This is a genomic window from uncultured Pseudomonas sp., from assembly GCF_913777995.1.
Lineage (GTDB): Bacteria > Pseudomonadota > Gammaproteobacteria > Pseudomonadales > Pseudomonadaceae > Aquipseudomonas.
Genome location: NZ_CAJYVE010000031.1, coordinates 55,284 through 142,256, shown reverse-complemented (window position 1 = coordinate 142,256; position 86,973 = coordinate 55,284). Strand labels below are relative to the sequence as shown.

Genomic DNA, 86,973 nt, shown 5'->3' with positions numbered 1-86,973 from the left:
CGGGCAGACTTCCCTCCTTCCGGCGCCATTCCAGGGGGCCGGCGCAATGGGCCGTCCCTGGCCCAGTGCGCCTAAGCCGGCTTCCCTGCCGGCTTACCCCCTTCCATGACACCTCCACTCGGCCTGCACCGAAGTCGCGTTTGGCGGCGTCTGTAAGTTCTGCGCTTGAAAAGCAAAAGCGACGCCAGATCGGATTGCTTTGGTCTAAAAGATCAGTATTGCGGCTAACCCCGGTTCAACCGGGAGGTCGCCAGACCTTGACCACGCCAGCCTTCAGGTCTGTGCAACCTCAGCCGTGCAGCGCCTCGTTCACCAACCAGTCATGCACCGCACGGCGTGACGGGGTGCTCAGGGCACCTTCGCGATAGACCAGCACGTACTTCTTGCGCGCCTGGATCGGATGACCGAACGGCACGATCAGCGAGCCTTCTACCAGTTCATCGGTGATCAGCGTCTTGCGCGCGATCGCCACGCCCATGCCCATGCGCGCAGCCTCGATGGTCAGGTGGTTGCGGTTGAAGGTATGCCCGCGCCGCACATCCACGCCCTCGGCACCGATGGCGGTGAGGTAGAACTCCCACTCGGCGTATTCATAGCTGCCACGCCAGGCGGTGATGTCGTGCAGCAAAGGGTAATGCACCAGCTGGCTCGGGCCGTCCAGCGGCGGGCGACCTTCAAGCAGCGCCGGTGAGCAGACCGGGAACAGCTCTTCTTCCAGCAGCGGCGTAGTCAGCAGCCCAGGGTAACTGCCGTCGTTGAGGTCGATGGCCAGGTCAAAGTCATCGTCGCGCAGCGAGCCGCTGCTGTCCTCGGCGATCACCCGCAGCTGGATGTCGGGGAACGCCTGCTGCAGGCGTGGCAGGCGCGGCATCAGCCATTTATGCAAGAAGGACGGAATCGAGCGCAGCTTGAACACCCCGCCGATCTGCCCGGAATACAACAGGCGCAGTTCATCGCTGATACGGCTCTGCACCTCGTTGGCGACCAGGGCCAGGCGCTGGCCCTCGGCGGTCAGTTCCAGGCCGCGCCCCACGCGATGGAACAGCGCGAAACCCAGCCGCTCTTCAAGCTGGCGCATCTGCTGGCTGATCGCGCCAGGGGTGACGTGCAGCTCATCGGCACAACGGGTGAAAGACAGGTGCCTGGCGGCACAGGCGAATACCTGCAGCCAGGCATGCATCTGTGCGTTGACGATTCGGCTCATTGAACAGTTCCGCTAAAGCGTTGCATAGGAACAATCGTTTGTTGTTTCGGCAGCGCAGCCCAAAGATAGCCTCCACGAGTGGGGGCCTGAGGCCTCAGGCTATTTATCCGAGGGTTATACGGCATGGCTATCAGCGTCTTCGACATGTTCAAAATCGGCATCGGTCCATCCAGTTCGCACACCGTAGGCCCCATGCGCGCCGGGGCGACCTTCGTCGGGGATCTGCGCCAACGCGAGCTGCTGCCCAGTGTCGAGCGCATCGAGGTGCGATTGTACGGTTCTCTGTCGGCCACGGGTATCGGCCACGCCAGCGACCGTGCCACGGTCATGGGCCTGATGGGTGAATGGCCCGACACCGTGGACATCGCCGACGTCAACCAGCGTATCGAGAAAATGCTTCAGGACGGCCGCCTGCAAGTTGGCGGCGAGCGGGAAATCGAGTTCACCTGGGCCCGCGACATGCGCCTGCTCGACGAGAACCTGCCGTTCCACCCCAACGGCATGACGATCTGCGCCTACGGCCCCACCGGCGAGCTGTACGAGCAGACCTACTATTCCATCGGCGGCGGTTTCATCATCGATGCCGAGCAGGCTGCCAGCGGCCGGCTCGACAGCGACAGCACCGAGCTGCCCTACGATTTCTCCAGCGCCCGCGAACTGCTGCACCTGTGCAAGACGCACAACATGAGCATCTCCGCGCTGATGCTGGAGAACGAAAAGTGCTGGCGCTCCGAAGCGGAAATCCGCGCCAAGATCCTGCACATCTGGGGCGCCATGCAGGACTGCGTGAACAAGGGCCTGAACGAACAGGGCATCCTGCCCGGTGGCCTCAACGTACGCCGCCGTGCCTGGCGCCTGCACCAGAGCCTGCAGGCCATCGAACAGCCCAACGTGATCGGCTCGACCCTCAGCGCCATGGAATGGGTCAACCTGTTCGCCCTGGCGGTCAACGAAGAGAACGCCGCCGGCGGGCGCATGGTCACCGCGCCCACCAACGGCGCCGCCGGCATCGTGCCAGCCGTGCTGCACTACTTCATGAAGTTCAACCCGGCGGCCAACGACGACGACGTGGTGCGCTTCTTCCTCGCGGCCTCGGCAGTGGGCATCCTGTGTAAGAAAAACGCCTCGATTTCCGGCGCTGAAGTCGGTTGCCAGGGCGAAGTCGGCTCGGCCTGTGCCATGGCCGCCGCCGGACTGGCGGAAATTCTCGGCGCCACCCCACAGCAGGTGGAGAACGCCGCCGAGATCGGCCTGGAACACAACCTGGGGCTGACCTGCGACCCGGTCGGCGGTCTGGTGCAGGTGCCGTGCATCGAACGCAACGCGATTGCCGCCGTGAAGGCCATCAACGCCGCGCAGATGTCGTTGCGTGGCGATGGCGAACACTTCATCTCCCTCGACCGGGCGATCCGCACCATGCGCGACACCGGTGCCGACATGCACGACAAATACAAGGAAACCTCCCGCGGCGGCCTGGCGGTCAGCCTGGTGGAGTGCTGAGACCGTCGGGTTCCGATCCGGGCCGCTCAGGCTTTGCCGCGAGCGGCTGTTGCTGCAGCACAGATCGATCAGAGCGCAGTACAAGGAGCGGCTTCAGCCGCGCAGCGACCTCGTGCTCACCGCAGAGGCTGTGGGTTCTCGGCCTCTTCGCGGCTGAAAGCGCCTACTACGCCTGATCGTCCTGCCCCTCCTGCTGCTGCGTCTGGGCGACACTCTGCTCGGCGATGCGGGTCAGCTTCTCGTCGGCGGATTTCTCTTCCTGGAGGGTCTCCTCCAGCAGCGAAGCGGCGTCCTCCATGCCCAGTTGCCGGGCCATGGCCACCAGGGTGCCGTAGCCAGCAATTTCGTAATGCTCGACCTTCTGGCAGGCCGCGATCAGCCCGGCATCGAGGATCGGGCCTTTTTCGATTTCATCCAGCAGCTCTTTGCTCTCCTCGATCAACCCTTCCATGGCCACGCATTTCATGCGTTTGAGTTTCAGCCCGGCGGACTCGACCAGTTGATCGATACGCTGGATCTGCCCGTGGGTTTCCTCCAGGTGCGAATTGAAGGCCTCGGCCAGCTCCGGATCGCTGGACGCCCTGGCCAGCTTGGGCAGTGCCCGGGTGATCTGCTTCTCGGCGCTGTAGATGTCCGAAAGCTCATGGACGAACAGATCGTCAAAGGTCTTTCTGCTTGCGCTTGCTTTGCTCATCACGAACCTCATTGCTCGATGTGGTGGATGGAGAAGGAACCGCGCATGTCTCCCTCGTGAACATCGACCGGGACCACCCCGGCCTTGCTCCAGGCCGCCGACGAACTGCCTGTCCGTTGGTCCAGCGGCTCCGGGCGCGGCTGAACCATCGTTGCCACGCCGGGTTCCTCTGCTTGAACAGGCCATTCACAAGGGAGCTGGAACGCCATGCGAGCGCTGACCTATCAAGGTGCCTACCACGTCAAGGTCGAGGATGTGCCCGACCCGACCTTGCAGGACGACGACGACCTCATTCTGCGTGTCACTGCCACGGCCATCTGCGGGTCTGACCTGCACCTGTACCACGGCAAAGTGCCGTCGGTTGCCCATGGCGATATCTTCGGCCACGAGTTCATGGGCATCGTCGAAGAAACCGGCCCGGCGGTGACCCGCCTGCAACGCGGCGACCGGGTGGTGATCCCCTTCGTCATCGCCTGCGGCGACTGCTTCTTCTGCAAGCTGGAGCAATACGCCGCCTGCGAGACCACCAACAGCGGGCGCGGTGCGATCCTCAACCGCAAATCCATTCCGCCAGCGGCGGCGCTGTTCGGCTACAGCCACCTGTACGGTGGCGTGCCCGGCGGACAGGCCGAATATGTGCGGGTGCCCAAGGCCAATGTCGGCCCGATCAAGGTGCCGAGCGTGCTGGACGACGAGCAGGTGCTGTTTCTTTCCGACATCCTGCCCACCGGCTGGCAGGCGGTCCTTAACAGTGGCGTGGGGCCCGGTTCCAGCCTGGCGATCTACGGCGCAGGCCCCGTCGGCCTGATGTGCGCGGCCTGCGCGCGCATGCTGGGGGTCGAGCGGTTGTTCATGGTCGACCATCACCCGTACCGGCTGGCTTACGCCCAGCAGGTCTATGGCGTGATACCGGTGAATTTCGCCGAGGACGACGACCCGGCCGACACCATCATTCGCCAGACCCCCGGCCTGCGCGGCGTGGATGCGGTGATCGATGCGGTGGGCTTCGAGGCCAAGGGCAGCACCACCGAGACAGTACTGGCCACCCTCAAGCTCGAAGGCAGCAGCGGCAAAGCGCTGCGCCAGTGCATCGCCACGGTACGACGTGGCGGCGTGGTGAGCGTGCCAGGCGTGTATGCCGGCTTCATCCACGGCTTTCTGTTCGGCGACGCCTTCGACAAGGGCCTGACCTTCCGGATGGGCCAGACCCATGTCCAGAAATACATGCCCGAGCTGCTGGGCCACATAGAGGCAGGCCGACTGCGCCCGGAGGCCATCATCAGCCATCGCCTGTCGCTGGAGGACGCCGCCCTGGGCTACCGGCTGTTCGATCGCAAGGAGCAGGACTGCCGCAAGGTGATCCTCACCCCCGGTCGGGTGTCCAACCCCCTGCCGGTGGATGACTCTCTAGGTGGCGCCCAGGCTGTCTGAGCTGAAGGTGCCCGATGGGCCAGGACCAGGCGCTCAGGAACGGATCTCGATCAGGTCGGCGCTGTAGCGCTCGGCCCCCTTCGCGTCGAACACCCGCACGGCCGCATTGTCACCGTCGACTTCGACGCTCAGGTGGCCTTGCGACAGGCGATCGCAACGTCCCGCGCCGACACCGGCAAAGACGTAACGGCGCGCCTGGCCGTCGCCGTCCGTCGCGCGCAGCTGCAGCTGGCACATCCACGGCTCGGCCATGCGCAGTTGCCCCGCCCGCTCGCCGGGCTTGGCCGACGGTTCCAGTTGCAGAATCATCAGCACCCGGGACTGACCATCCGTGAACAACCCCTTGTATACCGAGGCGGCGTGCGCCTGCGCCATGCACGCAATGGCGAGGGTGGCCGCAATGGCGGTGGTGACGGACTTCATTTCGCTCTCCTGGCAGATATCTCCCTGTGTCGCTCACACCGGGCATGCCGCAGAAGATAGCCTGAACGCGCCCGCCAGGCCATGTCGGCGTTCGCTCAATGGCCCGCCAGACCGCTGAAGAAGCGCAAGGCGTTCTCGTCGAGGGTGGCGATGTCGTAACCGCCCTCCTGAACGATGACGCACGGCAGGCCCAGCGCGCGAATGCGCTCACCGAGGCGCTGGAAGCCGGCATGAGTGACGGCGACCTTGGACTGCGGGTCGTTTTCATAGATGTCGAAGCCCAGCGACAGCACCAGCACCTCGGGGGCGAAGTCGCGCAGCGCGGTTTCCGCCTGGGCCAGGCACGCAAAGAAGTCTTCTTCGCTGGCGCCGTGGGGCATCGGCAGGTTGAGATTGAAACCCTCGCCACGCCCTTGGCCGCGCTCGTCATCGAAGCCGGCGACCACCGGGTAGAAATTGGTGGGGTCACCGTGGATCGACACGTACAGCACGTCATCGCGCTCGTAGAAGATTTCCTGGATGCCCTGCCCGTGATGCATGTCGGTGTCGAGAATCGCGACCCTGGCGAAGCGCGACCTGAGCTGCTGTGCGGCAATCGCCGCGTTGTTGAGGAAGCAGAAGCCGCCCGCCGCCTCGGCCCGCGCATGATGGCCGGGCGGGCGACACAGGGCGTAGGCCGCCGGTTCGCCATCGGCGACCGCCTGGGCTGCAGCGATGCAACTCTGCGCGGACCAGTAGGCCGCTTCCCAGGTGTGGGCGCCAATCGGGCAGCTGCCATCGGCCAGGTAACGTGCCGTCTTGCCGAGGATGCCGCGCAGCGGATTGTTCTCGCGGATGAAGATGTTCGACATCACCTCGTCGCCCCAGTCTTCCGGCACGGCGTGCCACTCCTGGTAGGCACTGCGCAGGTAATCGAGATAAGCCTGGCTGTGTACGGCGGCGAGCGGCGCAATGCCCTGGTCGGCAGGTTCGACCAGCGGATAGCCCAGGCGCTCGACCATCGCCAGCAACGGGTCGATGCGTGCGGGGATTTCCTGAGGCTCGCGCATCTGCCCACGGGACAGGTAGGAGCGCGGGTGATGCAGGCGTTGCTTGGGGTGGAAAAAGGCTTTCATGCATGACCTCGTCTTGCAGGGCGGCACATGTGGCCCGCCGTTCAGTAACCCAGTTCGGGATCGACCCGGTTGTTCAGTGCCAGCCCGGCTTCCAGCCGCCCGACGTTGGCGGCCACCTGGCTGGCGATGCAGGCATCGGAAGCCGCCGAAGCCATGTGCGGTGTTACCCACACACCCGGCGTGTGCCACAGCGCTGCATCGGCGGGCAGCGGCTCACGCTCGAAGACATCCAGCAAGGCTCCGCGCAGCTGCCCAGTGGCCAGCGCGGCCTGCAGGTCGGCTTCATTGACGTGCTGGCCTCGCCCGGCGTTGATCAGTGCCGCGCCAGGCGCCAGGCAGGCAAAGACCTGCCGGTCGAGCAGGCCATGGGTCGCTGAGGTAAGCGGCAGCAGGTTGACCAGCAGGTCGAGCCCATCGAGAAACGCCGCCCGCCCTTCGCTACCGGCGAAGCTCTGCACCCCGTCGATGTGCCGGGGCGCACGGGCCCAACCGCGTACCGCATAGCCTGCCGTCGCCAGGCGCTGCGCGACCGGAGCGCCAATGGCGCCCAGGCCCATGACACCCACGCGATAATCCCGTGCCTGGCGCTGTACCGGGCGCTGCCAGCGCTGGTCGACGCGCCCGGCCAGCACCTGATCGAAACCACGATGGAAATGCAGCACGCCCCAGTGCACGTACTCGCTCATGCCCTGGATATGGTCCGGATCGACGACCCGGCATACCGGCACCTGCGGATCGCGGGACGGGTCCTGGGCCAGGTGATCGACGCCTGCGCCAATCGAATGGATCAGGCGCAGATTCGGCAGCTCGGCCAGGCTGCCGGCCGGCGGGAACCAGCACACCGCTACCTGCGCCTGGCGCGCCTGCGGCTCATGCGCACGCAACACCTGCAAGTGCGGGGCGTGACGGGCGAACAGGCCGGCCAGCCAATCGCTGAGTGCCGGGTCCTGGCAAAGCAATACGATGGCCGTCATGGTCAGCTGCACCACTGCATGCGTTGTTCTTCGATCAGGCTCAGCGCCGCGCGCCAGGCCAGGTCGATGATGCCGTCGATGCCATCACGGCCGAACTGCTCGGCGGTGTGTCGGCACACCTCTTCACTCGGGAAGTTCAGCGCCACACCGGCCGACATGGCCTGGATCTGCGCCTGGCAGGCGCGCTCCAGGAAGTAGATCTCGTGGAAGGCTTCGGCCACGCTGCCACCGGCGGCGAGCAAGCCATGGTTGCGCAGGATCATCGCCTTGTAGCGGCCCAGATCGGCGACCAGACGCTCGCGTTCATCCAGCGACAGAGCGATGCCTTCATAGGTGTGATAAGCCAGTCGGCCGTAGAACTTGAGCGCGTGCTGGGTCAGCGGCAGCAGGCCGTCGCGCTGCGCCGCCACCGCCATGCCGGCAGCGGTATGGGTGTGGATGATGCAGTGCAGGTCGGGGCGTGCCGCGTGAATCGCCGAGTGGATGACGAAACCGGCGGCATTCACCGGCCCATGGTTGTAGTCGGCCTCGACCACCTGGCCGTTCAGGTCGATGCGTACCAGGTCGCTGGCGCGCATTTTCTCGAAGGCCACGCCATAGCGATTGATCAGAAAATGCCCTTCCGGCCCCGGTATGCGCAGGGTGATATGGGTGTCGATCAGGTCAGTCATGCGGTAATAGGCAATCAGCCGGTACAGCGCCGCGAGGTCGCAGCGAGCCTGCCATTCGGCTTCGGGCATGGCGGTAGGCCGGGTCATCAGGCAGCTCCTTCGGAGGTAGACAGGGCAACACGCGGTGCAGCGGCGCCGCGCAGGTGGGACAGGCCGAGCACGCCAACCAGCGACATCAGCGCCAGGACGCTGAAGAAAATCGCCAATGGCCACCACTGGCCGGTGTACTGACCGGCGATGAAGGTGCCAAGCATGGGCGTGGTGCCCCCGGTCACGGCGCTGCCGAGCTGGTAGGCGATGGAAATGCCGGAATAGCGCACCTGGGCCGGAAAGGCTTCGGCCATGTAGCCGGCGATCACGGCGTAGAGGGCCGCCAGCAGCACGACGGCCAGGGCGATACCGGCGGTCATGTAGACCAGATTGCCGGTTTGCACCAGCAGGAACATCGGATAAGGCGCCAGTATGCACAGCGCCGCCACCCACTTCAGGAAACGCCCTTCGCCGACCCGCTCGGAGAGCAGCGCCGAGCAGGGCTGCGAGATGAATTGCAGGACCGTGACAACGAACAGGCAATCGAGGATGGTGGTCTTGGCGATACCCATGTACTGGGTCACGTAGGTAATCATGAAGGTGTTGGTGAAGAAGAACCCCGCCGAACCGATGGTGACCGCCGACGCCGCAAACAGGATCTGCTTCCAGTAGCCACGCAGCACCTCCATTACCGGAAAGCGCGCCGTCTTGTCACGCTCACGCACCTCGGTGAACTCCGGCGACTCCGGCACGCCGAAGCGAATGGCCAGGCCGACCATCATCAACACCCCACTGAGCAGAAACGGAATGCGCCAGCCCCAGCTGAGCAACGCTTCCTGGTCCATCTCACTGATCACGCGAAAGGCGATCAGCGCCAGCAGCAGACCGGCCGGACTGCCCCACTGGGCGAATGAAGCGAAGAACACCTTGCGCCCCTTGGGCGCGTGCTCGCTGGCCATCAACACCGCACCGCCCCACTCGCCACCGACCGAAATGCCCTGCAGCAGGCGCAGCAGCACCAGCCCCGCCGGCCCCCAGATCCCGGCCTGGGCATAGGTTGGCAACAAACCGATGCACGTCGTCGCCAGGCCCATCAGCGCCATGGTGAACAGCAGCATCTTCTTGCGTCCCAGGCGGTCGCCCAGATGGCCGAACACCATGCCGGCAAACGGGCGGGCGATGAACCCCACGGCAAAGCTGCCGAACGCGGCCATGGTGCTGAGCGTCGGGTTGTCGCTGGGAAAGAACAGTTGCCCGAGCACCAGTGCGGCCGCGAAGGCGTAGATATAAAAGTCGTAGAACTCGATGGTGGTGCCGATAAAGGCAGCTGCGGCGGCGCGTCTGGGCGTTGAGGTCTGGCTCATCTTCGCAGGCTCCTGAAGGGTCGTTGTTATAGGCAGGAGAAAAAGCGGTGGTGCGGCAAGGCATGGGCACTCTGACGGTGCGTTGCTGGATCATGCGCCAATGCCTATGCTAGGCAAAGCTTCTAATCCGAATAGTTCAGTATAAGCAGCGACAATAATGACCGTTCCCTCCTCTGGCCTGCGCTCCCCCGAAGCTCGGCGTTTTCTCAACGACCGCCTGGACTGGAACCTGCTACGCACTTTCTTAGTGATCGGCCAGGAAGGCAGCCTGAGCCGCGCGGCCGCGCGCCTTCACTTGAGCCAGCCGGCCATCAGCCAGGCGCTGAAAAGGCTTGAAGAACAGTTGCAGGTGTCGCTGGTGATCCGCCGTGGTCCACGTATCAGCCTGTCGAGTGCTGGCCAGGAGGTCCTGCAGATCGCTGCCGAGCTTTACGGCACGGTGTCACGCCTGGGCCCGGCCCTGGAAGAGCCCGCCGAGACGGTGACTGGCAGGGTGCATCTGCTGAGCATCAGCCGTATTCAGTCACGCTGCTACGACGACTTCCTAGCCCGCTTCCATCAGGACTATCCCCAGGTCGAACTGGAAGTGGACGTGCTGCGCAGCTCGGACGTGATCAGCGCACTGCTGCAGAAAACCGCCTCGTTCGGCCTGAGCCTGTGCCGTACGCCGCAGCCGCGCCTGGAACAGCGGTTGGTGCTGCAACAGCGCTACGCCTTCTTCTGCGGTCGCAGACACCGGCTGTTCGGTCGCAAGCACCTCAATCTGGCAGACCTGCAAAGCGAGAACTTCGTGAGTTTCACCAGCGACCAGTTGGGCGGGAATCTGTCGCCGCTGACCGTGTTTCGCGACCAGCAGGGCTTTACCGGGCGGATCGTGGCCTCATCGGCCAGCCTGGACGAAATTCTGCGCCTGGTGGATTGCGGGTTCGGCATTGGCTGCCTGCCCGAGCACATCGTCGCGGCCGATGTGCAGGCCGGCAAGATGTGGCGCCTGCCGCCGGGGGATGGCGTCAGCGATGTGAATGTCTATCTGTTGTGGAATCGGGAGCAGAAACATACCCAGGCCGAAGCCCTCTTCCTAGAGCGCTTCGAACACATGCTGCTGACCACCGAGCTGGGCGAACGCTTTTGAATCTGCGGTCCCGACCGGCAGCCGGGACCACGCGCTTGAAGTCAGGCAGACACCTGGCGCTGATGACGCTCCTCCATGATGTTTTTGGCCTGTCGCGAATATTCCTGCCTGAGTTCGTGCACCAGGCTGGAGATGGCGCGGGAGGTCGTCAACTCGGCCGCATTCAGGTTATGGGCCACGAACGCCGGTTGCACGCGCTCGGGGTGGTAAAGGCTGATCGTCATCAGGTGATTGACACCGATGCTGCATACGCAACGGGTAGGCAGAAAGCCGGATTCAATGATCTGGCGTAATTCAAGTTGCGACATCATGGCTATTCTCCGTGGCCAGTCATTGGCCTGCATGCAGTGGAAAAAACGCCGCGCAAATCGTTCCGTGAATCAGCCAGGCGGTCGACGCATGAACGGCAGGGCTGGCCTACAGGAAGGTCGATACGCAGGAAGGTCGATGAGCCAAGGCAACGGCCTTGGGAAACCTGAAGGGCGGGTCAGGAAGAGAGGATGTGTCCCCTGCAGGAATCGAACCTGCATCTAGCCCTTAGGAGGGGCTCGTTCTATCCATTGAACTAAGAGGACGCAACGCAAGAAGGCCCGATGCGAGGCATCAGGTGCTGGGCATTCTACGCAAAAACAAGCATTTAGCAAAAGGTTCAGGCCTGCCTGAGGCGTAGGCTCTTTCCCCGCGCGATGCAAGGCCAGCGGCCGGAACCTGACCCATGCATTTCGCTTTGGTTCCATCAGGGATCGTGCAAATTGCAATTCAGCAAAAGGCCATTATTGCAAAACGCATGAGCCACCTGCCGCTGAAACAATTCAAGCTGTTGATTTCAAAGGTTTTTTTATGGATTTTGATTTGGCATGCAGACTGCAATATGTCTATCTGCCAATACACCCTTTCTTTCTCATTTCCGGGCAGGGACAAGAAAATGAACATGATCCTCACCACACTGAACGCCGCGACCCTGGTTGCTCTGGTGGCCTTTCATTTTCTGCAAAGTCCCGCTCAGCCCGTGCAACAGGTTCAGGTGCAGACCGGTGTGCACCAGGTTCCTCAACTGGCGATCATGGCGGAAAGACCTGCCAACCCGGCTATGCTGACCAATGACGCGCAACAGATGCCCCAGGCGACCGGCAGTGCGACACAACGCTGGGTATTCTGAAACGCCTCGTAGAACCTTGATCAACGAGAGAGTCGCCATGTCCAAATCCGCACTGTCATTCCTGATCCTTACCGTGATGTCGATTGCCGTCGGTCTGCTGCTGCCCGCTCAGGCCGTAGAAGGCAATCTGCTGGCCAAGATAGCCGTCGGCGTATTCGCCAGCCTGTTCGTCGGCGCGCTGGTCGTGGGCCGGCGCATCAAGTTCGATCCTGTTCTGCGCTAGACCCAGACGACTCACCCCATCAGTCGGCGGTCGTACGGCGTGCAGGCATCTGCCGGTAGCCGTCGCTGACGCCCCCCTCCCCCCGCTTGCTGCGTACGTTTGTCGGAGCAGGTTCGTATTCCACGCCGTAACCTTCTACGCTCTGAATACAGATAGCCATGATGGCAAAAAGCAGTCAGGCGATCGGCATCCTGTCGGAGCATGGAATCGGTCCTATGCAAATTCCTTCGCAATTCTGATAATTGGTGCTGGCCATACGCCTTTATCTGAGTCAATATTTGTCACAGATTTGGCGCCAAAGATCCGGCGTCTTGGGGCATGATGCTGACCCCTTGATAGCGCGGTTGAACATTTAGCCAAAAGTGCTGTCACACAAAGACAACTTGCGGCCACTTGCTAGAACCGCTTTCCCTGAACTAACCGGTTAAATATATGAGCCCTATGAAACAGGCTACTTATTCCAGCCGTACGGCTGACAAGTTCGTCGTCCGCCTACCTGATGGCATGCGTAACCGTGTCCAAGAGGTAGCTAAAAACCACCACCGCAGCATGAACTCGGAAATCATCGCGCGGCTTGAACAGAGTCTGCTGCAGGAAGCGGCCTTCGGCGATGAGCCGGCGGTGCGCATCGACAGCCCTGAGCTGACCCTGAATGAGCGCGAGCTGCTTCAACGTTTCCGTCAACTTTCCCATCGTCAACAGAACGCCCTGGTATCGTTGATCGCTCACGATACCGAACTTGCGGCCGAAGAGTCGTAAGCGGCAAGCAGTACCTGGAGCCAGCCTAGTGCTGGCTTTTTTCTTGTAGTCCTTTTCTTTTATTGTTGTAAGAAGCAGCGTTAATAAAAAACCGCCAGTTAAGGCGGTTTTTTTATGTCGACCGATCAGCACGTCAAAGCAGGAAGACAGTGGCCAATCCAAGGAAGATGAAAAAGCCGCCGCTGTCGGTCATCGCCGTGATCATCACGCTGGCCCCCATGGCCGGATCCTTGCCAACCCGCGCCAGCCCCATGGGGATGATGACGCCCATGAAGGCCGCCAGCAGTAGATTGAGGGTCATCGCCGCGGTCATCACCACGCCCAGCGACCAACTGTCGTACAGCACATAGGCCACGGCGCCGATCACTCCGCCCCAGATCAGGCCATTGAGCAGCGCCACGACCAGTTCCTTGCGCAACAGCCGCGCGGTATTCCCCGTGTTGACCTGGTCCAGGGCCATGGCCCGGACAATCATGGTGATGGTCTGGTTGCCCGAGTTGCCACCTATGCCCGCCACGATAGGCATCAAGGCCGCCAGCGCCACCAGCTTTTCGATGGAGCCTTCGAACAGGCCGATCACCCGCGAAGCCAGGAAGGCGGTGATCAGGTTGATCGCCAGCCAGGACCAACGGTTACGCAGTGAGCGCCACACCGAGGCGAAGATATCTTCGTCCTCACGCAGACCGGCCATGCTGCGCACTTCGCTTTCGCTTTCTTCACGAATCAGGTCGACCATCTCGTCGATGGTAAGACGGCCGATGAGCTTGCCGTTCTTGTCGACGACAGGCGAGGAAATCAGGTCGTAACGCTCGAACGCCTGGGCCGCATCGTAGGCGTCCTCTTCGGGATGGAACGTCACCGGATCATCGGCCATGACCTCGGCCACCTGCTTGTCGGGGTCGTTGACCAGCAGGCGCTTGATCGGCAGCACGCCTTTGAGCACGCCATCATGGTCGACCACGAACAGCTTGTCGGTATGGCTGGGCAGTTCCTTGAGGCGACGCAGGTAACGCAAGACCACTTCCAGGCTCACATCCTCACGGATGGTGACCATCTGGAAGTCCATCAGGGCGCCGACCTGTTCCTCGTCATAGGACAATGCCGAGCGCACACGCTCGCGTTGCTGGACGTCCAGGGCTTCCATGAGCTCATGGACGACGTCGCGAGGCAGCTCGGGGGCCAGGTCCGCCAGTTCGTCGGCGTCCATTTCCTTGGCCGCCGCCAGCAGCTCGTGGTCATCCATGTCGGCGATCAGGGTTTCCCGGACCGCGTCGGATACTTCCAGGAGAATATCGCCATCGCGCTCGGCCTTGACCAGCTGCCAGACGGTCAGACGGTCTTCCAGCGGCAGGGCTTCGAGAATATAGGCGACGTCGGCGGAGTGCAGGTCATCGAGCTTGCGCTGCAGCTCGACCAGGTTCTGCCGGTGAACCAGGTTTTCCACACGATCCTGGTGCTGGCCCTCCTGGCGGTGGGTCAGGTCTTCGACCAGGCGCTGGCGATGCAGCAGGTCAACGACCTGGGCCAGGCGGTCCTGCAGGCTTTCCTGCGTTTTCTTTACTTCTCTTTCGGTCATAGGCGAACTCCACTCCCAGCAGCGGAGCACGCCGGGAGATCAATCAGGTAGAGCTAGATTGCTGAAAACGGGTGTCAAGTAACTACTGGGTAAGTCCATGGTGGTATTCCACAAGCCCCGGCGGGGCTGACGGGCGCAATGATACACCGCTTTGACCGGATAGCACGTGTGAAAATTCGGGCAAGAACAGATGCTTGCAGCACAAAGCTAACAATCGTACGAGTCAGTATTGCTACGACGTCACATCCAGCCAAGAAAACACGCTCGCCGACGCCCCTGTTCGAATCTAGGCTGGACGCGCCGATAGCCATGGAGGACTCGACGATGCGCCACCTGATGCACCCCGCCCTGCTGAGCGCCCTGCTCTGCCTGCCCGTCACCGGCCATGCCGGCACCATCCAGCGCTGCGAAGATGCCGCCGGGCACGTTACCTTCACCTCGCTGGGCTGCGACGGCCGGCAGGCTTCGCGCACGGTGGATGCCTACAATCCATTGCCCGGCAGCGTGACACCCGAACAGCTGCCCGAGCGCTACGACGCCTATCCGTCGAAGCGGCAAAAGGAGATCGTGGTCGTCGGACAGCGCGACGACGGCTGCGGCAATCGCCTGAGCCCCGAGCAGCGGCGCCTGGCGATCATCGATCGGCGCACACCACCTGGCATGACCCGCAGCGATGTCGAGAATCTGCTGGGGCGCCCAGACCGGATCACCCAGCGCAATGGCGAGCTGCGCTATCACTATGCGCAGAAGAATGGCCGCAGCAATCAGGTCAGTTTCGACCCGCAAGGCTGCGTAAAAGGCAAATGAAACGCAAAACAAAAAGCCCGTATCAGGCGATACGGGCTTTTTGACGTATGGTGCACTCGACAGGATTCGAACCTGTGACCGCTCGGTTCGTAGCCGAGTACTCTATCCAGCTGAGCTACGAGTGCGTTTCGTGGGGCGCATTATAGGCTAATTCAGTAGCTTGTAAAGATCTTTTTTCAAATAATTCAATAACTTATGCGAAGAAAGACAACTACTGAAATTCAGCCCTGGCAAAAAGACAAAGCCCGTATCGTTTGATACGGGCTTTGTCAGGTATGGCGCACTCGACAGGATTCGAACCTGTGACCGCTCGGTTCGTAGCCGAGTACTCTATCCAGCTGAGCTACGAGTGCGTGTTATGGCGGAGAACGGGGGATTCGAACCCCCGACACCCTTTTGAGGTGTACTCCCTTAGCAGGGGAGCGCCTTCGGCCACTCGGCCAGCTCTCCGCAACAAGGCGCGTATGATAATCGCCTCGCCTGCCGCATGCAAAAACTTTTTGAATTCAACGGCCTGCCAGCCATTACGGAACCAGTCCGGCAGAAAGCAGAAAGCCCATGCCTTTCGACATGGGCTTTCTCTATATGGCGCACTCGACAGGATTCGAACCTGTGACCGCTCGGTTCGTAGCCGAGTACTCTATCCAGCTGAGCTACGAGTGCGTATGGAGGTTTTATACCAGACCTACCGCTGGTTGTATCAGATCACCCAACATTCATACGGCTTGCCGATGACAGCTAAGGATCTTGAAATGGCGCACTCGACAGGATTCGAACCTGTGACCGCTCGGTTCGTAGCCGAGTACTCTATCCAGCTGAGCTACGAGTGCGTATTTGGGTGTTGCGCATTTTAGGTCGTCGAATCGATTTGTAAAGCGCTTTCTTTACCGGAAAGCCACGCTCAACGAGCCTTGAATAATGGCGGAGAACGGGGGATTCGAACCCCCGACACCCTTTTGAGGTGTACTCCCTTAGCAGGGGAGCGCCTTCGGCCACTCGGCCAGCTCTCCGCAACACGGGGCGTATAATAACTACGCTTTTTCCCGTTTGCAAACAAAAATTCCAAATAAATTAATGGCTTGGTTCCTCATCCTTCTCTTTCTTGATACGCAGGTAGATTTCCTCGCGGTGAACCGCGACTTCCTTGGGCGCGTTCACACCGATGCGCACCTGGTTACCCTTGACGCCCAGCACCGTCACGGTGATTTCGCCATCACCAATGATCAGGCTCTCTGCGCACCGACGAGTCAGAATCAGCATTACCTACCTCCTCACGCAATACATTCAGGGACAACAGTCTGAAAACCACGAGGCACGAGCCGGAGACCGAATGGCCACCAGCCAAGCCTGAGTATTGACTAACGCAACGAAAAGAACAGTCTTTGTGCGCAGATCAGAAAACAAAAGGCGCGGATTATCCGCGCCTTGGCACAAAATGACTCACTCGCCCTGGCGAGGAGCGTCCAGTTCGAAGGCCGTGTGCAGTGCGCGCACGGCCAGCTCCAGGTACTTCTCTTCGATCACGACGGACACCTTGATTTCCGAAGTCGAGATCATCTGGATGTTGATGCTTTCCTTGGCCAGCGCTTCGAACATGCGGCTGGCGACACCGGCGTGCGAGCGCATGCCGACGCCGACGATGGACACCTTGGCGATCTTGGTGTCGCCACCGGCTTCGCGGGCACCGATGTCACGCGCGATGTTCTCCAGAATCTGCAGGGCAGACTGGTAATCGTTGCGGTGCACGGTGAAGGTGAAGTCCGTGGTGTTATCGTGCGAGACATTCTGCACGATCATGTCGACTTCGATGTTCGCGGCACTCACCGGGCCGAGAATCTTGAAGGCTACGCCCGGAGTGTCCGGCACACCACGGATCGTCAGCTTGGCTTCATCGCGGTTGAAGGCGATGCCGGAAATGATCGGCTGTTCCATGGATTCCTCTTCATCAATGGTAATGAGGGTGCCTGGACCCTCCTTGAAGCTGTGCAGGACGCGCAGCGGGACGTTGTACTTGCCGGCGAACTCCACCGAGCGGATCTGCAGCACCTTGGAACCGAGGCTGGCCATTTCCAGCATCTCTTCGAAGGTGATCTTCTCCAGGCGACGAGCCTGCTGCACGACACGCGGGTCGGTGGTGTAGACACCGTCCACATCGGTGTAGATCTGGCATTCATCGGCCTTCAGGGCCGCCGCCAGGGCTACACCGGTGGTGTCCGAGCCGCCACGGCCCAGGGTGGTGATGTTGCCGCTCTCGTCGACCCCCTGGAAGCCGGCGACCACGACCACCCGACCGGCTTTCAGGTCGGCGCGGATCTTCTGGTCGTCGATGTCCAGGATGCGCGCCTTGGTGTGCGCGCTGTCGGTGAGGATGCGCACCTGGTTACCGGTGTAGGACACCGCCGGGACGCCCCGCTTGATCAGCGCCATGGCCAGCAGGCCGATGGTCACCTGCTCGCCGGTGGAGACGATCACGTCCAGCTCGCGTGGCACTGGCTGGTCGGTGATCTGCTTGGCCAGCTCGATCAGACGGTTGGTCTCACCGCTCATGGCCGACAGAACGACCACCAGGTCGTCACCGCCCTCGCGGAATTTCTTTACCTTTTCGGCCACCTGCTCGATACGCTCGATGGAACCGACGGAGGTGCCGCCAAATTTCTGTACGATCAAAGCCATCTCAAAGCCGCCTCAGAGCCCTGTAAAGGGCACCCGTTAAACATTCAGATCCGCACCGGGCCGGCCGACAGGCAGCCGGCCCGGCGCCACGGATCAGATACCCTGTTCCACGAAAGGAACGGTCAGTGCCAGCGCTGCATCGAGAGCGCTGGCATCGACACCGCCACCCTGGGCCATGTCGGGACGGCCACCGCCCTTGCCACCTACGGCAGCGGCGGCCTGCTTCATCAGATCACCGGCTTTGAGTTGGCCAGTCAGGTCCTTGGTCACGCCTGCGACCAGTACGACCTTGTCTTCCTGAACCCCGCCGAGCAGGATCACTGCGCGGCCGAGCTTGTTCTTCAACTGGTCGACCAGCGCCAGCAGCGCCTTGCCGTCCTGACCATCCAGGCGCGCGGCCAGGACCTTCACACCCTTGACATCCAGCGCCTGGCCCGACAGATCGTCGCCCGCTGCGCTGGCCGCCTTGGCCTGCAATTGTTCCAGTTGTTTTTCCAGCTGGCGGTTGCGCTCGAGCACCGCCGACAGCTTGTCCAGCAGGTTGTCGCGGTTGCCCTTGATCAGGCTGGCCGCTTCCTTGAGCTGATCTTCGGCCGCATTGACCCAGTTCAGCGCGGCTTCGCCGGTCACCGCCTCGATACGCCGCACGCCGGAGGCCACGCCGCCTTCGCTGACGATCTTGAACAGCGCGATGTCGCCGGTGCGTTCGGCATGGATACCGCCGCACAGCTCGACGGAGAAGTCACCGCCCATGGTCAGTACGCGCACGGTGTCGCCGTACTTCTCACCAAACAGGGCCATGGCGCCTTTGGCCTTGGCGGTCTCGATGTCGGTGAGCTCGGTCTGTACCGGGGTGTTCTTGCGCACCTCGGCATTGACCATGTCTTCCAGGGCACGCAGCTGCTCGGGCTTGATCGCCTCGAAATGGCTGAAGTCGAAGCGCAGGCGCTGGCTGTCGACCAGCGAGCCCTTCTGCTGCACGTGGTCGCCCAGCACGCGGCGCAGGGCCTCGTGCAACAGGTGGGTGGCCGAGTGGTTCAGCGAAGTGGCCTGGCGTACTTCGGCGGCCACCTGGGCCTGCACTTCGGTGCCGACGCTAAGGCTGCCTGCGGCGACGACGCCGTGGTGCAGGAAGGCGCCGCCGGTCTTGGTGGTGTCACGCACGTCGAAGCGCACGGCGCCGGCCTGCAGGTAGCCGCTGTCGCCGATCTGGCCACCGGACTCGGCGTAGAACGGCGTGGTGTCGAGCACCACGACGCCCTCCTCGCCTTCGTTCAGCTGGCTGACCGACTGGCCGTCCTTGTACAGCGCCACCACCTTGGCCGCACCGCTGGTCGCGGCGTAACCGGTGAACTCGGTGGCTACGTCGACCTTGACCAGGCTGTTGTAGTCCATGCCGAAGGCACTGGCAGAACGAGCGCGCTCACGCTGGGCTTCCATCTCGCGCTCGAAGCCGGCCTCGTCGAGGGTCAGCTCGCGCTCACGGGCGATGTCCCCGGTGAGGTCCATCGGGAAGCCATAGGTGTCGTACAGCTTGAAGATGACTTCGCCCGGCACCACGCTGCCTTTCAGCTCGGCCAGATCCTGCTCGAGGATCTTCAGACCCTGGTCGAGGGTCTTGGCAAACTGCTCTTCCTCGGCCTTGAGCACGCGCTCGATGTGCGCTTGCTGCTGCACCAGCTCCGGATAGGCCTGGCCCATCTCGGCGACCAGTGCGGCGACGATCTTGTGGAAGAAACTGCCCTTGGCGCCCAGCTTGTTGCCGTGGCGGCAGGCGCGACGAATGATGCGGCGCAGCACGTAGCCACGACCTTCGTTGGACGGCAGTACGCCATCAGCGATCAGGAAGCCGCAGGAACGGATATGGTCGGCAACCACTTTCAGCGACGCCTGGCCCTCATTGCCACAGCCGATGGCTTGCGCCGAGGCCGCCAGCAGGTTCTGGAACAGGTCGATCTCGTAGTTGGAGTGCACGTGCTGCAGCACCGCACTGACTCGCTCCAGCCCCATGCCGGTGTCGACCGACGGTGCTGGCAGCGGATGCAGGACGCCATCGGCGGTGCGGTTGAACTGCATGAAGACGTTGTTCCAGATCTCGATGTAGCGGTCGCCGTCTTCCTCGGGCGAGCCGGGCGGGCCACCCCAGATGTCCGCGCCGTGGTCGAAGAAGATCTCGGTGCACGGGCCGCACGGGCCGGTATCGCCCATGGTCCAGAAGTTGTCAGAAGCGTACGGGGCGCCCTTGTTGTCACCGATGCGCACCATACGCTCGGCGGGCACACCGACTTCCTTGGTCCAGATGTCGTAGGCCTCGTCGTCGGTGGCGTAGACCGTCACCCACAGCTTGTCCTTGGGCAGGTTCAGCCACTTCTCGGAGGTCAGGAAGGTCCAGGCGAAGGTGATGGCATCGCGCTTGAAGTAGTCACCGAAGCTGAAGTTGCCCAGCATTTCGAAGAAGGTGTGGTGACGGGCGGTGTAGCCGACGTTTTCCAAGTCGTTGTGCTTGCCACCGGCGCGCACGCATTTCTGGCTGGTCACGGCGCGGGTATAGGCACGTTTTTCCTGGCCCAGGAAGCAGTCCTTGAACTGGTTCATGCCGGCGTTGGTGAACAGCAGGGTCGGGTCGTTGCCCGGGATCAGGGAGCTGGAGGCTACACGGGTGTGGCCTTGCTCTTCGAAGAAGCTCAGGAAGGCTTCACGGATTTCTGCGCTTTTCATTTGGTTCTTCCACGGAGACTGCAGCCAGGCCCATCCGAACGTCGCGATGACGTAACGACGGCAAAGGGCCGCATTATATAGGCGTTGCGTCCCCGGTACAGTGTGTTTGTACGATAGAGACGATTCACTGGATTATCGGTCGCCTAGGTGTTCAGGAAGGCGGCGAAGATTTCCAGCACCTGCTCGACCTGTGCCGCCGAAACGTCCAGGTGTGTAACCAGGCGCAGGCGCGGCGCGGCATTGATGGCCACCCCTCGCGCAGCGCAGAAGGCCTTGAGCGCGGCCACCCGCTCGCCCGCCTGCACGTAGACCATGTTGGTCTGCACCGGCTCCACAGCGTAGCCCAGCCGGCGCAGCCCCTCGCCCAGACGCTGGGCAGCGGCATGATCCTCGGCCAGGCGCTCGACCTGATGGTCCAGGGCATACAGCCCGGCCGCAGCCAGCCCCCCGGCCTGGCGCATCCCGCCGCCGAGCATCTTGCGCAGCCGCGCCGCCTTGCCAATCAGTTCACGGCTGCCGCATAGCACCGACCCGACCGGCGCGCCCAGCCCCTTGGACAGACATACTGAAACCGAGTCGAAATGCCGGGTGATCTGCTGTGCCTCGACGCCCAGTTTCACCGCTGCGTTGTACAGCCGCGCGCCGTCGAGGTGATGGCCCAGGCCCTGTTCGTGAGTCAGCTGTCGGGCTGCAGCCAGGTATTGCAGCGGCAACACTTTGCCCTGCATGGTGTTTTCCAGGGCCAGCAGGCGGGTACGGGCGAAGTGGAAGTCATCGGGCTTGATCGCCGCTCGCACCTGCTCCAGGTCCAGCGAGCCATCGGCCTGGTGATCCAGCGGCTGCGGCTGGATCGAGCCGAGCACGGCAGCACCGCCGCCCTCGTACTTGTACGTGTGGGCCTGCTGGCCGACGATGTATTCGTCACCGCGCTCGCAATGCGCCATCAACCCGAGCAGGTTGCTCATGGTGCCGGACGGCACGAACAGCGCCGCCTCGAAACCCAGGCGCTCGGCCAGTACCGCCTGCAGGCGATTGACCGTCGGATCTTCGCCGTACACATCGTCACCCAGCGGCGCCCGAGTCATGGCCTGGAGCATGCCGGCAGTGGGCTGGGTCACGGTATCGCTGCGCAAATCGATCACTGTCAGACTCCCTGAACTGACTGCTTATAAGCAAATGACTGGACACCCTACCAAAGTGTCCAAGCATGTTGTCCGCAACTGTGATAAAAAACCTGCGCCGCCCGTCAAAAGGGCCGGCAACGTTCTCAGGGCGGGGTGCAAGTCCCCACCGGCGGTAATGGCGCAACGCGCCTAGCCCGCGAGCGCTTCAGGCACCCGTGCCTGAAGGTCAGCAGACCCGGTGCGATTCCGGGGCCGACGGTCATAGTCCGGATGAAGAGAGAACGGGATGTGTCGATCGTATAAGGAAAAGCTTCCGCGAAGGCCGCAGGCCCTAGATGTTTTCCTACGCAGCCAGTATCCCCTTCGATCCAAACGCCCTGTTTTATTCATAAACAGGAGTCAGAACACGTGCAACCCACTTCCATCGGCAGCAAGAGCCACGCCGGCGAGCGCATCGCCTTCATCCAGGCCTGCTGGCACAAGGAAATCGTCGACCAGAGCCGCCAGGGCTTCGTCGCGGAAATCACCCGTCTGGGCTACAGCGAGCAGGACATCGACTTCTTCGAGGTCGGCGGTGCCTTCGAAATCCCGCTGCATGCCAAGCTGCTGGCCGAAAGCGGCCGCTACGCCGGCATCGTCGCGGCAGGCCTGGTGGTCGACGGCGGTATCTACCGCCATGAGTTCGTGGCCCAGTCGGTGATCAGCGGCCTGATGCAGGTGCAGCTGGAAACCCGCACCCCGGTATTCTCGGTGGTGCTCACCCCGCACCACTTCCACGCCGGCGAAGAGCACCAGAAGTTCTTCTTCGAGCACTTCGTGCACAAGGGCCAGGAAGCCGCGCGCACCTGCGCCGACACCCTGGCCAAGGTCCGCCAGCTGCACCACCTCAGTACTCCGCAGAAAGCGGCCAGCTGATCGGCATCACCCTGCAGGCGTGACCCGCGCCTGCAGGACATCCTCGCCTGCCGGGACAATCAGGATCCCCGCCCGCAACCCGTTGGCGACCCGAGGGTTGGGGAAGATGATCCGCGTGCCTTCCTGCTCCACCACCCAGCGCGTGGCGCCGTCCTCGGCCAACAGAAAGCCTTTTTCCAGTTCGGAGAAGTTCTCCACATCACCGGCCAGATGCAGCACGAAGCTATCGCTGCGCTTGATCAGTTCCTGGGCGACGCTGAACAGCTGCAGGCCCTCCAGGCTGTCATCCTCGTTCTCCGGCTCACGCCCTTCGATCATCTGGACCAGCCGCGTGCGCAATGCCGACAGGTCGACCTGCTGGTTCTGCCCGAACGGCCGGGCCTTGCCCAGTTCCAGGGTGAAGGCTTCGGCATCCAGCTTGTCACGGGTATAGGCGCTGAACACCGACGAAGGCTTGCTTTGCAGCAGCGCCGCGCGGATGCCGGCCGCTCGCAGACAGGCCAGCTCGTGGCGGGAGGTGGGTCGGCCTTCCTTAAAGGGGCACAGGGCGAACTGCTCGATCTTCGAACCACGCAGGGCGGTATGCAGGTCGTAGTGCAGGCGGTAGCGCTCCGCCAGGCTGAAAAAGCTGGCGGCCAGGCGCTCCAGCTCACAGGCGCGCAACGCCTCGACACCGCCGCTCTGTTCATGCAGGCCATTGAACAAGCGGTTGACGTCCTGTTCGACATACCGCACTCCGCGACGCATCGCCTCGGGATTGCCGAACAGGAAGAGAATGCGCGCGCGGGGCTTGAGTTCACCCCGGGCGATGCCGCGAATCAGCTCGTCGAGCAACTCGATGGGCGCGGTCTCGTTACCGTGGATACCGGCCGACAGCAGCAGGTCCAGGCCGTTGTCGCCGCCCTGGGGTGGGCGCACTTCCAGGGCGCCCTCGCCCAGCCAGCGCATACGCACGCCGCCGACGGTCAGTTGAGTCTTTTCCGCCGGCTCACGGCCGGCTAGGGTCAGGTCAAGCAGCTTACCGAGGGCCAGCATAGGCGTTTCCCTGTCTTAGTGATTGCAGTCCGGTCCATGGACGTGACCGTCTTCTTCCTCAAGATCGGCGGGTTCCATCTCCAACTGAAGGCTCATCAGGTTGGTCGCCAGGGGCCGCAGCAGCAGGTTGGCGTATTCGGTGTCACCTTCCTCGACATCGACCCCGATCAGCAGCTGGCCACGGCCGTCGTGCTGGATCCACACTTCCTTGCCTTGCCAGACCACGGCCAGCCGCGAGCTGGAAACCGTGCGGGTGCTGCCATCGGCGTCTTCAAGGATCAACTGCAGGGCGTCGCTCATGTTCCGGTGCTCCAGGCATTTTGATAAGGCGGGCGCAGCCAGCTGCGCCGCGAAGGTCAGTCTGTTTGAAACGGATAAACGGCGCCCAGTTTAAGGATTTGCGTCAGCTCGTCCAATGCCGTGCGGCATTCGATGAGCAATTGCGGGTCGGCCAGGTCCTCTTCATGCATGCGGTCGCGGTAATGCCGAACCACCCAACCGGTGAGCGTCTGGTAGAGCGCATCGTCAAGCAGCACCGCCGGGTTGACTGCCGCCAACTCCGCCTCGGTAAGGGCCACGCGCAGGCGCAGGCAGGCCGGGCCACCCCCGTTGCGCATGCTCTGCTTGAGATCGAAAACCCGCACCTGACGAATCGGCCCGCCGCTGGCCAGCAGACCCTGCAGGTAACTCCATACCTTCTGGTTGGCCTGGCACTCCTGCGGCACCACCAGCAGCATGGAGCCGTCGTCACGGCTGAGCAGCTGGCTGTTGAACAGGTACGAGCGCACCGCGTCCTCGACGCCAACCTCGGCGCGCGGCACGGCGATGGCCTGCAGGCTGGCGCCGACCCGCGCCAGCTTGTCCTGCAACTCGCCCAGCACCGCCGGGCCATTGAGGAAGGCGTCTTCATGGTGGAACAGCACCTGGGCGTTGGCCACGGCGATCACGTCGTTGTGGAACACCCCCTGGTCGATCACCGCCGGATTCTGCTGGGCGAACACTACGCGGTCGTCGCTCAGGCCATGCAGGCGGGCCACGGCGCGAGAGGCCTCCAGGGTCTGGCGCGCCGGGTAGCGCTGCGGGGCCGGATAGCGGGTGTCGAAGGCGCTGCGACCGTAGACGAAGAACTCCACCCCCGGCTGGCCATGATCCCGGCACAGGCGGCTGTGGTTCGCCGCGCCTTCGTCACCGAACTGCGCGACGTCCGGCAATGCCGGGTGATGGGCAAAGTGACGGGGGTCACTGAACATCGTCTGCAACAGGCGGCTGGTCGTGGGGTGCTCCAGGCTGCGGTGGTACTTGCAGTTGAGATTGGCGGCCGTGAAGTGCACGCGGCCATCGCCGGTGTCGGCACTGGGGCTGACCGTCGCGGCATTGGCCACCCACATGCTGGAAGCCGAGCAACTGGCAGCCAGCAGCGGCATGTCCTGGCGCGCCGCCTTCTCGATGACCTGCGCGTCGCTGCCGGTAAAGCCCAGACGGCGCAGGCTGGCGACGTCCGGGCGCTCCTGTGGGGCGATGACCCCCTGGGTGAAGCCCAGGTCCATCAGCGCCTTCATCTTCGCCAGGCCCTGCAAGGCAGCCTCGCGCGGGTTGGAGCTGAGCTGGCCGTTGTTCTGCGAAGCGACGTTGCCGTAGGACAAGCCGCCATAGTTGTGGGTCGGGCCTACCAGGCCGTCAAAATTGACTTCACGGGTTTTCATCGGCACGGCTCCACGGCTCTGTTTTCTTATGCTGCAACACGCCTGGCTCAGCCCAGGCAGACGCCCGGCGACAGGCTGGCCGGCAAGCCCAGCGCCGGGCTTTCCAGCGACGCCACCGGCCAGGCGCAGTAGTCGGCGGCGTAATAGGCACTGGCGCGGTGATTGCCCGACGCCCCTACCCCACCGAACGGCGCGCTGCTGGCGGCACCGGTCAGGGGTTTGTTCCAGTTGACGATACCGGCGCGGCTCTGCAGCCAAAAATCGCGGTACAACGCCTCGCTGTCGGACAGCAGCCCGGCGGCCAGGCCGTACTGGGTGGCGTTGGCCTCGGCCATGGCCGAGGCGAAATCGGCATGGCGGATCACTTGCAGCAACGGGCCGAACAGCTCCTGGTCAGGGCGCTGAGCCACGGCAGTGACATCGATGATGCCTGGGCTGAGCAAGGCGGTGCCGTCCTGTACCCGGGTCATGGCCAACAGCGGCGTGGCGCCATCGGCAAGCAGTTGCGCCTGGGCCTGCAGCAGCGCCTCGGCAGCTGCCAGGGAAATCACCGCGCCCATGAACGGCGCCGGCGTGCTGTCGAAGGCACCCACCCGCAAGCTGCCGCTGACCTGCACCAGGCGCGCCAGAAAGGCATCACCCCAGGCGCCGCGCGGCACCAGCAGCCGACGCGCGCAGGTGCAGCGCTGGCCGGCAGAGAGAAACGCCGACTGGATCACCGTGTACACCGCCGCATCGACGTCCTGCACCTCATCGACCAGCAGGGGGTTATTGCCGCCCATTTCCAGGGCCAGGATCTTCTGCGGCTGGCCGCCGAACTGGCGATGCAGGGCCTGGCCAGTGTGGCTGGAACCGGTGAAGAACAGGCCATCGATACCCGGGTGCGCCGCCAGCGCCTTGCCGGTGTCGCGCCCACCTTGCAGCAGGTTGAGTACGCCGGCGGGCAGGCCGGCCTCGGCCCAGCACTGCAGAGTCAGTTCGGCCACGCCAGGGGTCAGCTCGCTGGGCTTGAACACCACGGTATTGCCGGCCAGCAACGCCGGGACGATATGCCCGTTGGGCAGGTGGCCAGGAAAATTGTAGGGGCCGAACACCGCCACCACGCCATGCGGCTTGTGGCGCAGCACCGCGGTGGCATCGCCCAGCGGCCCGCTCTTCTCCCCGGTACGCTCGCCGTAGCTCTGGATCGAAATGGCCACCTTGTTGATCATGCTGGTGACTTCGGTCGCAGCTTCCCACAGCGGCTTGCCGGTTTCCTCACCGATACGGCGGGCCAGTTCATCGGCCCGCTGCTTCAGGCGGACGGCAAAGGCCTGCAACAGATCGATGCGTGCCTGCAGCGGACGCACGGCCCAGCCGGCGAAGGCCCGACGTGCTGCCTGCAGCGCCTGGTCCACCTGCGCCGCCGTGGCCGCCTGGCCGGACCAGACCACCTGCTGGCTGACCGGGTTGCGTGAAGCGAAGGCCTCGCCCTGCCCCTGCAACCAGACGCCGTCGATGTACAGGCCGTTCATCAGGCACCCGCCGACAGCGGCACGGCGCGCACGTTGTCACCCGGCCCCATGCGCAGGCGCCGGGCCGTGGCCGGGTCGACCACCAGGGTGCCGGCCACCGACCGCGCACGCCCCACGGTAATGCGGCAGTCTTCGCGTTTGCGGTTATGAATGAGGAACAGCGGCGCTTCGTCACCGGCGGTGCCGATCGACAGCACCAGCGCCTGGCTGTCGCGCACGGCGCGAATCTTGTTGGTCTCGCACTCGATGGCCGGCCCGGCGTCGAAGATGTCGACATAGCCCTGGTAGGTGAAGCCTTCGCTCTTGAGCATGGTCAGCGCCGGCTCGGTCTCGGCGTGCACGCGGCCAATGACGTTGCGCGCATCATCCGAGAGGAAGCAGGTGTACAGCGGAAACTTGGGCATCAGTTCGGCGATGAACGCCTTGTTGCCCACCCCGGTCAGGTAGTCGGCCTGGCTGAACTCCATCTTGAAGAAGTGCCGCCCCAGGCTTTCCCAGAATGGCGAACGGCCATGAGCGTCGGAGATGCCGCGCATCTCGGCGATGATCTTCGGTCCGAACAACTGCGGGAATTCGGCGATGAACAGCATGCGCGCCTTGGACAGCAGACGGCCATTGAGGCCTGTGCGCGAATCGGCGTGCAGGAACAGCGAGCACAGCTCGGAATTGCCGGTCAGGTCGTTGGCCAGGAACAGCGTGGGAATCTCGCGGTAGATGTTCAGCTCCTGCGAGGCGTTGACCGTCAGCCCCACCCGGTAGTTGTACCAGGGCTCGCGCAGCCCTACGGCACCGGCGATGGCAGAAATGCCGATGACCCGCCCATCGTCGTCTTCGAGAACGAACAGGTAGTCGGAGTCGGCGCGCTCGGCCTCGCCGCGAAAGCTTTTTTCCGCCCAGCCGACCCGGTGGGTCAGGCGCTGCTCATTGGCTGGCAGGGTCGTCAGGCCGGCGCCGGTGCTGCGCGCCAGGTCGATCAGCGCGGGCAGGTCACTGCTGCGTACGGAACGAACGATCATCTCTTCTCCTCAACGGACCCTCTGCGGGCCCGGCTAACCTGGCGACCTGGGCCGTCAGACCGAAACGATGCGCACACTGGCGCCTTCCCCGACCCCCAGGGCCAGCGCTGCTGCCTGGGTGAGAGTGACCGGACGACCCGGCGCCCAGTCCAGCTCCAGCAGCACGGCACGGTAATCCTGCAGCAAGTCATTGGCCACCAGATACAGGCGCCCGCCACGCGGTACGTCCTCACCCGCCTGGATCTTCACCGGCACCAGGCGGCTCTGGGCAATGGAACGAATGCCCGAGACCCGCGCATGCAGGGTCGGTCCACCGTCGAAAATGTCTATGTAGTGATCGGTTTCGAAGCCTTCGCGCATGAGGATGTCGAAGGTGATCTGCGCACGCGGGTGCACCTGCCCCATGGCCTCTTGCGCGTCGTCGGACAGCAACGGCACGTAAATGGGGTAATGCGGCATCAGCTCGGCCAGGAAGGTTCGGCTCTTCAGGCCGCAAAGGCGTTCGGCGTCGGCGTAGTTCAGATTGAAGAAGTGTCGGCCGATGGAGTCCCAGAACGGCGAGTCGCCATGCTCGTCGCTGTAGCCGACGATCTCGGTAACCAGCGAATCGGCGAAGCGCTCCGGGTGGTTGGCGATGAACAGCAGGCGCCCGCGGGAGTTGAGTTCCGACCAGGCGGTGCCGACCAGTTCGGGAATCACATAGAAACTGGTCAGCAGGCTGTTGCCCGTCAGGTCGTGGCACAGCGACAGGACGTGGGTCTTGTTGTGGATCTTCAGTTCACGGGAGGCGTGGACGAAGGTCTCGTTGCGAAAGCTGTAGAACGGCTCGGAATACCCGGCCGAAGCCACGATGCCGGAGCAACCGACCAGGCGCCCGGTCTCGCTGTCTTCCAGCACGAAGAAATAGGTTTCTTCACCGTTGAAGCTGACTTCGGCGGCGAAGGACGACTCCGATGCGGCGATCTTGTCACCCAGGCGGCCTGCATCGTCAGGCAGGGAGGTGACACCGATCGGGCTGTCGGCGGCGAGGCGCTGGACCTCGGCCAGGTCGGCCATTTGCGCAGGGCGCATCACCAGCATGGCGTCACTCCTTAGCGTGTGTCGCGGTCAGGGCTGCACGCCGACAGCCGGCATGCAGTGGAAACGGGCACCGCGACCGGCCAGAAGCTGGCAGGTCGCGGCGGTCTGGATCAGGCAGTCAGTTTGGCGATGGCACGCTCGAAGCGGTCCAGGCCTTCCTCGATGTCCGCATCAAGAATCACCAGGCTCGGCGCGAAACGCACCACGTCCGGGCCGGCCTGCAGAATCATCAGGTCCTCGGCCTCGGCGGCAGCGAAGATGTCCTTGGCACGGCCTTTCCAGGCATCGCTCAGTACCGCACCGATCAGCAGACCCAGGCCGCGCACCTGGCTGAATACGCCGTACTGCTCACCGATACGCTCCAGGCGGGTGCGGAACAGCTGGTGTTTGGCGGCCACGCCTTCGAGCACCTGCGGGGTATTGACGATGTCGATTACCGCCTCGCCCACCGCACAGGCCAGCGGGTTGCCGCCGTAGGTGGTGCCGTGAACGCCGACCGCAAGGTGCTTGGCCAGCTTCTCGGTGGTCAGCATCGCCGCCAGCGGGAAGCCACCGCCAATGCTCTTGGCGCTGGAAAGGATGTCGGGCGTCACGCCATAGTGCTGGTAGGCGAACAGCTTGCCGGTACGGCCCATGCCGCTCTGCACTTCGTCGAAGACCAGCAGCGCGTTGTGGCGGTCGCACAGCGCGCGGGCGCCCTGCAGGTAGGCCAGGTCACCGGGCAGCACCCCGCCCTCGCCCTGGATCGGCTCCAGCACCACGGCGCAGGTCTTGTCGCTGATCGCCGCTTCCAGCGCAGCCAGGTCGTTGTACGGCACATGGCTGATACCGGTGATCTTCGGCCCGAAGCCGTCGGAATACTTGGGCTGGCCACCCACGCTGACGGTGAACAGGGTACGGCCATGGAAGCTGTTCAGCGCAGCGATGATCTCGTACTTCTCCGGCCCGTACAGGTCATGGGCGACACGGCGGGCCAGCTTGAAGGCCGCTTCGTTGGCCTCGGCGCCGGAGTTGCAGAAGAACACCCGCTCGGCGAAGGTGGCGTCGACCAGCTTGTGCGCCAGGCGCAGCGCCGGTTCGTTGGTGAACACGTTGGACACATGCCACAGGTTGTTGGCCTGGGCGGTCAGCGCGCCAACCAGTGCCGGATGGCAGTGGCCCAGGGCATTCACCGCAATGCCGCCGGCGAAATCCACCAGTTCACGGCCCGCCTGGTCCCATACGCGCGAACCGGCGCCACGCACGGGAATGAACCCGGCCGGCGCATAGTTGGGAACCATGACCTGGTCGAAATCGGCGCGTTGCACCGCAGCATGCTCAACGGACATCAGAATCTCCTGGAGAGAAGCACCTGCCTGGAACTGGCAAGCGCATCGAAAAGAATTGTAAGGACTGCATTTTGTCCGGCCTTGCTGGCAGGCGACAAGTTGTTACAGCTCAGGAGCAGTAGCGCAGGCCGTTTTTCAGAGAGGCGACATATTGCTTCACAAACCGGTAATTGAAAACAGCCAGGGCTTGCGCTGCAAGCTGCAAGAAGTCTGGCGACGAGCGCCAATCTCTGCCTGCAACCTGCGGCTTATGGCTTGCCGCTGCGCTCAACCGCGCTCAGCAGGTACCGAGGACAGTTCGAACGGGCTGTTGCTGCGTCGCTGGTTGCGGTCTTCGCGCGGGGTGGCGCCAAAGAAGTTGCGATACGCGCTGGAAAAATGCGGGCCGGACGAGAAGCCGCACGACAGGCCGATCTGGATGATCGACTTGCTGGTCTGCATCAGCATCTGCCGCGCCTTGTTCAGGCGCAGCTCCAGGTAATACTGGCTGGGCACGCGGTTCAGGTACTGCTTGAAGATGCGCTCCAGCTGGCGGCGCGATACGCAGACATGCTGGGCGATCTCGTCGGTGGTCAGCGGTTCTTCGATGTTCGCCTCCATCAGCAGCACGGCCTGGGTCAGCTTCGGGTGGCTGGACCCCAGGCGATTCTGCAACGGAATGCGCTGGCGCTCGCCGCCTTCGCGAATGCGCTCGACCACCAGCTCTTCGGACACCGCGCCGGCCAGTTCCGCGCCGTGGTCGCGGGACAGCACCGCTAGCAGCAGGTCGAGTACCGACAGGCCGCCACAGGCAGTAAGGCGGTCGCGATCCCAGTCGAACAGGTGGCTGGTGGCGATGGCCTTGGGGAAGCGCTCGCTGAAATCATCCTGCCAGCGCCAGTGCACCGCCACGCGGTAGCCGTCGAGCAGGCCCAGCTGCGCCAGCGGGTAGACGCCGGCCGACAGGCCGCCAATCATGCAGCCGCTACGCACCAGGAACTTGAGCGCGCTGCCCAGGCTGGCAGAAACCGGCGCCGGTGGCTCGTCGGCCAGCAGAAACAGCTTGCCCAGCCCCTCGAGCGCGGCAGGCGACCAGGGCTCGCCCGGCAGGCGCCAGCCCTCCTCGGCCACCGCGCCGGCCGCCTCGGCCTGCAGGAACACGGCTTCGTAGCGCACTTCGGGGTGGACCCTCTGGGCCACGCTCAAGGCTTCCTCGGCCAGTGCCAGCGTAAGGGCCCTGGTGCCGGGCCAGACGAGAAAACCTATTCGATGGGCAGTCATTCGGACATCCAGTACTGATAAGACCCGCACCCACAGCCACCTTGGCTGGCGGCACACCCGCTGACGCTGCCGGCCCCGCGGGCCTGACGCAGCATGCCTTGTTCAACGGCAAAAAGCACCTTCACAGGGCGGTACTACTTGAGACTGCCCGACAGGAACTGGCGCAGGCGCTCGGAACTGGGGTTGGCCAGCACCTCGCGGGGGTCGCCCTGCTCCTGAACCAGCCCCTGGTGCAGGAACACCAACTGGTTGGACACCTCGCGGGCAAAGCCCATCTCATGGGTGACCACCACCATGGTGCGGCCTTCCTGGGCCAGGCTCTGCATGACCTTGAGCACGTCACCGACCAGCTCCGGGTCCAGCGCCGAGGTCGGCTCGTCGAACAGCATCACCTCCGGCTCCATGGCCAGGGCACGGGCGATGGCCACGCGTTGCTGCTCGCCACCGGACATGTGCCCCGGGTAGGCGTCCTTGCGATGCGCTACGCCCACCCGCGCCAGATAGTGCTCAGCGCGCTCGATCGCCTCCTTGCGCGACACCCCCAACACCTGGATCGGCGCCTCGATGACGTTCTCCAGGGCGGTCATGTGCCCCCACAGGTTGAAGTGCTGGAACACCATCGACAGCCGCGAGCGCATGCGCTGCAACTGCTTGGGGTCAGCGGCGCGCAGGGCGCCGTCCTTGCCCGGCACCAGGCGCAGCTCTTCGTCGTTGAGCAGGATCTTGCCGGCGTGCGGCTGTTCGAGCAGGTTGATGCAGCGCAGGAAGGTGCTCTTGCCCGAGCCGCTGGAGCCGATGATGCTGATGACATCACCGGCCCGGGCGGTCAGGGACACACCCTTGAGCACCTCGTGGGTGCCGTAGCGCTTGTGCAGATCCTGGACTTGCAGTTTGTTCATCTGGTTTTCCCGAAAAGAGCGGTCAGTCACTGAGCAGGCGCCCCTGGCGTCGCGCCGTGCGCCCCGCCACCTTGGCCAGCCAGAAACCGGGTTGTGCGTAGCGAAGCCGCTCGACGGCGAACAGCACGCCAGCGGTGGTCGAACAGACGGTGCTGGCCTGGTCGGACAACGGGTCGATGACCTCGAACAGCGGCTCGCCCTCCTCGACCCATACCCCCGGCTGACGCAGGAAGCTCACCACGCCCGGATGCGGTGCATAGAACAGCTCGGTACCCTCGAACGGCATGCCCTCGCACGCCTCGCCGGCAGCCTGTGGCCAGGCGCCTTCGATGAAGCCCTGCTCGGCAAGGAACGCCAGGATACCGTCGGCGTGCGCCTGCACCTGCTCGCGGCGGGTGTCGGCCTGGCCACCCAGTTCCAAGGTAGTGGCCAGGCAGGCCAGCGGAATCTGCGCCTGTGGGAAGATCCGCGACAGGCGCAGCCACGGCAGCGAGCAGGCTTCGTCGAATGAACTGCCGCCGGAGTCCTCGGCCAGCAGCGCGACCTTCATGCCCATGTGGGCGGCCAGCGAGCGCCACTGCGGCCAATGCTGCGGCAGGGCGTACATGTGCAGCGCCGCTTCGGCGTCACAGTGCAGGTCAAGCACCACGTCGGCATCGCAGGCATGGGTGATCAGCAGGCGCTGCAAGCCTTCCAGCTCGCTTTGCGCGGCCGGCAGCGCGGCCAGCGCGTCGCGCATGGCCTGGCGAATCAACTGCACATTGGCCCGTGGGTCGTCGCCCAGGCGCCCCTCGACCTGCGCCGCCACCGGCTCGCTCAGCTCGAAGAAGTCCCGGTTGAAGTTGCGCCCACTGGCGAATTCGAAGCGCCCCTGGTGCGCGCCTTGCAGCAGTTGGCCCAGGCCCAGCGGGTTGGCCACCGGCACCAGCTCGACGGTGCCCTTGAGCGCGCCCTGGGCCTCCAGTTGCGCCAGGCGCTGCTTGAGTTCCCAGGCGGTGCGCATGCCCGGCAGTTCATCGGCGTGCAGGCTGGCCTGGATGTAGGCCTTGCGCTCGCCGGCACCGAAACGGAAGACCGAAAGCTGGCGCGAAGTGCCCAGGCTGCTCCAGGGCAATGAATGATCGATACGTTGCATGTCAGACCTTCCTCGGGGCCAGATACCCCAACCAGCGGCGTTCAGCCAACCTGAACAGCCGCACGAGAATGAAAGTCAGGCACAGATAGAAGACGCCTGCGGTGATATAGGCCTCGAAAGGCAGGTAGTACTGGGCATTGACGGTACGCGCCGCGCCGGTGATGTCGATCAGGGTGACGATGGAGGCCAGGCTGGTGGTCTGCAGCATCATGATCACTTCATTGCTGTATTGCGGCAGCGCACGACGCAACGCCGAGGGTAGCAGGATGCGCCGGTACAAGGTCACTGGCGACATGCCCATGGCCCGCGCCGCCTCGATCTCCCCCGCCGGGGTGGCCTTGAGGCTGCCGGCGATGATTTCGGCGGTGTAGGCGCTGGTATTGATGGCGAACGCCAGGCAGGCGCAAAACGTCGCGCTGGACAACCAGGGCCACAGGAAGCTCTCGCGCACTACGGCGAACTGCGCCAGGCCGTAGTAGATCAGGAACAGCTGCACCAGCATCGGCGTGCCGCGAATCACGTAGGTGTACAGCCAGGCTGGCAGGTTGACCCAGCGGTTCCTGGAGACGCGCATGATACCCAGCGGCAGAGCCGCCAGCAGGCCGAAGAACAGCGCAATGCCCAGCAGCTTGAGGGTGGTCAGCAGGCCGCTGAAGTACAGCGGCAGGCTGTCCCAGACCACGTTGTAATCGAAAATCATAGCTCGGCCGCCCTCACACCCACGGTGTAGCGTTTTTCCAGCCAGCGCAGCGCCAGCAGCGAGACGCTGGTAATCAGCAGGTACAGTGCCGCCACCGCCAGGTAGAAGGTGAACGGTTCACGGGTCGCGTCCGCCGCCTGCTTGGCCTTGAACATCATGTCCTGCAGGCCGACCACGGAGATCAGCGCGGTGGCCTTGGTCAGCACCAGCCAGTTGTTGGTGAAGCCGGGAATCGCCAGGCGGATCATCTGCGGCACCTGGATGCGCCAGAACACCTGGAAACGGCTCATGCCGTAGGCCATGCCGGCCTCGGCCTGGCCCTTGGGAATCCCCATGAACGCGCCGCGGAAGGTTTCCGACAGGTAAGCGCCGAAGATGAAGCCGAGGGTGAAGATGCCCGACGCCATCGGGTCGAGGTCGATGTAGTCATCGAAGCCCAGCAGCGGCGCGATGCGGTTGATCAGGTCCTGGCCGCCATAGAAGATCAGCAGGATCAGCACCAGGTCGGGAATTCCGCGCACCACGGTGCTGTACAGGTCGCCCAGCCAGGCCAGCCAGCGCAGGGGCGACAGGCGAATTGCCACGCCAAGCAGGCCCAGGACGATTGCCAGGGCCATCGACGACAATGCCAGCTGCAGCGTCAGCCAGGTGCCTTCGAGGATCACGGCCCCGTAGCCATTCAACATGTTCAGTGGTCCTCAAACAGGCAGATAAAAAATGGCGCAAACCGGGATTTTCCCGTGTTGCGCCATTTCGACAGCAGCCATTACGGCTTTGCTTGCCGCCGGTATCACTTACCGTAGATATCGAAGTCGAAGTACTTGTCCTGGATGGCCTTGTACTTGCCGTTGGCGCGAATGGCCGCGATGGCGGCGTTCAGGCGCTCGAGGTTTTCCTTGTCGCCCTTGCGCACGGCAATGCCGATCCCTTCGCCGAAGTATTTCGGGTCGGTGAAGGCCGGGCCGGTGAATGCGTAGCCCTTGCCGGCGTCGGTCTTCAGGAAGCCGTCCTGCAGCAGGGTGGCGTCGGCGACGGTGCCGTCCAGGCGGCCGGCGGTGATGTCCAGGTAGATTTCGTTCTGCGAGCTGTAGGGCGTGACCACTGCGCCCTTGGGTGCCAGCACTTCACGGGCGAAGCGCTCGTGGATCGAGCCACGCTGCACGCCGATGCGCTTGCCGGAGATTTCCGCCAGGCTGTCGCTGACCGCTACGCCTTCCTTGAGCACCAGGCGTGCCGGGGAGTTGTAGTACTTGCCAGTGAAGTCCACGGACTTCTTGCGGTCGTCGGTGATGGACATGGACGACAGAATGGCGTCGATCTTGCGGACCTTCAGCGCCGGGATCAGGCCATCGAACTCCTGCTCGACCCAGGTGCATTTGACCTTCATCTCTTCGCACAGGGCATTACCGATGTCGTAGTCGAAGCCCACGATGCTGCCGTCGGCGGCTTTGGAGGCGAACGGAGGATAGGCCGCTTCGATGCCGATCTTCAGGGGTTTCTCATCGGCGAATACCGGCTGGACGATCATCGACAACGCCAAAGCGCCAAAAAGCACTAGCTTCTTCATTCCTGGAACTCCATCGGTAGATCATGTGGGCGACAGATTGAGCATAGAGCCCAATGCGCCAAGCGGTAGCGGATGTGCGATGCGCAATGTCGAGCAACTGCATGGGACATTGCGAATGGGCGGGCATTTTAACGGCAGGGCGAAAGTCGATATTTCTTCAATGCGACAACTAGTTACAGAAGCTCTAGCTTTGCATGAAAGCCACATTGACAAATCTGAAGCGAGCTGCTTTGCGCAAATCATTTGAAACAGAAATCCGCGCAGCAAAGCCGCACATTATTCGCAAAGCCCCGCTGCACGGCAAGCCCGACAGCGTCCAGCCTGCATGGCGGTGCGCGCCCAGACGGGCGGCGAGACCGGATGATGGCCCTGCTGCCCGCCTGGTAACAAACGGATAAATATCCTGCTTGCCAGACGAAAACGCCCCACCCGGCCAGGCCGGATGGGGCGTCGTGGGCATCGGCGATCAGGCCGCGCTCATGGTCTTGTGGGTGTCGATCAGGTGCTGTACCACGCCCGGGTCGGCCAGGGTGGAGATATCACCCAGCGCGTCGTACTCGCCGGTGGCAATCTTGCGCAGGATACGTCGCATGATCTTGCCGGAACGGGTCTTCGGCAGCCCCGGCGCCCACTGGATGACGTCTGGCGAGGCAATAGGACCGATCTCCTTGCGCACCCAGTTGCGCAGCTCCAGGCGCAGCGCTTCGTCGGGCACCTCGCCAGAGTTGAGGGTCACGTACACGTAGATGCCCTGTCCCTTGAGGTCGTGCGGCACGCCGACCACCGCCGCTTCGGCGACTTTCGGGTGGGCGACCATGGCGCTCTCGATCTCGGCGGTGCCCATGCGGTGGCCGGAAACGTTGAGCACGTCGTCCACGCGACCGGTGATCCAGTAGTAGCCATCTTCGTCGCGGCGCGCACCGTCGCCGGTGAAGTACATGCCGCGGAAGGTCTTGAAGTAGGTGTCGACGAAACGGTCGTGGTCGCCGTACAGCGAACGCGACTGGCCTGGCCAGGAGTCGAGAATCACCAGATTGCCTTCGGCCGGCCCTTCGATCAGGTTGCCCAGGTTGTCGACCAGCGCGGGGATCACACCGAAGAACGGCCGGGTCGCCGAGCCTGGCTTGAGCGCCGTGGCGCCGGGCAGCGGGCTGATCAGGATGCCGCCGGTCTCGGTCTGCCACCAGGTGTCGACGATCGGGCACTGCTGCTTGCCCACGGTATCGTAGTACCAGCCCCAGGCCTCGGGGTTGATCGGCTCGCCCACCGAGCCCAGCAGGCGCAGGCTGGAGCCGTCGGCGCCTTCCACCGACTTGGTGCCCTCGGCCATCATCGCGCGAATGGCGGTAGGCGCGGTGTAGAGAATGTTGACCTTGTGCTTGTCGATGATCTTCGACACGCGGGTGATATCCGGGTAGTTCGGTACACCCTCGAACAGCAGGGTGGTCGCACCGTTGGCCAGCGGACCGTAGACGATGTAGCTGTGGCCGGTGACCCAGCCCACGTCGGCGGTGCACCAGTAGACCTCGCCGGGGCGGTAGTCGAATACGCGCTCGTGGGTCAGCGCGGCATACAGCAGGTAGCCCGCCGTGGTGTGCAGCACGCCCTTGGGCTTGCCGGTGGAACCGGAGGTGTAGAGGATGAACAGCGACTCTTCGGCGCCCATTTCCTTCGGCGCACAGGTGCTCGACGCCACTTCCAGCAGGGCGTGGTACCAGATGTCACGGTGACGGTTCCACTCGATCTCGCCACCGGTGCGCTTGCACACGATGACTTTCTGCACGCTGCTGGTCTCGGGGTTGGTCAGGGCGCGGTCGACGTTGGCCTTCAGCGGCGTCTTCTTGCCACCCCGCAGACCTTCGTCAGCGGTGATCACCACCTTGGAGCGGCAGTCGATGATGCGACCGGCCAGTGCCTCGGGAGAGAAGCCACCGAACACCACCGAGTGGATGGCACCGATGCGCGCGCAGGCCAGCATGGCCACCACGGCCTCGGGAATCATCGGCATGTAGATGGTCACCACGTCGCCGCGGTGCACGTCCTGGCCACGCAGGGCGTTGGCGAACTTGCAGACTTCGGCATGCAGCTCGCGGTAGGTGATCTCGCGGTGTTCGGACGGGTCGTCGCCTTCCCAGATGATCGCGATGCTGTCGCCGCGCTCTTCCAGGTGACGGTCGAGGCAGTTGTAGGCGACGTTGAGGGTGCCGTCGGCGAACCACTTGATGTCGACGCGATGATCGTCGAAAGAGGTCTGCTTGACGTGGGTAAAGGGCTTGATCCAATCGAGGCGCTTGGCCTGCTCACGCCAGAAGCCATCGGGGTTGACCACCGACTGCTGGTACATGGCCTTGTAGGTCGCCTCATCGGTCAGCGTATTGGCCGCGACTTCCGGGCGGACGGGATACAGGGAAGCTGCACTCATCTTGGTTACCTCGGTGAATAGTTGTTGTTGTATGCCGTTGTTGTATCCCGCTACCGGATGAGGGGCCATTCGACGATGGTCTTACCGTTCGGTGCCTGTCCTGCGCCGGCCGCAGCCCGGCGCCCACCCGGCGCATTGTTGCAGTTTTGCCAAAGACGCTTATCAGCATGACTCGTATATCCCCCGCCGTCAGCTCCCTAGAATGGGCCTCGCCAATCGGCAACCAAGCGACATCCCCCCACGCAAAAAGGCTCGCCCATCGACCTGAAAACGGTCGATGCGCCCCCTTGCACACTGAATTTGGCACTTGAAGAAGGTCCGAAAATGAAACGCTCACTCTGGGTTCTGGCACTCTGCGGTTTCAGCACACTGGTCATGGCTGACGAACCCGCTGCCCGAACGGCCAGCCAGACAGACTCCGCCATCCCTGCAGTCGAAACCTACACCTACGGCTCGCACCCGGATATCGCCCGGGTGATCTCGATCAGCCCCACCCCCAACGTCTGCAAGGTGGTGCCAGTGCGCATGACCTACGAAGACTCCCACGGCCAGCGGCACGTCATGAGCTACCAGATCATGGCCAACGGCTGCGGCAACAGCTGACCCTCATAACAACAAGAAAACGCCTCCCGGCACGCCCGGCGAGGCGTTTTTTCGTCCATGCCTGCAAAGCGCCGCGCCGGGCAGGCTATCCTGTCGGTTCAGCCTGCCACTCGGAGTCTGCTCATGACCACCCTGGACCAACGCCCCTGCCAGCCCTGTCACGGCCAGGCCAGCCCCGTTACCGATGAAGACCTGGTCGTGCTGATGCCGCAGCTGCCCGGCTGGCAATTGCACACCCGCGATGGCATCAAGCAGCTGGAAAAGACCTACGCCTTCAAGGATTTCGCCAGCGCCCTGGCCTTCACCAACACCATAGGGGCCCTGGCCGAGGGCGAAAATCATCACCCTGCCCTGCTGACCGAATGGGGGCGGGTCACCGTGACCTGGTGGACGCATGCCATCGGCGGCTTGCATGCCAACGACTTCATTCTTGCGGCGCGCACCGAAGGGGCCGCCGAGCAGGCGCCAGGCCATCAATGAGCGGCCCGGCCAGACAGCCGGAAACGGCGTTTGTTTCTTTCAGGGCAAATAAAAAAGTCTGATTGTCATCTTCACTGCGTTATCCTGTCGCAGCTTTGTTAAGCACGGTTCTATCTGCAAACCCCTTGCGAGGAGCAATGACTATGCATGAAATCCCGAACTTTCCCTTCACAAGCAACCAGGAAACCGCCCAGTCGGCCCTGGCGCAACAAGAGCTCGGCGTCGCCGCCGAACACCAGAGCACCCCGGCTGACGACAGCCAGCAGACCCTCGGCGAAGACTGAAGGCTGACCACAGGCGTATCGAAAACGGACCCTCCGTTTTCCATGCGCCTGTCATGACCGATCTACCCCGTTCTGAAGAAGTCCCTCATGAGTGAATTCACCCCGGAGCAAGCCGACACCCTGATCGGCACCGCCGAACAAATGATCCAGATCTGGAGCCGCCTGAGCCCGGAAAAGCAGAGCGCCCTGCTCAGCCGCTTCGGCACCCGGGAAAATGCCCTGGCCGCCCTGGTGACCACCCGTCTGCTGTCCCCCGCCAACAACTGATCAGCGCTACGCCTGGGCGAATTCGCCTGCGAGCGGCTATCGGTTAGCCATCCTCTCCCACACTTGTCGTACATCAATGCATTGACGGTATGATGGGCGGTGATCGTGAGCAGGCTAAGTTTCCAGGCTCTCGACGCTTTCGACCGCCTTCACTACCTGCGACGCCTGATGACCACACCTGAATCCGCTCCACAACCGACCCAACTGCAGGTAACCCTGCAGGTCGTGTCCATCGTGATGTTCACCTTCATCGGCTACCTGTACATCGGCATCCCCATCGCCGTATTACCGGGCTATGTGCACAACGAGCTGGGCTTGGGCACGATCACCGCCGGCCTGGTGATCAGCGTGCAGTACCTGGCCACCCTGCTCAGCCGGCCCTGGGCCGGGCGAGTGATCGACAACCTGGGCTGCAAGAAGGCCGTGCAGTTCGGCCTGCTCGGCTGTGCCGTCAGCGGTGTGTTCATGCTGGTGGCGGTGTGGCTGCAGCAATGGCCGCTGCTCAGCGTGGCTTGCCTGTTCGTCGGCCGGCTGATCCTCGGCAGTGCCGAAAGCCTGGTAGGGTCCGGCGCCATCGGCTGGGGCATTGGTCGGGTCGGCGCGCAACATACCGCCAAAGTGATCTCCTGGAACGGGATCGCCAGCTACGGCTCGATGGCCATCGGCGCCCCATTGGGGGTCTGGATGGTCAAGACTTTCGGCCTGGCCAGCATGGGCACAAGCCTGATCCTGCTGGGGCTGCTCAGCCAGTTGCTGGCCTGGAAAAAAGCCCCGGTGCCGATCGTGCACGGCGAGCGCATGCCGTTCATCCATGTGCTGGGCCGGGTATTCCCGCACGGCATGGGCCTGGCGCTGGGCTCCATCGGCTTCGGCACCATCGCCACCTTCATCACCCTCTATTACGCCAGCAAGCAGTGGCCCAACGCCGCGCTGTGCCTGACCCTGTTCGGCGCCTGCTTCATCATTGCGCGGCTGCTGTTCGGCAACCTCATCAATCGCCTGGGCGGCTTTCGCGTGGCGATCGCCTGCCTGAGCGTGGAAACCCTCGGCCTGCTGGCGCTGTGGATGGCCAATACGCCGGAGCTGGCGCTGCTCGGAGCAGCACTCACCGGCTTTGGTTTCTCGCTGGTGTTCCCGGCGCTGGGAGTCGAGGCGGTGAATCTGGTGCCGGCGTCCAGTCGTGGCGCCGCAGTGGGCGCCTATTCGCTGTTCATCGATCTGTCGCTGGGCCTGACCGGCCCATTGGCCGGTGCCATTGCCGCCGGCTTCGGCTTCGTGTCGATCTTCCTGTTCGCCGCCCTGGCCTCACTGGCCGGCCTGGCACTCAGCGTCACCCTGTATCGCCGCAGCCGACTGGCCCGTAGTCAGTAATCGATCTTGCCGCGCCCGGCCTTGATCGAACCGCGCTGGCTCTTGGCTTCCAGGCGGCGTTTCTGTGAACCGAGGGTTGGCTTGGTCGGCCGGCGCTTCTTCTCCACCCTGGTCGCGGCCTGGATCAGCTCCACCAGGCGCAGCAGCGCATCGGCGCGATTCTGCTCCTGGGTACGATACTGCTGGGCCTTGATGACGATCACCCCCTCGGCGGTAATGCGGCTGTCACGCCAGGCCAGCAGGCGTTCCTTGTAGAACGCCGGAAGCGAAGACGCCTGGATGTCGAAACGCAGGTGAATGGCACTGGAGACCTTGTTGACGTTCTGCCCACCCGCGCCCTGGGCGCGAATGGCCGACCATTCGATCTCGCTGTCCGGCAGCTGGACCGTGTTGGAAATGACCAGCATCAGCGCCTCCCGTCGAAGTGTTCAGCCACGCGCCCAGCTCAGGCGAGCTTGGCCCGGCGCGGCTTGAGCCAGTAGAACACAGCCATCACCGCCAGCCACACCGGTATCGCGAACACCGAGATGCGAATACCGGGGATCAACAACATGATGCCCAGGATCAGCCCCACGAAGGCCAGGCACAGGTAGTTGCCCCAGGGATACCACAGCGCCTTGAAGGCCGGAACCTGGCCACTGCGCTGCAGATGCTGGCGAAACTTCAGGTGCGAGTAGCTGATCATCGCCCAGTTGATCACCAGTGTCGCCACCACCAGCGACATCAACAGCTCCAGCGCCTCGCCGGGCATCAGGTAGTTGAGCAGCACGGCAATCACGGTGACCGCCGCCGAGGCGAGAATCGCCGGCACCGGCACGCCGCGCCCGTCGACCCTGGCCAGGCCGCGCGGCGCATCGCCCTGCTCAGCCATGCCCACCAGCATGCGGCTGTTGCAGTAGGTGCCGCTGTTGTACACCGACAGCGCCGCGGTCAGCACCACGAAGTTGAGCAGATGAGCGGCGGCATCGCTGCCCAGCAGGGAGAACACCTGCACGAAAGGACTGCCGCTGTAGGCATCGCCAGAGGCGTTCAACGTACCGAGCAGACTGTCCCAGGGCGTCAGCGACAACAGCACCAGCAACGCACCGATGTAGAAGATCAGGATGCGGTAGATGACCTGGTTGATCGCCTTGGGGATGACCGTTTTCGGCTGTTCGGCCTCGGCGGCGGTGAAGCCGAGCATTTCCAAGCCACCAAAGGAAAACATGATGAACGCCAAGGCCATGACCAGGCCGCTGACGCCGTGCGGGAAAAAGCCACCATGCGCCCACAGGTTGCTCACCGAGGCATCCGGGCCACCCTGACCGCTGAGCAGCAGGTAGCAGCCCAGGCCGATCATGCCAACGATCGCCGCGACCTTGATGATCGCGAACCAGAACTCGGTTTCACCGAAAACCTTCACATTGGTCAGGTTGATGGCGTTGATCAGCAGGAAGAACGCCGCTGCGGTGACCCAGGTCGGAATCTCCGGCCACCAGTAATGCACGTACTTGCCCACGGCGGAGAGTTCCGACATGCCCACCAGAATGTACAGCAGCCAGCAGTTCCAGCCCGACAAGAATCCGGCGAAGCCACCCCAGTAGTTGTGCGCGAAATGACTGAACGAGCCGGCCACCGGCTCTTCGACGATCATCTCGCCGAGTTGGCGCATGATCAGGAAGGCGATGAAGCCGCAGATGGCATAGCCCAGGATCATCGAGGGCCCGGCACTCTTGAGCACACCGGCCGAGCCCAGGAACAGGCCGGTGCCCACCGCACCACCCAGGGCGATGAGCTGGATATGGCGGTTCTTCAACCGGCGCTTGAAGCCGGAGTCGCTTGCAGTCATTGAAGCTACCTGATGTCTGTTGCGGGTACGAAAATACAAACGCCGGTCGAAACCGGCGTTTGCAGGAGGCAGGAGAACTCAGTTACGGCTTGCGACCCGGGCCAGGGCGCTTGCCTGGGCGCTGACGCACTTCGCTGGGGCGCTCGGCGACCGGGGTACCACGGCCGCGACCGCCGGAGCGCGAATCACCGCCCTTGGCATCGTTGCGCAGGTTCGGCCGCGGGCGCTCTTCGCCCTTGGGCTGGCGCGGGGCACGTTCGCCCGCGGCGGGCGCGTCGGCCGCCGGACGCAGCTGACGCACACGCTCGCCCTTGCCCAGTGGACGCGAAGACTGGCGCTGCTGGCGCTCCAGCTTCTCACGGCTCTTGCCGCTCATCGCCGGCAGGGCCACAGGCTTGAGGCCCACTTCCGCCGCGAGGATGTCGACTTCCTGCTGGGTCATTTCGCGCCAGCGGCCCATCGGCAGGTCGGAGTTGAGGAACACCGGGCCGTAGCGCACGCGCTTCAGGCGGCTGACCACCAGGCCCTGGGACTCCCAGAGGCGACGCACTTCACGGTTGCGGCCTTCCATCACCACGCAGTGGTACCAATGGTTGAAGCCTTCGCCGCCCGGCGCCTTCTGCACGTCGGTGAAGCGCGCCGGGCCGTCTTCGAGGATCACGCCGTTCTTCAGGCGCAGCAGCATGTCATCGTCCACCTCGCCACGCACACGCACCGCGTATTCGCGGTCCATCTCATAGGACGGGTGCATCAGGCGGTTGGCCAACTCACCGTCGGTGGTGAACATCAGCAGGCCTGTAGTGTTGATGTCCAGGCGGCCGATGTTGACCCAACGGCCTTCCTTGGGGCGCGGCAGGCGGTCGAACACGGTCGGACGGCCCTCAGGATCGTCACGGGTGCAGATCTCGCCGTCCGGTTTGTTGTAGATGATGACCCGGCGCACGGTCTCGCGGGCTTCCTCACGCTTGACCAGTTGACCGTCGACGCTGATCGCGTCGTGCAGGTCGACGCGCTGGCCGAGAGTGGCGACCACGCCATTGACCTTGATGCGGCCTTCGCCGATCCAGGCCTCGACGTCGCGGCGCGAGCCGACGCCGATACGCGCCAGCACTTTCTGCAGCTTCTCGCCAGCCGGCTTCTCGGCCTGGGGTTCTTGCAATTCTTTTTCACTCATCTGGGCACCTCCCGGTGTGTCGATTCAGGGTTTGCCGAGGACCGGCAATGCCTGTTGCCCGGCGGGCAGTGTGTGCCGCGCCCTGGCGAAATTCAATAAGCCTGCGGCCATAGCGGGCCGGAGGGGCGCGCATGATACGCGCTTGTGCCCGCTGGCGCACGCCGAGTCACTTCTTTTTCCGCCGGCCGGTGCGCTTGAGCGTGTCCAGGCGCTGACGCGCCAGGGCCAGGATCTCCTTGCGCTCTTCCTTGTCGAGCTTCTTCCAGGCCTTGATTTCCTTCTTGCTGCGCCCGCAGCCGATGCAGATGTCAGCGTCGAACTTGCACAGGCTGATGCAGGGGCTCTTGCTCATTGGCTACCTCATGTTCGCGGTCACAGGGCAGACACGCGGCCCGCTCAATGCGGACCGTTCAATGGCCGGTCCTGATCCTCTTCACTGTCTTGGTCTTGCGGGTCGTCCTGCGGTTCCTCGGCAAGCAAGTCATCGAAGTCGGTCTTCAAGCCGTGTTCCATGGAATCCAGTTCCAGCAGCAGGCTGCGGAAGCTGGTTTCCTCCTTCGGAGGCGATGCCTCGCCGGCCTCCTCGTCGAAGTCCAGGCTTGCATCGGCCAGTGCCTGCAGGTGTGCCGGCACGGGCGCGTCGTCGATATCCAGCAGCGGCTCGGGCTCCATCTCCCGCAGGTCGGCCAGCGGCGGCAGCTCTTCGAGACTCTTGAGGTTGAAGTGGTCGAGAAACGCCTTGGTGGTGGCGAACATCGCCGGTTTGCCCGGCACGTCGCGGTAGCCCACCACACGGATCCACTCGCGCTCCAGCAGGGTCTTGACGATCTGGCTGTTGACCGTCACCCCGCGCACGTCCTCGATCTCCCCTCGGGTGATCGGCTGCCGGTAGGCGATCAGCGCCAGGGTTTCGAGCATCGCCCGGGAATAGCGCTGCGGTCGCTCTTCCCACAGGCGACCGACCCAGGGTGCGTAACGCTCGCGGATCTGCAGGCGGTAACCGGAAGCCACCTCCTTGAGTTCGAAGGCCCGCCCTTCGCAAGACTTGCCGAGAATCTGCAGGGCTTTCTTGAACACCGTCGGCCCTGGCCTTTCCGCTTCTTCGAACAGCTCGTAAAGGCGCTCCAGCGGTTGTGGCTTGCCCGAGGCCAGCAGGAAGGCTTCCAGCAGAGGAGCCAGATCACGGGGTTCGTTGAGATTCATGACTAGGGGCTCTATTCGGCTCGGGCACGCACGTGAATGGCGGCGAAGGGTTGGTTCTGCACCAGTTCGACCAGTTGTTCCTTGACCAGCTCGAGCACCGCCATGAAAGTCACCACCACACCCAGGCGGCCCTCCTCGGCGCTGAACAGCTCGGCGAACGGCACGAAGCCACTGCCCTTAAGGCGTTCGAGCACATCGCTCATGCGTTCGCGGGTCGACAGTGTCTCGCGGCTGATCTGGTGGCTTTCGAACAGGTCGGCACGCCGCAGCACCTCGGCCATGGACATCAACAGCTCTTCCAGGGCGACATCGGGCAGCAGCTTGCGCGCCTTGGCCTGCGGTGCCTCGAGGCGCGGCACCACGACGTCCCGACCGACCCGGCTCAGTTCATCGATACCTTCGGCGGCGTTCTTGAAGCGCTCGTACTCCTGCAGCCGGCGGATCAGTTCGGCGCGCGGGTCTTCTTCCTCGACCTCGGCTTCTTCGGAACGTGGCAGCAGCATGCGCGACTTGATCTCCGCCAGCATGGCCGCCATCAGCAAGTACTCGGCAGCCAGCTCCAGGCGCACGCTCTTCATCAGCTCGACGTAACCCATGTACTGCCGGGTGATTTCCGCCACCGGGATGTCGAGAATGTCGATGTTCTGCTTGCGGATCAGGTACAGCAACAGGTCCAGCGGCCCTTCGAAGGCTTCGAGGAAGACTTCCAGGGCATCGGGCGGAATGTACAGGTCCAGCGGCAACTGGTTGAACGGCTGCCCGTACACCAGCGCCAGTTGTTGCTGCAGCCCGGCCGGGCCGTCGAGTTCGGTCATCAGGCAGGCTCGGCGAACGGCGTCGGGTCGCCACAACCGACGCGGACGATCTGCGCTTCGCCTTCGGCCAGGTTGATCACCGTAGAGGCCGAAACGCCCCCGATGCCGCCGTCGATGATCAGATCGACGTGGCGCTCGAGGCGCTCGCGCATGTCTTCCGGGTCACTGAGCGGTAAGGTATCGCCGGGCAGGATCAGGCTGACGCTCATCATCGGCTCGCCCAGCTGGGCCAGCAGCGCCTGGGCAATGGGGTGCCCCGGCACGCGCAGGCCGATGGTGCGGCGCTTGGGATGCAGCACCAGGCGCGGCACTTCGCGGGTGGCATTGAGGATGAAGGTATACGGGCCGGGGGTGTGCGACTTGAGCGCACGGAAGGCTCCGGTATCGACCTTGGCGAACAGCCCCAGCTGCGAGAGATCGCAGCACATCAGGGTGAAGTTGTGCTTGTCGTCCAGCTGGCGCAGACGGCGAATGCGCTCGATGGCGCCCTTGTCACCGATCTGGCAGCCCAATGCATAGGACGAGTCGGTCGGATACACCACCAGCCCGCCGGCCTTGATGATCTCCACGGCCTGTTTGATCAGGCGCGGTTGCGGGTTCTCCGGGTGGACCTGGAAGAATTGGCTCACGGTAACTTCCTGTATCAGCCAGCAGCGACGCTGGATTCTTGTTTGAAACGCTCACACAGCGATGGCAGGTCTTCGGGCAGTGGCCGGTAAATGCCAATCTCCGACCAGTGGCCCGGGCCGTGGAAGTCACTGCCGGCACTCACCAGCAGGCCGAACTCCCGGGCCAGGATGGCCAGGCTGCCCACCTGCTCGGCAGCCTGCATGCCGTTGACCGCCTCGATGGCATGGCCGCCGGCCTGGATGAACTCGCCGACCAGCCGACGCCGCTTGCTGCGGGTGAAATCATAGTGCATGGGGTGGGCCAGGCTCACCCAGGCGCCCGAGGCCCGCAAGGTGGCCACGGTGTCTTCCAGGGTCGGCCAGTGCTGCTTGACGTCACCCAGCTTGCCGGCGCCCAGCCACTTGCGGAAGGCTTCGCTGCGGTCCTTGACGAACCCGGCGTTGACCAGAAAGTCCGCGAAATGCGGCCGGGCCGGAGCGTTGCCGCTGTCGCCCAACGCCTGCTGCACCGCCCTGGCTCCCTGAAGAGCCCCGGGCATGCCCTTTAGTTCCAGCTTGCGGCTGATTTCCTCGGCGCGCAGCCAGCGGCCCTCATGCAGCCTGGCGATGGCCTCGTTGAGCGCCGGCGCGTCGGCGGCGAAGCCATAGCCCAGCACGTGGATGGTCGCCCCGCCCCAGGTGCAGGACAACTCCACACCGTTGATCAGTTGCATGCCCAGTGCCTGGGCGGCGGCGCGGGCTTCAGGAAGCCCTTCGAGGGTGTCGTGGTCGGTCAGGGCCAGGACGCGCACGCCGTTTTCATGAGCCCTGGCGACCACCGCAGAGGGCGCTAGGGCGCCGTCCGAAGCGGTGCTATGGCAGTGCAGGTCGACAATCATGGGAAAGCTTTCGCGGTCATTGATGTTTGTTATTATGCCGTCACATCCCGCTTCTGGCTGCCATTGTGAAACAATTCATCGATTTCATTCCGCTGCTGCTGTTCTTCATCGTCTATAAAACCGAACCTCGCGCCGTCGAACTCCTGGGTCACGAAGTGACGCTGGGGGGCATCTTCAGTGCCACGGCGGTGCTGATCATCAGCTCCGTGGTGGTCTACGGCATCCTCTACCTGAAGCAGCGCATGCTGGAAAAGAGCCAGTGGCTGACCCTCGGTGCCTGTCTGGTATTCGGCAGCCTGACCCTGGCCTTCCACAGTGAGACCTTCCTGAAGTGGAAGGCGCCGGTGGTCAACTGGCTGTTCGCCCTGGCCTTTCTCGGCAGCCATTTCATCGGCGACAAGCCACTGGTGCAGCGCGTCATGGGCCACGCCCTGACCCTGCCGCAGCCGGTATGGGTACGTTTGAACATCGCCTGGATCGTCTTCTTCATCTTCAGCGGTGCCGCCAATCTCTATGTAGCCTTCACCTATCAAGACTTCTGGGTCGACTTCAAGGTCTTCGGCAGCCTGGCCATGACCCTGCTGTTCCTGGTAGGCCAGGGCCTTTACCTGGCGCGCTACCTGAGCGACGCCTCTTCCACGACCAAGACCAAGGACTGACATGCTCTACGCCATCATCGCGACCGACACCCCGGACTCCCTGGAAAAGCGCCTGAGCGTGCGCCCGGCGCACCTCGAGCGCCTCAATGCCCTCAAGGATGCCGGCCGCCTGGTACTGGCCGGCCCGCACCCGGCCATCGACAGCAACGACCCGGGTCCGGCCGGCTTCAGCGGCAGCCTGATCGTGGCTGAGTTCGATTCACTGGCCGCCGCCGAAACCTGGGCCAAGGCCGATCCTTTCGTGGCCGCCGGTGTCTATGCCAATGTGGTGGTCAAGCCATTCCGCCAGGTCCTGCCCTGAGCCACGCGCCAGTCACTACTGGCGCATCGCCTCCCTCATCATTGCGGGTTCGCTGCCGACACTGTTGGTGCAGCGAACTGACGATCAGGGGATGACGAATGCGTTCAGGATGGTGGCTGGCGGTATGGCTGGCATGCGGCCCGATGGCCCAGGCCGAAGAGGTGCAACAGGATGCCGGGGCCGCCTCGCAAGCGGTGGCTTCGCCTGATCCGGTACAAGCCGAGCTGACCCAGCTCAGGCAACGCCTGGAAAGCCGGGAACGCGAACACGCCGAACGCATCCAGCAGCTCGAAGCGGCCGCCGGCGAGCGGGAAACCACCCAGGTGGCGCGCCTGCGCCAGGAAAACCAGCGCTTGCGGCTGCAACTGCGCGAAGCCCAGGCCGCCATACCGCCGCCTGTGCTGAGCGAACCCCAGCAGTGGTTCGCCGTCGGCGGCAGCCTTACCCTGATCGCGCTGCTGCTCGGCATGCTGGCCGGCGGCTGGCGCAAACAACGTCGTCACTGGCTGAATTGAGTGAGTCATGAGCGAGCTGTTACTGATTGATGATGACCAGGAACTCTGCGAGCTGCTGGGCAGCTGGCTGTCGCAGGAAGGGTTTCAGGTACGCGCCTGCCACGACGGGCAAAGCGCGCGCAATGCGCTGGCGCAGAACGCCCCGGCAGCCGTGGTGCTGGATGTGATGCTGCCCGACGGCAGCGGCCTGGAACTGCTCAAGCAACTGCGCACGGAGCATGCCGAACTGCCGGTGCTGATGCTCTCGGCCAGGGGCGAGCCGCTTGACCGCATTCTTGGCCTGGAGCTGGGCGCCGACGACTACCTGGCCAAACCTTGCGACCCCCGCGAACTCACCGCCCGCCTGCGCGCCGTACTGCGCCGCAGCCACCCGGTCAGCGCCCCGAGCCAGCTGGAGCTGGGCGACCTGAGCTTCAGCCCGGTGCGCGGCGTGGTCAGTATCGATGAAAAGGAAACCACCCTCACCGTCTCCGAAAGTCGCCTGCTCGAAGCGCTGCTGCGCCAGCCCGGCGAGCCGCTGGACAAACAGGAACTGGCCCAGCTGGCGCTGGGCCGCAAGCTGACCCTCTACGACCGCAGCCTGGACATGCACGTCAGCAACCTGCGCAAGAAAATAGGCCCGCATGCCGACGGCAGGCCGCGTATCGTCGCGCTGCGCAGCCGCGGCTACTACTACAGCCCGTGAGCCAGGGCGCCGCCGCGAATGCCAGCTTCGCGGCGGCGTCCCTTTACAAAGGCTTTACCCACCCCTGACCGCGCTTGACCTTGCTCTCCCTAGACTGTCCACCAACGGCCACGAGCCGCAATGGAAACCAGGAGAGACACCATGCGCAAGACCCTGATCGCCCTGATGTTCGCAGCAGCCCTGCCCACCGTGACCATGGCCGCGCCCCCCGTACCGCCCATCGACGGCCCTGACGCCGGCCCACGCATGCACCAGGACTTCGGCCCCGGCAAGCCACGCGGTCCTCTCGCCTACCTGGACCTGACCCGCGAGCAGCGCATGCAAGTCGGGCGGCTGATGGGTGAACAGGCTCACGAGCGCCGCGAGATCAACCAGCGCTTCCTCGCCAAGCTGCCTGCCCCTGAGCAGAAGGCCATGGACGCCGAGCTGCAGGCCAGCCGCGACAAGACCGATAACGCCATTCGCGCCTTGCTCACCCCCGAGCAGCAGAAGGCCTTCGACGTCGAGAAGCAAAAACGTGACGAGCGCCGTGCCGAGTGGGCAGAGTTCCAGGCCTGGAAAGCCGAAAAGGCCAAAAAGGCGCAATAACCCAGGCTTCTCGCGTAACCTTCGCTCCATCCCGACCCGACATGCCGCGCATGTCGGGTTTTCCTGTTAGAAAGAGGTTGCTCCGTGCGCTCATTGTTCTGGCGAATCCTGGCCAGTTTCTGGCTGGCCATCGCCCTGGTGGCAGGCCTGTCGATCCTGGTCGGCCACATGCTTAACCAGGATGCCTGGATCCTCAGCCGCCATCCGGTACTCAACGAGCTGCCCAAGCGCTGGGCCACGCATTTCGAAGAAGAAGGCCCAGGCGCGGCGCAGGACTTCCTGGAAAAGCTCAAGCGTCGCCACCGCATCGATGTGCAGGTGCTCAACAGCAGCGGCGAGCCGGTCATACCCGGCACCTTCCCGCCGCGTGCCGCCGCCTTCGAAGCCCGCCAGAAGGACGACCCGCAGCAGTTGCCCTGGCGCCGCCTGACCACTGAATACACCAGCCCGAACAGCGGTGAGACCTACCTGCTGATCTACCGCATTCCGCACCCGGAGCTGGACCAGTGGCACCGTCAGAGCCTGGTCTGGCCCATCAGTGCACTGCTCATCGCGCTGGTGGTCCTGACCCTGTTCAGCCTGCTGGTCACCCTGTCCATCACCCGCCCGCTGAGCCGCCTGCGCAGTGCCGTGTACGACCTGGGGCAGACCAGCTACCAGCAGCACAGCCTGGCGCAGCTGGCCAACCGCCGCGACGAATTCGGCGTGCTGGCCACCGACTTCAACCGTATGGGCGCGCGCCTGCAAAGCCTGATCGCCAGCCAGCGCCAGCTGTTGCGTGACGTGTCCCATGAACTGCGCTCACCGCTGGCGCGCCTGCGCATCGCCCTGGCCCTGGCCGGCCGTGCCTCTCCCGAAGAACGCGAAAAGCTCTGGCCACGCCTGGACCGCGAATGCGACCGCCTGGAGGCGCTGATCAGCGAAATCCTTACCCTGGCGCGCCTCGACGCCGACATGGCCAAGGCCGAACCGGTCGACCTGCAGGCACTGCTGCAGCGGGTCAGCAACGACGCGCTGCTCGATGGTCTGCCACCGCCGATCGACCTGCAGGTGCAGGCGCCGCTGAGCGTCGAGGGCTGGCCCGACATGATCGAGCGGGCGGTGGATAACCTGCTGCGTAACGCGCGGCGCTTCAGCCCGGCCGATCGTGCCGTGGAGCTGCATGCCAGTCGCCGTGACGGGCGCATCCGTATCAGTGTCCGCGACCACGGCCCTGGGGCGGCCAGCGAACATCTCGTGCAACTGGGCGAGCCCTTCTTCCGCGCACCTGGCCAGGCCAGCGCCGGACATGGCCTGGGGTTGGCCATCGCCCGCCGCGCCGCCGAACGCCACGGCGGCAGCCTGACCCTGGCCAATCACCCCGAAGGCGGCTTTCTGGCGGTGCTGGAGCTGCCGCCAGAGCCGATCACTGCCAGCCTCTGAGTCGCCTCAGCCCTGCCAGGCACTGACGAAGGTAGCGGTGTCTTCCTTGGCGGCGACACGCGGCGGGTTCTGCGGGGTGCCCAGGTAGAGGAAGCCCAGCACCTCTTCGTCGTCCGACAGCCCCAGGCCTTTGGCCACATGGGGCGAAAACGACAGTTCGCCGGTGCGCCACACACCGCCCAGGCCGAGGGCGTAGGCGGCCAGCAGAATGCCGTGGGCAGCGCAGCCAGCGGTGAGCCGCTGTTCGGAGCGCGGCACCTTGGGGTGATCCTGCAAGCGCGCGATGACCACCACCACCAGCGGCGCGCGCAGCGGCCCCAGGCGCGCCTTGTCGAGCTGCTGTTCGGTCGGGCTGCCGCCTTGCAGCAGCAAGGCCTCGGCCAGCAGATCGCCCATGCGTTCGCGAGCCGCGCCCTCGACGCAGAGGAAACGATAGGGCTTGAGCAGGCCGTGGTCAGGGGCGCGCAGCGCCGCGCCAAAGAGGATTTCCCGCTGCGCGGCGTCCGGGGCCGGTTCGACCAGCCGCGGAACCGAAACGCGATTGAGCAATACATCGAGTGCCTGCATGGGGTGAATCTCCTTGAACGATGGTCGGGCATTGTAGGGGCTGTGCGCCGGGCAATCGAGTGCCAGGCACGCGACGGGCAGGCGGTTTACTTGGCAGGCGACGCGGGTAGAATGGCGCCTCTTTTCCAGCAGTCAGAGCAGTTTCATGGCGTTGCCGACCCTTCGCATCATCGGTTTCATCATCGGCATCTTCCTGATCACCCTGGCGGTCGCCATGGTTGTGCCCATGCTCACCCTGGTGATCTACGACCGTCTCGACGACCTGCGCTCGTTCCTCTGGGCCAGTGCCATCACTTTCATCGCCGGCCTGGCGCTGGTGATTCCCGGCCGCCCCGAACACGTACACCTGCGCCCTCGGGACATGTACATGCTCACCGTGTCGAGCTGGATCGTGGTGTGCGTCTTCGCGGCCCTGCCCTTTCTGTTGACCCAGCACATCAGCTACACCGACTCGTTCTTCGAGAGCATGTCGGGGATCACCGCCACCGGCTCGACAGTGCTCAATCATCTGGACGACATGTCGCCGGGCATCCTGATCTGGCGTTCCATGCTGCACTGGCTGGGCGGTATCGGCTTCATCGGCATGGCGGTGGCGATCCTGCCGCTGCTGCGTATCGGCGGCATGCGCCTGTTCCAGACCGAGTCCTCGGACCGCTCGGAAAAAGTCATGCCGCGCTCGCACATGGTGGCCAAGTACATCATCCTCGCCTACGTCGGCTTCACCGTGCTGGGCACCCTGGGCTTCTGGTGGGCGGGCATGAGCCTGTTCGACGCCATCAACCATGCGATGTCGGCGATCTCCACCGGCGGTTTTTCCACCTCAGACCTGTCGCTGGCCAAGTGGCCACAACCGGCGGTGCACTGGGTGGCCATCGTGGTGATGATCCTTGGCAGCCTGCCCTTCACCCTGTACGTGGCCACCCTGCGTGGCCACCGTAAGGCACTGATTCGCGATGAGCAGGTGCAGGGGCTGATCGGCCTGCTGCTGGTCACCTGGGCGCTGATGACCCTGTGGTACGGCCTGACCACCGACCTGCCCTGGCTGGACGCCTTGCGCCACGTCGCGCTGAACGTGACCTCGGTGATCACCACCACGGGCTTCGCCCTGGGCGACTACAGCCTGTGGGGCAATTTCTCGCTGATGCTGTTCTTCTACCTGGGCTTCATTGGCGGCTGCTCGGGCTCGACCGCCGGCGGGGTGAAGATCTTTCGCTTCCAGGTCGCCTACATCCTGCTCAAGGCCAGCCTCAACCAGCTCATCCACCCGCGGGCGGTGATCAAGCAGAAGTACAACGGCCATCGCCTGGACGACGAGATCGTGCGATCGATCCTGACCTTCTCGTTCTTCTTCACCATCACCATTTGCGTGATCGCCCTGCTGCTGTCGCTGCTGGGCCTGGACTGGATGACTGCGCTGACCGGCGCGGCCAGTACCGTGTCCGGCGTCGGCCCGGGGCTGGGTGAGGTCATTGGTCCGGCGGGCAACTTCGCCAGCCTGCCCGATGCCGCCAAGTGGATTCTCTCGGCTGGCATGCTGCTCGGCCGCCTGGAGATCATCACCATCCTGGTGCTTTGCGTCCCGGCCTTCTGGCGCCATTGATGACGAGCTGGTGCGCATGGGGCTAGACTCACGGCACTGGACCCAATAGAGGACGCAGCCCATGGAACAGGTCAGGCAATTCTCAAGCTTTGCCCAGTTCTATCCCTTCTATTTGCAGGAGCACCTCAACAGCACCTGCCGACGCCTGCACTTCGTGGGCACCAGCCTGGTGATCTTCCTGTTGGCATTCGGCATCGGCAGTGGCCGCTGGTGGCTGCTGTGGCTGGTCCCGCTGGCCGGTTATGGCTTCGCCTGGATCGGCCACTTCATCTTTGAAAAGAATCGCCCGGCGACCTTCCAGCATCCCTTCTACAGCCTGCTGGGCGACTTCATGATGTTCCGCGACATGCTGCTGGGGCGTGTGCCCTTCTAGGCAGCGCAGTCAGGCGGCCGGCACGGTTTCGCTCTCGCGCTGCTTTTCCAACTGCTGGGCGTCGGCCAGCCGGTACAACTCGATGGTGCCGTCCAGGTGTTCGATCAACGCGGTGCAGGACTCCACCCAGTCACCGCAGTTGAGGTATTCCACCCCGCCTACGTCACGGATCTCGGCATGGTGGATGTGCCCGCACACCACACCATCCAGGCCGCGGCGCACGCACTCGTGGGCAATGGCCTGCTCGAAGTCGCTGATGAAGTTCACCGCCGTCTTGACCTTGTGCTTGAGGTAGGCCGACAGCGACCAGTAGCCATAGCCGTAGCGGGCGCGCCAGTGATTGAGCCAGCGGTTGAGGGTCAGGGTGAATTCGTAGGCCGAGTCGCCCAGGAACGCCAGCCAGCGATGATAGCGGGTAATAACGTCGAACTGGTCGCCATGAATCACCAGCAGGCGGCGGCCATCGGCGGTGACGTGCTCGGCCTCGTCCAGCAGCTGGATGTTGCCGAGGATCAACTTGGAATAGCGGCGCAGGAATTCGTCATGGTTGCCGGTGATGTAGATCACTTCGGTGCCACGCTTGCTCATGGTCAGCAGGCGGCGGATCACGTTGGTATGCGCCTGCGGCCAGTACATGCCGCCGCGCATCTTCCATCCATCGATGATGTCGCCCACCAAATAGATACGATCGGCCTGATAGCCCTTGAGGAAACTGGACAAGTGCTCGGCCTGGCAGTCGCGGGTGCCCAAATGCACGTCAGAGATCCACAGGGTGCGCACGCGTTGCTTGCGGCTGGGTTTGGCGAACTCGGCGCTGCTCATGGGAGGACCTCCGCTGGGTTTTGCCCAGCTTGCCCGGCAGCGGTGACCTGAATGTGACGCCTGCATGGCAGTACAGTGACAACCACCCAGGCAGCGGCCTGTGTAGACTGCGCCTGCCTTCCTGTTTTCTATTGCAAGGACGCTCATGACTCCACGTACTGCACTGGGTGCCCTGCATGGCGGGGCCCTGCTAGTGGGTTTTGCCGGTGTACTCGGCAAGCTGGCGGCCACCACCCCGACGGTTATCGTGTTCGCCCGCGCCGGTTTCGCGGCACTGGCTCTGACGTTGTTCATACGCTGGGCCGGTAAACGGCGCTGGCAGGCCCTGTCACTCACACACGGGCTACGCCAGGTCCTTGCAGGCGTGCTGCTGTGCGTGCATTGGGTGGCGTTCTTCCTGGCGGTGAAAACGGCCGGGGTCGCGGTGGCAACCCTGGGCTTCGCTACCTTTCCCGCCTTCACCGTGGCGCTCGAAGCGCTGCTGTTCCGTGAGCGGGTCGGCGCCCGGGAAATGCTCCTGCTGGCTCTGGTCAGCGCCGGCCTGGTGCTGGTTACGCCACACTTCGATCTGCGCAGCGAGGCCACCGGCGGGCTGCTGTGGGGTGTGTTTTCCGGCTTGACCTTCGCCCTGCTGTCGCTGGCCAACCGCGTCAGTGCCGGGCAGCTGCCCGCCGCCCAGGCCGCGTTGTGTCAGAACCTCATCGTCACCTTGTGCCTGGCGCCACTGGCCGCCCCACAGTTGACCCAACTGAACCCAATCGACTGGCTGTGGCTGGGCCTGCTCGGGGTGTTCTGCACCGGGCTTGCCCATGGCCTGTTCATCGCCAGCCTGGCGGTGGTCAAGGCGCGAGTCGCGGCGATGGTGTTCACTCTGGAGCCGGTCTACGGCATCGCCTTCGCCTGGCTGCTGTTCGCCGAAACGCCCAGCCCGCGCATGCTGGCCGGCGCGGCGCTGATCGTCGCAGCGATCCTGCTGGCCGGACTCAAGCCACGTCGCCAGCCGGCACCCTGAAATCGTCAGCGGGCCACGCGATCGTTGTGGCCAAGGTCGCGCTCAGGATCGATCTGGTCACGGACCCGCTGCTTGAGTTCCTTGGCCTCCGGGAAGCCGCCATCGGCCTTGCGCTCCCAGATCTGCACCGTGTCGCAGGTTATGCGGAACACCCCGCCACTGCCCGGCTCCAGGCACACCCGCCCCAGGTCGTCGCCGAAAGTGCTGAGCAGCTCCTGGGCCAACCAGGCAGCACGCAACAGCCATTGGCACTGGGTGCAGTAGGTGATGACGATTTCGGCTTTGGCGTCGCTCATGCAGGGCTCCGGGCACGGGAATGAAGAACGCCCATGATACGCCCGTCGAGCCTACCCTGCCCCCCTCCAACCTTCAGATGCGCAGCATTCTGCGCGCCGGTGTCGAGCTGATGCGCCTCCATGAGCCGTAAAGGCCTGTCATGCATGGCGTTGGCAGCGCGCGCAATGGCTTGCACACCAGCAGGCAGGAGATTGCGCGAAAACCGCCTGAAGTCTCCCCGCTCGCCCCCCTAAAAAGCCATAAGCCATTGATATAAAAGTAAATAAGAGGCATGGCACGGATCTTGGTAAAGGTTGCATCCACAGCCTGGCCTTCCCGCCCGGGCGCGACCAGAAACCGCTGCTGACCAAGGAGATCCGGCATGCCCGCTGCCGACCGTGCGGCCTTCACCCTGAACCTTGCAGGCCAGCACGACTTTCAGGTTCTGGCCTTCGATGGCTTCGAGGCGCTCAACCAGCCGTTTCGCTTCGACCTGCAACTGGTCAGCGAACGCCATGACCTTGACCTGTCCACCCTGCTCCATCAGCCGGCCTGGCTGCAACTGGACGCCGCCGGCCACGGCGTCCACGGCCAGGTCGCGCGTATCCTGCAGGGCGAGCGCGGTCAGCGGCTGAGCCATTATCAGGTCAGTCTGCAGCCGCGCCTGGCCAATCTGGCCTACCGCATCAACCAGCGGATCTTCCAGAACCTCAGTGCCCCCGAAATCATCGGCCGACTGCTCAAGGAGCACGGCATCCTCGCTAATGCCTGGCGCTTCCATCTCTATACCCCCTGCCCGCCACGCGAATACTGCGTGCAGTACGACGAGTCCGACCTGCACTTCATCCAGCGCCTGTGCGAAGAAGAAGGCCTGCACTATCACTTCGAGCACGATCGGCAGGGCCATGTACTGGTATTCGGCGACGACCAGACCTTCTTCCCCAGCCTGCCAGCGCAGAGCTACCACCCGGACACCGGCATGGCGGGCGACGGCCCGGCGGTGACGCGTTTCAACCTGCGTCTGGCGACCCGCAGCAACCATACGGCGCGACGCGACTGGCACTTCGAGATTCCCCGGGTGCCGCTGCACAGCGAAGCCGGCAGTGAAAGCCTGGTGTTGCTCGAAGACTACGATTACCCGGGCCGCTTCACCCATCGTGAACGCGGCCAGGTCCTGGCCAACCGTGCGCTGCAGCGGCACCTTCACGACCAGTACCAGGCCGACGGTCACAGCGGCCAGCCACAACTGCGCAGCGGCCACCTGTTGCCCTTGACCGATCATCCCCGGGACACCTGGAACACCTTGTGGCTACTGACTGAAGTCCATCATGAGGGGCGCCAGCCACAGGTGCTGGAAGAGTCCGCAGGCACATCGCGCGCAAGTGGCGAGGGGCTGCGCCAGGGCTATCGCAACCGCTTCCTGGCCATCCCCGCCAACACCTTCTACCGGCCGCCGTTGCGACACCCCAAGCCGCGCGTGCTCGGCAGCCAGACCGCCATCGTCACCGGCCCGGCCGGGCAGGAGATCCACTGCGATGCCCATGGGCGAATCAAGGTGCGCTTCCACTGGGACCGCGAGGCGCAGAGCGACGAACACTCCAGCTGCTGGATCCGTGTAGCCAGCAGTTGGGCCGGCAACCGCTACGGCGCGGTCAGCCTGCCACGGGTCGGCATGGAAGTGCTGGTCACCTTCATGGAGGGCGACCCGGACCAGCCGCTGGTCAGCGGCTGCCTCTACCACGGCGACCACCCGCTGCCCTACGCCCTGCCGGAACATCGCACCCGCAGCCTGTTCAAGAGCATGAGCAGCCCCGGCGGAGGCGGATTCAACGAACTGCGCATCGAAGACCGCCAGGGCCAGGAACAGATCTACATCCATGCGCAACGCGACTGGGACGAAGAGATCGGCCACGACCAGAAAATCCATGTCGGCCATGAACGCCACGAGCGCATCGAAGCCAACAGCTACAGCCATTTCCAAGGCGAGGAACACCGCACCACGCTAGGTGATCGCCTTACCGACGTGCAGGCCAGCGACCACCTCAGCGTGGCGCAGACCCAGCACATTCGCATCGGTAGCGCGCAACTGATAGAGGCCGGCCAGGAGATCCATCTCAAGGCCGGCAGCAAGCTGATTCTCGATGCCGGCCAGCAGATCACCTTGATGGCCGGCGGCAGTTGCATCACCCTCGACCCCGGCGGCATCAGCCTCAGCGGCCCGGACGTGCGGATCAACTGTGGCGCCAGCCCAGCCACCGGGACCCCGGCTCAGCCGCGCCTGCCGGGCCACGCGCAAGCCGCAGAACAAGGCCAGGCCGGCCAGTTGCTGGTGCCGGCACAGAACGTCGCGTTCAAGCGTACCGGTCGTTGCGAGGTCTGTGAGCGCGCTGCCCAAGGGGACACGGCATGAGCGGTGCGCTGTTCCTGCTGGTCGACGGCCTGCTCAAGCCAGACGCGCTGCGGCAGTTATACGCTCGCCAGGAAAATCTCGATATCGAACCGCTGTACATGGGCACCCGCTGGAGCCAACTCAAAGACAAGGGGCCCATCCTGGTCAAGGCCAGCGAGCGCCTGAGCCAAGCCTGGCGCAGCGATGCAGACTGGCGACGCTGTGCCTGTCTGCTGCAGTCCCGCGCCTCGATGGTCGACCTCGCCCGGCACCTACGACGCTTCCTCTGCCCGCCAGACTACCTGGGCAATGCCAGCCTGCTGCGGTTTGCCGACCCACTGGTGCTGTACCACTGGCTGGGCAGCTTCGATCAGTCACACAGGGATCGAGTGCTGGGTCCTATAGACAGCCTGTGGGTAGAAAGGCCCCGGCAACCCTGGCAACCACCTCACGCCAGCGCGGAGGAAACCGTGCAGTTCGCCGTGCTGGCCCCGGTGACCACCTGGGACCCCGGCTTCGCCCTTCAGGGCCAGGCGCAACTGGATGCACTGGAGCAAGCCCATGACTTCCTGTTCCAGCGCCGCCTCTACCAGGCCATACACCATGAAGACCCTGCAGCCTTCACCGCCCTGCCCAGCGCAGCCATCGATGCCTGGCTGGCCGATGCGCTCTGTAGCGGCCGCGACTGGGGGCTGACCAGCGAGTTCGCCCTGGCCACCTGGGCCTGGTATCGCCATGAACTGGGCACAGACTTCATCGACGTGGCTGACGGCCCTTACCAGACCTGGCTGCAACTGCAGCCCCAGTGCGCCGAACTGCCACCCGAGCTGCGCCTGGACGCCTTCGACCAGTACCGCATGCAGCCAGCCCCTCAAGCCTGTGAGCCTGACCATGACTGACAAAACCGGAAACCGCCGCCAGCGCCTGGCCAGTTGCTTCGACAAGACACCGGCCAGCGGCACCAGTACCTGCCCATTCAAGGGGCCGGACATTGCCATCGTGCCGGTGCGCTACGCCCTGGACAGATCGCGCCACGACAGCAACCCCGATGCGCTCAAGCCACTGCCGGCACAAGGCCGATGGACCGTGCTGCCGCAACTGCAAACTCGCCCTTACACACTGCGCCAGTTGCAGGACGGCTACCTCTATGTTTTCGACGAAACCGCGAAAACCCTGCATGAATACCGCTATCGCGCCAAGGATGCCTGCCTCACGCGCATCATCTGGAGCGACGCCCATATCGGCCAGGACCAGCGCAAGCCCAAAGCCGACCAGAACAGCGACGCCAAGCCCTACCTGCTCTACCCGCGCAAGCATGTGCTGCATATCGCCTACGCACCCATGCAATGGACCTGGCGCATTTGCGAACACCTGCGCTCGCATGAAGGCAGCCGCGCCCAATGGATGAAACGCCTGGACCTGGCCGCCTACAGCCTGAGCATGAACGAACCGGATACCTTGCCGCTGAGCGAACTGGCACTGGCAGTCGCCGACATCGACGCGGGCCAAGTCACCGAAGACGCACGTTTCGCCGACACCAGCGTGCCCACCCAGGCACCACCAGAAGCGCCGACGAAGGGCCAGAAGCCTAACTGGGTCGCGGTGGGCGCCGACGTGCACTGGCTGGGCAGCGTGCCCGACAAAGACAGCGCCCTGCTCATTGCCCTGGACGATCCACTGGCCGTCCTCCAGGACCTTGGCCTGCAACTCGCTGCGGATCAGGCGGCTTATCACGTCTGGCAGGAAGAGCATGAACATCGCATTCAGATCGCCAACATCGTCTCCCAACTGTGTGGCTTGCCTAGCGAGCCCAAGGAAAAGCTGCCGGAAGCGGTACGGGGAGATCCGGGCAGGACGCAGGCGTATCTGCTGGAGGCGGAGGCGTATCTGGTGCAGTGGAAAATGGACCGCGGCGATATTGTTCCCCATCCCCCATCGGAAGATGGGACGGAAGGTCTATATGAAAGTTCGCGCCTGTTTTATGCCTTGCGCGAAAACTACAGGAGCCAACCCACAGACAGCGACTTCCTGGAATGGAAAGAGCGCGACAAATGGCGGCGTGAAGTCGACCTGCCCGGCGCGCGTCGATATCTCCAGCAACAATACGCCACGAAGAAAACACTGCTTGATCGCGTGAAGCAGACCCAGGCCGACTTCAAGCGCTGGTCCAACCATATCAGCCTGGACCCGCTCAAGCTGTTCATCGATACCAGCAACCCACGCACGCTGTTCTACCTCAAGGAACTCATGCTGCACCTGGCGGAAATCTTCGTGCAGGGCGAAGACCCCATTCTGTGGATGTTGAAGCAGGAGCAGAACGCCACGACCCTGTTCGGCACGCTGCGCTACGGCTTCTCACCGGAGCTGAAGGAGGCGCTGCAGCAGGAATCCGGCAAGCTGATTGACGGGTTCTCGGATATCGCCAATATCGCCAGCCGTGCCGGGGAGCTGAACAGCGTACTTAACCACACCGAGTTCGCGAATTCGCCATTGATGAACACTCTAAAGCAACCGGCCCGCGATACATTCGCCGCTCTGCAGACCCTGACGCGCAGCGGCACCGACGCCATGGCCGCTCTCACCGAAAAACTACTTATGGTCTTCACCCCGATCGACGCCAGACTGGCCGCTGGCGAGCATCAGAACCTACCAGCACTGCTGCGCAACCTGCTGATGGGGCAGGTGCTGATCAATTCGCCGAACAGCCTGAAGATCGACCGGGATATCGCCGGCAAATTGCACGAGTGGAAGCAGGAACGGGCAAACCTGCATCAGCAGCTACAAAGCCTGCAGCGCCGCTGGTTCATCACCGAACCCAGTAACCGTAAAGGCCTGACCCACGAACTGGAAAGCTTGATGCGGAAGGCTCAAGCCCACGATACTAAGATCCCGGCTCTGCTCGACTACCATAACGGCCGGTACACCACCGCAGTCACGACGATGATGAGCGACTTCATCGCTCAGGGTAAGACCACAGCAGCCGACTGGAACGCACACAAGAAGCAGTGGATGCAAAGCCGTGGACTCAGCCTGAGTTCGGGATTCAGTGTGGGCGTGATTTTCATCAACCTCATCAATACCGCGTTGGTGACAAAAGCCGCTACTCACGACGGCAAGGTAAGCAGTCCAGAGCTGATCAAGATCGGATATAACCTGGGGTATACCGCAAACCTCTTCATGTCGCTGTTCGTCGATGCGCCTTGGAGCATCATTAAGGAGGCTCCGGCTATCCGGGTAGGCAATAACAATCTTTCGCTCCTAGAGCGCTCTGCACACTTCTGGAAAGCACAGGGTCATGCGCAGTTGAGCAAGACGGTTTCGGCTTTTAGGGCCAGGATTTTTGCAACTGGGCTTTTCTTGCTCACTGCCGCATTGCTGGAGCTAATGGAGATACAAAGCGATTTGAGTAAAGCCAAAGACTCTGAAGAACGGAACCTGCTTCGGATAAAGTCGGCGTTTGTCATGGGCATGGGGGTCGCCGGTTTCCTGCAGATCACCAGCGCGCCAACCGTAGTCGGAAAATATACTTCCCGTATTGTCGGAAACGTGATCTTTTTCATAGTCGCAGTGGTCCTAGGGCTTGGCTACTTAGCCACATCTCTTGCACTGAATAAACTTAAACGGGACGCGCTAGGTACATGGCTCGCCAAATGCAGCTGGTCTATCCATCAGCCACTCAGATACTCGAAAACACCAGAAGGTCGCCTTCAGGAAAAAGAAGATTTCCGCGAAATTGAGCTCAGCCCCTTGATTTTTAGTAAGAGCACTTACTACGACCCTTACGCAGCCGGCGACACCATGGAAGACACGCCTACCGTACAGAATGGAGCATGGATACAAGTTCTTATCCCTGGCGAACTGCGTGGACAGTACGTCAACATTGAAATTTGCAGCACTCGGCAATTTTTAGCAGCTGCACCACAGAAAAAGATAGAAGAAAATCTGAACAGCGCTTTCTTCCACAACGGCGAATTCAAAAGTGACGCCGACTGGGGTCACGTTGAAAATGAGAGACCGAGCACACATCGCTCAGCCGTTTGGCCAAAGTTAGAGTACAAACAGAGCGTCATCTGGGAAGTCTGGGTACCGCTGGACAAACACGCCGAGTACATGGAAATGCAAATATGGTACCCAGAAAACCTGTTTCAATTTAATAAAAAAGACAGAGCCTATCGTTTTCACATCAAATTAAAAACATCCGGCTCCATTCATAGTGACGGGTTAACCAGTCCAGATAAGCTAATCACCTACAAAAAAGATAGAGAGGGCACGGAAAAAATCTGGATCATTCCGTAAAGCTATTCATTACCTCCATATCGAAAAACCCCTTTACAAGAATCTGTCCTTGCATGCCATCCCACCTCCTTCTCTCGCAGCAAAGCGCCATGTCCGCCCAAGAAGAGACATTCGCCAGCACTCAGGTGTTGAACGAATGGAAAATAATCACGTTCGATAGCGATAGAAAAGGCGTCATACGCGTTAGAGCCTTTTTCACCCTCACGATATTTACGATATGGCTTGCGGCCGGCTTCTTCATTTGGGTCGGTCCAGACGACGCCCTTTACCTGGTGTCTTATCCGGCCATCTCCGCGACCGTGCTGTTTATTTACTTTTTAAATTTTACCCCTCAAAAAAATGTATATCATTACACACTTTTCGACCACTTCGCCAAGTACAGCTTCTGCCCTTACTTCCACCGAGACTCTAGACTCATCCTTCGGTATTTCATCATGGGATGCTTCATTTTCGTGATTATACTGGCCGTGCAACTGGACTCCATGGAGGTCCTGCTGCTAGGAAACCTGTATCTGATTTTTAACGGTGCTCTCCATCTGCTGTACTGGAAAGCTCCGGATCCGGAACTAGTAAATAGTCCGCCTTGGGGTGCGATCAACTCGGCGATTATTGACAAAAAAAATCGCATTATCGCTCTAGTCGTCGACGACACGACCGCTGGCTTCGAAATGTACTTACATGATCATGAGCACCTCGAACGATGCCTTGTATTTCTCAAACGTCATTTACCACAGCATGTTGCTTACATCGAAAGGTGCTGGCGGCAATAACAGCCAGCAGCGGACCTGTAACTAAGTACCCTTCCTTTTCTTCAGCGCGGAACAACGCTCGCCATGTCCCTGCACACCTTACTTTCAAGCATAAACCTCGAGAACAATCAAGCCAAAGAAATCAACCATAGCGAGTACTCCCCCGAATGGACGGTAAAAGCTTATGACGCCTCCCCAACGAAGATCATAGGCATAAAGCTAACCTTTGCCGGCTTGATCGCGGTCGTGTGGGGGGTGGCTAGCTGGACGTGGCAGGTAAATTTAGAGGTTGACAAATTTGCTGTTGAAGCCACTGCGGTGATTCTGACCACTATTTTGCTTTTTCTTTTTAAGTTCGTTATGCAGAAATCGGTCTTTCACTACACCCTGCACTCCACACACGGTCAATACCGCTATAACCGTTACCAATACAACAATACAGAAATCCTGCTCCAATACTTTGCAATCGGACTTTTCTCGCTTTATATCATCATCGCGTTATATATGGAGTCACTCATCGCCATTTTTCTTGGAGCAGCCTACCTGCAAGCCAGTAGCCTGTTCAACCTCATGAGCTGGAAGAATGCAAAGCCGCAAATTATAACGAGCGCCCCATGGACTCAATTCGACACCATGCTCATTGATCGAAAACACAACTTTATCGTGCTAAGCACCGAAAAAATCGCACATGACTTTAAGTTATATTTTATTGAAGAAACGCACCTCGATCGCCATATAGCCTACCTGAAATCGGTATTACGGCCCAACATTCGGCACATTGATAAAAAATAAAACTTGCACATAAAAATCTCACCAGCCTGACGACTTTCAGATGTATATCTAAACGTGCAACCACATCATCCCCTTAGATTACGCCGTCTCAAATTCCTCATGCATTGACTGGGAGTGCTCCGCAATTGATGCGCTGGCAACGACCTGAGACGACTGAGTTACAAATTGGTATCCGCCCACTCTGGCGCTCCCTAAAAACTTGGACTTAGATTATCGCCCTCAATTCAACCTCGGGCTTTTTGCGAAGAACAGTAATGAGGGGCTGACATAATCAACTGGTTTATCATTTATGAAAATCGTGACAGCGCACAACCAATCCTGGTCATACCTTAGAGACTGGAGCGCCCTTGATGTCACTAAAAGCGATAATCGCAAGCGAAAACACAGAACTTTTAGCGGATACCGAGAACCTCGAAATTCGGCCTATGGATGAATGGACAATAAAAGCCGTGGATGGCAGTAGAAAAGGCGCGAAAAATACGAAAATCTTCTTCATCACGCTGATCGTACTGATGTGGCTAGCCGCGAGCTGGTTCATAGGGTACGGCACCGATGAGGATAAATTTCTAGCAAAGTTTCTCGCTAGCTTCTGCACCTTTTTAGCTTTGCTGGCCATGAAGGAGGCATTTCAAAAATCTATCTTCCATTACACCTTGTACTCCACGCACGGGCAGTACAGCGTCGCTCTCGATTACCACAAACATACGGAAAGCACCGTAAGGTACACCGTTATAGGACTGTTTATCGCTTATGCGCTCTTTGCGCTCTATATGAAATCCCTGCAAGTCTTTCTAGTGGGCGTCATCTACGTGCTGCTCAGTGGAGCGGTGAGGCTCATGCACTGGAAGCGCCCAGATCCAGAGTTGGTCAAGAGCTCACCTTGGAAAGATTTCAATTTCGTGATTGTCGACCGTAAGTACCGAATCGTCGTGCTATTGATCGACGAACCCACCATCGGCTTTGAAGCACGCCTGCTCGACAACCAACATGTGGAGCGTTATCTGGCCTTCTTGCAAACAGTCTTGCCCCCCTGTGCGGTACCGAGAAGAAACGTGGGAATGGTAATAGGGACGATGCATGCTCGTCTCGCCTTAACATTCAAACTTGCACTTTAACAAACAGCACCTCTATTCACCCCAGACAAGCATAACGGAGCACTCAGCGTGGAACACTTCATGGGCCAGCGAGACGGCCTCACACAGTCCAAACTCATGAAAAACTCGCGACCCGCCCCACTCAAGTGGACAATCAAAGCCATTAACGCGCCACGCAAATCGATTTCATTCACAATAAAGCTCTTTGTCGGAGCTATTTTATTAGCTTGGGCCGTCGTAGCATGGACCGCATGGACAGGCTCGGAAGACAGCCACATGTTCGTATCCATAATGGCGACAGGCCTGACGTTGTTTTTACTTTGGATTTTGAAACATTGCCTTCAAAAATCCGTCTTCCACTATGTCGTCCACGCCACCCACCTGCAATATACCCATTACCTTGACTACCCTGAAAATGCAGAGGCCCGTTTAAAACGGTCGATCATCAGCCTCTTTGTCGGCGCTGCCGTCATTGCCGTCGTTCTGAAATCTCTGTCGGTCTTTGTGATAGGCACCGCGTACTTGCTCTTGAACGGCGCGCCACAATTGATGTGCTGGAAACGACCCGAACCAGAACTCGTCGTCAGCCCGCCTTGGAAAAAATTCCAGCGGATGATCATCGATCGCAAGTATCGACTCGTCGTGCTTCTGATCGACGACCCCACCATCGGCTTCAAAGCTCACCTGCCCGATGACGCGCATCTGCAGCGCTACGTGGCGTTTCTCAAGGCTGTGCTGCCGCCCCATGTCCAGTACAGCGAAGAACGCTGGGAGTGGTAAGGCGTGGAAATCATCCCACCCGCATCGACCTGCCGGGGGACGGGTTGGCCCCCTGCGTCAGTCACTCCGCTCGCGGCTGCGCTGTCGGGAATAACCCTTTTCTTTATAGGGGTATCAGATTAAGATCGAAAAAACGATTCAGCAGAAAAATAATATTAATCACTCTCATTAAATATTTTCATGAACAAAAATACTTAGAACCCTTATAGTCAGCACCCTATCGAATTAGTGGACGCACCAGGCTGCTCCCCTAGATGCCGCATAGCATTGCTGCAGCCGTCTGCCAATCACCCCTGCGACGAAGGCCTTCATATTTTCGTCATAAAAACACGATGAAAGCGCTCAACCTTGCCTACAACCCTTAAGGAAATTTCCTATGCGTGTGTATGAAACACACGTTTTGCATCCGCGCTCTACGCCAGGAACTTACTGAATCGCCAATCTTTTCTTGATGCATCATGCACTGGATCCAAGAAAAAATTCGGCGAAAAATTTTGTAAAACCGTTGGTCCGGCTTAAGGGTTACCCCGATATTGGCGTCAATTTGCCACCGATATGATCCTCGAACTTTCCAGTTTTCGAATGGATGCGAGGATGTTGATTAATCTTGCTCTTTGGGTCGGCATCGCCATTGGTGCTACAGGACTGGTAGTCGCACAAACCACCGTCGTGATCATCGGCCTCGCGGTCATCGCCGCCGCCACCTTGGCACTGCATCTACGCAAACCGGCAGCACCGCCCCCGGCCATCGACCCCGTCGAACGCGTTGCAGCGACCTCGCAAGCGGATATCCCTGCCCTGCTGCACACCGTGGTCCCCAGCTGGAGTGACAGCATCGCGCAAAGCCGCGATCTGCTGCAGAGCAACATCAGCGATCTGTTCGAACGCTTCAGCAATATCGCCAGCCGCCTCGAAAGCAGTCTTGGCAATTCCGAGAACATTCTCGCTAATGGCGGGGTCGGGGCCAGCCTGCGTGATGCCAACCAGCGCCTGGCGGAAGTCACCCGGGCATTCGAGACCAGCAGCCAGCGCCAGCAGACACTCATCGGCACCATCAGCCAGCTCGGCAACTATGCCGACCAGTTGCAGCAGATGGCCAAGCGAGTGCAGGAAATCGCCAGCCAGACCAACCTCCTGGCCCTCAACGCGGCCATCGAAGCCGCCCGTGCCGGTGAGCATGGCCGGGGCTTTTCGGTGGTGGCGGATGAAGTGCGCAAGCTGTCTTCCCTGTCGGCGGAAACCGGCCAGGGCATGGACTCCAAGGTCGAAGAAATCAACCACGCCATCCAGTCCACCATCACCGCCGCCGCCGAGCTGGGCGAAAACGAGCGCAGCAACCTGGAGTTCCTCGACGCCTCGGTCACTACCGTCATGGGCCGCCTGGAGGAAAACCTCAACGAGCTGTCCAGTGCCTCCAATGACCTGCAGCGCGATGCCCGCGATACTCAGCAGGACATCCAGGCCATCATGGTCAGCCTGCAGTTTCAGGACCGTGCCGACCAGATGCTCGACCACGTACAGATCGACCAGCAGCATTTGCTCGATGCCCTGCGCAATCAGGACGACAGCCTGCACGATCCGCGCGCCTGGCTCGAACGCTTGCACCAGCGTTTCACCACCGAGGAAGAGCGCCACGGGCGAACCCAGACCAACGCCAGCGAAGTCACCTTCTTCTGAGCGGCGTCAATGAGTGAAGCCTGGTTTACCAGAATTATTGACTACAGCCTTTCCTTAGCGAGGACCTGAAACATGGCCAAGACCGTAATGATCGTCGACGACTCCGCTTCGATGCGCCAACTGGTGAAGATGAGCCTGACCAGCGCCGGCCACCAGGTCATCGAGGCCAGCGATGGCCGTGACGCGCTCAGCAAGCTGACCGGGCAGAAGATCAACCTGATCATCAGCGACGTCAACATGCCCAACCTGGATGGCATCGGTCTGGTCAAGGCCGTCAAGGCCCGCCCGGAATACCGTTTCACGCCCATCATGATGCTGACCACCGAGAGCGAGCAGTCGAAAAAGGCCGAAGGCCAGGCGGCTGGCGCCAAGGCCTGGATCGTCAAGCCCTTCCAGCCCCAGCAGCTGCTTGCGGCAGTCGAAAAGCTGATGGGCTGAGCCCATGTTTACCCTCAGCCAGCCGTCCCCTGAAGCTCCGGCCCTGCTGCAGGCGGCCGGCGACCTGACCATCTACGAAGTCCAGCAGGCCCATGAGCAGCTCAAGGAGCTGCTGGCTGCCGATGCCCCGGCCTGGCAGCTGGATCTTTCTGGCATCGGGGAGCTGGACAGCGCGGGGGCGCAGCTGTTGCTGGCCCTGCACCAGTACCTCACCGAGCAGGGTCGGCCCACCGAGGTGGTGGCGGCTTCGCCCAGCGTGATGGAAATGGCCGGGCTGCTGGCTCTGGATATGCTCCACCCCATGCCCCCTGGCGAGGATTGACCGATGCTCAGTGGCGATCAATGGAATCAGTTGCTGCAAGGCTTTCTGGATGAAGGCCGGGATCTGCTCAAGGACGCCGAGGACAGCCTGTTGCGGCTGGAGACCTCTCCCGATGACGAAGACGCCGTCAACCAGTTGTTCCGCGCGGTGCATACGCTCAAGGGTTCAGCGGGCATCTTTTCCCTGACCGCACTGGTCAACCTGACCCACCATCTGGAAAGCCTGCTGATGCTGGTGCGCGATGGCCAGCTGACCCTGACCTCGCAAATGACCTCACTGATGCTGACCTGCATGGACGAACTGAGCACCCTGCTCGAAAGCGTCGATGAAAGCGGCCAGTTGAATGTCGATGAATCTCGCCACGCGCCGCTGATTGCCGCCCTCGGGCAGGCCCAGGGGCACGTTGCCGCGCCCGTGGAGGCGTCCGCGCCGGCGGTTATCGAAGCCACGGTCGAAGACGCAAACGATTGGCGCATCAATATCGAATTCGCCCCTGAACTCTTCGAGAACGGTTTCGACCCCGCAGCCTTCGTGCGCTATCTGAGCAAGCTCGGCACGCTGACCCGCATACAGACCCGAACCGATCGCCTGCCCGCCCTGCACGCACTGGACCCGCACCAGTGCTACCTGGCCCTGGAGATCGAGCTGCACAGCTCGGCCGGCGAGCAGGAAATCGCCGATGTCTTCGAGTTCATCCAGGACTTCTGCACCCTGCGCATCGAGCGTATCGCCGGCCTGCCGGTGCTGGCCTCGGCGGATGTTCTGCCGCCGGCGGCGACCGTGGCCAGCCAGCAGGTCCAGCCCATGCCGCCGATTGCGGTTCAGGCCAAGGCGTCGCCCGCACCGGCGGCCCCTGCCGAACGCGGGGCCGCCAGCGCTGGACGAGAAAAACGCAGCATTGAAAACACCCTGGTCAAGGTCTCGGCCAGCAAGCTCGACGAACTGATCAACCTGGTCGGCGAACTGGTGATCAGCACCGCTGGCGCGCAGATGCAGGCGCGTCTGTCTGGCGACACGCGTTGCATCGAGAGCACCCAGGCGGTGTTCCAGCACGTCGAACAGATCCGCGAAAGCGCCCTGAAGCTGCGCATGGTAGAGGTCGGCGAGACCTTCAACCGTTTCCACCGCGTGGTCCGTGACGTCAGCCAGGAGCTGGGCAAGAAGATCCAGCTGACCATCCGTGGCGGGGAAACCGAACTCGACAAATCGGTGATCGACAAGATCGCCGATCCCCTCACCCACCTGGTGCGCAATGCCATCGATCACGGTATCGAGTCGGCCGCCGCACGCCTGGAGTCCGGCAAGCCGGAAGAAGGCAGCCTCAGCCTCAATGCCTATCACGACTCCGGCATGATCGTGCTGGAAATCAGCGACGACGGCCGTGGCCTGAACACCGCGCGCATCCTGGAAAAGGCCATCGCCAAGGGCATGGTCGAAGCCGACGCGCAACTGAGCGACCGCGACATCCACGCGCTGATCTTCGAAGCCGGGTTCTCCACCGCCGAGCAGGTGTCCAACCTGTCCGGGCGTGGTGTGGGTATGGACGTGGTGCGCAGCGCCATCGATCAACTGCGCGGCACCATCGAGATCGACTCGGTCGCTGGCCAGGGGTGCACCTTCCGCATCCGCCTGCCGCTGACCCTGGCGATCATCGACGGTTTTCTGGTCAGTGTCGGCGATGACAGCTTCGTCATTCCGCTGGACATGGTCACCGAGTGCATGGAGGCCACCGAGCTGCCCCTCGACAACGGCTATGGCTACCTCAACCTCCGGGGTGCGCCCCTGCCGTGCATCACCCTCGACAGTCACTTCGGCCTGGACAGCAAGCCGGCGCGGCGGCGCAATATCGTGGTGGTCAGTCAGGGTCGCCAGCAGGCGGGCCTGATCGTCGACCAGTTGCATGGCGAACTGCAGACCGTGATCAAGCCCCTGGGCAAGATGTTCCAGCACCTGCGCGGGATCAGCGGCTCGACCATTCTCGGCTCCGGCCAGGTGGCGCTGATTCTCGATATACCCAGCCTGTTCCGCCATTTGCAGTCACTGGTGGACACCCCCTCACCCAGCTCGGCCAACGCGGCCAATGCCTACTGATACAACAGCCCTTCAGGAGATTCATCATGCAGTTCGTACGCAATATGAAGATAGGAGCAAGGCTGACACTGGGCTTTCTGGTGGTCATCATCCTGACCGCCATCATCGGCGGGCTGGGCATTCGCAACCTCGACCAGGTCAATACCCTGTCGGACCGCATGTACAACACTGACGTCGAAGGCATGGTGCAGCTGCAGGAAGCCAACATTCAGCTGATCACTTCCGGGCGGGCCATCCGTACCGGACTGCTGGCCACCAATCCGGATGAACGTAACAGTGCCTTCGCCAGGGCACAGGCGGCTCTGGACGAGACACGCAGGCAGATGACCCTGGCTCGCGAAAACTTCGTGACCAAGGACGGCCTGGAGCGTCTGGATAAATTGAACGCGCCACTGGCTGACTATGAAGCGAAGTTCAAGCAGATCATCAACCTCAGCAACCGCTCCGGCCAGTACCAGGATACGAGCGATGTGACGGCCATGATGCCGGTGTTCAAAACCAGTGCCGACCTGATCGACGGCATGCTGGGCGATATGGTCCAGGAAAAGAAAGCCCGTACCGGCCAGGCCAATGATGAAATCACCAGCATTGCGGAAAGCTCACGCGTGCAGATGATCGGCCTACTGATTGCCGCCACTCTGCTGGGCATGCTGATTGGTGTGCTGGTCACCCGCAGCATCACCAGGCCGCTGAACGTCGCCGTCGAAGCCTCCAACCGCATGGCCGCCGGCGACCTGAGCAAAGACCTGGAAGTCAACAGCAAGGACGAGACTGGCCAGTTGCTGAGTTCGATGCAGAACACCACGGTGCGCCTGCGCAGCATACTGGGCGATGTACGCAGCGCTGCCGACGCGCTGTCTTCGGCGTCCGAGCAGGTCAGTTCGACCTCGCAGTCGCTGAGCCAGGCCGCCAACGAACAGGCCGCCAGCGTCGAAGAAACCACGGCGTCGGTGGAGCAGATGTCCGCCTCCATCGCGCAGAACACCGAAAGCGCCAAGATCACCGACGGCATCGCCGGCAAGGCCGCCAACGACGCCGTCCAGGGTGGCGGTGCAGTAGTCGATACCGTCGAAGCCATGAAGCAGATCGCCGACAAGATCAGCATCATCGACGACATCGCCTACCAGACCAACCTGCTGGCCCTCAACGCGGCCATCGAAGCGGCACGCGCCGGTGACCACGGCAAGGGCTTCGCGGTGGTGGCCGCCGAGGTACGCAAGCTGGCCGAACGCAGCCAGGTCGCGGCCCAGGAAATCGGCCAGGTGGCCTCCAGCAGCGTGCAACTGGCCGAGCAGGCCGGTCGCCTGCTCAACGAGATCGTGCCGAACATCCAGAAGACTTCCGACCTGGTGCAGGAGATCACTGCCGCGTCCCAGGAGCAGAGCGGCGCGGCCGGGCAGATCAACATCGCCATGGGCCAGATGAACCAGATCACCCAGCAGAACGCCTCGGCCTCCGAGGAACTGGCCGCCACCGCTGAAGAAATGAACGCCCAGGCCGGCCAGCTGCAGGAACTGATCGGTTTCTTCCGCTTCGACGAGAACGCCGCCAGCCGTCCGCTGCCGCGTGTCCAGGACACGCACTCGGGTGGCTCGTCCTCCTGGCAGCGCAGCAAGGGCCAGGTGGATGAAGGTCAGTTCGTCAGTTTCGGTTGATGGAGTGTGACCATGAACCTTGCCAAGCCCATCGACTCAACGTTCGACAATGCCCACGACATGAGCGTGCAGCATCTGTCGTTTCGCGTGCGTGACGCCGCCTACGCCCTGCCCATCGACCTGGTGCGGGAAATCATCGAGTACCACGACGTGACGGCGGTACCGATGATGCCGGCGTTCATCCACGGGGTGATCAACCTGCGCGGCAACGTGGTACCGGTGCTCGACCTGGCTGCACGCTTCGGCTTCGAGCTGACCAAAGCCGGCAAGCGCACCTGCATCGTGATCATCGACCTGCCCATGGAAGACCAGCAACAGCGCATCGGCCTGGTGGTCGATGCGGTGGACGCGGTGCTGGACATCGACCCGCAGCAGGTGGTGCCACCGCCGCCGTTCGGCGCGGGCATCCGTACCGACTTCATCGCCGGCATGGCGCGCAACGAGCAGACCTTCACCATCATCCTGAACATTCCGCAGGTGTTGTCCCTCGACGATATCCGCCAGCTCAGCCTAGCGATTGCCAAGGGAAGCTGAGATGGCCGATGCACTCAAGATGCCGACACTCGGTGACAGCGAGTTCCGGCAGCTGCAAAAGATGATGGCCGAGGCCTCCGGCATCCAGCTGGCCGACAACAAGCGGCCACTGGTGGCCGGGCGTCTGATGAAGCGCCTGCGCCACTACCGTCTGGGCAGCTTCAGGGAATACCTGCAGTTGATCGAACAGCCGCAGTACCGCCAGGAAAAACGCCTGGTGGTCGACCTGCTGACCACCAACGAAACCTACTTCTTCCGCGAGCATCCGCATTTCGACTTCCTGGGCCAGTGGGCAGCGCGGCAGCGTGGCTCGCTGCGCCTGTGGAGCGCCGCCTGCTCTTCCGGCGAGGAGCCCTACAGCATCGCCATGGTGCTCAGTGAACATGCTGCGACCAAGGACTGGTCGATCACCGGCAGCGACCTGAGCCTGAGCGTGCTGAAAAAGGCCCAGGACGGCATCTACGATCTCGCCCAGGCCAAGTACTTCCCCGAAGGTTGGTTGCAGCGCTACTGCCTGAGCGGCATCGGCGACATGAGCGGGCGCTTCCGCGTGCAGGCGGCCCTGCGTGAACGACTCACCCTGCGCGAGGTCAACCTTGTTCAGCCGCTGGCCGAAGACCTGGGGCCGTTCGACGCTATCTTCCTGCGCAATGTCCTGATCTATTTCGACGGTGACGAGAAGAAACGCATCCTGCAACGCGTCATCGGCCAGTTGCGCCCAGGAGGGCTTCTGTTCATTGGTCATGCCGAGAGTATCCATGGCCTGCAGTTGCCTGTGCGACTGGTCCAACCCTCGGTATACGAATGTCTGTGATTTCTTCGCTTTTCCTGCGTCCAGGCGACTATTTCTTCGGTCGCCACGATGGGCCGGTCACGACGCTGCTGGGCAGCTGCGTGTCGATCATCCTCTGGCACCCGCGTTGGCGGCTGCTGTCGGTGTCCCACTACGTACTGCCACGCGACCCTGCACGCAGCAACGGCCCAGACGAAGACGCCGATACCCGTTACGGCGAGGCGGTGTTCCGTCGCCTGGAGCAAGACATGCAACGTTTCGGCACCCGCCCCGGCGAGTACCGCAAGAGCCTGTTCGGTGGCGGTACGCTGAACGGCTCACCGCGCCGCGGCATGCGCCAGGTTGGCCATAGCAACAGCGAATTCGCACTGCGCCAGTTCCAGCAACGCAACTGGCAAGTAGACCATTGTGACCTGGAGGGCGACCTCTATCGGCGCCTCAGCATCGACGGCCACAGCGGCCGCATCGACTGCGAGCGCAAGCTGATGAGGCTGGCCTTACAGCAGAGACGGATATCATGATCAAGGTTTTCATCGTCGACGACTCGGCCCTGGTACGCCAGGTTCTGACCGGCTGCCTGGACAATCATCCGGGTATCAAAGTCATCGGGCAGGCCGGCGATCCGTTGTATGCCATCGAAAAGATGCGCCGCGACTGGCCCGACGTGCTGATTCTCGACATCGAGATGCCGCGCATGGACGGCCTGACTTTCCTGCGCCAGATCATGAGCGAGCGACCGACGCCGACGCTGATCTGCTCGACCCTGACCGAAGACGGTGCCGGGGTTTCCGTAGAAGCGCTTTCGGCCGGCGCCGTCGGCGTGTTCACCAAAGCGCGCCTGGGTCTGCGCCAGAGCCTGGAGCAAATGTCCGGGGACCTGATCCGCAAGATCGAAGAAGCCGCCCGCACACGCCCGCGGCTATTCAACGCTGTGCCTGGGCTGGCAGCGAAGAAAACCCAGGCCCCTGCCCCGGTCAGCCCACTCCTGCAGACCACCGACCGGGTGGTCGCGCTGGGCTGTTCCACAGGCGGCACCCAGGCACTGGAATACGTACTTCGGCAGTTGCCGCGTGACTGCCCGGGCATTGTGATCGTTCAACACATGCCGGAGAAATTCACTGCGGATTTCGCCCGGCGCCTGGATAATCTGTGCCAGATCGAAGTTCGCGAAGCCAAGCACCTTGATCGCGTGCATACTGGCCTGGCCCTGATCGCTCCAGGTGGTTTCCACATGCAGCTCAAGCGCAGCGGTGCGCATTATCAGGTCGAGGTACTCGACGGCCCACCGGTGAATCGTCACAAACCTTCGGTGGACGTGCTGTTCCGCTCCGTGGCGCGCCATGCAGGGGCTAACACACTGGGCATCATCATGACCGGCATGGGTGACGACGGTGCTCGCGGCCTGCTGGCCATGCGCGAAAGCGGCGCACAGACGGTGGCGCAAGACGAAGCCAGCTGCGTGGTGTTCGGCATGCCCAAGGAAGCCATCCGCATGGGCGCGGCGCAGACGGTGGAACCGTTATCCAGGGTACCGCTGCTGATCCAGCAGTTCGGTGACCATGCTCGACACGGCTGACGGATCAGCTGGAATCACAGGACAAGGACGCCTGCCTGTGGCGTCCGCGTCAGCACGACGGATGCGGATCGAAGTATTCGCTTCGATATGGCAACTCAGCCAGATCTGCCACGGGATACAACAACGCCACCTGAACGCACAAGTTGCGCGAAGACTTGACGGGAATGAACCTTGGCGACGCACGATTCACCGGACGGGGTAAACCTCGGTACAGGCTCCTGGAGTGAATGCCGAAAAGTAAACAGGCGAAAAATCAAAGTTTACTTATAGTGAATAAACACATTGCACCTGGTCTCGATGCAGTACGGCACAACTAACAACGCAGCGCTAACGCCCGCAGAAGTTTTCAAACCACTTGCGAAGACGGCATCCCAACACTCATGCGCCACAGGCCTGATCTATGCCTTGCCGAATCTTGCTCGCCGATGACTACCCGCTATTCAGGGCCGGCATCCGGGCACTGCTGGAAAAACACAACGAATACGAAATCGTCGGTGAAGCCGACGACACCCTGAGCGCCATCGAGCTGGCCGTCGTGCTGGCTCCTGAAATCGTGCTGTTGGACATGTCGGTGGAGCGCACCGCCAGCGTCCAGACACTGGAGGAACTTGCGCTGCACGCACCGCATTGCAAGGTGCTGATGCTGTCGATGCACACCGATTCGGAATTCGTCATGAAGTGCCTGCAACTGGGCGCCCATGGTTACCTGCTCAAGAGCGCCAGCGTGCTGGAGCTGGAACTGGCGCTGCAGGCCCTGCGCCGTGGCGATCAGTACCTGTCTTCGGCCGTGGTGCCACTGGTGGTCAGCCAGGCCGTCAAGAAAGCCCAGGGCCAGACGGTGCGCAACGGCAGCGTGGCACTGACCGAACGGCAACTGGAAATCCTGCGCCTGATCGCCCGTGGTGAATCGACCCGCTCCATCGCGGTTGGCCTGGGCCTCTCGGTGAAGACCGTAGAAGCCCACCGCTCGCAGGTCATGCACCGCCTGGGCATTCACGATATCGCCAGCCTGGTGCTGTTCGCCGTGCGCGAGGGCATCATCGAAGTCAACGACTGAGCAGCCTGCCGCCACCTGGGCACATCCCCTCAATCCGCCAGGCCTGGCCACCGCGATAGTGTGCCTTTGACAGCGGAGGCTTCAGGCATGCGTGGATTCATCTGGCTGAGCGGTCTCTGGCTGGGGTTGCTGGCTCAGGCGGCGATGGCCGATGAAGGTGGTTTCTGGGAAGACGCCAGGGCCAACCTGGACTTGCGTAACTACTGGCTGTACAGCGACTACCGGCATGATCGCCAACGCGAACAGAACTACCGACGCGAATGGGCGCAGGGCTTCACCGCCCGCTTCAGTTCCGGTTACACACCCGGCCTGGTGGGCCTGGGCGTAGAGGCGCACGGTTTCGTCGGCCTGCGCCTGGACAGCGGCCGCGGCACCGCAGGCACCGGCCTGCTGCCGCTGGACAGCGATGGGCGCGCCGAACCGGACTATTCATCCGCAGGCGCGGCGCTCAAGCTGCGCCTGGGCGATACCCGGCTACTGGTCGGCGAAATGGAGGTGGAAACCCCGGTGTTCGACACCGCCGACAAGCGTCTGCAAGCCGGATATGCACGGGGCTGGCTGCTCGACAGTCAGGCCCTGCCGAGCTTGCGCCTGGTCGCCGGGCAGTTCGATGCGTTCAAGAACCAGGACCAGTCCAGCGGCCACGGCGACTTCCAGGGCTACGGTGCCAGCACCGCCGGTCGCAGCCTGCGCCTGGCGGGCGTCGAGACCCGCGGCGACCAGCCGCTGGGTGCCGCCTTGTATGTCGGCGAGCTGAGCGACACCTGGCGGCAGTACTACTTCAACCTGCATGGGCTGCATCCGCTGGCGGGTGACGCGACACACTTTTCCTGGGACGCCAACCTGTACCGGACCCTGGACAGCGGCAACGCCAGGGCCGGCGCCATCGCCACCACGGCCGCAAGTCTCATGCTCAAGCTGCGTCACGGTATTCAGGTCTTCAGCCTCGGTTACCAGAAGATCCACGGCGATACGCCATTCGACTTCGTCGGCGGCGACTCGATCTACCTGGCAAACTCCATCAAATATGCCGACTTCAACGGCCCCGGCGAACAATCCTGGCAAGCCCGCTACGACCTGGACCTGAGCCGCCTGTGGGACGGCCTGAGCTTCATGGGACGTTATGTGCGCGGCAGCCACATCGACGGCAGCCATGCGCCCGAGGGCGGGGCCTACAACCCGTTCGACGCCGACCTGGAGCGCTACGTGCCCGCCCAGGGCAACGGCGGCCGACATTGGGAGAGCGACCTGACCCTGGCCTACAAGGCCCCAGGAGGCGCGCTCAAGGACCTCTCGGTGGAACTCTCCTACGTCACCCATCGCGGCAATGCCGCGCAAGGCAACGATGACCTGGATCGCGTCTACCTGATCGTGCAATACCCGTTCGACCTGCTGCCGCGCTGACCATCGGCGCCGCACACCATGCAGGCCTCAGGCCGGGTCGCGATCACCCGCCTCGATGCTGCCTTCCAGACGCTCCTTGAGGAATTCGATGAAGGCCTGCACCGGTCGCGACGTCTGGCGATGCTGCGGGTACACCGCCGAGAGGGTCAGCGGTGCCGGGCGCAGGTCGTCCAGCACCCGAACCAGGCTGCCGCTGCGCAGTGCCGCGCCGACGATGAAGGTCGGCAGGTAAGTGATGCCCAGGCCGGCGACGGCTGCATCACGCAGCAGGTCGCCGTTGTTGACGCGCATGCGCCCGGCGACGTTCACGGTGGTCGGTTTGCCCGCCCCTTCGAAGCGCCACTGCACCTGGCGGCTATGGCCGTAGGGCAGGCAGTCATGTTCGTGAAGCTCTTCCGGGCTGGCTGGATGCCCCCTCTCGGCCAGGTACAGCGGGCTGGCGCAATACACCCGCTCAATGCTCGCGATACGCCGGGCGACCAGCGAAGAGTCCTCCAGCGTGCCGATACGCAACACCAGGTCGTAGCCCTCGCTGATCAGGTCCACGGGGCGGTCGCTGAGGTCTACCTCGATACTGACCTCCTTGTAGCGCTGCAGGAACAGCGGCACCAGGCACCCCAGGTGAGCGATGGCGAACGACAGCGGCGCACTGATGCGAATGGTGCCGCGCGGCTCGCTGTTCTGCCCGGCGATGCCCTGCTCGACCTGTTCCACTTCGCTGAGCAGGCGCAACGAGGCTTCGTAATAGCTGCGCCCCAGTGGCGTGACGTCCAGGCGTCGCGTCGAGCGGTTGAGCAGGCGTACGCCGAGCCGTTCTTCGAGCTGCATCAGGCGCCGGCTGACGAACTGCTTGGACAACCCAAGCTTCTCGGAAGCAGCGGTGAAGCTGCCCGACTCCATCACCTGGCAAAAGATACGCATGTCTTCGAAGGGGTTCATTGTCTCTTCCTGATTGACAGTTAAACGCCTTATAGCCGCTTTTTCCCCTGATGGCACCAAATTAATCTGTGTCCACGTTGCAAGCGAGCCCGAACGCTCACCACAACCAACACTTATCCAATTGAAAAGACTAGGGAAAAAGCCATGAAACCGATTCGCCAAGTACTCGCCGCCAGCCTCCTCGCATTGTCCGTCAACAGCGCCTTCGCTGCCGGTAGCCCCGGTGTGGAACACGACACCCAGGCGTTCCTGGAGGCCCTCGCCGCTGGCGGTGGCAAGCCCCTGGAGCAACTGAGCCCGAAAGATGCCCGGGCCGTGCTGACCGGCGCCCAGGCCTCGGTGAAGGTGGACCTGTCGGGCGTGGAAGTGACCCCGCGCACCATCAAGGCCGACGGCCAGGAGATCCGCCTGCAGATCGTCCGCCCCGCCAAGGTCAAGGGTGACCTGCCGGTGTTCATGTTCTTCCACGGTGGCGGCTGGGTGCTGGGGGACTTCCCGACCCACCAGCGACTGATCCGTGACCTGGTGGTGGGTTCGGGGGCCGTAGCGGTCTACGTCGACTACACGCCGTCGCCGGAAGCCCACTACCCGACCGCGATCAACCAGGCCTACGCCGCTACCCGCTGGGTCGCCGAGCACGGCAAGGAAATCGGCGTCGACGGCAAGCGCCTGGCCGTGGCCGGCAACAGCGTCGGTGGCAACATGGCGGCAGTGGTCGCGCTGATGGCCAAGGAGCAGAAAACCCCGGCGCTGCGCTTCCAGCTGCTGCTGTGGCCGGTGACCGACGCGAACTTCGATGACGGCTCGTACAACCAGTTCGCCGAAGGGCACTTCCTGACCAAGGGTATGATGAAGTGGTTCTGGGACAACTACACCACCGATGCCAGCGAGCGCGCGCAGATCCACGCCTCGCCGCTGCGTGCCAGTGCCGAGCAACTGCGCGGCCTGCCGCCGGCGCTGGTGCAGACCGCCGAGTTCGACGTGCTGCGCGATGAAGGCGAAGGCTATGCCCGCAAGCTGGACGCCGCTGGCGTACCGGTCACCGCCGTGCGCTACAACGGGATGATCCACGACTACGGTCTGCTCAACCCGCTGAGCCACATCCCGGAAGTCCGCGCCGCGATGCGCCAGGCCGCCGGCGAGCTGAAAGCCCACCTCAACTGACCCTGCCCAGCCAGGCCGTGCGAACGGCCTGGCGCCTTGCCTTGCGGAGCCGCCGTCATGTCCCTGCTACTCGATCACCCGCTGTTGTGGAGCGCGTTCATCCTGCTGGCCGATGTCTCGCTGTGGCACCTGCTGCCCCAGCCCCTGCGCATCGCCCGCGCCGCGCTGCGCCTGACGCTGTTCATCGCCTACGGCAGCCTGCTGATCAACAGCGGCATCAGCCCGCTGCTGGCCCCGGCCTGGGGTGACGACAGCGTCATGCAACTGGGCGCCACGGCGCTGGCGATCCTCTGGTGGCTGTACGCGGCGCGGGTCATGACCGTGCTGATCGGCCTGGCGCTGATGCGTCGGGTCGGGCAGTCGGGCCGCCTGCTCCAGGATGTGTTCGGTGCGTTGATCTTCCTGGCCTGTGCAGTGGCCGCCGCCGGCTATGTACTGGAACTTCCGGTCAAGGGCCTGCTGGCCACTTCCGGGGCCATGGCGATCATCGTCGGCCTGGCGTTGCAGAGCACACTCAGCGACGTGTTCTCCGGCATCGTGCTCAACGCCACGCGCCCCTACCAGGTGGACGACTGGGTGACCCTCGACGGCGTGGAAGGCAAGGTAGTGGACGTCGACTGGCGCGCCACTCACCTGCAGACCAGCGCCGGCGCCACGGCGGTGGTGCCCAACTCGGTGGCGGCCAAGGCCAAGATCGTCAACCTCAGCCGGCCCAGCCACATGCATGGCGTGTCGATCAGCATCCAGGTGCCCAAGCACGTGCGTCCACGCCGGGTGCTCGACGCCCTGCAACGCGCGCTGCAAGGCAGTGACAGCCTGCTGCTGACCCCGGCGCCCAAGGCCGTGCTCAAGGAGTCCGGGGAAAGCATGGCCGAGTACGTGGCCAGCGGCTTCATCGCCGACCTGTCGCGCAAGGGCGAGGTGCGCAACCAGCTGTTCGACCTGGCCCACCGGCACCTGGAAGCGGCCGGCATCATCCGCCAGAGCGAAGGCAACAGCGCACCCACCTCGCGGGCCAGGGCGCTGCTCGACGAGGTCAAGGTATTCCGTTCGCTCAGCGATGCCGAACGCGACCGCCTGGCCGAGTCGATGATCGCCGAGCAGTACGTCGCCGGGCAGGTGGTGCTGGATGTCAACGAGGTGGCCGACTCGCTGTTCGTGATCGGCACCGGGGTGGTCAGCGCAGCGGTGATGGACGGTGAGCAGCGTGTCGAGGCCGGGCGCATGGGGCCGACCGAGATCATGGGCGAGCAGAGCGTCTTGGGCGACACGCCATCGGAGGCCAGCTTCACGGCATTGACCTCGAGCATCATCTACCGCATCGACAAAGCCACCGCGCGCGCCTGCCTGGAACAGTGCAAGCAGGTCAATCGGGCTTTCAACAAACTGCAGGCGGTACGTCAGGAAAACAGCCATGCGGTGTTGCTCGCCCGCCCCGTGCAAACCCGCAAAGCGGGTTTCCTGAGCTGGCTGCAACGCCGCGTCTGAGGCCGCCGGGCGCTCTGGCCCGGGACCTGCCGGGCCTGCATTGCAAAGCAAAAAGCCACTATCGAAGCCGCCAGAATTAACAACGATTAACTCGTCATACCTCTTCGTCCCACCAAAAATGAAGGCCTCTGTGCGGACGTTTGCCCATGGAAGGTGCGGGCTAGTACCAGGCAGCGATGCCTCCCCGAAACTTACGGACAATGGCCATGACTCAAAATTCCCGACTCCCGCGAAGCCTACCCTGTGCCCTCTGCGTGCGCCTGCATACGCCGACACGCCCGGCGAAAACGGCACCCGGCGGACTCAGCCCATGGCGAGAAAAGCTGGCCAAGCAACTGATCCTCGACAATCTGGGGGAGAACATCGAAGTCACGGTTCTGGCCCAGGCCTGCGCCCTGTCGCGCAGCTACTTCTCGCGAGCGTTCAAACGCAGCACCGGCCTGTCACCGCAAGAGTGGATCCGCGAGCAGCGCATCCTGCGTGCCAAGTGCCTGATCGCCCACACCGACCTGAGCCTGACCCAGATCAGCCAGGAATGCGGGTTCTGTGATCAATCGCACTTTTCGCATATCTTTTCACGCAGCGAAGGCATCACGCCCTTGACCTGGCGCGGTCATGCGCTAAAGAACCCCCAGGGCCGCGACATGCAGATCGCGACCTGACCTCATCGGCTCATGCTCAGGAATCCGGCCGTGCTGCCCACTTGTGACCAGGCTTTGCAATTCGGCCCCTACCGTATCTACCCGCAGCAGCGCCTGGTGCTCGACACCGACCAGCCCTTGCGCCTGTCCAGCCGCGCCCTGGACATCCTGCTGGTGCTGCTCGAACAGCCTGGCGAGGTGGTCAGCCGTCAGCACCTGATGAGCCGCGTATGGCCCACCAGCGTGGTCGAGGACAGCAACCTGCGCGTGCACATGGCGGCGCTGCGCAAGGCCTTGGGCGACGGCCAAAATGGCCAGCGCTACATCGTCACCGTCGCCCAGCGCGGCTACAGCCTGGTGGCGCCGGTGGTGCGTCTGCAGCATTCAGCGCCGAGAGTCGAGCCCACGGAGCCCACGATGGCCAGCCACAACCTGCCACCCCGCCAGGCGCGGCTGATCGGCCGCCAGGCCGTGGTCGAGCAGGTGCTCCAGCACATGCACGAGCAGCGTCTGATCACCCTCACCGGGCCGGGCGGCATCGGCAAGACCTGCGTGGCCCTGAGTATCGCCGAGCAGCTGATCGGTCATTACCGCGATGGCATCCGCCTGCTCGACCTCGCGACCCTTTCCGACCCGCTGCGCGTGGCACCGCAACTGGCCGCGCTGCTGGAGCTGGCACCGGACGCCGGCGATCCTCTAGGCCCACTGTGCCACTGGCTGCGTGACCGGCACCTGCTGCTGGTGATCGACAACTGCGAGCACCTGATCGATGCGGTGGCCGTACTCTGCGAACAGATCCTGCGCAGCGCCCCCCAGGTGCATATTCTCACCACCAGCCGCGAGCGCCTGCGTGCCGAAGGTGAAACCGTACAGCGACTGGACGGCCTGGACTGCCCACCCGGCGAGCTGCCCGAGGCCCAGGCCCTGGGTTTCGCTGCCGTGCAACTGTTCCTGGAACGGGTCGCGAACGGCTCGGAACCCGTGAACCTCGATGCGCATGACATCGCCCTGGCCAGCGACATCTGTCGGCACCTGGAGGGCATTCCGCTGGCCATCGAACTGGCCGCCGCACAGGTGGCCGAGCTGGGTCTGCAGGGCCTGCATCAGCAATTGCAGAACGACCCCGGGCTGAGCATCGCCGCTCGTCCGGACGGCACACCGCGCCAGCAGACCCTGCTGGCCACCCTGGACTGGAGCTTCAACCTGCTCGCCCCCGGCGAACAGCTGTGCCTGAACCGCCTTGCGGTGTTCAAGGGGCGCTTCGCCCTGGACTCGGCCCTGGCGGTGGCCGGCGACGCCCGGTTGCCCAGCTCGGATCTGAGCCACGTCATCGGTCAGTTGGCCAACAAGTCGATGCTCAATGTCGAGATCGACGATGACGAAGTCTTCTATCGCCTGCTCGGCACCACCCGCCTCTACGCGCTGGACAAACTGCGCCAGAGTGGCGAGTTGCCCGCCACCCTGGAACGCTATGCCGAACACTGTCTGGCACTCATGCAGCAGGCTCGTGACGACTGGCAGCGGCTGCCCACCCGGCAGTGGCTGGCACGCTATGCGCGCTGCCTGGATGACGTGCGCGAAGTGCTGGACTGGGGACTCAACGGTGAAGGGCCACGGGCGCTGGCGGTGTCGCTGGTGGCGCATTCCGCACCGCTGTGGCAGGAACTCTCGCGACTCAAGGAACATGGCAGCTATGTGCGCAAGGCCCTGCAGGCCCTGCATCAGGGCAGCAGCCGCTGCCCGCGCCTGGAGCTGCAACTGCGCCTGGCACTGGGCAATGATCATTACCACAGTCGCGGGCCGGACCTGGAAACCGTGGATGCCTTCGTAGAAGCGCGCCGCCTCGCCGAACAGGCCGGTGAAGCCGATGGCCTGATGCGCGCAGTATCCGGGCACATGGCGGTCAATCTGTGCCGTGGCGACTATCAGGCCGCCTGGCGGCAGAGCCAGCAATTCGACCAACTCAACGGCGCTGCCGCCAACGACCTCAGTGCCCGTCGCCTGCAGGTACTGGCGCTGCACTACAGCGGCCGACAGGGCGCCGCCCGGCAGCTGGCCGAGGAAGTCATCCAGAGCCTGGCCTCGAGCGGACACGCCAATCGCTTCAGCTACGGCTTCGGTATCCAGTACGACCAGCGCGTCGCGGCGCTGACCGTGCTGGCACGCATCCTCTGGCTGCAGGGTGAACTCCGGCAGGCCCAGCACATCGCGCATCAGGCCCTGGAACTGGCCCTGCAGATCGATCACGGGCTGTCGGTGTGCTACACCCTGGCCCTGGCCGGCTGCCCCATCGCGTTGTACAGCGAGCAGCCGCAGCAGGCCAACGAACGTGTGCAACTGCTGCTGCGCCACGCCCATCGACATTCGGTAGTGCTGTTCTATACTTGGGCCCAGCACTATGCGCGGCTGCTGAACCTGCCGGTGCAACCCGCCAGCCCGGCCACCGGCCTGCTACGTGACATCCTGCTGACCCTGCGTGGCGGGCCGGTCGGCAGCGAGCAGCTGCAACGCGCCCGGCTGGGCGAGGCCGGCTGGTGCACGGCGGAACTGCTGCGTTGCCACGCCGAAGCTCAGGCCGACGAGCGTACCGAGGGGCAACTGCGCCAGGCCCTGGAGATCGCCCGCCAACAAGGCGCCAAGCTCTGGGAACTGCGCAGCGCCATCAGCCTGGCGCGCCTCTGCCAGGCCGAGGGCCGCAATGCCGAAAGCCAGGCCCTGCTGGTGCCGGTGCTGGCGGGGTTTGCCAGCGACTGCGAAGTGCCGGAACTGCCCGCAGCGCGAGCGCTGCTGAGTGGGGAATGAGCACGCTTGGCAGCTCAAGCCGCGGTCGGGTGGCGATCCACCGGGCTGGTGGACCAGCCTTTTTTAGCCGCACGGCCGAGCGCCAGTACTTTTCGTACAAAACCTAACCTGTAGGACCGGCTTCAGCCGTGAAGACACGGGACTCCCGCTCTTCCAGCCTTCGGGTGTCGCCATCCCGCCCCATGGCTGTCCAGCGTTCCACAGTCCACCCCAGCGGCCAGTCCTGGCGCCCGGCCAGGGCATGCAGGCGCACGATCTGCAGGAGTCGGTAACGCCCACCCTGCTGATCGACGACCTGAACAAGCAGCGACTCTTCCTTGAGCCGCAGCAGCCCTTCGCGCAGTTGCTCCACGGCGTAATCGGCGCCACACAGCGCACAGGCCGCCGAAGCGAACGTGAAGACGGCGGGCAAGGCCGCCAGACCCATCAACAGCCTCTGCTGCTGTTCCTCCAGCCGCGCATGGCGCCAGTCCAGCGCCGCCGCCAGCGACTGCTGGCGTGCGATACCGGTACGCCGTGTCAGGCCGAACAGCCAGCGCGGGTCGGCCATCTGCGCCCGCAGGCCGGTGAGCGAGAACACATCGAGCTGCGCTGCCAGCAGTTCGATGGCCAACGGCAGGCCGTCCAGTTCCTGGCACATATCGGCCACCACCGTCAGCTCGCCGTCACGCAAGACATAACCCGGCTGGCAGGCCTGGGCGCGACTGATCCACAGTTGCACCGCCGCGCCCTGCACGCCGCCCTCCAGCCCGCTGACCCGATGCAGATATTCCCCTGGAATATTCAAGGGCCGTCGGCTGGTGGCGAGCAGTGTCAGCTGCGGCGCAGCCGCACACCACTGCAGCAGCACCTGCCGGCACTCGGCCGACAGGCACTCGGCGCTGTCGAGCAGCAACAGGCCCTGAAGGGTGGCCTGCGCCGTCCCGGCCGGCCACAGCGTCTGTAGGCGCGACGACAACTGCCCTGGCCCGAGCGTGGCGCAATCGATCAGCCAGACACCGTCGCGGTACAGGCCGATACGCAATTCGGCCAAGCGGCAGGCCAGACGGCTCTTGCCCACCCCGGCAGGCCCGACCAGGGTTATCTGGCGTCTGGCTGCCAACTGGTGCGCCAGCGCCGCCAGCTCCGCATGCCGGCCGATCATCGGGGTCAGGGCCGCCGGCAGGTTGTGCAGCGAGCAGGTCGCGTCAGTGCCAGGCTTGCCCGTTTCGACGGCGTGGCTCACCGGAGCGATGAAACTGTAGCCACGTGGCGCGACGGTAGCGATGTAGCGCTGGCCATTGCGCCCACCTCCCAGCGAGCGTCGCAAGGCAGCGATCTGCACGCGCAGGTTGACTTCCTCGACCACCGAGTCGGGCCAGACCTGTTCGATGAGTTCCTGCTTGCTGAGTACCGTACCGGCACGCGTCACCAGAGCGTGCAGGATATCCAGGGCGCGACCGCCCAGTGGCAGAGGCGTGCCGTCGCGCAGCACCTGGCGGCGCCGTACGTTGAACACGTAGGGACCGAACACCAGCACCGCTTCGGCAGAAAGAGCGACCAGACTGTTCATGCGCACTCCCACGCACTGCCCGAACGTGTCCGCACAGCGCCTGATGGTCAGGAATTAGAGAGTGTTTATCTTCGCAGCCAGGGGAATCGAAACAATCGCGGCGGGGGACTCGATCCGGTCATTGCGGTGCCCTATGCGGACACCCGCCTGAAAGGCACGGCCAGCGCGACACTCAGCCGGTCAGCTGAACTGCTCGCGGTACTGCACCGGGGTCAGCCCGAGCCGGGCATTGAACAG

86 protein-coding genes, 7 tRNA genes and 1 riboswitch (1 of these 94 cut by a window edge) are annotated in these 86,973 nt (G+C 63.0%); of the genes, 44 read left to right on the top strand and 49 right to left on the bottom strand.

The window, feature by feature from the left end:
• Positions 1-289 precede the first annotated feature (289 nt).
• Positions 290-1,204, bottom strand: a complete 915-nt coding sequence (locus QZ497_RS14090; protein ID WP_295476115.1) for a LysR substrate-binding domain-containing protein — start codon at positions 1,202-1,204, stop codon at positions 290-292.
• Between the two features lie 123 nt (positions 1,205-1,327).
• Between QZ497_RS14090 and QZ497_RS14085 the strand changes: the two genes are divergently transcribed.
• Positions 1,328-2,704 carry an L-serine ammonia-lyase gene (locus tag QZ497_RS14085; protein WP_295476113.1) on the top strand — a complete coding sequence of 459 codons (1,377 nt, stop codon included), beginning with the start codon at positions 1,328-1,330 and terminating at the stop codon, positions 2,702-2,704.
• Between the two features lie 166 nt (positions 2,705-2,870).
• Here QZ497_RS14085 and QZ497_RS14080 read toward each other — a convergent pair whose 3' ends face one another.
• Both QZ497_RS14080 and QZ497_RS14075 read right to left on the bottom strand, forming a co-directional pair.
• The gene (locus QZ497_RS14080; protein WP_295476111.1) at positions 2,871-3,398 is read right to left on the bottom strand and encodes a ferritin-like domain-containing protein; all 528 of its coding nucleotides are present in this window, start codon (positions 3,396-3,398) and stop codon (positions 2,871-2,873) included.
• Between the two features lie 8 nt (positions 3,399-3,406).
• A complete protein-coding gene (locus QZ497_RS14075) occupies positions 3,407-3,556 on the bottom strand; it encodes a hypothetical protein (RefSeq protein WP_295476110.1) in 150 nt (49 codons plus the stop codon).
• Between the two features lie 49 nt (positions 3,557-3,605).
• On the opposite strand from QZ497_RS14075, the gene QZ497_RS14070 reads away from it, so the two are divergent.
• Complete coding sequence (locus QZ497_RS14070; RefSeq protein WP_295476108.1) at positions 3,606-4,829, top strand: zinc-dependent alcohol dehydrogenase; 1,224 nt, start codon at positions 3,606-3,608, stop codon at positions 4,827-4,829.
• Positions 4,830-4,862: 33 nt separating this feature from the next.
• Here the strand turns inward: QZ497_RS14070 and QZ497_RS14065 are convergent, their stop codons facing one another.
• The 5 genes from QZ497_RS14065 to QZ497_RS14045 all read right to left on the bottom strand — a co-directional run bounded on the left by QZ497_RS14065 (position 4,863) and on the right by QZ497_RS14045 (position 9,406).
• Positions 4,863-5,252, bottom strand: coding sequence for a hypothetical protein (locus QZ497_RS14065; protein ID WP_295476107.1), 390 nt, complete (start codon positions 5,250-5,252; stop codon positions 4,863-4,865).
• 95 nt (positions 5,253-5,347) lie between these two features.
• A complete protein-coding gene (locus QZ497_RS14060; RefSeq protein WP_295476105.1) occupies positions 5,348-6,367 on the bottom strand; it encodes a histone deacetylase family protein in 1,020 nt (339 codons plus the stop codon).
• A gap of 41 nt (positions 6,368-6,408) precedes the next feature.
• Positions 6,409-7,341 (bottom strand): glyoxylate/hydroxypyruvate reductase A, encoded by a 933-nt coding sequence (locus QZ497_RS14055; RefSeq protein WP_295476104.1) that lies wholly within the window; start codon positions 7,339-7,341, stop codon positions 6,409-6,411.
• Between the two features lie 2 nt (positions 7,342-7,343).
• A complete protein-coding gene (locus QZ497_RS14050; protein WP_295476102.1) occupies positions 7,344-8,099 on the bottom strand; it encodes a class II aldolase/adducin family protein in 756 nt (251 codons plus the stop codon).
• Entirely contained in the window at positions 8,099-9,406 is a 1,308-nt protein-coding gene (locus QZ497_RS14045; protein WP_295476100.1) for an MFS transporter, read from the bottom strand. The genes QZ497_RS14050 and QZ497_RS14045 overlap by 1 nt, the downstream gene beginning before the upstream one ends.
• 157 nt (positions 9,407-9,563) lie before the next feature.
• Between QZ497_RS14045 and QZ497_RS14040 the strand changes: the two genes are divergently transcribed.
• Positions 9,564-10,538, top strand: coding sequence for a LysR family transcriptional regulator (locus tag QZ497_RS14040; RefSeq protein WP_295476098.1), 975 nt, complete (start codon positions 9,564-9,566; stop codon positions 10,536-10,538).
• A 41-nt stretch (positions 10,539-10,579) separates the two neighbouring features.
• Here QZ497_RS14040 and QZ497_RS14035 read toward each other — a convergent pair whose 3' ends face one another.
• Positions 10,580-10,849 (bottom strand): DUF1652 domain-containing protein, encoded by a 270-nt coding sequence (locus tag QZ497_RS14035; protein ID WP_295476095.1) that lies wholly within the window; start codon positions 10,847-10,849, stop codon positions 10,580-10,582.
• Positions 10,850-11,041: 192 nt separating this feature from the next.
• Positions 11,042-11,113 (bottom strand) — tRNA-Arg (locus tag QZ497_RS14030).
• A gap of 350 nt (positions 11,114-11,463) precedes the next feature.
• Here QZ497_RS14030 and QZ497_RS14025 point away from each other — a divergent pair.
• From QZ497_RS14025 to QZ497_RS14015, 3 genes are all read left to right on the top strand, one after another.
• Entirely contained in the window at positions 11,464-11,697 is a 234-nt protein-coding gene (locus tag QZ497_RS14025; RefSeq protein ID WP_295476126.1) for a hypothetical protein, read from the top strand.
• Positions 11,698-11,734: 37 nt separating this feature from the next.
• Positions 11,735-11,920 (top strand): PA3371 family protein, encoded by a 186-nt coding sequence (locus QZ497_RS14020; protein ID WP_295476093.1) that lies wholly within the window; start codon positions 11,735-11,737, stop codon positions 11,918-11,920.
• 432 nt (positions 11,921-12,352) lie between these two features.
• Positions 12,353-12,679, top strand: a complete 327-nt coding sequence (locus QZ497_RS14015; protein ID WP_295476092.1) for an Arc family DNA-binding protein — start codon at positions 12,353-12,355, stop codon at positions 12,677-12,679.
• A 133-nt stretch (positions 12,680-12,812) separates the two neighbouring features.
• Here the strand turns inward: QZ497_RS14015 and mgtE are convergent, their stop codons facing one another.
• Positions 12,813-14,255: a magnesium transporter gene (mgtE, locus tag QZ497_RS14010; protein ID WP_295476090.1), complete on the bottom strand. Its 1,443-nt coding sequence runs from the start codon at positions 14,253-14,255 to the stop codon at positions 12,813-12,815.
• Between the two features lie 324 nt (positions 14,256-14,579).
• Here mgtE and QZ497_RS14005 point away from each other — a divergent pair, with 324 nt between their 5' ends.
• Complete coding sequence (locus QZ497_RS14005; RefSeq protein ID WP_295476088.1) at positions 14,580-15,062, top strand: DUF4124 domain-containing protein; 483 nt, start codon at positions 14,580-14,582, stop codon at positions 15,060-15,062.
• A 48-nt stretch (positions 15,063-15,110) separates the two neighbouring features.
• Here QZ497_RS14005 and QZ497_RS14000 read toward each other — a convergent pair.
• The 10 genes from QZ497_RS14000 to ltaE all read right to left on the bottom strand — a co-directional run bounded on the left by QZ497_RS14000 (position 15,111) and on the right by ltaE (position 21,601).
• Positions 15,111-15,187 (bottom strand) — tRNA-Arg (locus tag QZ497_RS14000).
• A 151-nt stretch (positions 15,188-15,338) separates the two neighbouring features.
• Positions 15,339-15,415 (bottom strand) — tRNA-Arg (locus tag QZ497_RS13995).
• Between the two features lie 6 nt (positions 15,416-15,421).
• Positions 15,422-15,512, bottom strand: a tRNA-Ser gene (locus tag QZ497_RS13990).
• Positions 15,513-15,648: 136 nt separating this feature from the next.
• Positions 15,649-15,725: transfer RNA gene (locus QZ497_RS13985), tRNA-Arg, on the bottom strand.
• Positions 15,726-15,815: 90 nt separating this feature from the next.
• Positions 15,816-15,892: transfer RNA gene (locus QZ497_RS13980), tRNA-Arg, on the bottom strand.
• A gap of 89 nt (positions 15,893-15,981) precedes the next feature.
• A tRNA-Ser gene (locus QZ497_RS13975) sits at positions 15,982-16,072 on the bottom strand.
• 61 nt (positions 16,073-16,133) lie between these two features.
• Positions 16,134-16,322: a carbon storage regulator CsrA gene (csrA, locus tag QZ497_RS13970; RefSeq protein ID WP_002554426.1), complete on the bottom strand. Its 189-nt coding sequence runs from the start codon at positions 16,320-16,322 to the stop codon at positions 16,134-16,136.
• A gap of 180 nt (positions 16,323-16,502) precedes the next feature.
• Positions 16,503-17,735, bottom strand: a complete 1,233-nt coding sequence (locus QZ497_RS13965; protein WP_295475920.1) for an aspartate kinase — start codon at positions 17,733-17,735, stop codon at positions 16,503-16,505.
• A gap of 93 nt (positions 17,736-17,828) precedes the next feature.
• Positions 17,829-20,453 carry an alanine--tRNA ligase gene (gene alaS, locus QZ497_RS13960; RefSeq protein WP_295475917.1) on the bottom strand — a complete coding sequence of 875 codons (2,625 nt, stop codon included), beginning with the start codon at positions 20,451-20,453 and terminating at the stop codon, positions 17,829-17,831.
• Between the two features lie 143 nt (positions 20,454-20,596).
• Positions 20,597-21,601 (bottom strand): low-specificity L-threonine aldolase, encoded by a 1,005-nt coding sequence (gene ltaE / locus QZ497_RS13955; protein ID WP_295476124.1) that lies wholly within the window; start codon positions 21,599-21,601, stop codon positions 20,597-20,599.
• Positions 21,602-21,712: 111 nt separating this feature from the next.
• A riboswitch (FMN riboswitch) is annotated at positions 21,713-21,864 on the top strand.
• Positions 21,865-21,985: 121 nt separating this feature from the next.
• Here ltaE and QZ497_RS13950 point away from each other — a divergent pair.
• Positions 21,986-22,492 (top strand): 6,7-dimethyl-8-ribityllumazine synthase, encoded by a 507-nt coding sequence (locus QZ497_RS13950; RefSeq protein WP_295475914.1) that lies wholly within the window; start codon positions 21,986-21,988, stop codon positions 22,490-22,492.
• A 6-nt stretch (positions 22,493-22,498) separates the two neighbouring features.
• Here the strand turns inward: QZ497_RS13950 and astE are convergent, their stop codons facing one another.
• From astE to acs, 14 genes are all read right to left on the bottom strand, one after another.
• A complete protein-coding gene (gene astE, locus QZ497_RS13945; protein ID WP_295475912.1) occupies positions 22,499-23,527 on the bottom strand; it encodes a succinylglutamate desuccinylase in 1,029 nt (342 codons plus the stop codon).
• Between the two features lie 15 nt (positions 23,528-23,542).
• Positions 23,543-23,827, bottom strand: coding sequence for a topoisomerase II (locus QZ497_RS13940; RefSeq protein WP_295475910.1), 285 nt, complete (start codon positions 23,825-23,827; stop codon positions 23,543-23,545).
• Between the two features lie 56 nt (positions 23,828-23,883).
• Positions 23,884-25,230, bottom strand: coding sequence for an N-succinylarginine dihydrolase (gene astB, locus QZ497_RS13935; protein ID WP_295475908.1), 1,347 nt, complete (start codon positions 25,228-25,230; stop codon positions 23,884-23,886).
• A gap of 47 nt (positions 25,231-25,277) precedes the next feature.
• Complete coding sequence (gene astD / locus QZ497_RS13930; RefSeq protein ID WP_295476122.1) at positions 25,278-26,747, bottom strand: succinylglutamate-semialdehyde dehydrogenase; 1,470 nt, start codon at positions 26,745-26,747, stop codon at positions 25,278-25,280.
• Positions 26,744-27,760 carry an arginine N-succinyltransferase gene (astA, locus tag QZ497_RS13925; RefSeq protein ID WP_295475906.1) on the bottom strand — a complete coding sequence of 339 codons (1,017 nt, stop codon included), beginning with the start codon at positions 27,758-27,760 and terminating at the stop codon, positions 26,744-26,746. Before astA ends, astD begins: the two co-directional genes overlap by 4 nt.
• Positions 27,761-27,814: 54 nt before the next feature.
• Complete coding sequence (gene aruF, locus QZ497_RS13920) at positions 27,815-28,840, bottom strand: arginine/ornithine succinyltransferase subunit alpha (protein WP_295475904.1); 1,026 nt, start codon at positions 28,838-28,840, stop codon at positions 27,815-27,817.
• Between the two features lie 110 nt (positions 28,841-28,950).
• Positions 28,951-30,168: an aspartate aminotransferase family protein gene (locus QZ497_RS13915; RefSeq protein WP_295475902.1), complete on the bottom strand. Its 1,218-nt coding sequence runs from the start codon at positions 30,166-30,168 to the stop codon at positions 28,951-28,953.
• Positions 30,169-30,435: 267 nt separating this feature from the next.
• Complete coding sequence (gene argR, locus QZ497_RS13910) at positions 30,436-31,428, bottom strand: transcriptional regulator ArgR (protein ID WP_295475900.1); 993 nt, start codon at positions 31,426-31,428, stop codon at positions 30,436-30,438.
• A gap of 134 nt (positions 31,429-31,562) precedes the next feature.
• Positions 31,563-32,327 carry an ATP-binding cassette domain-containing protein gene (locus QZ497_RS13905; RefSeq protein ID WP_295475898.1) on the bottom strand — a complete coding sequence of 255 codons (765 nt, stop codon included), beginning with the start codon at positions 32,325-32,327 and terminating at the stop codon, positions 31,563-31,565.
• 22 nt (positions 32,328-32,349) lie between these two features.
• Positions 32,350-33,462 carry a succinylglutamate desuccinylase/aspartoacylase family protein gene (locus QZ497_RS13900; RefSeq protein ID WP_295475896.1) on the bottom strand — a complete coding sequence of 371 codons (1,113 nt, stop codon included), beginning with the start codon at positions 33,460-33,462 and terminating at the stop codon, positions 32,350-32,352.
• Between the two features lies 1 nt (position 33,463).
• Positions 33,464-34,162: an ABC transporter permease gene (locus QZ497_RS13895; protein ID WP_295475894.1), complete on the bottom strand. Its 699-nt coding sequence runs from the start codon at positions 34,160-34,162 to the stop codon at positions 33,464-33,466.
• Complete coding sequence (locus QZ497_RS13890; protein ID WP_295475893.1) at positions 34,159-34,848, bottom strand: ABC transporter permease; 690 nt, start codon at positions 34,846-34,848, stop codon at positions 34,159-34,161. Before QZ497_RS13890 ends, QZ497_RS13895 begins: the two co-directional genes overlap by 4 nt.
• 104 nt (positions 34,849-34,952) lie before the next feature.
• Positions 34,953-35,729 (bottom strand): ABC transporter substrate-binding protein, encoded by a 777-nt coding sequence (locus QZ497_RS13885; RefSeq protein ID WP_295475890.1) that lies wholly within the window; start codon positions 35,727-35,729, stop codon positions 34,953-34,955.
• 466 nt (positions 35,730-36,195) lie between these two features.
• A complete protein-coding gene (acs, locus tag QZ497_RS13880) occupies positions 36,196-38,151 on the bottom strand; it encodes an acetate--CoA ligase (RefSeq protein WP_295475887.1) in 1,956 nt (651 codons plus the stop codon).
• A gap of 324 nt (positions 38,152-38,475) precedes the next feature.
• Here acs and QZ497_RS13875 point away from each other — a divergent pair, with 324 nt between their 5' ends.
• From QZ497_RS13875 to QZ497_RS13855, 5 genes are all read left to right on the top strand, one after another.
• A complete protein-coding gene (locus tag QZ497_RS13875) occupies positions 38,476-38,754 on the top strand; it encodes a DUF2790 domain-containing protein (RefSeq protein ID WP_295475884.1) in 279 nt (92 codons plus the stop codon).
• A gap of 123 nt (positions 38,755-38,877) precedes the next feature.
• Positions 38,878-39,234, top strand: a complete 357-nt coding sequence (locus QZ497_RS13870; RefSeq protein ID WP_295475881.1) for a 4a-hydroxytetrahydrobiopterin dehydratase — start codon at positions 38,878-38,880, stop codon at positions 39,232-39,234.
• Positions 39,235-39,377: 143 nt separating this feature from the next.
• The gene (locus QZ497_RS13865; protein ID WP_295475878.1) at positions 39,378-39,518 is read left to right on the top strand and encodes a hypothetical protein; all 141 of its coding nucleotides are present in this window, start codon (positions 39,378-39,380) and stop codon (positions 39,516-39,518) included.
• 87 nt (positions 39,519-39,605) lie between these two features.
• Complete coding sequence (locus QZ497_RS13860; protein ID WP_295475877.1) at positions 39,606-39,785, top strand: hypothetical protein; 180 nt, start codon at positions 39,606-39,608, stop codon at positions 39,783-39,785.
• 165 nt (positions 39,786-39,950) lie between these two features.
• Positions 39,951-41,156, top strand: coding sequence for an MFS transporter (locus QZ497_RS13855; protein WP_295476120.1), 1,206 nt, complete (start codon positions 39,951-39,953; stop codon positions 41,154-41,156).
• Here the strand turns inward: QZ497_RS13855 and arfB are convergent.
• The 8 genes from arfB to QZ497_RS13815 form a co-directional block, all read right to left on the bottom strand.
• Entirely contained in the window at positions 41,150-41,563 is a 414-nt protein-coding gene (arfB, locus tag QZ497_RS13850; protein WP_295475873.1) for an alternative ribosome rescue aminoacyl-tRNA hydrolase ArfB, read from the bottom strand. The genes QZ497_RS13855 and arfB overlap by 7 nt on opposite strands.
• A 38-nt stretch (positions 41,564-41,601) precedes the next feature.
• The gene (locus QZ497_RS13845) at positions 41,602-42,984 is read right to left on the bottom strand and encodes an amino acid permease (RefSeq protein ID WP_295475871.1); all 1,383 of its coding nucleotides are present in this window, start codon (positions 42,982-42,984) and stop codon (positions 41,602-41,604) included.
• A gap of 82 nt (positions 42,985-43,066) precedes the next feature.
• Positions 43,067-44,158: a 23S rRNA pseudouridine(2605) synthase RluB gene (rluB, locus tag QZ497_RS13840; RefSeq protein ID WP_295475868.1), complete on the bottom strand. Its 1,092-nt coding sequence runs from the start codon at positions 44,156-44,158 to the stop codon at positions 43,067-43,069.
• Between the two features lie 166 nt (positions 44,159-44,324).
• The gene (locus QZ497_RS13835) at positions 44,325-44,510 is read right to left on the bottom strand and encodes a DUF1289 domain-containing protein (protein ID WP_295475865.1); all 186 of its coding nucleotides are present in this window, start codon (positions 44,508-44,510) and stop codon (positions 44,325-44,327) included.
• Positions 44,511-44,554: 44 nt separating this feature from the next.
• A complete protein-coding gene (gene scpB / locus QZ497_RS13830; RefSeq protein WP_295475862.1) occupies positions 44,555-45,361 on the bottom strand; it encodes an SMC-Scp complex subunit ScpB in 807 nt (268 codons plus the stop codon).
• An 11-nt stretch (positions 45,362-45,372) separates the two neighbouring features.
• Entirely contained in the window at positions 45,373-46,071 is a 699-nt protein-coding gene (locus tag QZ497_RS13825; protein WP_295476118.1) for a ScpA family protein, read from the bottom strand.
• Positions 46,072-46,175: 104 nt separating this feature from the next.
• On the bottom strand, positions 46,176-46,805 hold the full coding sequence (locus QZ497_RS13820) for an L-threonylcarbamoyladenylate synthase (RefSeq protein WP_295475859.1): 630 nt from the start codon (positions 46,803-46,805) through the stop codon (positions 46,176-46,178).
• A 14-nt stretch (positions 46,806-46,819) separates the two neighbouring features.
• Positions 46,820-47,683 (bottom strand): PHP domain-containing protein, encoded by an 864-nt coding sequence (locus QZ497_RS13815; protein ID WP_295475856.1) that lies wholly within the window; start codon positions 47,681-47,683, stop codon positions 46,820-46,822.
• 65 nt (positions 47,684-47,748) lie between these two features.
• Here QZ497_RS13815 and QZ497_RS13810 point away from each other — a divergent pair, with 65 nt between their 5' ends.
• The 6 genes from QZ497_RS13810 (at position 47,749) to QZ497_RS13785 (ending at position 51,853) form a co-directional block, all read left to right on the top strand.
• The gene (locus tag QZ497_RS13810) at positions 47,749-48,342 is read left to right on the top strand and encodes a septation protein A (protein ID WP_295475854.1); all 594 of its coding nucleotides are present in this window, start codon (positions 47,749-47,751) and stop codon (positions 48,340-48,342) included.
• Position 48,343: 1 nt separating this feature from the next.
• Positions 48,344-48,643 carry a YciI family protein gene (locus QZ497_RS13805; protein WP_295475851.1) on the top strand — a complete coding sequence of 100 codons (300 nt, stop codon included), beginning with the start codon at positions 48,344-48,346 and terminating at the stop codon, positions 48,641-48,643.
• Between the two features lie 98 nt (positions 48,644-48,741).
• Positions 48,742-49,158, top strand: a complete 417-nt coding sequence (locus QZ497_RS13800) for a hypothetical protein (protein ID WP_295475849.1) — start codon at positions 48,742-48,744, stop codon at positions 49,156-49,158.
• Between the two features lie 7 nt (positions 49,159-49,165).
• Entirely contained in the window at positions 49,166-49,843 is a 678-nt protein-coding gene (locus QZ497_RS13795) for a response regulator transcription factor (RefSeq protein WP_295475846.1), read from the top strand.
• A 141-nt stretch (positions 49,844-49,984) separates the two neighbouring features.
• Entirely contained in the window at positions 49,985-50,431 is a 447-nt protein-coding gene (locus tag QZ497_RS13790) for a Spy/CpxP family protein refolding chaperone (RefSeq protein WP_295475843.1), read from the top strand.
• Between the two features lie 84 nt (positions 50,432-50,515).
• Positions 50,516-51,853, top strand: a complete 1,338-nt coding sequence (locus QZ497_RS13785) for a HAMP domain-containing sensor histidine kinase (protein ID WP_295475840.1) — start codon at positions 50,516-50,518, stop codon at positions 51,851-51,853.
• Positions 51,854-51,859: 6 nt separating this feature from the next.
• On the opposite strand, the gene QZ497_RS13780 is transcribed toward QZ497_RS13785, so the two are convergent.
• Positions 51,860-52,420, bottom strand: a complete 561-nt coding sequence (locus tag QZ497_RS13780; protein WP_295475837.1) for a nitroreductase family protein — start codon at positions 52,418-52,420, stop codon at positions 51,860-51,862.
• 145 nt (positions 52,421-52,565) lie between these two features.
• Between QZ497_RS13780 and QZ497_RS13775 the strand changes: the two genes are divergently transcribed.
• A complete protein-coding gene (locus QZ497_RS13775; RefSeq protein WP_295475834.1) occupies positions 52,566-54,020 on the top strand; it encodes a TrkH family potassium uptake protein in 1,455 nt (484 codons plus the stop codon).
• A 61-nt stretch (positions 54,021-54,081) separates the two neighbouring features.
• Positions 54,082-54,393 carry a DUF962 domain-containing protein gene (locus QZ497_RS13770; RefSeq protein WP_295475831.1) on the top strand — a complete coding sequence of 104 codons (312 nt, stop codon included), beginning with the start codon at positions 54,082-54,084 and terminating at the stop codon, positions 54,391-54,393.
• 9 nt (positions 54,394-54,402) lie between these two features.
• Here QZ497_RS13770 and QZ497_RS13765 read toward each other — a convergent pair whose 3' ends face one another.
• Positions 54,403-55,215 (bottom strand): UDP-2,3-diacylglucosamine diphosphatase, encoded by an 813-nt coding sequence (locus tag QZ497_RS13765; RefSeq protein WP_295475828.1) that lies wholly within the window; start codon positions 55,213-55,215, stop codon positions 54,403-54,405.
• Positions 55,216-55,360: 145 nt separating this feature from the next.
• On the opposite strand from QZ497_RS13765, the gene QZ497_RS13760 reads away from it, so the two are divergent.
• Positions 55,361-56,227, top strand: a complete 867-nt coding sequence (locus QZ497_RS13760; RefSeq protein ID WP_295475825.1) for a DMT family transporter — start codon at positions 55,361-55,363, stop codon at positions 56,225-56,227.
• Positions 56,228-56,232: 5 nt separating this feature from the next.
• On the opposite strand, the gene QZ497_RS13755 is transcribed toward QZ497_RS13760, so the two are convergent.
• The gene (locus QZ497_RS13755) at positions 56,233-56,523 is read right to left on the bottom strand and encodes a SelT/SelW/SelH family protein (protein WP_295475822.1); all 291 of its coding nucleotides are present in this window, start codon (positions 56,521-56,523) and stop codon (positions 56,233-56,235) included.
• A 362-nt stretch (positions 56,524-56,885) separates the two neighbouring features.
• Here QZ497_RS13755 and tssI point away from each other — a divergent pair, with 362 nt between their 5' ends.
• From tssI to QZ497_RS13665, 18 genes are all read left to right on the top strand, one after another.
• The gene (gene tssI, locus QZ497_RS13750) at positions 56,886-58,913 is read left to right on the top strand and encodes a type VI secretion system tip protein TssI/VgrG (RefSeq protein ID WP_295475819.1); all 2,028 of its coding nucleotides are present in this window, start codon (positions 56,886-56,888) and stop codon (positions 58,911-58,913) included.
• On the top strand, positions 58,910-59,791 hold the full coding sequence (locus QZ497_RS13745; RefSeq protein WP_295475816.1) for a DUF4123 domain-containing protein: 882 nt from the start codon (positions 58,910-58,912) through the stop codon (positions 59,789-59,791). The genes tssI and QZ497_RS13745 overlap by 4 nt, the downstream gene beginning before the upstream one ends.
• Positions 59,784-63,188, top strand: coding sequence for a T6SS effector BTH_I2691 family protein (locus tag QZ497_RS13740; RefSeq protein ID WP_295475813.1), 3,405 nt, complete (start codon positions 59,784-59,786; stop codon positions 63,186-63,188). The genes QZ497_RS13745 and QZ497_RS13740 overlap by 8 nt, the downstream gene beginning before the upstream one ends.
• An 89-nt stretch (positions 63,189-63,277) precedes the next feature.
• Positions 63,278-63,958, top strand: coding sequence for a hypothetical protein (locus tag QZ497_RS13735; RefSeq protein ID WP_295475811.1), 681 nt, complete (start codon positions 63,278-63,280; stop codon positions 63,956-63,958).
• Positions 63,959-64,021: 63 nt separating this feature from the next.
• Complete coding sequence (locus QZ497_RS13730) at positions 64,022-64,729, top strand: hypothetical protein (RefSeq protein WP_295475808.1); 708 nt, start codon at positions 64,022-64,024, stop codon at positions 64,727-64,729.
• 350 nt (positions 64,730-65,079) lie between these two features.
• On the top strand, positions 65,080-65,844 hold the full coding sequence (locus QZ497_RS13725; RefSeq protein WP_295475805.1) for a hypothetical protein: 765 nt from the start codon (positions 65,080-65,082) through the stop codon (positions 65,842-65,844).
• A gap of 48 nt (positions 65,845-65,892) precedes the next feature.
• On the top strand, positions 65,893-66,603 hold the full coding sequence (locus QZ497_RS13720; RefSeq protein ID WP_295475802.1) for a hypothetical protein: 711 nt from the start codon (positions 65,893-65,895) through the stop codon (positions 66,601-66,603).
• 594 nt (positions 66,604-67,197) lie between these two features.
• Positions 67,198-68,280, top strand: coding sequence for a methyl-accepting chemotaxis protein (locus tag QZ497_RS13715; RefSeq protein WP_295475799.1), 1,083 nt, complete (start codon positions 67,198-67,200; stop codon positions 68,278-68,280).
• 72 nt (positions 68,281-68,352) lie between these two features.
• A complete protein-coding gene (locus tag QZ497_RS13710) occupies positions 68,353-68,718 on the top strand; it encodes a response regulator (RefSeq protein ID WP_295475796.1) in 366 nt (121 codons plus the stop codon).
• A gap of 4 nt (positions 68,719-68,722) precedes the next feature.
• Positions 68,723-69,040 (top strand): STAS domain-containing protein, encoded by a 318-nt coding sequence (locus QZ497_RS13705; RefSeq protein ID WP_295475794.1) that lies wholly within the window; start codon positions 68,723-68,725, stop codon positions 69,038-69,040.
• A 3-nt stretch (positions 69,041-69,043) separates the two neighbouring features.
• Positions 69,044-71,131, top strand: coding sequence for a chemotaxis protein CheA (locus QZ497_RS13700; protein ID WP_295475790.1), 2,088 nt, complete (start codon positions 69,044-69,046; stop codon positions 71,129-71,131).
• A gap of 26 nt (positions 71,132-71,157) precedes the next feature.
• Positions 71,158-72,786, top strand: a complete 1,629-nt coding sequence (locus tag QZ497_RS13695) for a methyl-accepting chemotaxis protein (RefSeq protein ID WP_295475787.1) — start codon at positions 71,158-71,160, stop codon at positions 72,784-72,786.
• Positions 72,787-72,798: 12 nt separating this feature from the next.
• The gene (locus tag QZ497_RS13690; RefSeq protein ID WP_295475785.1) at positions 72,799-73,320 is read left to right on the top strand and encodes a chemotaxis protein CheW; all 522 of its coding nucleotides are present in this window, start codon (positions 72,799-72,801) and stop codon (positions 73,318-73,320) included.
• Between the two features lies 1 nt (position 73,321).
• Positions 73,322-74,134, top strand: a complete 813-nt coding sequence (locus tag QZ497_RS13685; RefSeq protein ID WP_295475782.1) for a CheR family methyltransferase — start codon at positions 73,322-73,324, stop codon at positions 74,132-74,134.
• Positions 74,131-74,634 carry a chemotaxis protein CheD gene (locus tag QZ497_RS13680; RefSeq protein ID WP_295475780.1) on the top strand — a complete coding sequence of 168 codons (504 nt, stop codon included), beginning with the start codon at positions 74,131-74,133 and terminating at the stop codon, positions 74,632-74,634. Before QZ497_RS13685 ends, QZ497_RS13680 begins: the two co-directional genes overlap by 4 nt.
• On the top strand, positions 74,631-75,689 hold the full coding sequence (locus QZ497_RS13675; protein ID WP_295475777.1) for a chemotaxis response regulator protein-glutamate methylesterase: 1,059 nt from the start codon (positions 74,631-74,633) through the stop codon (positions 75,687-75,689). The genes QZ497_RS13680 and QZ497_RS13675 overlap by 4 nt, the downstream gene beginning before the upstream one ends.
• A gap of 400 nt (positions 75,690-76,089) precedes the next feature.
• Positions 76,090-76,746 (top strand): response regulator transcription factor, encoded by a 657-nt coding sequence (locus QZ497_RS13670; RefSeq protein WP_295475774.1) that lies wholly within the window; start codon positions 76,090-76,092, stop codon positions 76,744-76,746.
• Between the two features lie 144 nt (positions 76,747-76,890).
• Positions 76,891-78,150, top strand: a complete 1,260-nt coding sequence (locus QZ497_RS13665) for an OprD family outer membrane porin (RefSeq protein WP_295476117.1) — start codon at positions 76,891-76,893, stop codon at positions 78,148-78,150.
• Between the two features lie 27 nt (positions 78,151-78,177).
• On the opposite strand, the gene QZ497_RS13660 is transcribed toward QZ497_RS13665, so the two are convergent.
• Positions 78,178-79,089 (bottom strand): LysR family transcriptional regulator, encoded by a 912-nt coding sequence (locus QZ497_RS13660; RefSeq protein WP_295475771.1) that lies wholly within the window; start codon positions 79,087-79,089, stop codon positions 78,178-78,180.
• Between the two features lie 144 nt (positions 79,090-79,233).
• Between QZ497_RS13660 and QZ497_RS13655 the strand changes: the two genes are divergently transcribed.
• The 4 genes from QZ497_RS13655 (at position 79,234) to QZ497_RS13640 (ending at position 85,184) form a co-directional block, all read left to right on the top strand.
• Complete coding sequence (locus QZ497_RS13655) at positions 79,234-80,253, top strand: alpha/beta hydrolase (RefSeq protein WP_295475768.1); 1,020 nt, start codon at positions 79,234-79,236, stop codon at positions 80,251-80,253.
• Positions 80,254-80,310: 57 nt separating this feature from the next.
• Positions 80,311-81,741: a mechanosensitive ion channel family protein gene (locus QZ497_RS13650; protein ID WP_295475766.1), complete on the top strand. Its 1,431-nt coding sequence runs from the start codon at positions 80,311-80,313 to the stop codon at positions 81,739-81,741.
• Positions 81,742-81,941: 200 nt separating this feature from the next.
• Complete coding sequence (locus QZ497_RS13645) at positions 81,942-82,403, top strand: AraC family transcriptional regulator (RefSeq protein WP_295475764.1); 462 nt, start codon at positions 81,942-81,944, stop codon at positions 82,401-82,403.
• A 30-nt stretch (positions 82,404-82,433) separates the two neighbouring features.
• Complete coding sequence (locus tag QZ497_RS13640) at positions 82,434-85,184, top strand: winged helix-turn-helix domain-containing protein (RefSeq protein ID WP_295475761.1); 2,751 nt, start codon at positions 82,434-82,436, stop codon at positions 85,182-85,184.
• A gap of 103 nt (positions 85,185-85,287) precedes the next feature.
• On the opposite strand, the gene QZ497_RS13635 is transcribed toward QZ497_RS13640, so the two are convergent.
• Positions 85,288-86,736, bottom strand: coding sequence for a winged helix-turn-helix domain-containing protein (locus tag QZ497_RS13635; protein WP_295475759.1), 1,449 nt, complete (start codon positions 86,734-86,736; stop codon positions 85,288-85,290).
• Positions 86,737-86,916: 180 nt separating this feature from the next.
• Positions 86,917-86,973, bottom strand: partial view of a GlxA family transcriptional regulator gene (locus tag QZ497_RS13630; RefSeq protein WP_295475756.1) — the end only. 894 nt of this gene lie beyond the right edge of the window; the window shows 57 of its 951 coding nt (coding positions 895-951); its start codon lies off the right edge, out of view; its stop codon occupies positions 86,917-86,919.

Excerpts from the sequence above, each read along its gene's own strand:
- QZ497_RS14090 (WP_295476115.1), bottom strand. The coding sequence starts at position 1,204 with ATGAGCCGAATCGTCAACGCACAGATGCATGCCTGGCTGCAGGTATTC.
- QZ497_RS14085 (WP_295476113.1), top strand. The coding sequence starts at position 1,328 with ATGGCTATCAGCGTCTTCGACATGTTCAAAATCGGCATCGGTCCATCC.
- QZ497_RS14080 (WP_295476111.1), bottom strand. The coding sequence starts at position 3,398 with ATGAGCAAAGCAAGCGCAAGCAGAAAGACCTTTGACGATCTGTTCGTC.
- QZ497_RS14070 (WP_295476108.1), top strand. The coding sequence starts at position 3,606 with ATGCGAGCGCTGACCTATCAAGGTGCCTACCACGTCAAGGTCGAGGAT.
- QZ497_RS14065 (WP_295476107.1), bottom strand. The coding sequence starts at position 5,252 with ATGAAGTCCGTCACCACCGCCATTGCGGCCACCCTCGCCATTGCGTGC.
- QZ497_RS14060 (WP_295476105.1), bottom strand. The coding sequence starts at position 6,367 with ATGAAAGCCTTTTTCCACCCCAAGCAACGCCTGCATCACCCGCGCTCC.
- QZ497_RS14055 (WP_295476104.1), bottom strand. The coding sequence starts at position 7,341 with ATGACGGCCATCGTATTGCTTTGCCAGGACCCGGCACTCAGCGATTGG.
- QZ497_RS14050 (WP_295476102.1), bottom strand. The coding sequence starts at position 8,099 with ATGACCCGGCCTACCGCCATGCCCGAAGCCGAATGGCAGGCTCGCTGC.
- QZ497_RS14045 (WP_295476100.1), bottom strand. The coding sequence starts at position 9,406 with ATGAGCCAGACCTCAACGCCCAGACGCGCCGCCGCAGCTGCCTTTATC.
- QZ497_RS14040 (WP_295476098.1), top strand. The coding sequence starts at position 9,564 with ATGACCGTTCCCTCCTCTGGCCTGCGCTCCCCCGAAGCTCGGCGTTTT.
- QZ497_RS14035 (WP_295476095.1), bottom strand. The coding sequence starts at position 10,849 with ATGATGTCGCAACTTGAATTACGCCAGATCATTGAATCCGGCTTTCTG.
- QZ497_RS14025 (WP_295476126.1), top strand. The coding sequence starts at position 11,464 with ATGAACATGATCCTCACCACACTGAACGCCGCGACCCTGGTTGCTCTG.
- QZ497_RS14020 (WP_295476093.1), top strand. The coding sequence starts at position 11,735 with ATGTCCAAATCCGCACTGTCATTCCTGATCCTTACCGTGATGTCGATT.
- QZ497_RS14015 (WP_295476092.1), top strand. The coding sequence starts at position 12,353 with ATGAGCCCTATGAAACAGGCTACTTATTCCAGCCGTACGGCTGACAAG.
- mgtE (WP_295476090.1), bottom strand. The coding sequence starts at position 14,255 with ATGACCGAAAGAGAAGTAAAGAAAACGCAGGAAAGCCTGCAGGACCGC.
- QZ497_RS14005 (WP_295476088.1), top strand. The coding sequence starts at position 14,580 with ATGCGCCACCTGATGCACCCCGCCCTGCTGAGCGCCCTGCTCTGCCTG.
- csrA (WP_002554426.1), bottom strand. The coding sequence starts at position 16,322 with ATGCTGATTCTGACTCGTCGGTGCGCAGAGAGCCTGATCATTGGTGAT.
- QZ497_RS13965 (WP_295475920.1), bottom strand. The coding sequence starts at position 17,735 with ATGGCTTTGATCGTACAGAAATTTGGCGGCACCTCCGTCGGTTCCATC.
- alaS (WP_295475917.1), bottom strand. The coding sequence starts at position 20,453 with ATGAAAAGCGCAGAAATCCGTGAAGCCTTCCTGAGCTTCTTCGAAGAG.
- astE (WP_295475912.1), bottom strand. The coding sequence starts at position 23,527 with ATGCTGGCCCTCGGTAAGCTGCTTGACCTGACCCTAGCCGGCCGTGAG.
- QZ497_RS13940 (WP_295475910.1), bottom strand. The coding sequence starts at position 23,827 with ATGAGCGACGCCCTGCAGTTGATCCTTGAAGACGCCGATGGCAGCACC.
- astB (WP_295475908.1), bottom strand. The coding sequence starts at position 25,230 with ATGAAAACCCGTGAAGTCAATTTTGACGGCCTGGTAGGCCCGACCCAC.
- astA (WP_295475906.1), bottom strand. The coding sequence starts at position 27,760 with ATGATCGTTCGTTCCGTACGCAGCAGTGACCTGCCCGCGCTGATCGAC.
- aruF (WP_295475904.1), bottom strand. The coding sequence starts at position 28,840 with ATGCTGGTGATGCGCCCTGCGCAAATGGCCGACCTGGCCGAGGTCCAG.
- QZ497_RS13915 (WP_295475902.1), bottom strand. The coding sequence starts at position 30,168 with ATGTCCGTTGAGCATGCTGCGGTGCAACGCGCCGATTTCGACCAGGTC.
- argR (WP_295475900.1), bottom strand. The coding sequence starts at position 31,428 with ATGACTGCCCATCGAATAGGTTTTCTCGTCTGGCCCGGCACCAGGGCC.
- QZ497_RS13905 (WP_295475898.1), bottom strand. The coding sequence starts at position 32,327 with ATGAACAAACTGCAAGTCCAGGATCTGCACAAGCGCTACGGCACCCAC.
- QZ497_RS13900 (WP_295475896.1), bottom strand. The coding sequence starts at position 33,462 with ATGCAACGTATCGATCATTCATTGCCCTGGAGCAGCCTGGGCACTTCG.
- QZ497_RS13895 (WP_295475894.1), bottom strand. The coding sequence starts at position 34,162 with ATGATTTTCGATTACAACGTGGTCTGGGACAGCCTGCCGCTGTACTTC.
- QZ497_RS13890 (WP_295475893.1), bottom strand. The coding sequence starts at position 34,848 with ATGTTGAATGGCTACGGGGCCGTGATCCTCGAAGGCACCTGGCTGACG.
- QZ497_RS13885 (WP_295475890.1), bottom strand. The coding sequence starts at position 35,729 with ATGAAGAAGCTAGTGCTTTTTGGCGCTTTGGCGTTGTCGATGATCGTC.
- acs (WP_295475887.1), bottom strand. The coding sequence starts at position 38,151 with ATGAGTGCAGCTTCCCTGTATCCCGTCCGCCCGGAAGTCGCGGCCAAT.
- QZ497_RS13875 (WP_295475884.1), top strand. The coding sequence starts at position 38,476 with ATGAAACGCTCACTCTGGGTTCTGGCACTCTGCGGTTTCAGCACACTG.
- QZ497_RS13870 (WP_295475881.1), top strand. The coding sequence starts at position 38,878 with ATGACCACCCTGGACCAACGCCCCTGCCAGCCCTGTCACGGCCAGGCC.
- QZ497_RS13865 (WP_295475878.1), top strand. The coding sequence starts at position 39,378 with ATGCATGAAATCCCGAACTTTCCCTTCACAAGCAACCAGGAAACCGCC.
- QZ497_RS13860 (WP_295475877.1), top strand. The coding sequence starts at position 39,606 with ATGAGTGAATTCACCCCGGAGCAAGCCGACACCCTGATCGGCACCGCC.
- arfB (WP_295475873.1), bottom strand. The coding sequence starts at position 41,563 with ATGCTGGTCATTTCCAACACGGTCCAGCTGCCGGACAGCGAGATCGAA.
- QZ497_RS13845 (WP_295475871.1), bottom strand. The coding sequence starts at position 42,984 with ATGACTGCAAGCGACTCCGGCTTCAAGCGCCGGTTGAAGAACCGCCAT.
- rluB (WP_295475868.1), bottom strand. The coding sequence starts at position 44,158 with ATGAGTGAAAAAGAATTGCAAGAACCCCAGGCCGAGAAGCCGGCTGGC.
- QZ497_RS13835 (WP_295475865.1), bottom strand. The coding sequence starts at position 44,510 with ATGAGCAAGAGCCCCTGCATCAGCCTGTGCAAGTTCGACGCTGACATC.
- scpB (WP_295475862.1), bottom strand. The coding sequence starts at position 45,361 with ATGAATCTCAACGAACCCCGTGATCTGGCTCCTCTGCTGGAAGCCTTC.
- QZ497_RS13815 (WP_295475856.1), bottom strand. The coding sequence starts at position 47,683 with ATGATTGTCGACCTGCACTGCCATAGCACCGCTTCGGACGGCGCCCTA.
- QZ497_RS13805 (WP_295475851.1), top strand. The coding sequence starts at position 48,344 with ATGCTCTACGCCATCATCGCGACCGACACCCCGGACTCCCTGGAAAAG.
- QZ497_RS13800 (WP_295475849.1), top strand. The coding sequence starts at position 48,742 with ATGCGTTCAGGATGGTGGCTGGCGGTATGGCTGGCATGCGGCCCGATG.
- QZ497_RS13795 (WP_295475846.1), top strand. The coding sequence starts at position 49,166 with ATGAGCGAGCTGTTACTGATTGATGATGACCAGGAACTCTGCGAGCTG.
- QZ497_RS13790 (WP_295475843.1), top strand. The coding sequence starts at position 49,985 with ATGCGCAAGACCCTGATCGCCCTGATGTTCGCAGCAGCCCTGCCCACC.
- QZ497_RS13780 (WP_295475837.1), bottom strand. The coding sequence starts at position 52,420 with ATGCAGGCACTCGATGTATTGCTCAATCGCGTTTCGGTTCCGCGGCTG.
- QZ497_RS13775 (WP_295475834.1), top strand. The coding sequence starts at position 52,566 with ATGGCGTTGCCGACCCTTCGCATCATCGGTTTCATCATCGGCATCTTC.
- QZ497_RS13770 (WP_295475831.1), top strand. The coding sequence starts at position 54,082 with ATGGAACAGGTCAGGCAATTCTCAAGCTTTGCCCAGTTCTATCCCTTC.
- QZ497_RS13765 (WP_295475828.1), bottom strand. The coding sequence starts at position 55,215 with ATGAGCAGCGCCGAGTTCGCCAAACCCAGCCGCAAGCAACGCGTGCGC.
- QZ497_RS13760 (WP_295475825.1), top strand. The coding sequence starts at position 55,361 with ATGACTCCACGTACTGCACTGGGTGCCCTGCATGGCGGGGCCCTGCTA.
- QZ497_RS13755 (WP_295475822.1), bottom strand. The coding sequence starts at position 56,523 with ATGAGCGACGCCAAAGCCGAAATCGTCATCACCTACTGCACCCAGTGC.
- tssI (WP_295475819.1), top strand. The coding sequence starts at position 56,886 with ATGCCCGCTGCCGACCGTGCGGCCTTCACCCTGAACCTTGCAGGCCAG.
- QZ497_RS13745 (WP_295475816.1), top strand. The coding sequence starts at position 58,910 with ATGAGCGGTGCGCTGTTCCTGCTGGTCGACGGCCTGCTCAAGCCAGAC.
- QZ497_RS13740 (WP_295475813.1), top strand. The coding sequence starts at position 59,784 with ATGACTGACAAAACCGGAAACCGCCGCCAGCGCCTGGCCAGTTGCTTC.
- QZ497_RS13735 (WP_295475811.1), top strand. The coding sequence starts at position 63,278 with ATGTCCGCCCAAGAAGAGACATTCGCCAGCACTCAGGTGTTGAACGAA.
- QZ497_RS13730 (WP_295475808.1), top strand. The coding sequence starts at position 64,022 with ATGTCCCTGCACACCTTACTTTCAAGCATAAACCTCGAGAACAATCAA.
- QZ497_RS13725 (WP_295475805.1), top strand. The coding sequence starts at position 65,080 with ATGTCACTAAAAGCGATAATCGCAAGCGAAAACACAGAACTTTTAGCG.
- QZ497_RS13715 (WP_295475799.1), top strand. The coding sequence starts at position 67,198 with ATGTTGATTAATCTTGCTCTTTGGGTCGGCATCGCCATTGGTGCTACA.
- QZ497_RS13710 (WP_295475796.1), top strand. The coding sequence starts at position 68,353 with ATGGCCAAGACCGTAATGATCGTCGACGACTCCGCTTCGATGCGCCAA.
- QZ497_RS13705 (WP_295475794.1), top strand. The coding sequence starts at position 68,723 with ATGTTTACCCTCAGCCAGCCGTCCCCTGAAGCTCCGGCCCTGCTGCAG.
- QZ497_RS13700 (WP_295475790.1), top strand. The coding sequence starts at position 69,044 with ATGCTCAGTGGCGATCAATGGAATCAGTTGCTGCAAGGCTTTCTGGAT.
- QZ497_RS13695 (WP_295475787.1), top strand. The coding sequence starts at position 71,158 with ATGCAGTTCGTACGCAATATGAAGATAGGAGCAAGGCTGACACTGGGC.
- QZ497_RS13690 (WP_295475785.1), top strand. The coding sequence starts at position 72,799 with ATGAACCTTGCCAAGCCCATCGACTCAACGTTCGACAATGCCCACGAC.
- QZ497_RS13685 (WP_295475782.1), top strand. The coding sequence starts at position 73,322 with ATGGCCGATGCACTCAAGATGCCGACACTCGGTGACAGCGAGTTCCGG.
- QZ497_RS13675 (WP_295475777.1), top strand. The coding sequence starts at position 74,631 with ATGATCAAGGTTTTCATCGTCGACGACTCGGCCCTGGTACGCCAGGTT.
- QZ497_RS13670 (WP_295475774.1), top strand. The coding sequence starts at position 76,090 with ATGCCTTGCCGAATCTTGCTCGCCGATGACTACCCGCTATTCAGGGCC.
- QZ497_RS13665 (WP_295476117.1), top strand. The coding sequence starts at position 76,891 with ATGGCCGATGAAGGTGGTTTCTGGGAAGACGCCAGGGCCAACCTGGAC.
- QZ497_RS13660 (WP_295475771.1), bottom strand. The coding sequence starts at position 79,089 with ATGAACCCCTTCGAAGACATGCGTATCTTTTGCCAGGTGATGGAGTCG.
- QZ497_RS13655 (WP_295475768.1), top strand. The coding sequence starts at position 79,234 with ATGAAACCGATTCGCCAAGTACTCGCCGCCAGCCTCCTCGCATTGTCC.
- QZ497_RS13650 (WP_295475766.1), top strand. The coding sequence starts at position 80,311 with ATGTCCCTGCTACTCGATCACCCGCTGTTGTGGAGCGCGTTCATCCTG.
- QZ497_RS13645 (WP_295475764.1), top strand. The coding sequence starts at position 81,942 with ATGGCCATGACTCAAAATTCCCGACTCCCGCGAAGCCTACCCTGTGCC.
- QZ497_RS13635 (WP_295475759.1), bottom strand. The coding sequence starts at position 86,736 with ATGAACAGTCTGGTCGCTCTTTCTGCCGAAGCGGTGCTGGTGTTCGGT.